Source organism: Streptomyces sp. NPDC024632 (genome assembly GCF_055559175.1).
The window spans coordinates 1-112,770 of the sequence record NZ_JBVHLD010000017.1 but is presented as its reverse complement, the minus strand read 5'-3'; the positions used below and the strand labels follow the sequence as shown (position 1 = coordinate 112,770).

106 protein-coding genes (1 of these 106 only partly in view) are annotated in these 112,770 nt (G+C 72.2%); 50 read left to right on the top strand and 56 right to left on the bottom strand.

Annotation, left to right across the window (positions count from 1 at the left end; all coding sequences use genetic code 11):
• The 3 genes from xseA to ACZ37P_RS29775 all read left to right on the top strand — a co-directional run.
• A protein-coding gene (gene xseA, locus ACZ37P_RS29785) for an exodeoxyribonuclease VII large subunit (RefSeq protein WP_355347966.1) crosses the window boundary here: on the top strand, positions 1 to 985 show its 3' portion. The gene continues 224 nt to the left of window position 1, outside the view; the window shows 985 of its 1,209 coding nt (coding positions 225-1,209); its start codon lies off the left edge, out of view; its stop codon occupies positions 983 to 985.
• 121 nt (positions 986 to 1,106) lie between these two features.
• A complete protein-coding gene (locus ACZ37P_RS29780) occupies positions 1,107 to 1,388 on the top strand; it encodes an exodeoxyribonuclease VII small subunit (RefSeq protein WP_401721762.1) in 282 nt (93 codons plus the stop codon).
• A gap of 118 nt (positions 1,389 to 1,506) precedes the next feature.
• Positions 1,507 to 2,100 (top strand): malonic semialdehyde reductase, encoded by a 594-nt coding sequence (locus tag ACZ37P_RS29775; RefSeq protein WP_391049214.1) that lies wholly within the window; start codon positions 1,507 to 1,509, stop codon positions 2,098 to 2,100.
• A 106-nt stretch (positions 2,101 to 2,206) separates the two neighbouring features.
• Here ACZ37P_RS29775 and ACZ37P_RS29770 read toward each other — a convergent pair whose 3' ends face one another.
• A complete protein-coding gene (locus ACZ37P_RS29770) occupies positions 2,207 to 2,764 on the bottom strand; it encodes a DUF4245 domain-containing protein (protein ID WP_401312960.1) in 558 nt (185 codons plus the stop codon).
• Positions 2,765 to 2,928: 164 nt separating this feature from the next.
• On the opposite strand from ACZ37P_RS29770, the gene glpX reads away from it, so the two are divergent.
• Entirely contained in the window at positions 2,929 to 3,960 is a 1,032-nt protein-coding gene (gene glpX / locus ACZ37P_RS29765; protein ID WP_355347954.1) for a class II fructose-bisphosphatase, read from the top strand.
• A 138-nt stretch (positions 3,961 to 4,098) separates the two neighbouring features.
• Here the strand turns inward: glpX and ACZ37P_RS29760 are convergent, their stop codons facing one another.
• Positions 4,099 to 4,452 (bottom strand): WhiB family transcriptional regulator, encoded by a 354-nt coding sequence (locus ACZ37P_RS29760; protein ID WP_188281299.1) that lies wholly within the window; start codon positions 4,450 to 4,452, stop codon positions 4,099 to 4,101.
• A gap of 333 nt (positions 4,453 to 4,785) precedes the next feature.
• Entirely contained in the window at positions 4,786 to 5,481 is a 696-nt protein-coding gene (locus ACZ37P_RS29755) for a DUF1707 SHOCT-like domain-containing protein (protein ID WP_355347952.1), read from the bottom strand.
• Between the two features lie 132 nt (positions 5,482 to 5,613).
• On the opposite strand from ACZ37P_RS29755, the gene ACZ37P_RS29750 reads away from it, so the two are divergent.
• The 15 genes from ACZ37P_RS29750 (at position 5,614) to ACZ37P_RS29680 (ending at position 25,814) form a co-directional block, all read left to right on the top strand.
• Complete coding sequence (locus ACZ37P_RS29750) at positions 5,614 to 7,269, top strand: fumarate hydratase (RefSeq protein ID WP_401312956.1); 1,656 nt, start codon at positions 5,614 to 5,616, stop codon at positions 7,267 to 7,269.
• A gap of 530 nt (positions 7,270 to 7,799) precedes the next feature.
• Positions 7,800 to 8,906: a DUF1996 domain-containing protein gene (locus ACZ37P_RS29745; protein WP_355347946.1), complete on the top strand. Its 1,107-nt coding sequence runs from the start codon at positions 7,800 to 7,802 to the stop codon at positions 8,904 to 8,906.
• Between the two features lie 96 nt (positions 8,907 to 9,002).
• Positions 9,003 to 10,895, top strand: a complete 1,893-nt coding sequence (locus tag ACZ37P_RS29740; protein WP_467349443.1) for an adenylyl cyclase — start codon at positions 9,003 to 9,005, stop codon at positions 10,893 to 10,895.
• Positions 10,896 to 10,912: 17 nt separating this feature from the next.
• A complete protein-coding gene (locus ACZ37P_RS29735) occupies positions 10,913 to 12,670 on the top strand; it encodes a discoidin domain-containing protein (RefSeq protein WP_467349441.1) in 1,758 nt (585 codons plus the stop codon).
• Positions 12,671 to 12,689: 19 nt separating this feature from the next.
• On the top strand, positions 12,690 to 13,181 hold the full coding sequence (locus ACZ37P_RS29730) for a DoxX family protein (RefSeq protein WP_355347938.1): 492 nt from the start codon (positions 12,690 to 12,692) through the stop codon (positions 13,179 to 13,181).
• Between the two features lie 133 nt (positions 13,182 to 13,314).
• Complete coding sequence (locus tag ACZ37P_RS29725) at positions 13,315 to 14,700, top strand: class II fumarate hydratase (protein WP_401721751.1); 1,386 nt, start codon at positions 13,315 to 13,317, stop codon at positions 14,698 to 14,700.
• Between the two features lie 23 nt (positions 14,701 to 14,723).
• Positions 14,724 to 15,398, top strand: a complete 675-nt coding sequence (fomD, locus tag ACZ37P_RS29720) for a cytidylyl-2-hydroxypropylphosphonate hydrolase (protein WP_355347933.1) — start codon at positions 14,724 to 14,726, stop codon at positions 15,396 to 15,398.
• A 284-nt stretch (positions 15,399 to 15,682) separates the two neighbouring features.
• The gene (locus ACZ37P_RS29715; protein ID WP_467349502.1) at positions 15,683 to 16,357 is read left to right on the top strand and encodes a class I SAM-dependent DNA methyltransferase; all 675 of its coding nucleotides are present in this window, start codon (positions 15,683 to 15,685) and stop codon (positions 16,355 to 16,357) included.
• 56 nt (positions 16,358 to 16,413) lie between these two features.
• Entirely contained in the window at positions 16,414 to 18,693 is a 2,280-nt protein-coding gene (locus ACZ37P_RS29710; protein ID WP_467349437.1) for an ATP-binding SpoIIE family protein phosphatase, read from the top strand.
• A 548-nt stretch (positions 18,694 to 19,241) separates the two neighbouring features.
• On the top strand, positions 19,242 to 20,690 hold the full coding sequence (locus ACZ37P_RS29705) for a catalase (protein WP_391049197.1): 1,449 nt from the start codon (positions 19,242 to 19,244) through the stop codon (positions 20,688 to 20,690).
• 177 nt (positions 20,691 to 20,867) lie between these two features.
• On the top strand, positions 20,868 to 21,812 hold the full coding sequence (locus tag ACZ37P_RS29700; RefSeq protein ID WP_355347925.1) for an SPFH domain-containing protein: 945 nt from the start codon (positions 20,868 to 20,870) through the stop codon (positions 21,810 to 21,812).
• Positions 21,809 to 22,075, top strand: coding sequence for a type II toxin-antitoxin system antitoxin (locus ACZ37P_RS29695; protein WP_355347922.1), 267 nt, complete (start codon positions 21,809 to 21,811; stop codon positions 22,073 to 22,075). Before ACZ37P_RS29700 ends, ACZ37P_RS29695 begins: the two co-directional genes overlap by 4 nt.
• Positions 22,076 to 22,180: 105 nt before the next feature.
• Positions 22,181 to 22,705 carry a PadR family transcriptional regulator gene (locus tag ACZ37P_RS29690; RefSeq protein WP_355347919.1) on the top strand — a complete coding sequence of 175 codons (525 nt, stop codon included), beginning with the start codon at positions 22,181 to 22,183 and terminating at the stop codon, positions 22,703 to 22,705.
• Positions 22,702 to 23,403 (top strand): ABC transporter ATP-binding protein, encoded by a 702-nt coding sequence (locus tag ACZ37P_RS29685; RefSeq protein WP_391049189.1) that lies wholly within the window; start codon positions 22,702 to 22,704, stop codon positions 23,401 to 23,403. Before ACZ37P_RS29690 ends, ACZ37P_RS29685 begins: the two co-directional genes overlap by 4 nt.
• Positions 23,400 to 25,814, top strand: coding sequence for an FtsX-like permease family protein (locus ACZ37P_RS29680; RefSeq protein WP_467349434.1), 2,415 nt, complete (start codon positions 23,400 to 23,402; stop codon positions 25,812 to 25,814). Before ACZ37P_RS29685 ends, ACZ37P_RS29680 begins: the two co-directional genes overlap by 4 nt.
• Positions 25,815 to 25,906: 92 nt before the next feature.
• Here ACZ37P_RS29680 and ACZ37P_RS29675 read toward each other — a convergent pair whose 3' ends face one another.
• The 4 genes from ACZ37P_RS29675 to ACZ37P_RS29660 all read right to left on the bottom strand — a co-directional run bounded on the left by ACZ37P_RS29675 (position 25,907) and on the right by ACZ37P_RS29660 (position 31,289).
• The gene (locus ACZ37P_RS29675; RefSeq protein WP_467349432.1) at positions 25,907 to 27,559 is read right to left on the bottom strand and encodes an AI-2E family transporter; all 1,653 of its coding nucleotides are present in this window, start codon (positions 27,557 to 27,559) and stop codon (positions 25,907 to 25,909) included.
• 192 nt (positions 27,560 to 27,751) lie between these two features.
• On the bottom strand, positions 27,752 to 28,438 hold the full coding sequence (locus ACZ37P_RS29670; RefSeq protein WP_467349430.1) for an aggregation-promoting factor C-terminal-like domain-containing protein: 687 nt from the start codon (positions 28,436 to 28,438) through the stop codon (positions 27,752 to 27,754).
• A 456-nt stretch (positions 28,439 to 28,894) separates the two neighbouring features.
• Positions 28,895 to 30,214 carry a PhoH family protein gene (locus ACZ37P_RS29665; protein ID WP_355347904.1) on the bottom strand — a complete coding sequence of 440 codons (1,320 nt, stop codon included), beginning with the start codon at positions 30,212 to 30,214 and terminating at the stop codon, positions 28,895 to 28,897.
• 313 nt (positions 30,215 to 30,527) lie between these two features.
• The gene (locus ACZ37P_RS29660) at positions 30,528 to 31,289 is read right to left on the bottom strand and encodes an isoprenyl transferase (protein ID WP_355347900.1); all 762 of its coding nucleotides are present in this window, start codon (positions 31,287 to 31,289) and stop codon (positions 30,528 to 30,530) included.
• 112 nt (positions 31,290 to 31,401) lie between these two features.
• On the opposite strand from ACZ37P_RS29660, the gene mgrA reads away from it, so the two are divergent.
• Entirely contained in the window at positions 31,402 to 32,445 is a 1,044-nt protein-coding gene (gene mgrA / locus ACZ37P_RS29655) for an L-glyceraldehyde 3-phosphate reductase (RefSeq protein ID WP_355347898.1), read from the top strand.
• A 346-nt stretch (positions 32,446 to 32,791) separates the two neighbouring features.
• On the opposite strand, the gene ACZ37P_RS29650 is transcribed toward mgrA, so the two are convergent.
• Positions 32,792 to 33,538: a prepilin peptidase gene (locus ACZ37P_RS29650; RefSeq protein WP_467349427.1), complete on the bottom strand. Its 747-nt coding sequence runs from the start codon at positions 33,536 to 33,538 to the stop codon at positions 32,792 to 32,794.
• Between the two features lie 88 nt (positions 33,539 to 33,626).
• On the opposite strand from ACZ37P_RS29650, the gene ACZ37P_RS29645 reads away from it, so the two are divergent.
• Positions 33,627 to 33,998 carry a DUF192 domain-containing protein gene (locus ACZ37P_RS29645; protein WP_401312928.1) on the top strand — a complete coding sequence of 124 codons (372 nt, stop codon included), beginning with the start codon at positions 33,627 to 33,629 and terminating at the stop codon, positions 33,996 to 33,998.
• Here the strand turns inward: ACZ37P_RS29645 and ACZ37P_RS29640 are convergent.
• Positions 33,995 to 34,510, bottom strand: a complete 516-nt coding sequence (locus tag ACZ37P_RS29640; protein WP_467349426.1) for a hypothetical protein — start codon at positions 34,508 to 34,510, stop codon at positions 33,995 to 33,997. The two genes, ACZ37P_RS29645 and ACZ37P_RS29640, sit on opposite strands and share 4 nt — an antisense overlap.
• 50 nt (positions 34,511 to 34,560) lie before the next feature.
• Here ACZ37P_RS29640 and ACZ37P_RS29635 point away from each other — a divergent pair, with 50 nt between their 5' ends.
• Positions 34,561 to 35,322 (top strand): GNAT family N-acetyltransferase, encoded by a 762-nt coding sequence (locus ACZ37P_RS29635; protein WP_467349424.1) that lies wholly within the window; start codon positions 34,561 to 34,563, stop codon positions 35,320 to 35,322.
• A 227-nt stretch (positions 35,323 to 35,549) separates the two neighbouring features.
• Here the strand turns inward: ACZ37P_RS29635 and ACZ37P_RS29630 are convergent, their stop codons facing one another.
• The 11 genes from ACZ37P_RS29630 to ACZ37P_RS29580 form a co-directional block, all read right to left on the bottom strand.
• Positions 35,550 to 36,170 carry an OmpA family protein gene (locus ACZ37P_RS29630; RefSeq protein ID WP_355347883.1) on the bottom strand — a complete coding sequence of 207 codons (621 nt, stop codon included), beginning with the start codon at positions 36,168 to 36,170 and terminating at the stop codon, positions 35,550 to 35,552.
• A gap of 80 nt (positions 36,171 to 36,250) precedes the next feature.
• Positions 36,251 to 36,808 (bottom strand): hypothetical protein, encoded by a 558-nt coding sequence (locus ACZ37P_RS29625; protein ID WP_467349422.1) that lies wholly within the window; start codon positions 36,806 to 36,808, stop codon positions 36,251 to 36,253.
• Between the two features lie 61 nt (positions 36,809 to 36,869).
• Positions 36,870 to 37,433, bottom strand: coding sequence for a pilus assembly protein TadG-related protein (locus ACZ37P_RS29620; RefSeq protein WP_467349501.1), 564 nt, complete (start codon positions 37,431 to 37,433; stop codon positions 36,870 to 36,872).
• 29 nt (positions 37,434 to 37,462) lie between these two features.
• The gene (locus ACZ37P_RS29615) at positions 37,463 to 37,723 is read right to left on the bottom strand and encodes a hypothetical protein (RefSeq protein ID WP_467349420.1); all 261 of its coding nucleotides are present in this window, start codon (positions 37,721 to 37,723) and stop codon (positions 37,463 to 37,465) included.
• A gap of 448 nt (positions 37,724 to 38,171) precedes the next feature.
• Entirely contained in the window at positions 38,172 to 39,074 is a 903-nt protein-coding gene (locus ACZ37P_RS29610) for a DUF5936 domain-containing protein (RefSeq protein ID WP_355347874.1), read from the bottom strand.
• Positions 39,075 to 39,129: 55 nt separating this feature from the next.
• A complete protein-coding gene (locus ACZ37P_RS29605) occupies positions 39,130 to 40,086 on the bottom strand; it encodes a type II secretion system F family protein (RefSeq protein ID WP_391161748.1) in 957 nt (318 codons plus the stop codon).
• A 59-nt stretch (positions 40,087 to 40,145) separates the two neighbouring features.
• A complete protein-coding gene (locus ACZ37P_RS29600; protein ID WP_355347872.1) occupies positions 40,146 to 41,480 on the bottom strand; it encodes a CpaF family protein in 1,335 nt (444 codons plus the stop codon).
• Positions 41,477 to 41,827, bottom strand: coding sequence for a TadE/TadG family type IV pilus assembly protein (locus ACZ37P_RS29595; protein WP_355347869.1), 351 nt, complete (start codon positions 41,825 to 41,827; stop codon positions 41,477 to 41,479). The genes ACZ37P_RS29600 and ACZ37P_RS29595 overlap by 4 nt, the downstream gene beginning before the upstream one ends.
• Before the next feature lie 137 nt (positions 41,828 to 41,964).
• Entirely contained in the window at positions 41,965 to 43,533 is a 1,569-nt protein-coding gene (locus ACZ37P_RS29590) for a CpaE/TadZ family protein (RefSeq protein WP_355347866.1), read from the bottom strand.
• Entirely contained in the window at positions 43,530 to 44,252 is a 723-nt protein-coding gene (gene cpaB, locus ACZ37P_RS29585; RefSeq protein ID WP_355347863.1) for a Flp pilus assembly protein CpaB, read from the bottom strand. Before cpaB ends, ACZ37P_RS29590 begins: the two co-directional genes overlap by 4 nt.
• Positions 44,253 to 44,264: 12 nt before the next feature.
• Complete coding sequence (locus tag ACZ37P_RS29580; RefSeq protein WP_355347860.1) at positions 44,265 to 45,113, bottom strand: hypothetical protein; 849 nt, start codon at positions 45,111 to 45,113, stop codon at positions 44,265 to 44,267.
• A 389-nt stretch (positions 45,114 to 45,502) separates the two neighbouring features.
• Between ACZ37P_RS29580 and ACZ37P_RS29575 the strand changes: the two genes are divergently transcribed.
• Entirely contained in the window at positions 45,503 to 46,999 is a 1,497-nt protein-coding gene (locus ACZ37P_RS29575; RefSeq protein WP_391049374.1) for a chitinase, read from the top strand.
• A 110-nt stretch (positions 47,000 to 47,109) separates the two neighbouring features.
• On the opposite strand, the gene ACZ37P_RS29570 is transcribed toward ACZ37P_RS29575, so the two are convergent.
• From ACZ37P_RS29570 to ACZ37P_RS29560, 3 genes are read right to left on the bottom strand one after another with little or no spacing between them, the layout of a single operon-like run.
• Positions 47,110 to 47,520, bottom strand: a complete 411-nt coding sequence (locus tag ACZ37P_RS29570; RefSeq protein ID WP_355347857.1) for a RidA family protein — start codon at positions 47,518 to 47,520, stop codon at positions 47,110 to 47,112.
• Complete coding sequence (locus ACZ37P_RS29565) at positions 47,517 to 48,341, bottom strand: IclR family transcriptional regulator (protein ID WP_467349417.1); 825 nt, start codon at positions 48,339 to 48,341, stop codon at positions 47,517 to 47,519. Before ACZ37P_RS29565 ends, ACZ37P_RS29570 begins: the two co-directional genes overlap by 4 nt.
• A complete protein-coding gene (locus ACZ37P_RS29560; protein ID WP_467349416.1) occupies positions 48,338 to 49,411 on the bottom strand; it encodes a sugar kinase in 1,074 nt (357 codons plus the stop codon). The genes ACZ37P_RS29565 and ACZ37P_RS29560 overlap by 4 nt, the downstream gene beginning before the upstream one ends.
• A 147-nt stretch (positions 49,412 to 49,558) precedes the next feature.
• On the opposite strand from ACZ37P_RS29560, the gene ACZ37P_RS29555 reads away from it, so the two are divergent.
• Together ACZ37P_RS29555 and ACZ37P_RS29550 are read left to right on the top strand one after the other, a co-directional pair.
• Positions 49,559 to 50,917, top strand: coding sequence for an alanine racemase (locus ACZ37P_RS29555; RefSeq protein ID WP_467349414.1), 1,359 nt, complete (start codon positions 49,559 to 49,561; stop codon positions 50,915 to 50,917).
• Between the two features lie 436 nt (positions 50,918 to 51,353).
• Positions 51,354 to 52,958 (top strand): N-acyl-D-amino-acid deacylase family protein, encoded by a 1,605-nt coding sequence (locus tag ACZ37P_RS29550; RefSeq protein ID WP_467349413.1) that lies wholly within the window; start codon positions 51,354 to 51,356, stop codon positions 52,956 to 52,958.
• Here the strand turns inward: ACZ37P_RS29550 and ACZ37P_RS29545 are convergent.
• A complete protein-coding gene (locus ACZ37P_RS29545) occupies positions 52,861 to 55,128 on the bottom strand; it encodes a KAP family P-loop NTPase fold protein (protein WP_467349412.1) in 2,268 nt (755 codons plus the stop codon). The two genes, ACZ37P_RS29550 and ACZ37P_RS29545, sit on opposite strands and share 98 nt — an antisense overlap.
• Before the next feature lie 91 nt (positions 55,129 to 55,219).
• On the opposite strand from ACZ37P_RS29545, the gene ACZ37P_RS29540 reads away from it, so the two are divergent.
• Positions 55,220 to 56,434: a pyridoxal phosphate-dependent aminotransferase gene (locus ACZ37P_RS29540; protein ID WP_391127123.1), complete on the top strand. Its 1,215-nt coding sequence runs from the start codon at positions 55,220 to 55,222 to the stop codon at positions 56,432 to 56,434.
• A gap of 87 nt (positions 56,435 to 56,521) precedes the next feature.
• On the opposite strand, the gene ACZ37P_RS29535 is transcribed toward ACZ37P_RS29540, so the two are convergent.
• On the bottom strand, positions 56,522 to 58,342 hold the full coding sequence (locus ACZ37P_RS29535) for a phosphoenolpyruvate carboxykinase (GTP) (protein WP_355347836.1): 1,821 nt from the start codon (positions 58,340 to 58,342) through the stop codon (positions 56,522 to 56,524).
• A gap of 256 nt (positions 58,343 to 58,598) precedes the next feature.
• Here ACZ37P_RS29535 and trhA point away from each other — a divergent pair, with 256 nt between their 5' ends.
• From trhA to ACZ37P_RS29520, 3 genes are all read left to right on the top strand, one after another.
• Positions 58,599 to 59,297 carry a PAQR family membrane homeostasis protein TrhA gene (gene trhA / locus ACZ37P_RS29530; RefSeq protein WP_467349409.1) on the top strand — a complete coding sequence of 233 codons (699 nt, stop codon included), beginning with the start codon at positions 58,599 to 58,601 and terminating at the stop codon, positions 59,295 to 59,297.
• A 245-nt stretch (positions 59,298 to 59,542) separates the two neighbouring features.
• A complete protein-coding gene (locus ACZ37P_RS29525) occupies positions 59,543 to 61,237 on the top strand; it encodes an MFS transporter (protein ID WP_467349407.1) in 1,695 nt (564 codons plus the stop codon).
• 4 nt (positions 61,238 to 61,241) lie between these two features.
• A complete protein-coding gene (locus ACZ37P_RS29520; RefSeq protein ID WP_401312881.1) occupies positions 61,242 to 61,862 on the top strand; it encodes a TetR/AcrR family transcriptional regulator in 621 nt (206 codons plus the stop codon).
• Positions 61,863 to 61,997: 135 nt separating this feature from the next.
• On the opposite strand, the gene ACZ37P_RS29515 is transcribed toward ACZ37P_RS29520, so the two are convergent.
• Positions 61,998 to 64,049, bottom strand: coding sequence for a thioredoxin domain-containing protein (locus ACZ37P_RS29515; RefSeq protein ID WP_391049134.1), 2,052 nt, complete (start codon positions 64,047 to 64,049; stop codon positions 61,998 to 62,000).
• A gap of 139 nt (positions 64,050 to 64,188) precedes the next feature.
• Complete coding sequence (locus tag ACZ37P_RS29510) at positions 64,189 to 64,602, bottom strand: arsenate reductase ArsC (protein WP_467349405.1); 414 nt, start codon at positions 64,600 to 64,602, stop codon at positions 64,189 to 64,191.
• Positions 64,603 to 64,801: 199 nt separating this feature from the next.
• Between ACZ37P_RS29510 and ACZ37P_RS29505 the strand changes: the two genes are divergently transcribed.
• Together ACZ37P_RS29505 and arsB are read left to right on the top strand one after the other, a co-directional pair.
• On the top strand, positions 64,802 to 65,110 hold the full coding sequence (locus tag ACZ37P_RS29505; RefSeq protein ID WP_355350097.1) for an ArsR/SmtB family transcription factor: 309 nt from the start codon (positions 64,802 to 64,804) through the stop codon (positions 65,108 to 65,110).
• Entirely contained in the window at positions 65,107 to 66,249 is a 1,143-nt protein-coding gene (gene arsB / locus ACZ37P_RS29500) for an ACR3 family arsenite efflux transporter (protein ID WP_467349499.1), read from the top strand. Before ACZ37P_RS29505 ends, arsB begins: the two co-directional genes overlap by 4 nt.
• A gap of 18 nt (positions 66,250 to 66,267) precedes the next feature.
• On the opposite strand, the gene ACZ37P_RS29495 is transcribed toward arsB, so the two are convergent.
• Both ACZ37P_RS29495 and ACZ37P_RS29490 read right to left on the bottom strand, forming a co-directional pair.
• A complete protein-coding gene (locus ACZ37P_RS29495; protein WP_391049126.1) occupies positions 66,268 to 66,813 on the bottom strand; it encodes a VOC family protein in 546 nt (181 codons plus the stop codon).
• A 124-nt stretch (positions 66,814 to 66,937) separates the two neighbouring features.
• Complete coding sequence (locus tag ACZ37P_RS29490) at positions 66,938 to 68,182, bottom strand: MFS transporter (RefSeq protein WP_467349403.1); 1,245 nt, start codon at positions 68,180 to 68,182, stop codon at positions 66,938 to 66,940.
• Between the two features lie 127 nt (positions 68,183 to 68,309).
• Here ACZ37P_RS29490 and ACZ37P_RS29485 point away from each other — a divergent pair, with 127 nt between their 5' ends.
• The 4 genes from ACZ37P_RS29485 (at position 68,310) to ACZ37P_RS29470 (ending at position 75,228) form a co-directional block, all read left to right on the top strand.
• The gene (locus tag ACZ37P_RS29485) at positions 68,310 to 69,296 is read left to right on the top strand and encodes a LysR family transcriptional regulator (RefSeq protein WP_467349401.1); all 987 of its coding nucleotides are present in this window, start codon (positions 68,310 to 68,312) and stop codon (positions 69,294 to 69,296) included.
• Between the two features lie 162 nt (positions 69,297 to 69,458).
• Positions 69,459 to 70,193 (top strand): S1 family peptidase, encoded by a 735-nt coding sequence (locus ACZ37P_RS29480; RefSeq protein WP_467349399.1) that lies wholly within the window; start codon positions 69,459 to 69,461, stop codon positions 70,191 to 70,193.
• A gap of 252 nt (positions 70,194 to 70,445) precedes the next feature.
• Complete coding sequence (locus ACZ37P_RS29475; RefSeq protein ID WP_467349398.1) at positions 70,446 to 71,603, top strand: hypothetical protein; 1,158 nt, start codon at positions 70,446 to 70,448, stop codon at positions 71,601 to 71,603.
• A gap of 379 nt (positions 71,604 to 71,982) precedes the next feature.
• Positions 71,983 to 75,228: a tetratricopeptide repeat protein gene (locus tag ACZ37P_RS29470; protein WP_467349397.1), complete on the top strand. Its 3,246-nt coding sequence runs from the start codon at positions 71,983 to 71,985 to the stop codon at positions 75,226 to 75,228.
• A gap of 183 nt (positions 75,229 to 75,411) precedes the next feature.
• Here ACZ37P_RS29470 and ACZ37P_RS29465 read toward each other — a convergent pair whose 3' ends face one another.
• Together ACZ37P_RS29465 and mca are read right to left on the bottom strand one after the other, a co-directional pair.
• Positions 75,412 to 75,699, bottom strand: a complete 288-nt coding sequence (locus tag ACZ37P_RS29465) for a hypothetical protein (protein WP_355350121.1) — start codon at positions 75,697 to 75,699, stop codon at positions 75,412 to 75,414.
• A gap of 14 nt (positions 75,700 to 75,713) precedes the next feature.
• Positions 75,714 to 76,586, bottom strand: a complete 873-nt coding sequence (gene mca, locus ACZ37P_RS29460; protein WP_391127072.1) for a mycothiol conjugate amidase Mca — start codon at positions 76,584 to 76,586, stop codon at positions 75,714 to 75,716.
• 145 nt (positions 76,587 to 76,731) lie between these two features.
• Here mca and ACZ37P_RS29455 point away from each other — a divergent pair, with 145 nt between their 5' ends.
• Both ACZ37P_RS29455 and greA read left to right on the top strand, forming a co-directional pair.
• Positions 76,732 to 77,163: a DUF4307 domain-containing protein gene (locus ACZ37P_RS29455; RefSeq protein ID WP_355350127.1), complete on the top strand. Its 432-nt coding sequence runs from the start codon at positions 76,732 to 76,734 to the stop codon at positions 77,161 to 77,163.
• A 230-nt stretch (positions 77,164 to 77,393) separates the two neighbouring features.
• Entirely contained in the window at positions 77,394 to 77,891 is a 498-nt protein-coding gene (gene greA, locus ACZ37P_RS29450; protein ID WP_188280881.1) for a transcription elongation factor GreA, read from the top strand.
• Between the two features lie 133 nt (positions 77,892 to 78,024).
• On the opposite strand, the gene ACZ37P_RS29445 is transcribed toward greA, so the two are convergent.
• The 3 genes from ACZ37P_RS29445 to ilvA all read right to left on the bottom strand — a co-directional run bounded on the left by ACZ37P_RS29445 (position 78,025) and on the right by ilvA (position 81,404).
• Positions 78,025 to 78,876: an ABC transporter permease gene (locus ACZ37P_RS29445; protein ID WP_355350130.1), complete on the bottom strand. Its 852-nt coding sequence runs from the start codon at positions 78,874 to 78,876 to the stop codon at positions 78,025 to 78,027.
• On the bottom strand, positions 78,873 to 79,892 hold the full coding sequence (locus tag ACZ37P_RS29440) for an ATP-binding cassette domain-containing protein (protein ID WP_355350133.1): 1,020 nt from the start codon (positions 79,890 to 79,892) through the stop codon (positions 78,873 to 78,875). Before ACZ37P_RS29440 ends, ACZ37P_RS29445 begins: the two co-directional genes overlap by 4 nt.
• Before the next feature lie 282 nt (positions 79,893 to 80,174).
• Entirely contained in the window at positions 80,175 to 81,404 is a 1,230-nt protein-coding gene (gene ilvA, locus ACZ37P_RS29435) for a threonine ammonia-lyase (protein ID WP_467349394.1), read from the bottom strand.
• A gap of 207 nt (positions 81,405 to 81,611) precedes the next feature.
• Between ilvA and ACZ37P_RS29430 the strand changes: the two genes are divergently transcribed.
• The 3 genes from ACZ37P_RS29430 to ACZ37P_RS29420 are packed head-to-tail and all read left to right on the top strand — an operon-like array spanning position 81,612 to position 83,019.
• Complete coding sequence (locus tag ACZ37P_RS29430; protein ID WP_355350139.1) at positions 81,612 to 82,169, top strand: MarR family winged helix-turn-helix transcriptional regulator; 558 nt, start codon at positions 81,612 to 81,614, stop codon at positions 82,167 to 82,169.
• 32 nt (positions 82,170 to 82,201) lie between these two features.
• Positions 82,202 to 82,759 (top strand): sigma factor-like helix-turn-helix DNA-binding protein, encoded by a 558-nt coding sequence (locus tag ACZ37P_RS29425; protein WP_467349392.1) that lies wholly within the window; start codon positions 82,202 to 82,204, stop codon positions 82,757 to 82,759.
• The gene (locus ACZ37P_RS29420; RefSeq protein WP_391049106.1) at positions 82,756 to 83,019 is read left to right on the top strand and encodes a hypothetical protein; all 264 of its coding nucleotides are present in this window, start codon (positions 82,756 to 82,758) and stop codon (positions 83,017 to 83,019) included. The genes ACZ37P_RS29425 and ACZ37P_RS29420 overlap by 4 nt, the downstream gene beginning before the upstream one ends.
• A 95-nt stretch (positions 83,020 to 83,114) precedes the next feature.
• Here ACZ37P_RS29420 and ACZ37P_RS29415 read toward each other — a convergent pair whose 3' ends face one another.
• Together ACZ37P_RS29415 and ACZ37P_RS29410 are read right to left on the bottom strand one after the other, a co-directional pair.
• Positions 83,115 to 84,287 (bottom strand): cystathionine gamma-synthase, encoded by a 1,173-nt coding sequence (locus ACZ37P_RS29415; RefSeq protein WP_355349930.1) that lies wholly within the window; start codon positions 84,285 to 84,287, stop codon positions 83,115 to 83,117.
• A 22-nt stretch (positions 84,288 to 84,309) separates the two neighbouring features.
• Entirely contained in the window at positions 84,310 to 84,873 is a 564-nt protein-coding gene (locus tag ACZ37P_RS29410) for a PadR family transcriptional regulator (RefSeq protein ID WP_355349927.1), read from the bottom strand.
• Between the two features lie 127 nt (positions 84,874 to 85,000).
• Between ACZ37P_RS29410 and ACZ37P_RS29405 the strand changes: the two genes are divergently transcribed.
• Together ACZ37P_RS29405 and ACZ37P_RS29400 are read left to right on the top strand one after the other, a co-directional pair.
• A complete protein-coding gene (locus tag ACZ37P_RS29405; protein WP_391049101.1) occupies positions 85,001 to 85,453 on the top strand; it encodes a nuclear transport factor 2 family protein in 453 nt (150 codons plus the stop codon).
• 50 nt (positions 85,454 to 85,503) lie between these two features.
• Complete coding sequence (locus ACZ37P_RS29400; RefSeq protein WP_391049099.1) at positions 85,504 to 86,394, top strand: DUF3626 domain-containing protein; 891 nt, start codon at positions 85,504 to 85,506, stop codon at positions 86,392 to 86,394.
• Here the strand turns inward: ACZ37P_RS29400 and ACZ37P_RS29395 are convergent.
• From ACZ37P_RS29395 to xylA, 9 genes are all read right to left on the bottom strand, one after another.
• Positions 86,349 to 86,687, bottom strand: a complete 339-nt coding sequence (locus ACZ37P_RS29395) for an STAS domain-containing protein (RefSeq protein ID WP_355349918.1) — start codon at positions 86,685 to 86,687, stop codon at positions 86,349 to 86,351. The genes ACZ37P_RS29400 and ACZ37P_RS29395 overlap by 46 nt on opposite strands.
• Positions 86,688 to 86,790: 103 nt before the next feature.
• Positions 86,791 to 87,117: an Asp23/Gls24 family envelope stress response protein gene (locus tag ACZ37P_RS29390; RefSeq protein WP_391161720.1), complete on the bottom strand. Its 327-nt coding sequence runs from the start codon at positions 87,115 to 87,117 to the stop codon at positions 86,791 to 86,793.
• A 4-nt stretch (positions 87,118 to 87,121) separates the two neighbouring features.
• Positions 87,122 to 87,733: a hypothetical protein gene (locus tag ACZ37P_RS29385; protein ID WP_355349913.1), complete on the bottom strand. Its 612-nt coding sequence runs from the start codon at positions 87,731 to 87,733 to the stop codon at positions 87,122 to 87,124.
• Positions 87,724 to 88,296, bottom strand: a complete 573-nt coding sequence (locus tag ACZ37P_RS29380) for an RNA polymerase sigma factor (protein WP_355349938.1) — start codon at positions 88,294 to 88,296, stop codon at positions 87,724 to 87,726. The genes ACZ37P_RS29385 and ACZ37P_RS29380 overlap by 10 nt, the downstream gene beginning before the upstream one ends.
• Positions 88,297 to 88,507: 211 nt before the next feature.
• Complete coding sequence (locus ACZ37P_RS29375) at positions 88,508 to 89,014, bottom strand: Asp23/Gls24 family envelope stress response protein (RefSeq protein ID WP_355349910.1); 507 nt, start codon at positions 89,012 to 89,014, stop codon at positions 88,508 to 88,510.
• 260 nt (positions 89,015 to 89,274) lie between these two features.
• Positions 89,275 to 89,670, bottom strand: a complete 396-nt coding sequence (locus ACZ37P_RS29370) for a VOC family protein (RefSeq protein WP_391049091.1) — start codon at positions 89,668 to 89,670, stop codon at positions 89,275 to 89,277.
• Positions 89,671 to 89,845: 175 nt separating this feature from the next.
• On the bottom strand, positions 89,846 to 90,529 hold the full coding sequence (locus ACZ37P_RS29365; RefSeq protein ID WP_467349387.1) for an ABC transporter ATP-binding protein: 684 nt from the start codon (positions 90,527 to 90,529) through the stop codon (positions 89,846 to 89,848).
• Between the two features lie 24 nt (positions 90,530 to 90,553).
• Complete coding sequence (locus ACZ37P_RS29360) at positions 90,554 to 92,014, bottom strand: ABC transporter permease (protein WP_401721664.1); 1,461 nt, start codon at positions 92,012 to 92,014, stop codon at positions 90,554 to 90,556.
• Between the two features lie 307 nt (positions 92,015 to 92,321).
• Positions 92,322 to 93,512 (bottom strand): xylose isomerase, encoded by a 1,191-nt coding sequence (gene xylA, locus ACZ37P_RS29355; RefSeq protein WP_355349898.1) that lies wholly within the window; start codon positions 93,510 to 93,512, stop codon positions 92,322 to 92,324.
• Between the two features lie 91 nt (positions 93,513 to 93,603).
• Here xylA and xylB point away from each other — a divergent pair, with 91 nt between their 5' ends.
• Positions 93,604 to 95,025, top strand: a complete 1,422-nt coding sequence (gene xylB / locus ACZ37P_RS29350) for a xylulokinase (protein ID WP_467349384.1) — start codon at positions 93,604 to 93,606, stop codon at positions 95,023 to 95,025.
• 794 nt (positions 95,026 to 95,819) lie between these two features.
• On the top strand, positions 95,820 to 96,950 hold the full coding sequence (locus ACZ37P_RS29345) for an ROK family transcriptional regulator (RefSeq protein WP_355349892.1): 1,131 nt from the start codon (positions 95,820 to 95,822) through the stop codon (positions 96,948 to 96,950).
• 5 nt (positions 96,951 to 96,955) lie between these two features.
• Here the strand turns inward: ACZ37P_RS29345 and ACZ37P_RS29340 are convergent, their stop codons facing one another.
• Both ACZ37P_RS29340 and ACZ37P_RS29335 read right to left on the bottom strand, forming a co-directional pair.
• Positions 96,956 to 98,296: a L,D-transpeptidase gene (locus ACZ37P_RS29340; RefSeq protein WP_391161724.1), complete on the bottom strand. Its 1,341-nt coding sequence runs from the start codon at positions 98,294 to 98,296 to the stop codon at positions 96,956 to 96,958.
• Between the two features lie 257 nt (positions 98,297 to 98,553).
• The gene (locus ACZ37P_RS29335) at positions 98,554 to 98,904 is read right to left on the bottom strand and encodes a hypothetical protein (protein WP_391049076.1); all 351 of its coding nucleotides are present in this window, start codon (positions 98,902 to 98,904) and stop codon (positions 98,554 to 98,556) included.
• A 101-nt stretch (positions 98,905 to 99,005) separates the two neighbouring features.
• On the opposite strand from ACZ37P_RS29335, the gene ACZ37P_RS29330 reads away from it, so the two are divergent.
• Positions 99,006 to 99,320 (top strand): hypothetical protein, encoded by a 315-nt coding sequence (locus ACZ37P_RS29330; protein WP_467349382.1) that lies wholly within the window; start codon positions 99,006 to 99,008, stop codon positions 99,318 to 99,320.
• 37 nt (positions 99,321 to 99,357) lie between these two features.
• Here the strand turns inward: ACZ37P_RS29330 and hutH are convergent, their stop codons facing one another.
• The 8 genes from hutH to ACZ37P_RS29290 all read right to left on the bottom strand — a co-directional run bounded on the left by hutH (position 99,358) and on the right by ACZ37P_RS29290 (position 107,914).
• Complete coding sequence (hutH, locus tag ACZ37P_RS29325; RefSeq protein ID WP_467349381.1) at positions 99,358 to 100,911, bottom strand: histidine ammonia-lyase; 1,554 nt, start codon at positions 100,909 to 100,911, stop codon at positions 99,358 to 99,360.
• Positions 100,912 to 101,020: 109 nt separating this feature from the next.
• Positions 101,021 to 102,172, bottom strand: a complete 1,152-nt coding sequence (locus ACZ37P_RS29320) for a GGDEF domain-containing protein (protein ID WP_355349877.1) — start codon at positions 102,170 to 102,172, stop codon at positions 101,021 to 101,023.
• Positions 102,173 to 102,284: 112 nt separating this feature from the next.
• Entirely contained in the window at positions 102,285 to 103,097 is an 813-nt protein-coding gene (locus ACZ37P_RS29315; protein WP_355349874.1) for an enoyl-CoA hydratase/isomerase family protein, read from the bottom strand.
• Between the two features lie 107 nt (positions 103,098 to 103,204).
• Complete coding sequence (locus ACZ37P_RS29310) at positions 103,205 to 103,903, bottom strand: hypothetical protein (RefSeq protein ID WP_391049066.1); 699 nt, start codon at positions 103,901 to 103,903, stop codon at positions 103,205 to 103,207.
• Entirely contained in the window at positions 103,903 to 104,826 is a 924-nt protein-coding gene (locus ACZ37P_RS29305) for an ATP-binding cassette domain-containing protein (RefSeq protein ID WP_467349379.1), read from the bottom strand. The genes ACZ37P_RS29310 and ACZ37P_RS29305 overlap by 1 nt, the downstream gene beginning before the upstream one ends.
• Positions 104,823 to 105,350, bottom strand: coding sequence for a GntR family transcriptional regulator (locus ACZ37P_RS29300; protein ID WP_467349378.1), 528 nt, complete (start codon positions 105,348 to 105,350; stop codon positions 104,823 to 104,825). The genes ACZ37P_RS29305 and ACZ37P_RS29300 overlap by 4 nt, the downstream gene beginning before the upstream one ends.
• Before the next feature lie 182 nt (positions 105,351 to 105,532).
• Positions 105,533 to 106,594, bottom strand: coding sequence for an adenylate/guanylate cyclase domain-containing protein (locus ACZ37P_RS29295; RefSeq protein ID WP_355349935.1), 1,062 nt, complete (start codon positions 106,592 to 106,594; stop codon positions 105,533 to 105,535).
• 423 nt (positions 106,595 to 107,017) lie between these two features.
• Complete coding sequence (locus tag ACZ37P_RS29290) at positions 107,018 to 107,914, bottom strand: biotin--[acetyl-CoA-carboxylase] ligase (RefSeq protein ID WP_391049059.1); 897 nt, start codon at positions 107,912 to 107,914, stop codon at positions 107,018 to 107,020.
• 133 nt (positions 107,915 to 108,047) lie between these two features.
• Here ACZ37P_RS29290 and ACZ37P_RS29285 point away from each other — a divergent pair, with 133 nt between their 5' ends.
• The 4 genes from ACZ37P_RS29285 (at position 108,048) to ACZ37P_RS29270 (ending at position 110,926) form a co-directional block, all read left to right on the top strand.
• A complete protein-coding gene (locus ACZ37P_RS29285) occupies positions 108,048 to 109,637 on the top strand; it encodes an acyl-CoA carboxylase subunit beta (protein WP_401852736.1) in 1,590 nt (529 codons plus the stop codon).
• A 78-nt stretch (positions 109,638 to 109,715) separates the two neighbouring features.
• Positions 109,716 to 109,922, top strand: a complete 207-nt coding sequence (locus tag ACZ37P_RS29280) for an acyl-CoA carboxylase subunit epsilon (protein WP_355349856.1) — start codon at positions 109,716 to 109,718, stop codon at positions 109,920 to 109,922.
• 100 nt (positions 109,923 to 110,022) lie between these two features.
• Entirely contained in the window at positions 110,023 to 110,154 is a 132-nt protein-coding gene (mmpB, locus tag ACZ37P_RS29275) for a morphogenic membrane protein MmpB (protein WP_262928358.1), read from the top strand.
• Between the two features lie 166 nt (positions 110,155 to 110,320).
• A complete protein-coding gene (locus ACZ37P_RS29270; protein ID WP_355349852.1) occupies positions 110,321 to 110,926 on the top strand; it encodes a Maf family protein in 606 nt (201 codons plus the stop codon).
• 105 nt (positions 110,927 to 111,031) lie between these two features.
• Here the strand turns inward: ACZ37P_RS29270 and ACZ37P_RS29265 are convergent, their stop codons facing one another.
• Positions 111,032 to 111,496 (bottom strand): hypothetical protein, encoded by a 465-nt coding sequence (locus ACZ37P_RS29265; protein ID WP_355349849.1) that lies wholly within the window; start codon positions 111,494 to 111,496, stop codon positions 111,032 to 111,034.
• Between the two features lie 456 nt (positions 111,497 to 111,952).
• On the opposite strand from ACZ37P_RS29265, the gene ACZ37P_RS29260 reads away from it, so the two are divergent.
• On the top strand, positions 111,953 to 112,770 hold an 818-nt coding region (locus tag ACZ37P_RS29260; RefSeq protein WP_467349374.1), incomplete at its 3' end, for an ATP-binding protein.

The following is a 112,770-nucleotide window of genomic DNA, read 5'->3' as shown; positions in this document are numbered from 1 at the left end:
CGTGGTCGGCGAGGGCGCGCGGGTGGTGATGCACGCCAAGCCCGAGTGGTACGGGCCGCGCGGCCAGCTCTCGCTGCGCGCGGTGGAGATCCGCCCGGTCGGGGTGGGTGAACTGCTGGCGCGCCTGGAGCAGTTGAAGAAGACGCTGGCGGCCGAGGGGCTCTTCGCGCTGGACCGCAAGCGGCCCATACCGTTTCTGCCGCAGCTCATCGGCCTGGTGACCGGCCGCGCCTCGGCGGCCGAGCGGGACGTGCGGGAGAACGCGCGGCTGCGCTGGCCCGCCGTCCGCTTCGAGGTGCGCAATGTGCCGGTGCAGGGCGCGAGCGCGGTGCCGCGGGTGATCGAGGCGGTACGGGAGCTGGACGCGCGTCCGGATGTCGACGTGATCGTGGTGGCGCGCGGCGGCGGCAGCGTCGAGGACCTGCTGCCGTTCTCCGACGAGGAGCTGGTCCGCGCGGTCGCGGCCTGCCGGACCCCGGTGGTCTCGGCGATCGGCCACGAGCCGGACTCGCCGCTGCTCGACCTGGTCGCCGACCTGCGGGCGTCCACCCCGACCGACGCGGCCAAGCGGATCGTGCCGGATGTGCGCGAGGAGCTGGCGCGCGTCCAGTTGGTACGGGACCGGGCGCTGCGGGTGATGCGCGGGCTGCTGGACCGGGAGGAGCGCGGCCTGGAGGCGGCGCTGAGCCGTCCGTCGATGGCGGCGCCGTACGGGATGATCGACGGCCGCGCGGCGGAGGTGGCCGACCGGGTGGACCGGGCCCGCCGTACGCTGCGCCATCTGCTGGAGCGCGCCGACGCGGATCTCTCGCACACCCTGGCGCGGGTGGTCGCGCTGTCCCCGGCCGCGACGCTGCGCCGCGGGTACGCGGTGCTCCAGCGCGAGGACGGCTCGGTGGTACGGGACCCGGCGGAGGTGGCGCCGGACGACGCGTTGCGGGCGCGGGTGGCCGAGGGCGACTTCACGGTGCGCGTCACGGAGTGATGCCGGGGTGGGCGTGGGCGGCGCGCGGTGATGTCGGCGGCGCGCGGTTCGGCGTCGTCACGCGGTGATGTCGGTGTGCGCGTCGCCTGACCTGTCCCACCCCGCGCCTAGGCTTGCCCCCATGGCAGACACGGCAGGCACCACCGATACGGCGGACCGGGAGAGCGGCAGCGCGGCCCTCGGGTACGAGCAGGCGCGCGACGAGCTGGTGGACGTCGTACGGCGGCTGGAAGCGGGCGGCGCGACCTTGGAGGAGTCCCTGGCCCTGTGGGAGCGGGGCGAGGAGCTGGCCAAGGTCTGCCGCCGCTGGCTGGAGGGCGCGCGGGCCCGGCTGGACGCGGCGCTGGCGGCGGAGGAGGACGACGAGGAGGCGGAAGGGGTCACTGGGGCCGCACAGGAGTGACAGGGGTCACACTTGCCCCAGGGAATGGTTGAACGTTCACCCAGGTTGGTCGGAGTGTTCCGACGCGCCGCCCCCCGGCGCGCGCCCCTCGCACGACCGAAAGACCTGAGGATCCCGCATGACTCTCGTGCTCGACACCGCCGCCCAGGACCTGCTCTTCCGTGAGGCCCGCACCGCCAACACGTTCACCGACGAGCCGGTGACCGACGAGCAGGTCCAGGCCATCTACGACCTGGTGAAGTACGCGCCGACCGCCTTCAACCAGCAGCCGCTGCGCGTCGTCCTGGCCCGTACCGAAGAGGGGCGCGAGCGCCTGGTGCGGCACATGAGCGAGGGCAACAAGGCGAAGACGTCGACCGCGCCGCTGGTGGCGATCCTGGCCGCGGACAACGAGTTCCACGAGGAGCTGCCCACCCTGCTCCCGGTCTTCCCGCAGGCCAAGGACGTGATCTTCGCCGAGCGCCCGGTCCGCGAGCAGTCCGCCGCGCTGAACGCCGCGCTCCAGGTCGGCTACTTCATCATCGGCGTCCGCGCCGCCGGTCTGGCCGCCGGCCCGATGACCGGCTTCGACGCCGACGGCATCAACAAGGAGTTCTTCGCGGACGGCGAGCACTCGGTGCTGGCCGTGGTCAACATAGGCAAGCCGGGCGAGGCCGCCTGGTACGACCGCAACCCTCGCCTGTCGTACGAGCAGGTCGTGACGACCGTCTGATCCGTACGACGGACCGACGTATGTCCGTATGACCGGGCACCTGGTCACACGTACGTCCGTATGACCGGCTACCGGTGGGACGTATGTCCGTACGACCGGCTACCGATTACTGGCCGCCGCGCTCCTTCAGCGCGGCGGCCATCGTCGTCAGCTCCGCGTCCTTGCCGGTGCCCAGTACCACCGTGGTGACGCCCTGCTCCTTACGGACCAGCGCGTTGTACTTCGGCCCCGCGTAGCGCTCCCAGACCAGGCCGCCCGCGGTGACCGTACGGCCGCCGTCGCGGTGCGCGCCGAAGGTGACGTCCTTGATGTACGGCTCGGCCGCGGCGTTGCTCTGCTCGACGGCGACGTACTGGTCCTCGGGGTCGACGAAGCCGATGTGCCAGGTCACCGCCTGCGGGTCGGCCGCGCTGTAGGTGACCGAGGTGGCCCGCCAGGTCGCGGGCAGCCCCTCGGGCCCCGCCACCTTGTACGGCGCGTCGCGCCGCGCCTGGCCGAGCTCCACCGAGAAGGTGACCGGCTTGGTCGGGTCGGCCTTCGAGTCGTGCGGGATGAACACGTAGATGAGGGCGGCGACGGCGCCGATCACCGCCATCGACAGCACCAGGTCCCGCACGGTCTTGTTGCCACGTTTGTCTGCTGCCACCCGACCATCGTCCCCCATGCCGGGAACGGCCCCGGACGCCGGGGTCCGCACCCTCCGCGGGCCCCGGCCCGCACCGGGCACCAGGCGCTCATGTGACGTGCACCCTGCTCATATTCGCGCCGAACCGATAGGGTCGGAACACCCTCATATTCCGGCCGTCCTCGTACAGAAAGGTGCGCGTGATGACCGAACAGCATTTGCCGCCCCAGCTCGAAGTGAGCCCGGAGGCCCCTGACCGCAACCTGGCACTGGAACTCGTACGCGTCACCGAGGCCGCCGCGATGGCGGCCGGACGCTGGGTCGGCAGGGGCGACAAGAACGGGGCCGACGGCGCCGCGGTGAACGCGATGCGCACCCTCGTCCACACCGTCTCGATGAACGGCGTCGTCGTCATCGGCGAGGGCGAGAAGGACGAGGCGCCGATGCTCTACAACGGCGAGCGGATCGGTGACGGCACCGGGCCCGAGTGCGATGTCGCCGTCGACCCGGTGGACGGCACCACGCTGACCGCCAAGGGCATGCCGAACGCGGTGGCGGTGCTCGCCGTCGCCGACCGCGGCACCATGTTCGACCCCTCGGCCGTCTTCTACATGGACAAGCTGGTGGTCGGCCCCGAGGCCGCCGAGTACGTCGACATCACCGCGCCGCCCGCGGTCAATGTGCGCCGGGTCGCCAAGGCCAAGGGCAGCGCGCCCGAGGACGTCACCGTCGTGGTGCTCGACCGGCCGCGGCACGACGGCATCGTGAAGGAGATCCGCGAGACCGGCGCCCGGATCAAGTTCATCGCCGACGGCGACGTGGCGGGCGCGATCATGGCGGTGCGCGAGGGCACCGGCGTGGACATGCTGCTGGGCATCGGGGGCACGCCCGAGGGCATCATCGCGGCCTGCGCGATCACCTGCCTCGGCGGCACGATCCAGGGCAGGCTGTGGCCGAAGGACGACGCCGAGCGGCGCCGTGCGCTGGACGCCGGGCACGACCTGGACCGGATTCTGCACACCAAGGACCTGGTCAGCGGCGAGAACGTCTTCTTCGTCGCCACCGGGATCACCGACGGCGAACTGCTGCGCGGGGTGCGGTACCGCGCGGAGACCGCCACCACCTCGTCGCTGGTGATGCGCTCCAAGTCCGGCACGATCCGGCAGATCGACTCCACGCACCGGCTGTCCAAGCTGCGGGCGTACAGCGCGATCGACTTCGACCGGGCGCGCTGAGGCCCGCTCCCCGTCTTCGGTACGTCCTTCGGTATGTCGGCTGCCGCCTGCCGCGGCGCACTCGGGCCCCGTATTCCCGGATGCGGCGCGGCGGGCGGCGCCCGGCCGACGAAACTCCTGAGCCGCTGAGCCGTACGGTCAGCCCGCGGCGGCGATCTGCGGGTCGGGGCGCTGGAGTTCGACCTCGCGACGGCGGCGGCGGGCCAGCACCACGCGGCGCTCGGCGGCGGTCATGCCGCCCCACACCCCGTACGGTTCCGGCTGGAGCAGGGCGTGTTCGCGGCATTCGAGCATCACCGGGCAGCGCGCGCACACGCGTTTGGCCGCCTCTTCCCGGGACAGACGAGCGGCAGTGGGCTCCTTCGACGGGGCGAAGAACAGCCCCGCCTCGTCACTGCGGCAGGCGGCCTCCGAGTGCCAGGGCCCGCCCAGATCCCGCGGATGACCGGGCGGGTAGGCGGTGTCCGTGACGGGCTCGATCGGTTGAAGCACGGGATACTCCTGACGACGGCTCGGCGATTGCCACCCTGGCGCGTCACCGACCACTCCCCCGGCGGGCGCGGATCTCAACGGCGGCAGTGCGGCGGCGTGCTCGAACCCCTACCCGCTGTACGCGACTTCATGCGCACCGTGTTCGCCCGGCGCGAGAGCCCCGCAAGCCTGTGACCTGCGGATGGCGGAAACACGCACGATGCTTGGCGCACTTACGCACCATCAATCACAGCCGTTACGGAGTCGGGGGGCGTGAAACCGCCGCTGTCCGCTCACCCGTGCGCGAGGCCGCCTCACCCCGGCGCCGGAGGCTCCCCCGACCGGTCCCGCGCCTCAGCTCTCGAGGTTCTTCTTCGTCCAGTCCTTGACCTTCTTGCCGCGCTTGGCCTTCGCCTCGACGCCGCCCCAGAAGGCGAAGCCGTCGATGCGGACCACCGGCGCGTCGGCGTCCGGCGCCTCGAACGCCTTGACGTCGGAGCCGCCCATGATGCCGACGACCCCGCCGCCGCGCAGCGTCACGTTCTCCGGCAGCTTGACGCTGATGCCGCCCATGATCGCGGTGCAGTGGATGACCAGTTCGGGCGAGGTGAAGGTGGCCTCGGTGAGGTCGATCTCGACGCCGCCCATGATCGCGACCGCGGTGATCCGGTGGCCGACGCGCCAGCGGCCCTTGCGCTCGGCCCCGCCGAGGATGCCGACCAGGTTCGGGTTCTCGCCGCTGGGGTCGGGGGCGTAGTGGTAACCGCCGCGCGCCGCGGGGGCGGGCGCCGGTGCGCTGGTCCTGCCCACCGGCAGATCCCGTACCAGCGGCTCCAGTTCGCCCATCGTCTTGGCCGCGTAGACCTGGTCGAGCCGCTCGGAGTGCTCCGACGAGTCCAGACGGCCCTCGGCCAGGGCCTCGCGCAGGATGTCGGCGATCCGGTCCCGGTCCGCGTCCGACGCCCGCAGGTCCGCTTCCGCGGTGGGCTTGCCCGTACGCACCGGCTGGGGCTGCTCTTGCGCGCGTTTCTGGAGCTGCGATTCGTCCACGTCCCTACGGTACACAGACGCGATAGATCGCGACTACCCCGAAGTACCCCCTAGGGGTCCGGCCCGCCCGGCCGTTCGGGGGCGTTCTAGAATCGGGAGGCCGCAGCGCCGCCGCCGAGTGAGGAATGCCCCATGCCTGAGTTCGCCTACACGGATCTGCTTCCCCTCGGCGAGGACCCCACCACGTACCGCCTGCTCACCGCCGAGGGTGTCAGCACCTTCGAGGCGGACGGCCGTACGTTCCTCACGGTCGATCCGGAGGCGCTGCGGCTGCTCGCGGCCGAGGCGATGCACGACATCTCCCACTACCTGCGCCCGACCCACCTCGCGCAGCTCCGCCGCATCCTGGACGACCCGCAGGCGAGCCCCAACGACAAATTCGTCGCGCTCGACCTGCTGAAGAACGCGAACATCGCGGCGGCCGGCGTGCTCCCGATGTGCCAGGACACCGGTACGGCGATCGTCATGGGCAAGCGCGGCCAGCAGGTCCTCACCGCGGGCGGCGACGAGGAAGCGCTGTCGCGCGGGATCTACGACGCGTACACCAAGCTCAATCTGCGGTACTCGCAGATGGCCCCGCTGACGATGTGGGACGAGAAGAACACCGGCTCCAACCTGCCCGCGCAGATCGAGCTGTACGCGACGGACGGCGGCGCGTACAAGTTCCTCTTCATGGCCAAGGGCGGTGGCAGCGCCAACAAGTCCTTCCTCTACCAGGAGACGAAGGCGGTGCTGAACGAGGCGTCGATGATGAAGTTCCTTGAGGAGAAGATCCGTTCGCTGGGCACGGCGGCCTGTCCGCCGTACCACCTGGCGATCGTGGTGGGCGGGACCAGCGCCGAATTCGCCCTGAAGACGGCCAAGTACGCCTCCGCGCACTACCTGGACGAGCTGCCCGCCGAGGGCTCGGCGGCCGGACACGGCTTCCGGGACAAGGAGTTGGAGCAGAAGGTCTTCGAGCTGACGCAGAGGATCGGGATCGGGGCGCAGTTCGGCGGGAAGTACTTCTGCCACGACGTGCGGGTGGTGCGGCTGCCGCGGCACGGCGCGTCGTGCCCGGTCGCCATCGCGGTCTCCTGCTCGGCGGACCGGCAGGCGCTGGCGAAGATCACCGCCGAGGGCGTCTTCCTGGAGCAGTTGGAGACGGACCCGGCGCGTTTCCTGCCGGAGACCACCGACGAGCACCTGGACGACGACGTCGTACGCGTCGACCTCAACCGGCCGATGGACGAGATCCGCGCCGAGCTGACCAAGTACCCCGTGAAGACCCGGCTTTCGCTGTCCGGGCCGCTGGTCGTGGCCCGAGACATCGCGCACGCCAAGATCAAGGAGCGGCTGGACGCGGGCGAGGAGATGCCGCGGTACCTGCGCGACCACGCCGTCTACTACGCGGGCCCGGCCAAGACGCCCGAGGGGTACGCCTCGGGCTCCTTCGGGCCGACCACCGCGGGCCGGATGGACGCCTACGTCGAGCAGTTCCAGGCCGCGGGCGGCTCCTTCGTGATGCTCGCCAAGGGCAACCGCAGCAAGCAGGTCACCGACGCGTGCGCCGCCCACGGCGGCTTCTACCTCGGCTCCATCGGCGGCCCCGCCGCCCGCCTCGCCCAGGACTGCATCAAGCGGGTCGACGTCCTCGAATACGCCGAACTCGGCATGGAAGCCGTCTGGAAGATCGAGGTCGAGGACTTCCCCGCCTTCGTCGTCGTCGACGACAAGGGCAACGACTTCTTCCAAGACCCTTCCCCCTCCCCCACCTTCACCACCATCCCCCGCCGCCAAGGCGCCTGACCCCTGCGGGAAGCTCGCCGCCTACGTGTCTGCCGCCCGACGGGGGGCCGCGCCGCGGGGGGGGCGCGCCCTGCCGGTTACCCAACGGCCGGGGGTGCCACCCCAGCGCGCGCGCCGCAGGCCCGGCGGGGGGGCCGCTGATTACGCCAGCACGCAGTGCCCGGGCGGCGGGGCCGGCCGAGAACCGCACGGCGGCGGGGCACCACCTGCCCGTGCCCAAGGGGCGGCCCGGCGGGGGGACCGCTGACTACGCCAGCGCGTGGCGCCGGGGGTTGGTATAGGCCAAGGGCAGGGGGTGGACCTTCACGAAATCCGCAAGAAGTGGAGGGCTTGCAGGCCAGGGTGGTCGGGGGGTGGCGGAATGCCCGGCTCGCGCAGCGGGGCCGATTCATCAACCGTTGACATGTCCTTAGCGGGAGCGGAACATTCCGTACCTGGGAGAGCGCTCTCCCAACTGACGGCCCGTCATGACGCCTGCCGCCACGTCGTGCCGTCAGCCCCCCATGCGCACCATCAAGCAGGAGGTCTCCATGGCACGGAGGACCAGAAGGATCCCGGGGCTGCTCATAGCCCTGTCACTCGCCGCTACCGGCCTCGGTATCGGCGGGGTCGCGATGACGACCGGAAACGCTTCCGCCAGCACACCGGCCGCCGCGGACCACGCGGCCGACCACGCCGGGATGCCCGGCATGGCGATGCCGCTGACCGGCAACGGACTGGCGTCCGGCGACGACCCGGACGGCGACGGCTACATCATGGCGAACCCGCCGGTCACCGGCGTGACGCCGTCGACGTACGAGCCGCCGCACGCGTACTTCCACGAGTTCCAGGCCCAGTGTGCCCCCACGCACACGGCGCCGGACGACCCGATCGTCTTCCCCGGCCAGCCGGGGGCGTCGCACGACCACACCTTCATGGGCAACACCAGCACGAACGGCAACTCCACGACGGCCTCGCTGGAGACCGGTAACACGGTGTGTCTGGCGCCCGGCGACAAGTCGGCGTACTGGATGCCGAGTCTGTTCAAGGGCACCCAGAAGATCCTGCCGGTCGGCACGCAGACGATCTACTACAAGTCGTCCGTGAACGACTACACCAGCGTCCGCCCCTTCCCCAAGGGCCTGCGCTTCGTGGTCGGCAGCCCGAGCCAGACGCAGGACGAGTTCCAGCACCTCAAGGGCACCGTCGAGGGCTGGGAGTGCGGGACCAGTTACCACAACTGGAACATCCCGGTGAGCTGCCCCAACACGCCTGACACGCAGCTCAACATCCGTCTCCAGGCGCCGAGTTGCTGGGACGGCATCCACCTGGACGTGCCGGACCACAAGAGTCACATGGCCTACCCGGTCGCCGGCGGCGCCAACCAGAACGTCTGCCCGGCCGACCACCCGGTCGCCCTGCCGATGATCGAGTTCAAGATGGCCTGGCCGGTGAACGGCGACATGTCGCAGGTCCACCTCTCCAGTGGCCAGGGCTTCTCCTTCCACTACGACTTCTTCAACGACTGGGACGCCCCGACCCTCAACGCGCTGGTCACCCACTGCATCAACGGTGGACTCCAGTGCGACGCCCGCGGTTACGACCAGTCGCAGCCCCAGAAGGGCGCGGCTCTGAACCAGAACTACCAACTGCCGTAAGCCCGGACACCGCGCTCTCCCGCGCGGGCCGGGCTTTACCCGACCCCGTGGGAGAGCGCTCTCCGGAAACCTGTCCCCCCAACACACAGGTGATCTATGAACAGCCCCGCACTTCCCCCCTCTCAACCCCCCACAAGCAGCACAGGCAGCACGACCGGCACACCCGGCTCACCGGTGACATCCGTCTTCTCCCGGCGCGCGGCCCTCGGCGCGCTGGCGGCCCTCGCGGCCACCCCGGTACTGGCGGGCCGCGCCTCGGCGGCCACCGCGGCCACCGCGTCCGGCGCGAACGGTACGAACGGTACGAAGGCCGGTACGACGGCCGGTCCGCGCGCCGCCGCCGCGGACCCCGACTTCGGCCCCAACGTCCTGGTCTTCGACCCCTCGATGCCGATCGCCGACATCCAGGCGAAGGTCTCGGACGTCTTCCGCCGCCAGGAGTCCAACCAGTTCGGCACCGACCGCTTCGCGCTGTTCTTCAAGCCGGGCACGTACGAAGGACTCGACGTCAACGTCGGCTTCTACACCCACGTCGCCGGTCTCGGCCTGTCCCCCGACGACGTCGACATCCACGGCCTGGTGCACGTCGAGGCCGACTGGATGCAGGGCAACGCCACCCAGAACTTCTGGCGCAGCGCCGAGAATCTGTCGGTCACCCCGACCGGCGGCTCCAACCGCTGGGCGGTCTCGCAGGCCGCCCCGCTGCGCCGCGTGCACATCCGCGGCGAGGTCCCGCTGTGGAACGGCTACGACGGCTGGTCCAGCGGCGGCTTCATGGCCGACTGCAAGGTGGACGGCCGGGTCGTGTCCGGCTCCCAGCAGCAGTGGCTGACCCGGAACAGCGCGCTCGGCGAATGGGCCGGTTCCGTATGGAACATGGTCTTCGTCGGCGTGGACGGCGCACCGCCGCAGAACTTCCCCGACCCCTCCCACACGGTGGTCGACAGCGCCCCGGTGATCCGGGAGAAGCCCTTCTTGTACGTGGACGGGTCCGGCGCGTACCAGGTGTTCGTGCCCGCGCTGCACAGCAACGCCCGCGGGGTGACCTGGAACGGCGGCGCGCAGGGCGAGTCGATCCCGCTGACCGACTTCTACATCACGAAGCCGGGCGACTCGGCGGCCACGATCAACTCCGCGCTGGCGCAGGGCAAGCACCTGCTGGTCACACCGGGCGTGTACGCCCTCGACCAGACCGTGGAGGTGACGCGGGCGGGCACGGTCGTGCTGGGCCTGGGCATCGCCACGCTGCTGCCGGACAACGGCATCACCGCGCTGTCCGTCGCCGACGTCGACGGCGTGAAGATCTCCGGGCTGCTGATCGACGCGGGCGCCACGAATTCCGCGGTGCTGGTCCGCGTCGGACCGCAGGGCGCCGACGGCGGCCACGCGGGCGACCCGACGCTCCTCCAGGACGTGTTCGTGCGGATCGGCGGCGCGCAGGCCGGCAAGGCCACCGTCAGCGTCGAGATCAACAGCTCCGACGTGATCGGCGACAACCTGTGGCTGTGGCGGGCCGACCACGGCAGCGGTGTCGGCTGGGACGTCAACACCAGCGACACCGGCCTGGTCGTCAACGGCGCGCGCGTCACGATGTACGGCCTGTTCGTGGAGCACCACCAGAAGACCGAGGTGCTCTGGAACGGCGACGCCGGACGGACGTACTTCTTCCAGAACGAGATGCCGTACGACCCGCCCAACCAGGCGGCCTGGATGGACGGTTCGCGGCACGGCTACGCCGCCTACCAGGTGGCGGACTCGGTCTCCTCGCACGAGGCGTGGGGGCTGGGCAGCTACTGCCTGTTCCTCGCGGACCCGAGCGTCGTCGCCGACAGCGCCCTGCTGGTGCCGAACACGTCCGGGGTGCGGCTGCACGACATGGTCACCGTCTCGCTCGGCAACGACGGGACGATCAGCCATGTCGTCAACGAGACCGGAGACCCGGTGAACAACACCAACTCCGGTATCTCCTACCTGGTGAGCTACCCGTGACCCCCTCGGAGGACGAGATGCGCGCACATGTGATCAGGAGGACGGCCAGGCGCGGCCTGGCGCCCCTCGCGGTGGCGGCACTGGTCGCGGCGGGTCTCGCCGTCGTGCAGGCCCCGGCCGCGCAGGCGGCGGGCAGCGTGGTCAAGGTGACCGGCTCGCAGGGCAATTGGCAGCTCACCGTGGACGGCGCCCCGTACACCGTGAAGGGTCTGACGTGGGGTCCGCAGCCCTCGCAGGCGGCGGCCGACCTGCCGGACGTGGCGCGGATGGGCGTCAACACGATCCGTACGTGGGGTACGGACGCGAGCAGCGCGCCGCTGTTCGACGCGGCGGCGGCCAACGGCATCAAGGTGATCGCCGGTTTCTGGCTCCAGCCGGGCGGCGGTCCCGGCTCGGGCGGCTGTGTCGACTACCTGACGGACACCACGTACAAGAACAACATGCTCGCGGAGTTCCCGAAGTGGGTGAACACCTACAAGGACAACCCGGGCGTGCTGATGTGGGACGTCGGCAACGAGTCGGTGCTGGGGCTTCAGAACTGCTACAGCGGTGACCAGTTGGAGCAGGAGCGCAACGCGTACACCTCCTTCGTCAACGACCTGTCGAAGGCGGTGCACGCGGCGGACCCGAACCACCCGGTGACGTCGACCGACGCGTGGACCGGCGCGTGGCCGTACTACAAGCGCAACACCCCGGACCTGGACCTGCTGGCGGTCAACTCCTACAAGGACGTCTGCAACGTCAAGTCGGCGTGGGAGAGGGGCGGTTACGACAAGCCGTACATCATCACCGAGGGCGGCCCGGCCGGTTCGTGGGAGGTGCCGAACGACGCGAACGGTGTGGCGGACGAGCCCACCGACCAGCAGAAGGCGGACGGTTACACCAACGCGTGGAACTGCGTGGCCGGCCACCCCGGTGTGGCGCTGGGCGCCACGCTCTTCCACTACGGCAACGAGGACGACTTCGGCGGCATCTGGTTCAACCTGGTGCCCGACGGCCTGAAGCGGCCCTCGTACTACGCGGTCAAGCGCGCGTACGGCGGGAACACCTCGGGTGACAACCAGCCGCCGCTGGTGACCGACATGACGGTGGACAACGCCACTTCGGGTGTGCCCGCGGGCGGCACGGTGACGATCACCACCTCGACCTCCGACCCGGAGAACGACCCGATCACGTACCAGGTGCTGTTCAGCAGCATCTACATCGACAACAACGGCTCGCTCACCCCGGCCGCGACCACGCAGAACGGCGGCACGCTGACGGCGAAGGCGCCGGAGAAGGTCGGCGTGTACGAGGCGTACGTCCGCGCCACCGACAACCACGGCAACGTCAGCTACGGCTCCAAGTCGGTGCGGATCGTGCCGCCGAAGCCGAACGGTACGAATGTCGCGCTCAACAAGCCCGCGACGGCCTCGACGTACCAGACCGACCCGACCGGCGGCTGCCCGTGCACCCCGTCGAACGCGGTGGACGGCAACGCCGGGACGCGCTGGGCGAGCGACTGGAGCGACCCGCAGTGGATCCAGGTCGACCTGGGCGCCACCACCGCCTTCCACCACGTCCAGCTCTCCTGGGAGTCGGCGTACGCCAAGGCGTACGACATCCAGACCTCCGACGACGGGCAGAACTGGACGACGGTGAAGTCCGTGACCGACGGCAACGGTGACATCGACGACCTCGACGTCTCCGGCACCGGCCGCTATGTGCGCCTGACGGGCACGCAGCGCGGCACGGCCTACGGGTACTCGCTCTACGAATTCGGCGTCTACAACTAAGCGGAGAGGAGGTGCGCCCATGTCGGACACCGTTACCGGTACGGGTTCGGACTCCCGCATCGACCGGGCCCAGCCGTACGCGCTCAGCCTGTTCCGTATCGTCGTCGGGCTCCTGTTCACCTGCCACGGTGTGGCGTCGCTCTTCGGCGTGCTCGGCACGGCCGAGCTGTCGGCGGGCCGGTGGCCGGGGTGGTACGCGGCGCTGATCCAGCTCGTCGGCGGTGTGCTGGTGCTGTTCGGGCTGGCGACCAGGCCGGCCGCGCTGATCGGCTCGGGGTCGATGGCGTTCGCGTACTTCGACGTCCATCAGCACCGGGGGCTGCTGCCGATCGAGAACGGCGGTGAGGCGGCGGTCTTCTTCTGCTGGACGCTGCTGCTGATCGTCTTCTCGGGGCCGGGCGCCCTGGCGCTGGACCGGCTGCTCGCGGACCGCAGGTCGGCCGCGCGGGCGGCGCTCGACGCGCAGGAGGCGCAGGACGGGGGGAACGGCCGGCTGGCCATGCCCGCCTGAGGCTCCGCGCGGATCTCACGCGGCCTCGCCCGGCTCCACGCGGGCTCGCGCGGCTGCGCGCGGATTCGGCCGATCTCACCACGGGGAGACAGTGCCCGGGAACACCCAGGTGTTCCCGGGCACTGTTATAGGCATGAGCGAATACCGGATCGAGCACGACTCGATGGGCGAGGTACGGGTGCCCGCCGAGGCGAAGTGGCGGGCGCAGACGCAGCGCGCGGTGGAGAACTTCCCGATCTCGGGGCAGCGGATCGAGCGGGCGCACATCGCGGCGCTGGCCCGGATCAAGGCCGCCGCCGCGAAGGTCAACGCGGAGCTGGGCGTCCTGGACAAGGACACCGCCGAGGCGATCCAGGAGGCCGCGGCCGAGGTCGCCGAGGGCCGCTGGGACGAGCACTTCCCGGTGGACGTCTTCCAGACCGGTTCCGGCACCTCGTCCAACATGAACGCCAACGAGGTGATCGCCACCCTGGCCACCGAGCGCCTGGGCCGCGACGTCCACCCGAACGACCACGTCAACGCCTCGCAGTCGTCCAACGACGTCTTCCCGTCCTCCATCCACATCGCGGCGACGGCGGCGGTGACCGGCGACCTGATTCCGGCGCTCACCCGTCTGGCGGAGTCCCTGGAGGCGAAGGCGGCGGAGTTCGCGACCGTCGTGAAGGCGGGCCGCACGCACCTGATGGACGCCACGCCGGTCACGCTGGGCCAGGAGTTCGGCGGCTACGCGGCGCAGGTGCGGTACGGGATCGAGCGGCTGCGGTCCTCGCTGCCGCGGCTGGCGGAGCTGCCGCTGGGCGGCACGGCGGTGGGCACCGGCATCAACACCCCGGCGGGCTTCCCGGCCGCGGTGATCGCGGAGGTGGCGCGCGCGACCGGGCTGCCGCTGACCGAGGCCCGCGATCACTTCGAGGCGCAGGGCGCCAGGGACGGCATCGTGGAGACCTCGGGGCAGCTGCGGACGATCGCGGTCGGCCTCACCAAGATCGCCAACGACCTGCGCTGGATGTCCTCGGGGCCGCGTACCGGGCTGTCCGAGATCGCGCTGCCCGACCTTCAGCCCGGCTCGTCGATCATGCCGGGCAAGGTCAATCCGGTCGTCCCGGAGGCGGTGCTAATGGTGGCGGCGCAGGTGACGGGCAATGACACGGCCATCTCGGTGGCGGGCGCGGCGGGCAACTTCGAGCTGAACGTGATGCTGCCGGTGATCGCCCGCAACGTCCTGGAGTCGGTCCGGCTGCTCGCCAACGTCACGCGGCTGCTGGCGGACCGCACGGTGGACGGGATCACGGCGAATGTCGAGCGGGCCCGCGAGTACGCCGAGTCCTCGCCTTCGGTCGTCACTCCGCTGAACCGTTACATCGGGTACGAGGAGGCCGCGAAGGTCGCGAAGAAGGCGCTGGCGCAGCGGAAGACGATCCGCGAGGTGGTGATCGAGTCCGGTTACGTCGAACGCGGTCTGCTGTCCGAAACGCAGCTCGACGAGGCGCTGGACGTTCTGCGTATGACGCATCCGTAACAGTGCTTCCGTAAACTCTGTTCATGACAGCCGAAGCCGATCTCTCGACCCGCGCCGGGGAGCGCCACTTCTGGACGCCCGGCGCGCAGGTGCTGTGGCGTTACCGGGGGAACGGCACGGACGCGGTGCACATCTGCCGTCCGGTGACCGTGGTGCGCGACGACGCGGAGCTGCTCGCGGTGTGGATGGCGCCCGGTACGGCGTGCGTGAAGCCGGTGCTGGCGGACGGGACCCCGGTGCACCGGGAGCCGCTGGCGAGCCGGTACGTGAAGCCGCGGGTGGCGCGGGTCGAGCCGTGGTGGGGCGCCGGGGTGCTGAAGCTGGCGCGGCCGGGCGAGCCGTGGTCGGTGTGGCTGTTCTGGGAGCCCGGGTGGCGGTTCAAATGCTGGTATGTGAACCTTGAGGAACCTCGTCGGCGCTGGTCGGGAGGGGTGGACTCGGAGGATCACTTCCTCGACATCTCGGTCCACCCGGACCGCTCCTGGCGCTGGCTGGACGAGGACGAGTTCGCGCAGGCGCAGGCGGACGGGCTGATGCCGGCGGAGCTGGCGGCGCGTGTGCGGCGGGCCGGTGAGCGCGCGGCGGGGGTGGTCAGGGCCTGGGGTCCGCCGTTCCGTGACGGCTGGGAGGACTGGCGGCCCGACCCGGCGTGGCCGGTGCCCGCGCTGCCGCCGGACTGGGACCGGCCGCCGTCGTAGAAGCGGCGGGCCGGGCCGGGGGTAGGGCCGCGGTGCGTACGGTAGGGGGCGTAAGCGGGCGTAAGCCGTGGGGGGCGGGAGTGAACCTCCGAGCCCCTTGTTGCGTCCCTGACCCCCAACCGTAGGATCGTGCTCCGGAACACTGCGCAATTGCCGATCGCGGCCTAGAGTTTGACGCTACGTCACAGCGACGCGAACACAGCCATTCGTACAGCCATTCAGCAGCAGCCATCCAGCAGCAGTCAGGGAGGCCCGGAACGGTGGGAACCGGCGGCTACGAGCACATGGGGATCCCCCCTGCCGACGATCACGAGGATCAGGGCAGGGACCGTACCGGCCAGGCCGAGGCGTTCGACGCGATCGGCGACCGGTACGACGAAGCGTTCCCGCACAAGGACGGGCAGGTCAGGGCCGGTGAATGGCTCGTCGAGACCCTGCCCGCCGGTGCCCGTGTGCTGGACCTCGGCTGCGGTACGGGACTGCCGACCGCGCGCCAGTTCACCGACGCGGGGCTGCGGGTGACGGGCGTGGACCTGTCGGCCGGAATGCTCGCGCAGGCACGGGTGAACGCGCCCGCGGCCGACTTCGTCCAGGCCGACTTCGCCGACCTCACCGAGGGCGGGCCGCTGGCGCCGGGAAGTTTCGCGGCGGTCGCCGCGTTCTTCTCCCTGCTCATGCTGCCCAAGGACGAGATCCCCGGCACCTTGCGGGCGCTCCACGGCCTGTTGGAGCCCGGCGGCCTGCTCGCCGTGTCGATGGTGGAAGCCGATCTGGACAATGTGCCGATTCCGTTCCTCGGTCACACCATCCGGGTATCCGGTTATCTAAGGGATGAACTGCGCCATGTCGTGGTGGACGCGGGCTTCGAGGTGATCAAGGAGGATTCGTACGCCTACGCACCGGCGAGCACCGACGTGCCGCCGGAGGAGCAGATCTTCCTCTCCTGCCGACGCGCCTGACCAGGCCCGACCCGCCGCGGCCAGCGCGTGGCGCACAGACGGATGGAACGACTCGCGTGACCACGGACCCGCCCCGTACGCCCAGGAACCACGCCGCGACCCCACCGGACCCGCGTGGCGGCTTCGCCGTACCCGAGACGCCTTCGGGGCCGAGTACCGCTGCGGGCCTCGGCTCGGCCACGGGCCACCACGAGCTGCCCCGCGCCGCCCGCGACTTCGAGTCGGCGCGCGGCCTGGCCTCGGCGGCCTCCGCCACACCCCCGCGCCCCGGTGGGGCCCGCCCGCACGACGAGAACGAGCCGGAGGGCAGGCCGGCCGAGCGCCCCGGCGCCGAGCGCCCCGCCACCGACCGCCCCGGCGCGGACCGGCCCTCGGCCATACCCGGCGGATCCGCCCCCGAGACCCCGCGCGGACCCTCGCGCGCCGTGGAGCCGCACCTGCCGCCGCTGCCGCCCATCCCGACGCACGGCTCCGGCTGGACGGCGCCGCCGGAGGGCGAGTCGCTGGCGTCGTTCGTCAGCACTCCGCCGCGCGGCACACCGCTGGAAGCGGCGGGACACCCCGGCGACGAGGATTCTGTGGGGATGCGCATCCCGATGCCCGTGCAGACCGGTCCCGAGGCCGACCGGCTGCGATACGTGGGCGCCGCGACCCGGCGGATCGCCCGCGGGCTCGACCTCGACGAGATCCTGCTCGGCCTGTGCCGCTCGGCGGTGCCCGCCTTCGCCGACGCGATCCTGGTCTATCTGCGCGACCCGCTGCCGGTCGGCGACGAGCGGCCGTCCGGGCCGCTGCGGCTGCGGCTGCGGCGCGCAGACGGCGGCCTGGAGGAGCCCGCGGACCCGCTGGCGACCGCGACCGCCCCGGTCGGCGCGGCGCCGCTGCTGCCCGCCCTGGAGTCGTCGTACGGCGGCGCCGCCGAGTCCATCGCGGTGCTGCTCGACGGGCCGCTGGCGGAAGTGCTGCGCGGCGTACGGCCGGTCTTCGCCGACTCCCCGCGCGCCGCCGACGCGCTCGCCGAACTCCTCGGCCGCCCCGACCACAGCGATGCGCCGCTGCCGGGCATGCCGACCGGGCGCCGCGCCCTGCTGGCACCGCTGCGCGGCCGTCGCCGGGTGATCGGCGCCGCGGTGCTGCTGCGGCGCGCGGACCGTACGCCCTTCGAGGCGGACGACCTGCTGGTGGCCGCCCAGCTCGCCACGCACACCGCGCTCGGCGTCGACAAGGCCGTGCTGTACGGCCGCGAGGCGTACATCGCGGACGCCCTCCAGCGCGAGATGCTGCCGGACTCGCTGCCGCAGCCGACCGGCGTCCAGCTCGCCAGCAGATACCTTCCGGCGGCCGAGTCCGCGCGTGTCGGCGGCGACTGGTACGACGCGATCCCGCTGCCCGGCAGCCGGGTGGCGCTCGTCGTCGGCGACGTCATGGGCCACTCCATGACCTCCGCGGCGATCATGGGCCAGCTCCGTACCACCGTCCAGACCCTGGCCGGGCTCGACCTGGCGCCCCAGGAAGTCCTCTACCACCTGGACGAACAGGCCCAGCGGCTCGGCCAGGACCGCATGGCGACCTGCGTCTACGCCGTCTACGACCCGATCGCCCACCGGCTGGTGGTCGCCAACGCGGGCCACCCGCCGCCGGTGCTGCTGCACGCCGACGGTCTCGCCGAGGTGCTGCGCGTGCCGCCCGGCGCGCCCATCGGCGTCGGCGGGGTGCCCTTCGAGGCCGTGGAGCTGCCCGCCCCCGCCGGGGCGACCCTGCTGCTCTACACCGACGGCCTGGTCGAGTCCCGCAGCCGTGACGTGTGGGGCGGCATCGAGCTGCTGCGCGAACGGCTGCACGACGCCGCCAGCGTGGTCTCGCCGCCGCCGCTGGAGCCGCTGTGCGACGAGGTGCTGGAGATCCTCGGCCCCGGCGACCGCGACGACGACATCGCCCTGCTCGCCGCGCGCTTCGACGGCATCTCGCCCAGCGACGTCGCCTACTGGTTCCTGGAGCCGCACCCCCAGACGCCCGGCCGCGCCCGCCGCCTGATCCGCCAGGCCCTGCGCCGCTGGGACCTCGAGGACCAGTCCGACGCCGCCGAACTCCTGGTCAGCGAGATCGTCACCAACGCCGTGCGCTACGCCGAGCGCCCCATCACCCTGCGCCTCCTGCGCACCGACGTCCTGCGCTGCGAAGTCGGCGACGACGCGCCTCTTCTGCCGCGCATGCGCCACGCCGCCCCGGAGGAGGAAGGTGGCCGCGGCCTCTACCTCGTCAACCGCATGGCCCAACGCTGGGGCGCCACCCGCTTGGGCGCGGGCAAGGTGGTGTGGTTCGAGCTCCCGATCTAGGGCCGTACGGGGGTACGGGGGTGGGGGTGCCGTCTTGGGTGGGGTTGCCGTGGGGGGGTGAACGCCCGCGGCACCCTCTTGCGTCGGCTCAGCGTGGCGGCGGACCGTGGGTGGGAGCCGTCTTGCGTCGGCTCAGCGTCACGGCGGACCGTGCGTGGGAACCGTCTTGCGTCAGCTCAGCGTCACGGCGAACCGTGCGTGGGAGCCGTCTTTCCCATGCTCACCGCGATCCCCTTTTTTTGCCGCCCTCTCGCCTCCGGCGGCTTAGATCCGGTGTCGACGCTCCTCTTCGACGGTCGCTCGTTCCTCGCTCCCTGCTCATCGTCGCTTTCGACACCGGCGCCGCCTTCGGCTCGCTGGCTACCGGCGAACCCCACCGCGCAGCGGTGCCGCAGGGGCGCAGCCCCTCGCGCGAACGCACCCCGGTGACTCGGCCACCCGCGTGACCGAGGGTCACCGCAAGGTGGCTCAGCGTGCCGACAGGCATATTCGGTGGGAAGGTGGGGAGCAGCGAGGTCATACGACTCCCGAGCGTGAGGACACTCTCGATGAGCACCCCGTACACCACCAACAACGCCGGTATCCCGGTCGAGAGCGACGAGCACTCGCTGACCGTGGGGGCCGACGGGCCGATCCTGCTGCAGGATCACTACCTGATCGAGAAGATGGCCCAGTTCAACCGGGAGCGGGTCCCCGAGCGGGTGGTGCACGCCAAGGGCAGCGGGGCGTACGGCCGGTTCGAAGTGACCAACGACGTCAGCCAGTTCACCCGCGCCGACCTGTTCCAGCCGGGCAAGCGCACGCAGATGCTGGCGCGGTTCTCGACGGTCGCGGGTGAGCAGGGCAGCCCGGACACGTGGCGGGACCCGCGCGGCTTCGCGCTGAAGTTCTACACCGAGCACGGCAATTACGACCTGGTCGGCAACAACACCCCGGTGTTCTTCGTGCGCGACACGATCAAGTTCCAGGACTTCATCAGGTCGCAGAAGCGCCGCCCGGACAACGGGCTGCGCGACAACGACATGCAGTGGGACTTCTGGACGCTCTCGCCGGAGTCCGCGCACCAGGTGACGTGGCTGATGGGCGACCGCGGCATCCCCAAGTCGTACCGGCACATGAACGGCTACGGCTCGCACACGTACATGTGGGTCAACGGCGGCGGCACGAAGTTCTGGGTGAAGTACCACTTCAAGACCGACCAGGGCATCGACTTCCTCACCCAGGCGGACGCCGACACCCTCGCGGGCCAGAACGCCGACTACCACCGGCAGGACCTGTGGGAGGCCATCGACCGCGGCGACCACCCGTCGTGGACGCTGTATGTGCAGGTCATGCCGTTCGAGGACGCGGCGGACTACCGCTTCAACCCGTTCGACCTGACGAAGGTGTGGCCGCACGGCGACTACCCGCTGATCGAGGTCGGCCGGATGACGCTGGACCACAACCCCGAGGACTACTTCGTCCACATCGAGCAGGCGGCGTTCGAGCCCTCGAACATGGTGCCGGGCATCGGCCCGTCCCCGGACAAGATGCTGCTCGGCCGCCTGTTCTCGTACCCGGACACCCACCGGTACCGGATCGGCCCCAACTACGCCCAGCTCCCGCCGAACCGCCCGCACTCGCCGGTCAACTCCTATGCCAAGGACGGCCCGATGCGGTACGAGCCGTCGAACGCGGGGGCGCCGTACGCGCCCAACTCGTACGGCGGACCGGCCGCTTCGCCGCAGGCGTACGGGGAGGTCACCGGGTGGCGGGCGGCGGGCGAGATGGTGCGCGAGGCGTACGCGCTGCACGCGGAGGACGACGACTTCGGGCAGGCGGGCACGATGGTGCGCGAGGTGCTGGACGACGCGGCGCGCGCCCGGCTGGTGTCGAACGTGGCGGGCCACCTCAGCGACGGGGTGAGCGCGCCGGTGCTGGAGCGGGCGCTGACGTACTGGCGCAATGTCGACCAGTCGCTGGGCGACCGGATCGCCGGTGAGGTCAAGACCGGCTGACGCCCACCGAAGCGCAGCCCCGAGGCACGTGATCATGTCCCGTGCCCCGGGGCTGCATCGTGTCCGGGGGCGGGTCCGGTGCGGGTCCGGTGCGGGTTCGAGGCTTTGCCAAGGTTTGGGTTTCCCGAAAATGTGATATCTCTTTGATAGACACTTTCGGAGGAACGGGGACCCGCCATGTCGGACCAGAAACCACAGCTCGCCGTCGACGCACCGGACATGCCCGCGCCGCGGGTGCAGGAGCGACGGGCGGTGGGCATGCCCGGTCTGCCCTTTCTGCTGCTCGCACTGGTGGTGGTGGCCGGTGGAGTGGCGCTGATCGTCGCGGGCGCGGTGCACGCCAAGGACCACCCCGGCGCCCTCGCGACCACCCTGATCGTCGCGGGCGCGGTGGTCGTCCTCTGCGCGTTCATCACCCTGTTCGGCCTCACCCAGGTCGCGCCGGGCTCGGCGCGGGTGTGCCAGCTCTTCGGGCGCTACCAGGGCACCATCCGGCAGGACGGCCTGCGCTGGGTGAACCCTTTCACCAGCCGCCGCAAGATCTCCACCCGGCTGCGCAACCACGAGACCTCGACGCTGAAGGTCAACGACGCGTACGGCAACCCGATCGAACTGGCCGCGGTCGTGGTCTGGCAGGTCAGGGACACCGCGCAGGCGACGTTCGAGGTCGACAACTACGTCCAGTTCGTGAGCATCCAGACCGACACCGCCGTCCGGCACATCGCGACCAACTACCCGTACGACGCCCACGACGGCCAGTCGATCTCGCTGCGCGGCAACTCCGAGGACATCACCGAGCGGCTGTCCGCCGAGATCGCCGCCCGCGTCGAGTCGGCCGGTGTGAAGATCATCGAATCCCGCTTCACGCACCTCGCCTACGCGCCCGAGATCGCCTCCGCGATGCTTCAGCGGCAGCAGGCCGGGGCCATCGTGGCCGCCCGGCAGACGATCGTGGACGGCGCGGTCGGCATGGTCGAGTCGGCGCTGTCCCGGATCGCCGAGCAGGGGATCGTCGAACTGGACGAGGAGCGCAAGGCGTCCATGGTCAGCAATCTGCTGGTCGTGCTCTGCGGTGACCGCGCCGCGCAGCCGGTCCTGAACACGGGCACCCTCTACCAGTGACCTCCTCCGCGCCCGACGACGGGCCCGACGGGGCGGGCGGCGGGGAGACCGCCGCCCGCCCCGTACGCAAGCAGGTGCTGCTGCGGCTCGACCCCGCCGTTCACGACGCCCTCGCGTCCTGGGCGGCGGCGGAGCTGCGCAGCACCAACGCGCAGATCGAGTTCCTGCTGCGCCGCGCCCTCGCCGAGGCGGGCCGCCTGCCCAGCGCGACCCGCCCCCTCCCCCGCCGCGGCCGGCCCCCGAAGCCGTCGGCCGGTACGTAGGCCCCGCCCGCCACCGGCCCCCTCCCGACACCACCGCACGGCGGCGGAAGGCAGCGCTCCGATGCGTATACATGGTGTGTATACCCGTGGTGTACAGTGCTCCGCATGTCAATTGGGCACACCCTGCTCGGACTCCTGGAGTCCGGCCCGCGCCACGGCTACGACCTCAAGCGCGCATTCGACGAACGGTTCGGACACGACCGCCCGCTGGCCTATGGGCAGGTCTACTCGACGATGGCCAGGCTGCTGAAGAACGGCCTGGTCGAGGTGGACGGCATAGAGCCGGGCGGCGGCCCCGAGCGCAAGCGGTACGCGATCACCGAAGCGGGGATCACGGACGTCGAGACGTGGCTGACGCAGCCGGAGAAGCCGGAGCCGTACCTCCAGACCACGCTGTACACGAAGGTCGTGCTGGCGCTGCTGACCGGCCGCCCGGCCGCCGACCTGCTCGACACCCAGCGCGCCGAGCACCTGCGGCTGATGCGCGACCTCACCCGGCGCAAGTCGGCGGGCGACCTGGCGGACCAGCTCATCTGCGACCACGCCCTGTTCCATCTGGAGGCGGATCTGCGGTGGCTGGAGCTGACCGCCGCCCGTCTCGACCAGCTCGCCGCGGAGGTGGCCAAATGAACGCGTCGACCGAGCCCCGACCCGAGCCGCTGCTGGTGGCCGCGGGACTGCGCAAGGCGTACGGCCCGACCCCGGCGCTGGACGGCGCCGACTTCAGCATCAGGCCCGGCGAGGTCGTCGCGGTCATGGGCCCCTCGGGGTCGGGCAAGTCGACCCTGCTGCACTGCCTGGCCGGCATCGTGAAGGCCGACTCCGGCCAGGTGCGCTACCGGGGACGCGACCTGTCGGCCATGTCGGACGGTGAGCGCAGCGCGCTGCGCCGCGCCGACTTCGGCTTCGTCTTCCAGTTCGGCCAGCTCGTACCCGAGCTGACCTGCCTGGAGAACGTGGCGATGCCGATGCGGCTCGGCGGCGCCAAGCGCAGGCCGGCCGAGCAGCAGGCGGCGCAGTGGCTGGAGCGCCTGGAGGTCGCCGACATCGCCGACAAGCGGCCCGGCGAGGTCTCCGGCGGCCAGGGCCAGCGCGTCGCGGTGGCGCGCGCGCTGGTCGGCGGCCCGCGAGTCGTCTTCGCCGACGAGCCGACCGGCGCGCTGGACTCGCTCAACGGCGAGCGGGTGATGCGGCTGCTGACCGACGCCGCGCACGACACCCGCGCCGCCGTCGTCCTGGTCACCCACGAAGCGCGGGTGGCCGCCTACTCCGACCGGGAGATCGTCGTGCGGGACGGGAAGTCGCGCGACATGGAGCGGGTGTCATGAACAGCCGCGAACCTCACGGCACCGGGGCACCGGACCAGCCGGCCGGCGTGCGGACCTGGGCGCGCGACCTCGCGCTCGGCGCGCGTTTCGCGGCGGGCGGCGGACGCGAGGGCTGGACCCGTACGGTGCTGACCGCCGTCGGCGTCGGGCTCGGCGTGGCGCTGCTGCTGCTCGCCGCCGCCGTACCGGCCATGCTGGACACGCGGGAGCAGAAGCGGGTGGCCCGCGACACCTCCTCCGCCACGTTCATCGCCAAGCCGTCCGACCGCTCGCTCTTGGTGGCCGACGTCAGGACCGTCTACCGGGACTCGCAGATCGGCGGCTCGCTGCTCCAGGCCGAGGGGGCCAAGGCGCCCTCGCCGCCCGGCGTCGCCCATCTGCCGGGCGCCGGGGAGATGGTGGTCTCCCCCGCGCTGCGCAAGCTGCTGAACTCCACGCCGCTGCTGCGCGAGCGTATCCCGTACAAGATCACCGGCACCGTCGGGGAAGCCGGGCTGATGGGCCCGAGCGAGCTGCTGTACTACGCGGGCAGCGATCAGCTCACCGCCCGTGACGAGAACTACGGGCACGGCAACGCCACGCGGGTCACCTCGTATGGCTACCACGCCCCGTCCGAGGCGATGAGCCCGGTGCTGACGCTGCTGCTGGTCGTCATGCTGGTGGTGCTGCTGCTGCCAGTCGCGGTCTTCGTCGGCGCGGCGGTACGGCTGGGCGGCGAGCGGCGGGACCGGCGGCTGGCGGCGATGCGGCTGGTCGGCGCGGACATCCGGATGACCCGCAGAATCGCCGCAGGGGAAGCCCTGTTGGGGTCGCTGTTCGGGCTGGTGCTGGGCGCGGTGTTCTTCTTCACCGGTCGGCAGCTGGCCTCGCACTTCACGATCCACGACATCAGCGCCTTCCCCGCCGACATGACGCCGAACGCGGCGCTCACCACGCTGATCGTGCTGGCGGTCCCGGTGGCGGCCGTCGCCGTGACCCTGGTCAGCCTGCGCGGCACGGCGATCGAACCGCTCGGCGTGGTCCGCCAGGGGCTCGGGCGGCGCCGCACCCTGTGGTGGCGGCTGCTGGTCCCGCTGGTCGGCATCGGCCTGCTGGTCCCGCTGTTCGGTTCGGTCAACGGCAGCGACGCGCATGTCAACGAGTACCAGACCGCGGCGGGCGCGGTGCTGCTGCTGTTCGGTGTCACCACGGTGCTGCCCTGGGTCGTGGAGGCCGTCGTCGGACGGCTGCGCGGCGGGCCGGTCGCCTGGCAACTGGCCACCCGCAGGCTCCAGTTGAACAGCAACGGATCGGCGCGGATGGTCAGCGGCGTCACGGTCGCGGTCGCCGGGGCCATCGCGCTCCAGATGCTCTTCGCGGGCGTCAACGACACCTTCGTGCACTCCACGGGCGCCGACACGTCCCGTATCCAGGCCACCGTCAGCGCGCCGACCGCCGACGCGCGGCAGGCGGTCGACTACACCGCGAAGGTCCGGGCGACGCCCGGCGTGGCGCGGGCGTACGGCTTCATCGACACGCGGGCCACGCAGCCGGACGCCAGCAAGCTCGGCCCCGACGCCGAGACCGCCTACATCCCGCTGCTGGTCGCCGACTGCGACACGCTGCGGCAGATGGCCGACGTCGGCTCCTGCGGGGCGGGCAGCGTCTACATCGTGCCCAACAACGAGCAGTGGGGCGCGTCGTCCAACGCGGACCTGGCCAAGTACGCCAAGCCCGGCAAGCGCCTCGACCTCAACACCGGCGCCCTGCCGTACACCGGCGCTCCGCGGCTGTGGACGGTCCCGTCCGACGCCCGTTCGGTCACGGCGCGGACCGACCCGCGCGGTCAGACCAACTGGGGCGTCCTGCTGACCCCCGAGGCCGTCGACCAGTCGAAGCTGGCCGATCCCACGGCCGTCGTCATGGTCAACCTCGACGCGGGCAAGCGGGACGCGGTGGAGTACCTGCGCAACACCGGGGCCGCGCTCGGCCCGACGGTCACCGTCTCGGCCGTGAGCGACAGCACCACGCAGACGCAGTACGGCCAGTTGCGGCGCGGCCTGTTCGTGGGCGCGGCCATCACCATGGCGCTGATCGGCGCCAGCCTGCTGGTCACGATGCTGGAGCAGCTCCGCGACCGCAAGAAGCTGCTCGCCGTCCTGGTCGCCTTCGGCACCCGGCGCACCGCCCTGGCCTGGTCGGTGCTGTGGCAGACGGCCATTCCGATGGCGCTCGGCCTGGTCCTCGCCTGTGTCGGCGGGCTCGGGCTCGGCGCCGCGCTCCTGGCGATGGTCGGCCGTACGTTCCACGTCGACTGGGCGATCGTCGCCCAGATGTCGGCGATCGGCGCGTCCGTCGTCCTGGCCGTCACCCTCCTCAGCCTGCCGCCGCTGTGGCGGCTGATGCGGCCGGACGGTCTGCGGACCGAATAGGCCGAAGGGCGAAGGGCGAACGACGCGACCGCCCCCGCGTCCGGAGGGGGGGACGCGGGGGCGGTCGGAGGCGGGGGCGCGGGGGGCGCGGGTTAGGCGGGGGCGCCCTCGTGAGTGTGGTCGTCCTCGTGGGAGGGGTCCCGGTCGTCCGGGCCGGGACCGCTCGGGCCGGGGCCCTCAGGACCGGAACCCTCGGGACCGGAACCCTCAGGACCGGGGCCCTCAGGGCCGGGGCCCTCGGGACCGGAGCCCTCGGGGCCGGGGCCGTCCGGTGTCGGGCCGCCCGAGGCCGGGGCCTCCGGGTCCGCCGGGGGCTGACGGGTGGTGACCGGGGCGATCTCGTAGGCCGTCGCGCCGTGCGGACCGGCTGCGGCCGCCGCCCGCTCCTTGGTGTGGGCCCTGAGGTAGCCGACCACCGTGTTGCCGACCGCGACCAGCGGCACGGCGACGACGGCGCCGCCGATGCCCGCGATCATCGAACCGGCGGCGACGGACAGGACGACGGCCAGCGGGTGGACGCGGACGGCGCGGCCGAGGATGAAGGGCTGGAGGATGTGCCCCTCGATCTGCTGGACGGCGAGCACGACAACCAGCACCATCAGCGCGGTGAACGGCCCCTGGGTGACCAGGGCCACGACGACCGCGATGAAGCCGGAGGCGACGGCGCCGACCAGCGGCACGAAGGACGACAGGAAGATGACCACGGCCAGCGGCACGGCCATCGGCACGCCGAGGAAGAAGATGCCGACGCCGATGAAGATGGCGTCGATGAGGGCGACTATCACCGTGCCGCGCACGTACAGGGTGAGGGTGCGCCAGGCGCGCGGACCGGCGCCGGCCAGCCCGTCCCTGGCCGCGTCGGGGAACAGCTTGAGGAACCAGTTCCAGATGTTCGGCCCGTCGTAGAGCAGGAACAGCGTGCTGAACATCGCCAGCAGTATGCCGGTGAGCAGTTCGACGATGACGGTGACGCCCTGGAGCCCGGCGTCGGTCAGCGCCTTGGTGTTGGAGCCGATCGCTTCCTGGAGGTTCTTGGCGACCTGGTTGATCTGGTCGTCGGTGACGTGGAAGGGGCTGTTGAGCAGCCACTTCTTCACCTCGTTGACGCCGTCCTGGAGGCTGGTCGACAGATTGCTGATGTTGTCCATCACCTGCCAGACCACGAACCAGCCGACCAGGCCCATGATGACGAAGCCGCCGACGAAGACCATGGCCGTCGCCACCCCGCGCGGCACACCGCGCCGCTTGAGGCGGGCGACGAACGGCTGGAGCAGCGCGGTGATCAGCAGGCCGGCGGTGAAGGCCAGCACCACGAGCTGTACGGCGCCGATCACCCGCATGAGCACCCAGACGGTGCCCGCGAGCACCAGCAGCCGCCAGCCGACCTCGGCGCCGACGCGCATGCTCCACGGCACGGCCGACACCGGATCGGGCTGCGGCGCGCGCGGCGCGGGCACGACGACGACAGGCGGGGGCGCGACGGCCCCGCCTCCCGCACCGGCGGCCTTCGCCGTACGCTTCCCGCCGCCCGGTTCGGAGGCCGCGTCGGGCGTGTCGGCCTCCCGGTCCGTACCGGCGGAGGGGTCGGTGGCGGGAGCGGCGTCCGAGGAGTCGCGGCGCGGGTCCTCGATCGCGGCGCCGACGCCGCGGCTCGCGTTCACCGCCGCCTGGCGTTCGTCGATCCGTCCGGCGATATTGGCCAGCCCGGAGGCCAGTACGGCGCTCCAGTGGCGCTTGTCCGGCATTGCTCTCCCCTGACCCCGTCGACCATCTGTGGAACTGCTGAGAATGACGATGTTATTCGCGAGGAGGGTTGCCTCCCACATCCTCCCCGCGCCTACCCCGTTCCGGGACACGCACAAGCCCCCGGCCCTGAGGGCTCGGGGGCTTGCGGAGAGATACCGCGCACTGCCGCCTGACGGCTGGGCGCCGTCGGCTCAGTAGTAGTTGTGACTCTGCCAGAACGACCAGGCGCCGCAGGGGCTGCCGTACCGGCTGTTCATGTAGTTGAGGCCCCACTTTATCTGCGTGGCCGGATTGGTCCGCCAGTCCGAGGCGACCGAGGCCATCTTCGAACCGGGGTTGGACTGAACCAGGCCGTACGCCCCGGAGGAGGGGTTGGTCGCCGTGTAGTTCCAGCCGCTCTCGCGGGAGACGATGTTGGAGAAGCACGCGAACTGGTCGCCGCCGACGATGGTCTGCGCCATCGCCTTGACCTGCGCCACCGTGTACGAGGCCGTGACGGGGAACGTGGCACGTGAGTCGCCACCGCCCCGGCTGGCGGCCTCTTCGAGCTTGCGCTGCTTCTCCTTGGCAGCCGCCTCGTCCGCCGCCTTCTTCTTGGCGGCGGCGTCCTTGGCCGCCTGGACGCGGGCGGTCTGCTCAGCGGACTGCCGGGCCGTGGCATCGGCGGCGTCCGACTGCGCCTGCACCTGCTCGGTCAGCGAAGCCTGCTGAATCTGCTGCCCAGCGGGAATGTCCGCAAGGAGGGTCGTCGTGCCGGCTGCTTCGACAGGCTCGGAAGAGCCCTGGTCGGCGCCCGACGCGACGCCTACGACGGCGCCCACAGTGGTGACCGCAGTGGCCGAAGCCACCGCGAGTCCCCGGACCGAGATCCGGCTCACACGGTTTCCTTCCAGCATCGCCCGATGGGTGACCTCACGGACGAAATCGTGCCCCTGGCACGGTCCCCTTCCTGCCGGTCCGCCAATACGGGCCGGTCGGTCACGGGGGCACTGGCCCGGTGCGAACTCCCGGAGGAGTTCCGCGTGGTGCTCGGGCGGCTCATGGCGGTCGATGTGGATTTGTGTGGAGCTGCTCTTCCCACGCCCCTGAGGGTGTAGGAGTGCCATAAGCGGGGCCTGACAGCCTCACACCCTGCCGTACGCGGACGCCGCGCGGCAATTTCCGGTTGAGTGGCAAAGCTCACACGCTGCGGAGGAGGGTAAATCCGAGCGGCGGACCCCGTAAAACGCTAGGCTGCTGCGCCCTTCACGCCGGGCGCAGCAGCCTCAACTCACGCTATCACTCAGTAAATCCGGACACTTCAGGCCCCCCGCCATTCGGGGGCCGTGCCCCGGTCAGGCCCCGCCGTCCTCCAGCATCTCGGTGACGAGAGCGGCGATCGGCGACCGCTCGGAGCGGTTGAGGGTGATATGGGCGAACAGCGGATGGCCCTTCAGCTTCTCCACCACCGCCACGACACCGTCGTAACGGCCCACCCGGAGGTTGTCGCGCTGCGCCACGTCGTGGGTGAGGACCACCCGCGATCCGGCGCCGATCCGCGACAGGACGGTCAGCAGGACGTTCCGCTCCAGCGACTGGGCCTCGTCGACGATCACGAAGGCGTCGTGCAGCGAACGGCCCCTGATGTGGGTCAGCGGCAGCACTTCCAGCATGCCGCGCGCCACGACCTCCTCGATGACCTCCTTGGACGTCACGGCCGACAGCGTGTCGAAGACGGCCTGAGCCCAGGGGCTCATCTTCTCCGCCTCGCTGCCGGGCAGGTAGCCCAGCTCCTGGCCGCCGACCGCGTACAGCGGCCGGAAGACCATCACCTTGCGGTGCTGACGGCGCTCCAGGACGGCTTCGAGGCCCGCGCACAGGGCCAGCGCGGACTTGCCGGTACCCGCGCGCCCGCCCATCGACACGATGCCGACGTCGGGGTCGAGCAGCAGATCGAGCGCGATCCGCTGTTCCGCGCTGCGGCCGTGGATGCCGAACGCCTCGCGGTCGCCGCGCACCAGCCGCACCCGGCCGTCCTCGGTGACCCGGCCCAGCGCCTTGCCGCGCTCTGACTGGAGCACCAGGCCGGTGTGCACCGGCAGCTCGGCCGCTTCGGGCAGCGCGATGGACTCCTCCGCGAAGAGGGTGTCCACCTCGTCCGCCCCGACCAGCAGTTCCTCCATTCCCGTCCAGCCCGAGGTGATCGCCAGCTCGGCCCGGTACTCCTCGGCCAGCAGGCCGACGGAGGACGCCTTCACCCGCAGCGGCAGATCCTTGGAGACGACGGTGACGTCGTACCCCTCGGCCTGCAGATTGCGGGCGACCGCCAGAATGCGCGAGTCGTTGTCACCGAGCCGGAATCCGGCGGGGAGCACCCCGGGATCCGAGTGGTTGAGCTCGACACGCAGCGTGCCACCGACGTCACCGATCGGAATCGGTGCGTCCAGACGGCCGTAGCGGATCCGGAACTCATCCAGCAGCCGCAACGCCTGGCGGGCGAAGTAGCCGAGTTCCGGGTGGTGGCGCTTGGCTTCCAACTCCGTCACCACGACGACCGGCAGCACAACCTCGTGCTCGTCGAAGCGGGCGATGGCATTGGGGTCTGCGAGCAGCACGCTGGTGTCGAGTACGTACGTGCGCCGGTCGTTGTCACGGCGATTCTTGCTGGTCACCACGTGTGGACGAACCCCCTCGGGAGAGGTCGAACTGCGGTACCGGCAACCATGGGCCGGATGCCGGTCTCCCAGTGATATGCCCTGGAAAACCGTCGCCCATGCGAATGCATATGACAGTCATCCGACGGTCATCGCCCGGTCACCGACCGCTCACCGGCCATTACGCGGGAGAAACCGGCCTCCGCACGCCGTCGTCGAGCCCTCGCGGCACCGGATTCAGGCCGCCCCCACGCCCCCCGTACGGCCCACACCGCGCCCCGCGCGGCAGGGGCTCCACGGGGTCTTACGTACCGGCGCGCCGGTAGGGAAGTCGTCAGGTGCCGTAGCGCCGGTGCCTGGCCGCGTAGTCGCGCAGCGCCCGCAGGAAGTCCACCTTGCGGAAGGCGGGCCAGAAGACCTCGCAGAAGTAGTACTCCGAGTGGGCGCTCTGCCAGAGCATGAAGCCGGACAGCCGCTGCTCCCCCGAGGTGCGGATCACCAGATCCGGGTCGGGCTGGCCGCGCGTGTAGAGGTGCTCCGAGATGTGCTCAACGTCCAGGATCTCGGCCAGGTCCTCAATGGTGGTGCCGCGCCCCGCGTGCTCGTGCAGCAGCGACCGTACGGCGTCGGCGATCTCCTGCCGGCCGCCGTAGCCCACCGCCACGTTCACCAGCAGGCCGCCGAGCGCGTGCGTCTCCTGCTCGGCCTCCTTGAGCACCGACTGGGTGTGCGCGGGCAGCAGGTCCATGGTGCCCACGTGGTGCACGCGCCAGCGGCCGGTCGCGGCCAGTTCACGCACCGCGTCCTCGATGATGCCCAGCAGCGGCACCAACTGGTCGGCGGGGCGGTCCAGATTGTCGGTGGACAGCAGCCACAGCGTGACCACCTCGACACCGGTCTCCTCGCACCAGCCGAGCATTTCGGAGATCTTGTCGGCCCCGGCCCTGTGCCCCTGCTCGGGGCTGCCGCCGGACGCCTTGGCCCAGCGCCGGTTGCCGTCCAGGATCACGCCGATGTGCTTGGGGCCCTGCGCCACGTCCAGCCGGCGTTCCACCCTGCGGGAGTACAGCCCGTACACCAGGTCGCGCAGATTCATCGCACACCAGCCCCTCCTGGGCCTGTCGCCCGGCGGCCACACTACTGCGCACAAGGGCTCGCGGACGAACCGGGGAGGCGGGGCCGACACCCCCGCGTGATAAGCAGAGACCGTGAATATTCGTTCCCTTTACCGCGCCTCCGACGAGCGCTACGACTCGATGGAGTACCGCAGGACCGGCCGCAGCGGCCTCAAGCTCCCCGCCGTCTCCCTGGGTCTGTGGCACAACTTCGGCGACGACCGCACCCTGGACTCCCAGCGCGCCATCCTGCGCCGCGCGTTCGACCTCGGCGTCACGCACTTCGACCTCGCCAACAACTACGGCCCGCCGTACGGCGCCGCCGAGGCCAACTTCGGCACCCTCTTCGCCCAGGACTTCCGGCCCTACCGCGACGAACTGGTCATCTCCACCAAGGCGGGCTACGACATGTGGCCGGGACCGTACGGGGAATGGGGCTCGCGCAAGTACCTGCTGTCCTCCCTCGACCAGTCCCTGTCCCGCATGGGCCTCGACTACGTCGACATCTTCTACTCCCACCGCTTCGACCCCGACACGCCCCTCGAAGAGACGATGGGCGCGCTGGCGACCGCCGTCCAGCAGGGCAAGGCGCTCTACGTCGGCATCTCCTCGTACGGTCCCGACCGTACGCGGGAGGCCGCGCGCATCCTGCGCGAGCTGGGGGTGCCCGCGCTGATCCACCAGCCCTCGTACTCCATGATCAACCGGTGGATCGAGGACGAGGGTCTGCTGGACGTCCTGGAGGAGGAGGGCATGGGCTGCATCGGCTTCGTGCCGCTCGCCCAGGGGCTGCTGACCGACCGTTACCTCGGCGGCATCCCCGAGGGGTCGCGGGCCGCCCAGGGCAAGTCCCTCAACCCCGGCCTCGTCAACGACGAGACCATCGGCCGGCTGCGCGCCCTCAACGACATCGCCGCCGCGCGCGGCCAGTCCCTCGCCCAGCTCGCCCTGTCCTGGGTCCTGCGCGACCCCCGTGTCACCTCCGCCCTCATCGGCGCCTCCTCCGTCGCCCAGCTCGAGGCCAACGTCGCCGCCGTCGGCGCCGCCCCCCTCACCGCCGAGGAGCTCTCCTCCATCGACGCGCACGCGGTGGAGCCGGAGGGGGTCAACCTCTGGTCGGTCAGCAGCGAGGCCTAGCCTGCGGCTCGCTTCCGTTTAAAGGGGGTGCCCCCTTTCGCCCCTCACCGGGCGGAGGGGGGCACCCCCCTTTCTGTCGGGGCTCGGGCCCCGGGCCCGCGGCTGCGCCGGGCGGTACGCCGCGTTTTCAGGGGCGCGGGGAACTGCGCGGCCGGCCACGGCGATGGCTGCGGGTCACCACCGGGCCCGGAGGGGCAGTTCGGTGGTCTCCCGACCACCGGGCCGTTGGGGGCTGAGCGCGCAGTTCCCCGCGCCCCTGAAAAGCCTGGCCTTGCGCAGGGCGAGCGCGCAGTTCCCCGCGCCCCTGGGGGGCATCGTCTTGCGGAGGGCGGGGCCTGAGGGGGGCTCAGGGGGTGAGCAGGAGGGCGGTGAGGGTGCCGAGGAGCATGAAGGGCCCGAACGGCAGTGGGGTCTTGCGGGTGGCGCGCCGAGTGGCGATAAGGGCGAGGCCGATGACGGCGCCGAGGGCGAAGCCGAGAAACGTGCCGGTGAAGACGGTGGGCCAGCCGTACCAGCCGAGGGCGAGGCCGAGGGTGGGGGCGAGTTTGACGTCGCCGAAGCCCATGCCGGCGGGGTTGACGAGGAAGAGGAGCAGGTAGACGAAGCCGACGGCGAGGGCGCCGAACAGGGCGCGCGGCCAGGAGCCCCGGTGATCGGGGAGCAGGGCGGCGAGACCGAGCAGCGCGGCGGTGCCGAAGAAGGCGGGGAAGGTGAGGACGTCCGGGAGCCGGAAGACCTTGAGGTCGACGCGGCCGAGGACGAGGCCGAGCGGCACCAGCAGGAGCCAGACGACGAGTTCGGGGTGGGCGCCCACCCTGACGGCCAGTCCGGCGCAGGCGAGCGCGCACACGAGGGCGAGGACGACGGCGGGCCCGTAGGAGCCGTAGGAGCCGTAGGAGCCGCGCTCGGCGCAGCGCGGGCAGCGCGCCGGTCCGAGCCAGCCGCGTATGCCCTCGGGCAGCGGGTGACCCTCGGGGCAGTGCGCCGCCCACGGCTCACCTGAGGGGACGGCCAACCGGTAGGCGGCGCGCGGCAGCAGCAGGCCGCTGACGATTCCCCACACGGCGGCGGCCACGATCGGATAGACATGCACCGGGCCGACCGTACACGGCCGCCGCGGACCCGTAACGGGGCCCGTACCGCGTCACCTGCCGCCTGATCGAGCACCCCGGGGAGTGGCCATGCGCCGACGTTGGCGAGACGGTGACGGCACGCTGCGTACGCCCGACGCCGAGGTGCCGCTGCGGGTCGCCGCGTCGTACCGGGCGCGGACCCGCGGGCTGCTCGGCCTGGACGGGATCGAGGGCGCCCTGCTGCTGACCCCGGCCTCCAGCGTGCACACCGTACGGATGCGGTTTCCGATCGACGTCGCCTATCTGGACCGCCGGCTGCGCGTCCTGGCCGTCCGTACGATGCCGCCCGGCCGCGTCGGCCGCCCCCGGCTGCTGGCCCGGCACGTCCTGGAGGCGGAGGCGGGCGCGCTGGCGCGGTGGGGGGTGCGCAAGGGGGTGCGGCTGGAGGCGGACGTGGGAGGCGGGCCGGACAGGCCCTAGCGGTTCGGGTCGGTGGCGAATTCGATGCTGTTGATGATCCGGCGCAGCAGCATCGGGTCGGCCGCGCCGTCGGCCGTCCAGGCGCGGACGGTGACCGGGTGGCCCTCGTAGTCGTGCAGGCGGACCTCGACGCGGGCGGCGGGGCGGCCGTCGGGGGCGGCCTGGACGTAACTGAGGACCTGGCCGGGCTGGCCGTCGAAGTCCAGCGACTCCTTGCGGGCGGTGGCGAGGGCGGTGGCCGTCGCCTTGTCGGGGGGACCGCCGGCGCCCGGATTGGCGCTGACGGCGACCTCGGCGTCCGTACGGCCGTCAGGGCCGCGCAGCACCGCCCCGCCGCGCACGTCCTGCCAGGTCTTGGGGACCGCGACCGCCAGCGGGTCGGCCCGCAGATAGCGCCAGCCGTCCGGGGCTCCGGCGCCGACCGAGCAGGCGGAGAGGGTGGCCAGGACCAGGCAGGTCAGGGCGGTGCCGGTGAGCGAATACCGGCGGCTTTTCGCCGTTTTGTTCCGCATGCGGGCAATCTACGATGCGGCGGCCCGCATCTCCTTGATAGGCATGCGGAATGCCCGCGACCTCTTCCGCCCGTTCCACCCACGAGATCGGCCGCCTCCGCGACCTGCCCACCGACGACTCGCTGTGCCGCTGGGCGGCGCAGGACCTGAGCGCGGGCCGGGCCTTCGTCCGCGGCGCGGCGGTCGCGGTGGCGGCGCCGAACCTGTCGCTGCTCGACCGGCTCGCGGTCACCGGCCCCGCGGATGACGCCGTCCCGCTCGTACGCGAGGTGCTGCGCGAGGTCGGCCCGAGCTATCGGCCGCTCGGCGACCGGGAGTTGATCGACACGGTCGTGCGCGCGGTGCCCTCGCTGCGGCCGGTGGCCGGTTTCGGCTGGATGGACCGTACGGGGTCGCCGGTCGGGCCCGTCCCCTCGGGCGGCGGTTCCGCGCGGTGGCTTCCGGACAGCGCCGCCCCGGAGGTGGGCGCCCTGCTGGACACCGCCTTCCCCGCCTCGTACGCCTACCCCGGCCGCCCCGGCGCGCGGGACCGGTGGGCCGGGGCCCGCGTGGACGGGCGCCTGGCCGCGGTCGCCGCGCTCACCTGGTGCGCGCCGACGGTCGGGTACGTGGCGGGGGTCGCGACCGCCGCGGCGGCGCGCGGCCGGGGGCTGGCCCGCGAGGTCTGCGCGCTCGTCGTCGCGGAGGCGCTGGCCGTTCACGGCACCGCCGCCCTGATCGTCGACGACTCCAACGCCCCGGCGCTGCGGCTCTACCGCGGCCTGGGGCTGGCCTACCGGCCGCTGCGGGCGGCGGGGGTGGAGACGGGCTGAGGGGGCGTTCGGGGGGACCCTGCGGGGGGCTTGAGGGGGCCGCGCGCGTGCGGGGCGGTGCGGCGCCGGGCGCGGGACAGGCGCGAAAGCGCGTGCGGTGCCAGGTGCGGTGCGGGCGCGGGCGCGGGCGCGGGAAAAGAAAAACGGGCCGGTTCGCAGGGGGGGAGAGCGAACCGGCCCGAGGGGGGGAGTTACACCGTACCGCGTCAGAGCGACCGCTCAGCACGTTACGCGGCAGGTGGCGTGAAAGTGATCTCGACACGGCGGTTCTGACTGCGTCCGGTTTCGGACGAATTGTCGGCAATCGGGTAGTCCTCGCCGTACCCACGGACCTGAAACGTGTGGGACGGGTCACCGGCGCTGCCCATTTCCGTTGCCAGGACTTGGTAAACGGCGTCGGCGCGTTGCTTCGAGAGCACCATGCCGTGCTCGGAGCTGCCGAGATTGTCCGTGAACCCGAACACCCGGATGGGTGACGTCACATGGCGTGCGGTGATGTCGTCCGCGATGGCCTGGATCCGCGAGGTCGCCGTGGGCGACAGCACGGCGCTGTCCTTCTTGAACAGCACCTCCGACTGGAGCGCGTAGGTGACCGTCGAGTTCGACGTCTCCTGCCGCTGCTCCGGCTGGCTCGCCTTCGTCGACGACTCGTCCGTCACGGACACGATGTCCAGCACCTTCGCCGGCGCCAGCGTCGAGCCCTCCGGCAGCCTGAGTCCTGGCGACGTCGGGTCGATCCGCACGGGGGCCGTCGGCGTGCTGTCACCGGCCGTGGGCGGCGGATTCGTGTCGGCCACGGCCGCGGTCCCCCCGGCCACCGTCCCGGCGGCCAGCACCAGCACGATCACCACACCCGCGGACAGGGCGGCCCGCTGCCCTCCGGCGCGGGATGCCGCCCCGGGCGGCGACGCGTTGCGTTTCATCGTCCTCACCCCTCCGAGATCGTGATCTTCGCGGGCGGCATTGTCGGCAGCTCGAACGACACTTGGGTGGTGGCCTCCGGCGGGGCGGGGAACTGGGCGAAGAAGGGGCGGGATTCCTTGGGCTGGATGCTGACGAGACCCATCGTGCACAGGCAGCGGCCGTCGGTGTCCCGCAGCACGTAGTACCGCTTCTTGCCCGCCTCGTCGACAAGGACGGCGCCGGCCACGGAAGCGCCGGAGTGGGACAGCGCGGTCTCCGACCCCACCCACAGGTTGGCGGTGAACCCGGAAGTGCCGTTGTTGGTGACGACACCCTCCACGGTCACGAATCCACCGGAGTCCCGGGTCGCCGAGTTGATGGTCACCACCATGTCCTTCTCGCCCTTGATCTGGGCCAGAACCTCGGTGGGAGTCGCGGAAGGCGTGTCATCGCCGCCTCCGCTGCTGCCGCTTGTCTTCGGCGCGCCGGCCGACGTGGACGGCTTGTCACCGCCCTTGTCGCCACCGCCGCCTCCGCCACCGCATCCGGCCAGCGTGATGGCGGCACCAGCGGCGAACGCCACCGCAATCGTCGCCCTGCGCCCGTATCGCATCGTTCCCCGTTCCCTCATCGCTCGGCCGCCGTCACTTGCTCAAGTGGACGGTGTAGAAGGTCGACAGGTCCAGCACGAAGCCGCCCGCCGTCGGATCGACCGTCACATGGTCGCCGTTGCAGATGAATCCGATCGCGTTGCCGTCCTTGTCGCCAAGTCCGCAGCGCGGTTCGACCACCGCGGTGGCGGTGGCCTTGGCGTGCTTGGTCTCGGTGCCGTCGATCACGGAGGTGCCGACCGTGCCCAACGTCGTGACCGAGACGGTGTATCCCTGGAGCCCCGATGCCCGGCCGCAGCCGTCCGGGGCGTCCACGGCGGCGTTGTTCTCTCCGGCGTAGGCAGAAGCGGCGGCACACGCCTCCGCGTCGTGCTGACCCAAATTCTGCAGAAGCAGACCGAGTTGGACCAGGTCACCGGACCGCAGTGCGCTCAGGAAGGCGTCGTGAGCCGCGTCGCGATCCGCACGGGCGGCGGCGAGAGCCGCCGAATCCGCCGCTGTCTGTGCGGAGTTGCGGACGACAGCGGCCTGACCCACCGCGAAGAACGCGAAGCCGAGGAAGAACAGCGCGGCCATGGCGACGATGTAGATCCCCAGCGTCTGACCACGGTCGTCACCGAGGACGCCTACTTGCCGTTGCCGCTGACGATCTTGTCGATCATGCCGGTGATCCCGTTCTTGACGGCGTTTCCGATGTCCGTCGTCCCCGCCAGCACTCCGATGATCACCGCGATCACCACCGCGATCCCGAGATACTCGAACGACGTCTGACCCCTGTCGGCCGACCCGTCCGCCGACCGGTCGGCGATCCGGGCCGCGAGTCTGTCCGTGCGGTCGCGCAGCCAGATCTCGGTGTCCGTGTAGCGCCGGACTACCCACCTGTTCATCATCGTTCGCCCCATTCTTCGTCACCTGACGGATGCGTGCGACGGCCGCGTTCCACCTGTCGGGGTAGGTGTCCACGGCGCACCGCCTCTCGCTGGTCGTGTTGCCGTCCGCAGCGGATCGGTTCTGATTGCAGGTGCAAATATGGTTGCGAATGCAAAGGTACACCCGAACCTCGGACATCCGCAGCCCGTTCTGCGCCAATTGGCGCTTACAGCATGCCGGTTGATCACACTGTGTGGCCAGCGGATCACGGTAATCGCCAGGTCATCAACCGCTCATCTCCGGTCATCGGCTGCCATCTCCGCTCATCGTCACCGGTCACGCGCCCGCCGCGTCCGGCGGCCACGCCCGTCATCCGCCCGGTCGTCCGCGCCGACACCCGCCCCATCACCCGCCCCGCCGTACGAACCGGCACCCGGCCCGACGTACGAACCACCACCCGCCCCGTCATCCGCCGCTGCCGAAGGTGTCGCCGAACTGGATGTGGGAGCCCATGATCGTGCCGGTGATCAGCAGGATCATGGTCGCCGGGACGAGGATGGTGGTGATGACGCCGGTGGCGCGCGGGACCATGCGGGCGGCGCGGCGGCGGGCGTTCTGGGCCTCGGTGCGGCGCATGTCGTTGGCGATCTGGAGGAGGGTGCGGGCGATCGGGGCGCCCAGTTCCTCGCCCTGCTGGAGGGCGGTGACGAACTGGCCGACCTGGTCGCTGCGGTTGCGCCTGCGGAGCTGGTCGAAGGCGTCGCGGCGGCTGACGCCGACGTCCATCTGACGCAGGGCGACCCGGATCTCGTCCGACCAGGGGCCCTGGTACACGGCGTTGACGCGTTCCAGGGCCTGGCGGAAGCCGAGGCCCGCGCTGACGACGACGGCGAGGACGTCGAGGAAGTCGGGGAGGGTGCGTTCGATGTCGTCGCGGCGGCGGCGGACGGCCAGCCAGATGCCGAGGTCGGCCCACCACCAGGCGTACGCGGCGAGCAACAGGGCCAGGATCCAGTGCCCTTGGACGAGCAGCAGCAGGGCCGCGAAGCCGCCGAGGCCGCCGTAGACGGCGCGGCGGGCGGCGTAGCGCTCGACGGTGAGGCCGTGCGGGTGGCCCGCGTGGTCGATCCGGGCGCGCATTTTGGCGATCCGGGCCGGGCCCATCATCCGCATCACCATCGGCGCCCAGCGGATGCCGATCCGGTCGATGGCGTTGCCGGTACGGGTCGTCCGGGTCCTGCCGACTTCCAGGGCGAGGGCCAGGTCGTCGGGGAGCTTCACGTCGGCGCGCAGGAGTGCGACGGCGTGGACGACGCCGACGACGCCCGCGGCGACGACCGCCGCCAGGACGAGGCCGATCAGGAGCATCGGGAATTCCCTCCGGTCACCGGCCGGTTGCCGCGTGAGGTGTGCACGGTCGCGGTCATACGTCGATCCTCGACATCCGGCGGATCAGCGCGAAGCCGACCACGTACAGGCCCAGCGCGACCAGGACGCAGATCCGGCCGACGGTGGAGCCGGTCATGGCGCTGAGCGAGCCCGGCATGATCTGGTTGAGGAGCAGCAGGGAGCCGATGCCGATGACCGGGACCGCGTAGGCGGTGACGGTGACCTGGGACATCTGGGTGCGGATCTCGCGCCGGGTCTCCTTGCGCTCCTCCAGGGTGACCGTGAGGTTGCGCAGCGACTCGACGACGGAGCCGCCCGCGCGGCTGGAGAGCACCAGCGTGGAGACCAGCACGACCAACTCGCGGCTGGGCAGCCGCTGTTGCAGCTCGGCCAGTGCGTCCTCGATGGAGTGGCCCACCGCCATCGCGTCCGCGACCTGCTTCAGCTCCTCGCCCGCGGGCGCGTCCAGCTCCTCCGCCGCCATGGAGACGGCGGTGCGCAGGGCGAGCCCGGCCTGGGTGGCGTTGGCCAGGACGCGTGCGAGCTCGGGGAGTTGGGCGATGAAGCGCTCGGTACGGACGCGGCGGCGCCACTCCAGGAAGCTGTACGCGGACCAGCCCGCGATGAGTGCGGCGATCGGCCCGAAGAAGGGGGCGAGGACCGCCGCGGCGAGCACCCACGCGACGAGGACGACGCCGATCGCGGCCGCGGTGAACTGACCTGGCGTCAAGTTCGTTCCCGTGGCGGCCAGTCGGGCCGCGAGGCGCTGGCCCCAGGCGTAGCGGCGTACGCGGCGGTCGAGTCCGGCGAAGGCCGATTCGCGGGGGCCGCCGCCGAAGTCGCCGGCGAGCCGGTCGACGAGCGCGGCCCGGTCGGCCCTGCCGCCGCGCCAGGCGTGGCCGCCCCACACGGCCAGTGCGAGGGCGAGCACGCTGACGCCGAGGACGAGCAGCGGGTACGGTCCCGAGGCGAATCCGGGGCTCGCTGCCAGGTGTGGAAGACCGCTGCCGGGCGGGGCCGCGACCGCCGTCAACTCTTCCGGAACGGCGGTCACTTCGCCTCCCTGCTGTCGAGTTCGAGTTCGCTCGCGCCGATGCCGAAGGCGGCGGGTACGTGTTCGCCGGACAGGTAGAGCCGCTCGGCGATCTCGCGCGGGACGGGCCGGTGTTCGTACCAGCCGCGGACGATGCGGTCGACGCCGAGCGGTTCCGCGCGGAAGCGGGTCGCGGAGGTGAGGCGGAAGACGTCACGGCCGCGGGAGGACAGGACGGCGATCTCGCCGATCCTGCGAGTGCCGTCGATGTGGCGGTTGAGCTGGACGAGGACGTCCACGGCGCTGTTGATCTGGTCGCGCAGCGCCTCGAAGGGGATCTTGACCTCGCTCATCGACGCGAGCGTCTGGAGCCTGAGCACCGCGTCCTCGGCGGAGTTGGCGTGCACGGTGGCCAGTGAGCCGTCGTGTCCTGTGGACATCGCCTGGAGCATGTCGAGGGTCTCGCCGCCGCGGACCTCACCGACGATGATCCGGTCGGGGCGCATCCGCAGCGAGTTGCGTACGAGGTCGCGAATCGTGATCCGGCCCTCGCCCTCGACGTTGGGCGGGCGCGACTCCAGCCGGATCACATGCTCCTGCTGGAGCTGGAGTTCGGCCGCGTCCTCGACCGTGATGATCCGCTCGCCGTCGGGGATCAGCCCGGACAGCGCGTTGAGCAGCGTGGTCTTGCCCGAGCCCGTGCCGCCGCTGACGATGATGTTGCACTTCGCGCGCACGAACGACGAGAGCAGCAACAGCATGTGCTCGTCCAGCGTCCCGAGGGCGATCAGCTCCTGGAGCGTGTACGCGCGCGGGAAGCGGCGGATGGTGAGCGTGGGTCCGGTCAGCGACAGCGGCGGGATGATGACGTTGACACGCTCGCCCGACGGCAGCCGGGCGTCGACCATCGGATTCGACTCGTCCACACGGCGGTTGACGGTGGAGACGATCCGCTCGATGGTCTGGAGGAGCTGTTCCGCCGACGAGAAGCGGGCGGCGACGGCCTCGACCCGGCCGCCGCGCTCGACGTAGATCTTGTCGGGGCCGTTGACCATGATCTCGGTGACGGTGGGGTCTTCGAGCAGCGGTTCCAGGATGCCGAGGCCGAGCGCCTCGTCCACCACGCGGCGGATCAGCGCGGCGCGTTCCGCCGTGGACAGCACCGGGCCCTCGCGGCTGATGATGTGGCCGAGCACCCGTTCCAGCCGGGCCCTGCGCTCGCCCGGCGCGAGCGCCGACATCTCCGCGAGGTCGATCTCCTGGAGCAGTTTCGCGCGGTAGACGGCCACCATGTGGCCTTCCTGCGTCTGCGGGGTCGCCTCTTCGACGGCGAGGCGGGCACGGAGGCTCATCGTGTCGTGTCCTCCTTCGGCATGGTGGCGGAGCGCTTCACGGGGTCGAAGAAGCTGACGCCCGGCAGGACGGACGGGACCTTCACCGTGGCCTGCGCGGTCACGGTCGTCGTGTCGGACGTCGTGAACCGGATCGTCGCGGTCAGCCAGTCGCTCACCGCCGCCTGGCCGGCCTGCTGGCCGGCCGCCTCTCCCCCGTTCGGGCCCGCCTGCGCGGCGGTCCTGGCCGCCGTACGGGCCGCTGTGCCGGCCTGTTCGCCGCAGTACGCGACGAGGCCGAGTTGGATGCCCGCGAGGGCGATCAGGAGCAGGAACGGGAGCATTCCGAGGTATTCGAGCGACGCCACTCCCCGGTCCCGGGCGGACCCGCGGTGCCTCTCGGGGACGCAGCCCCCGAACCCGCGCCGGGAGGGCCCCGAAGGGGCGCGGGGAACCGCGCGCACGGCGGAGGTACGGGCTGCGGGAGCCCGGCGGCGGGAGCGCTTCATCGCTTGGCCGTTTCGTCCAGCGTCTTCGCGTGGCCCGAGATGGGGACGAAGTCGCCGATGCCGGGGATGAGGAGGGGCATTTTGAGGGTGACGGTCGCCGAGACGGTGCCGTCCGCGCGGCTGACCGAGGTGTCGCCTGGCCCCCACGCGCTGGGAAGGTCGCTGCTCGCGGCAGCGGAGGCGTCGGAACCCACCGCCGCGGCCCGGGCCGCCTGATCGGCGGCGTTGCCCGCGAGCGTGAAGGTGTAACCGGCCAGCACCGCCTGCCAGATGAGCAGCAGGGTGATGAGGATGATCGGCGTCATGCCGAGGGTTTCGAGGGTGACCTGGCCCCGGTCGCCGCGTTCGGACCGCTCGCGGCGCTGCTTCTTCCCGCGTGCGGCGGGCAGCGTCGCGCCGCTGACCAGGCCCAACTCCCCTGCCAGTGCCCAGATTCCGGCCTTGACGGTGGAGCGGGCGTCGAGGTCCTGGAGGCGGCCGGCGTCGATGACGGCCTGGAGTTCGCGGAATCCGGCGGGGATGACGGAGGTCGCCATGCGGGTGCCGGTGATGCGGCCGATCAGCGACGGCTGGATCTCGGTGCCGCGGGTGTGGCGGTTGACGACGGCGGTGGTGTCCTGGGGCTTGCGGATCTGGAGCCGGTCCCACATGCGGACCATGCGCTTGGCTGCGCGCACGGCGATGACGTCGGGCGTGAGCACGAGGACGGCGGCGTCGGCGACCTCGACGGCGACAGCGTTGGCGCTGGTCATCTGGGTGCCGCAGTCCACGACGACGACTTCGTAGCGCTGCCGGAGCGCGGCGAGGACGAGGCGGGCCGAGCGGTCGGTGACGTCCTCGCCGCGTTCGCCGTCGGCGGGGGCGAGCAGCAGGGCGGGGCCGGACTCGTGGACGTACATGGCGTCGTGCAGGACCCGGGAGGAGACGTCCGCGATGTCGGCGAGGTCGGCGATGGAGCGGCGGAACTGGACGTCGAGGTAGGACGCGATGTCGCCGCCCTGGAGGTCGAGGTCGACCAGGGCGGTGGAGCGGCCCGACGCGTGGGCGGCGAGGGCGAGTTGGACGGCGGTGACGGTGGTGCCGACGCCGCCCTTGGCCCCGGCGACGGCGATGAGGGTGCCGCCGGCGACGGCGGGCAGGGCGCGCTGCGGGCCGAGGTGTCTGCGGACGCCGGCCGACCAGGTGGCGGCGGCTTCGACGCGGGCGCCCAACTCGTCGTAGGAGAGCGGGAATCCGACGACGCCTCGGGCGCCGGAGTCCATGGCGGCGGCGAGCACGGCGGGGCTGGGGTCGGCGGTGAGCAGGACGACGCCGATGGCGGGGAAGCGCAGGGCGACGTCGCGGATGAGGTCGAGCGCGGGCATCGGTCCGATGCCCTCCTGCACGATGACGACCTCGGGCAGTTCGTCGATCCCGGCCTCGGCGGCGCGCGTGAGGGTTTCGAGCAGCGCCGTGGAGTCGCCGAGCGCGGGTGCCGGTTCCGCGCCGGGCAGTTGGCCGAGCAGGCCGAGCAGGGCGCGCGCGGCGTCGGGGTCGGCGGTTCCGGCGAGGATGCGTACGGTCACGGCTTGCCTCCGGTGCCGCCGTCGCCGCTCAGGGTGTACGTGCGGTCGGTCTGCGAGGGTGCGGAGCTGTCACCTGGGGCGACCAGCGCGAGGCGTACGTGTTCCGCGAACGACTCGGCGTAGGCGACGCGTTGGGCGTCCCCGGCGTTGAGCGCGAAGGTGATCGGCACGCCTTCGGTGGACAGCCGCTGGGCGTTCTCGCTCTTGTCGAAGGCCTTGATCTCGCCGACGTCGATGACCTGCGCGCCGGACACGATGATCTTCGAGACGTCGGGATCGGTGTCCTTGCGGCCCTGGAAGGTGGCGAAGATGTTGACCCGGGCGCCGGGGGTGATCTTGCCCGCCACGCCGGTCTCGGCGTCGATCATGATGGCGATCTCCATCTGTCCGGCCTGGAGTTCGGGCCGGGCGGCGACCATGTCGGACTGGAGCAGCGAGCCCTTGCGCAGCGGCACGGCGGCGATCTTGCCCTGGAGCTGGCCGAGATCGCGTACGGCGGTGTCCGGCAGCCAGCGCTTCGGTATCCGGATCCGGTGCACCTGGGACGCGGTCAGCGCCTGGTACGCCGGTACGTCGGCGCTGAGTTCGTACGCGGTGACCTTCGGTCCGACCTGTGACCGCGCGTCGCTGACGACGGCGAGCACTCCCGCGAAGGCGGCCACCGCGCAGATCACGGAGATCACGAGGAGGACGACACCACGACGCTGACGTGAGTTCATGTGCGGGCGGACCTATCGCTTGTGGGGTTCGAGTTGGGGGCGGCGCGGTGTCTCGACCTCGCGCCCCGGCCGGGCGGCGGCGTGCTTCGCCGGAGCCGTACGATCCCCCAGCCGTGTGGCGCAGAACAAGCACTGGTCACCGATGACTTCGAGCCCGCACCAGGTGCAGGTGTCGCGCCGTACCGAGGTGACGAGTTGGTAGAGCATGCCCACATCGGCGATGTAGGCGGTGAATTCGACCAGTCGGGACGTGCCCCACCAGCGTGGGGAGTCGGTCGGCAGCGGCACTTCGCGCAGGTGCTGGGCGCGCCAGCCGCTGGCGAGCGGTCCGGTGACCCAGGCGGGGTCGACGCCCTTGCCCGCGACGGCGAGCTGTGTCTGGTAGCCGGGTCCCGGCGGTACGGTGCCCGGTTCGGCCTCGGCCAGGTACGGCTCGGGGTGCGCGACGACGGCGAAGTGCCGTCCCGGCACGAGGGACTTGACGTGGGCGCCGACGCCGACCGGGACGCGGTCGAGCTTGGCGACGGAGCCGAGCAGCGCGCCGGAGTGCAGGTAGTACGTGAGCAGCCGGGCGGCGCCCGCGAGGACGCCGGGGCCGAGGTCGGTGCCGGAGAGCTGGCGCAGTTGCTCGGCGAGCAGGGCGATGGCCAGCGGGGGCAGCGGGCTGGGGACGATCGCTATCCGGTCGGCTTCGAGGGCGGACCGCACGGTGTGCATCCGGCGCCTGGCGGGGTCGGCCGGTTCGGCCGGTGCCAGGGCGATGAGGTGCCCGTACGTGTCGAGCGCGGTCGTGGTGCGCGTCAACTGCTCTTCCAGCGAGAGCGAGAGATCGTCAGAGGTGACGGTGATGACGCTCGGCATGCGGAACCTCCCCTCCTGCGCCCGGTGGTGGCCGGTACCTGGCGATTCGCGGTCGTCAGCTTATCGATGTGTAGCGGCTTGGGTGCGGAAAGTTGCGGATCGGAAGTGGTGAACGACAGGTGTCCGGCGGAGGTCTTGACAACCGAATTGGTCTGGACCAACTTTCTCCCTGTCATCTGTTTTCTGCATGCGCTTCACATTGCTCCGCACGTCGGCACTTCAGGTCACCCGTTCACGTCCGTACGTCATGTCATGCGCCACCGCACTCCCACTACCCCCCAACTCCTTGCCCCCAGGAGGCAGTCGTGGAACGTGCATCGCACGCGAATCAAGCGAGCCATGCCCAGCACAGATCAAAGCTCGTCCGCTCGACGTTCTTCCGCCGAGGTATCGCGGGGCTGAGCGCCGCCGCGGTGATCGGCACCGGTGTCGCGCTCGTCGACATGGGCAGCGCCAGCGCCGCGACCACCAACCTCGCCGCCAACCCCGGCTTCGAGAGCGGCCTTTCCGGCTGGACCTGCACCGCGGGCAGCGGCAGCACCGTCTCCAGCCCGGTGCACTCCGGCTCCGCCGCCCTCAAGGCCACCCCGACCAGCAGCGACACCGGCCAGTGTTCCCAGGTCGTCAGCGTGCAGCCCAACTCCCAGTACACGCTCAGCGGTTGGGTGCAGGGCTCGTACGTCTACCTGGGCGCGACCGGCACCGGCGGCACCGACCCGTCCACCTGGACGCCGTCGGCCTCCTCGTACCAGCAGCTCAGCGTCAGCTTCACCACCGGCGCGAACACCAAGTCCGTGACGATCTACACCCACGGCTGGTACGCGCAGCCCGCGTACTTCGCGGACGACATCTCGCTGTCGGGCCCCGGCGGTACGGGCACGACCCCGCCGACCACCCCGCCGACGACGCCTCCCACGACGCCGCCGACCACTCCCCCCACGACACCTCCCACCACCCCGCCCACGACGCCTCCCACCACGCCGCCGACCAGCCCGCCCACCAGCAGCATCCCCAAGCACGCGGTCACCGGCTACTGGCAGAACTTCAACAACGGCGCCACCGTGCAGACCATCGCGCAGGTGCAGAGCCAGTACGACATCATCGCCGTCGCCTTCGCGGACGCGACGACCACGCCCGGCGCGGTCTCGTTCACCCTCGACCCGGCGCTGAACTACAGCACCGCGCAGTTCAAGGCGGACATCGCCGCCAAGCAGGCCGCGGGCAAGAAGGTGATCATCTCCGTCGGCGGTCAGAACGGCACCATCTCGGTCCGTGACTCCGCCTCGGCCACCAACTTCGCCAACAGCGTCTACACGCTGATGCAGACGTACGGCTTCAACGGCGTCGACATCGACCTCGAGAACGGCATCGACACCACCTACATGCCGCAGGCGCTGCGCGCGCTGAGCGCCAAGGCGGGCTCGTCGCTCATCATCACGATGGCGCCGCAGACCATCGACATGCTCTCGGCGGGCAGTGACTACCTGGCCACGGCGCTGAAGATCAAGGACATCCTGACCGTCGTCAACACCCAGTACTACAACAGCGGTTCGATGAACGGCTGCGACGGCGGCGTCTACAGCCAGGGCACGGTGGACTTCATCACGACCCTGGCCTGCACCGCCATCCAGGCCGGGCTCTCCCCGTCCCAGGTCGGCATCGGCACCCCGGCGTCCACCAGCGCCGCGGGCTCCGGTTACGTCAGCCCGACCGTCGTCAACAACGCGCTCGACTGCCTCGCCAAGGGCACCGGGTGCGGGACCTTCCACCCGTCCACCACCTGGCCCACCATCCGCGGGGCCATGACCTGGTCCACCAACTGGGACGCCTCGGCGGGCAACGCCTGGTCCAACAGCGTCGGGGCCCACGTGCACGGCATGCCGTAACACGGAGTCCGCTCCAAAGGGGCGCCCCCTGTCCCGCACCCGCGGGACAGGGGGCGCCCCCGACGCGTTCCCCGCGCCCCGAAAGCTCTCCTCCCGCGCGGGAGGAGTCGTCACCCCAGGACGGCCAGGGCGTCGATTTCGATCAGCAGGCCGGCGGGGAGGCCGACGTAGATGGTGGTGCGGGCGGCGGGGGGCTCGACGAGGGAGGCGAAGAACTCGTTGTAAATGGCGTTGAGTTCGGCGAAGTGGTCCGTGTCCGTGAGGTAGACGCGGATCATGATGACGTCTTCCCAGGTGGCACCGCCCGCTTCGAGGACGGCCTGGACGTTGGCGAGGGTCTGGAGGGTCTGCTCGCGCAGGCCGGGGCCCGCGGGCGTCGGGGGCTGGCCCTCGACGGCCGGGAGGAAGCCGACCTGGCCGGCCACCTGGAGGAGATTCCCCTTGCGGACGCCGTGCGAGAACTTGGCGGGCGGCGCCGTGTGGGTGGCCGGGACGATCGCGGTCTTCTGGCCGTTGCTCATGCGGAGTTGTCCTTCACTGAATCTGGTGCGGGTACAGACGCGGATACGGATGCGGGTACGGGTACAGATGCGGGCGCGGGCGCGCTTCCCGACAGGTCGCGGCTGACGGCCTCGGCCGTCCGCAGCAACAGCGGGCGCAGGCGCAGCAGTTCGTCGGCGGGGACGACGACGTTGGGGGCCGAGAGCGACATGGCGGCGCAGACGCGGCCGTCGGGACCGCGCAGGGGCGCGCCGACGCAGTTGATGGACTCCTCGTGGCCGCCGAGGTCGGTGGCCCAGCCCTGTTCGCGGACGCGGGCCAGTTCGGCGAGGAACGCGGCGGCGTCGGGCGTGGACTTCGCGGTGTAGCGGGGGTACTCCAACTGCTCGGCCACCGAGCGCCGTTCGGGCTCGGGCAGGTCGGCCAGGAGCAGTTTGGCGACGGCCGCGACCGTGATGGCGACCGGGCGGCCGATCCGGGAGTACATCCGTACCGGATAGCGGCTCTCGACCTTGTCGATGTAGACGACCTCGCCCTGCTCGTACACCGCGAGGTGCACGGTGTGGCCGGTGCGTTCGTTGAGCGCGGCGAGGTGGGGGTGGGCGATGCCGCGGATGTCGAGGGTCTCGATGGCCTGCTGGGCGAGGGCGAACAGGCGGGCGCCGAGCCGGTAGCGCTGGTCCTGCTGCCGGTAGACCAGGCCGTGTTCGTGCAGGGTCCGCAGCAGCCGCAGCGCGGTGGACTTGTGGACATCGAGCCGGGTGGCGACCTGTTCGAGCCCCGCCGGGCCCTCGGCCAGCAGCGGCAGGATGCTCAGCGCGCGGTCGACCGTCTGGCTCACCGCGGTCCCTCCTCCGTCGTCGTGGGCGCACGATCTCCGGACGCCGTCCACCCGGCGCCCAGCCGCAGTCTCCCCCATGCCGCGTCGTCCAGGGTGACCAGCGCGTCGGCGCGGGCGCGGCCGGGCGGCGTGCCGAGGTCGCCCGGCTCGGTCAACGCGGCGGCGGCCAGCACATGGCCGTGCCTGACGCGGTCGCGTACGGGCAGGCCGCGCAGGGCCGCCGACAGGTACCCGGCGGCGAAGGCGTCGCCCGCGCCGACGTGCGCGACGACGTCGACCGCGAGGGCGGGGACGTGACGGCGTTCGTCGCCGTCGAAGACGGTCGCGCCCGCCTCGCCCTGCTTGACCACCAGCGTCCGCGGCTCGGGCAGCGCGGCCCGTACCGCGGCCGCGTCCGGCAGCCCCCATGCGGCCTGCGCCTCGTCCTCGCCGACGAAGACGAGGTCGCAGCCGCGGGCGAGGTCGAGCGTGCGGCGGGGGTCGGCGTCGCGCCACAGCGCCGGGCGGTGGTTGACGTCGAAGGAGACCAGCGGGCGTCCCGGCGCGCGGCGGGTGAGGCCGCGCATCAGCTCCGCGCAGGTCGCGGAGAGCGCGGCGGTGATGCCGGTGAGGTGCAGCACCCGGCCGCTCCACGCGTCGGCGCGGGCGACGAGGTCGGGGGCGAGCGCGGAGGCGGCGGAACCGGCCCGGTAGTAGACGACCTCGGCCCGGTCGGCGGGAACGTCCGTACCGACGGCGCGCTCGCCCGCCGTACGGAAGTACACGCCGGTGGGGCGGTGCGGGTCGCGCTGTACGGCGCTGACGTCGACCCCGGCCGCGGCGATGGTCTCCACGAGGTGGTCGCCGAAGCCGTCGGCGCCGACGCGGCTGATCCAGCGGGCGCGGTGGCCGGTGCGGGCCAGGGTGCAGGCCACATTGGACTCGGCGCCGCCGATCGCGCGGTGGAAGGCGGGCACGTCGGCGAGGCGGCCGGGGCGGGAGGGGACGAAGGTGACCATGGACTCGCCGAGGCAGACGACGTCGAAGTCGGCGGCGCCGGGGGCGGCGCTCGGGCTCGTCGGTACGGTCACGGCGGTCACTCACTTCTGCGGGCCGCGGCGGGAGCGGCGGTGGCCTGGTGGGCAGGAGCACCGTTGACCAGGCACTCGCGGGGATGTTAGACAGCTTGCATCACTGTATGCAACGGCCGTTGCATATGTTGCAACTCGGGAGGTTCGATGACGGCGGACGTGGGCGGACACGGGGGCGGGGCCGGGGCCGGGGCCGGGGTCGGCACGGGAGCCGGTGCCGGTGCCGAGCGGGTGGCGGCGCTGGCGGCCGGGCTGCGCGAGGAGCGCGTCGACCACCGCTTCAAGGGGCTGCCGCCGGACGCCGAGGGGCTGACCGTCGGCGAGCTGGCCGACCAGCGCCGCGGCCTCTTCGACGGCGGCTTCACCACGCCCGTCCTCGTCCTGTCCCAGGCCGCCCTCGCGCACAACCTCGACCTGCTGGAGCGCTACACCGCCCAACACGGCCTGTCCTTCGCCCCGCACGGCAAGACGTCCATGGCCCCGCAGCTCTTCGCCGACCAACTCGCGCGCGGCGCCTGGGGGATCACCGTCGCCGTACCCCACCAGGCGCGCGTGTGCCGGGCGTTCGGGGTGCCGCGGATCTTCATCGCCAACGAGGTCGTCGACCCGGTGGCGCTGCGCTGGATCGGCGGTCAGCTCGACGCCGACCCCGACCTCACCGTCGTCACGTACGTCGACTCCGTGCGCGGTGTCGAGCTGATGGACGCGGCGCTGCGGGACGCCGGGACGCGGCGGCGGCTGGACGTCGTGGTCGAGCTCGCGGGCGGCGAGGGCGCCAGGACCGGTGTCAGGACCGAGGACGAGTGCGCGGCCGTCGCGGCGGCCGTCGCCGCGACCGGCACGCTGCGGCTGACCGGCGTCGCCGGGTACGAGGGCGAGGTGCCGGACGCCGACCCCGAGCGGGTACGTGCCTGGCTGCGGCGGCTGGTCGCGCTCGCAGGCGCCCTCGACGCCGACGGGCTCTTCGGGGACGCCGAGCAGATCGTGGTCAGCGCCGGGGGCTCCGCCTGGTTCGACCTCGTCGCGGAGGTCTTCGCGGACGTGCCCGCGATGTCCCGGCCGGTCCTGAAGCTGCTGCGCTCCGGGGCGTACGTCACGCACGACGACGACCACTACCGGCGGCGCACGCCGTTCAACCGGGTCCCGGACGAGGGCGCCCTCGAACCGGCCTTCCGGCTCTGGGCCCAGGTCGTCTCCCGGCCCTCGCCCACCCAGGCGTTCCTCAACGCCGGGAAGCGCGACGCGCCGTACGATCTCGGGCTGCCGTCCGTCCAGACGGTTCGCGGCGCCGACGCCGGTCCGCGTCCGGCGCCGGACGGGCTCACCGTCACCGCCCTGTCCGACCAGCACACCTGGCTGGCCGTCCCCGCTGCCGACCCCCTCGCCGTCGGCGACTGGGTCGCCCTCGGCCTCTCCCACCCCTGCACCACCTTCGACAAGTGGCCCCTCATCCCGGTCACCGCCCCCGACGCCACCGTCCCCGCCTACATCCGCACCTTCTTCTAACCCACCCGCCCCCCATGTCCTCAATCGCCGGACGGGCTGAAAGGGGTGTGCCGCGGCCCGCGCCGGAAGCTGGGCCCGGACGGCCCGGACCGTCTGGCGCGGGTGGCGCGGCGCGGGCGCAGGCTTCGCCCCCCACCGGACGGGCTCGGTGGAGGCCGCCGGGATGGGCGGGAAGGCGGCTCGGGTCCGGACGGGACGACCGCCGGGTCCAAACCCTGGGCACGGGCGGCCGGTTGGGCGGGCGCGCCAGAAGCGCCGGACCAGCCCGTCCGGCGACCGAGGACGAAGCCCGCCGCCAGCCGACCAGCGCGAAGCAACACACAGCCCGACCCGCGACCGACGACGCAACCCCCGCCAGCCGACCAGCCCGTCCGGCGATTGAGGACCAGGCCCGGCGGTGATGAGTGGCAACCGTGACGACATGAAAGGCCCCGCCATGGATCTCGTGTTCCGCGACGCTCGCGTCATCGACGGAACGGGGGCGGCGTCGTATGTGGCGGACGTGGGGCTCGCGGGGGGCCGGGTCGGGGAGATCCGGCGGAAGGACGGGGGGCGGCGGCTCACGGCGAGACGGGTGGTGGACGCGGAGGGTCTGGCGCTGGCGCCGGGGTTCATCGACATGCACGCGCACAGCGACCTGGCGCTGCTGCGGGACCCGTCGCACGAGGCGAAGGCGGCACAGGGTGTGACGCTGGAAGTCCTCGGCCAGGACGGCCTGTCGTACGCGCCGGTCGACGACCGGACGTTGGCGCAGGTGCGGGCCCAGATCGCGGGGTGGAACGGCGACGGCTCGGACGTGGAGTTCGACTGGCGGAGCGTCGGCGAGTACCTGGACCGGCTGGACCGGGGCATCGCGGTCAACGCCGCGTATCTGGTGCCGCAGGGCACGGTCCGGATGCTGGCGCTGGGCTGGGAGGACCGCCCGGCCACGGCGGCGGAGCTGGCACGGATGAAGGAGTTGGTCGCCGACGGCCTGGCCCAGGGCGCGGTGGGCCTGTCGTCGGGGCTGACGTACACACCGGGGATGTACGCGTCCGACGCGGAACTGACCGAGCTGTGCCGGGTGGTGGCGGCGTACGACGGCTACTACTGCCCGCACCACAGGTCGTACGGGGCGGGCGCGCTGCGGGCGTACGAGGAGATGGTGGCGCTCACCGAACAGGCGGGCTGCGCGCTGCACTTGGCGCACGCCACGATGAACTTCCCGGAGAACGAGGGCCGCGCCCCCGAACTGCTGGCGCTGCTGGACGCGGCCCTGGCCGCAGGCGCGGACATCTCGCTGGACAGCTACCCCTACCTCCCCGGCTCCACAACCCTCGTGGCGATGCTGCCCAGTTGGGCCACCGAGGGCGGCCCCGACGCGACGCTGGCCCGGCTGCGCGACGACGCGACGGCGGCGCGCATCCGCCGGGTGATGGAGGTGGACGGCGCAGACGGCAGCCACGGCGTCCCCGTCGACTGGTCGGTGATCGAGGTCGCCGGGGTGCGCGAGCGCTCGCTGGCCGCCCATGTCGGGCGCAGGATCGCGGACTTCGCGACCGCCCGGCGGCTCCTGCTGGAGGACCGGCTCGCCACCACGATCCTCCAGCACGTCGGCCACGAGGAGAACGTCCGGGCCATCATGCGGCACCGCGTCCACACCGGCGGCTCCGACGGCATCCTGCGCGGCGACAAGCCGCACCCGCGCGCGTACGGCACCTTCCCCGAGTATCTGGGCCGCTACGTCAGGGAGTTGGGGGTGCTGCCCCTTGAGGAGTGCGTGGCCCATCTGACCGGCAGGCCCGCCGCCCGGCTGCGGCTGCCCGATCGCGGCCTGGTCCGCGAGGGCTACCGCGCCGACCTGGTCCTGTTCGACCCGGCCACCGTCGCGGCCGGTTCCACGTACGACCGCCCCCGCACCCTGCCCACCGGTATCCCGTACGTCCTGATCGACGGCCGGTTCGTCATCGAGGACGCCCGTCGGACGGACGTGCTGGCGGGACGCTCGGTGCGGCGGACCGAGGCGCGAGGAACGGCTGGTCGGCGAACGGCCCGGGGGTGAGGGCCCCTGGGGCGAGAGTCCCTGAGGTGAGGGTCTCGGCGATCGCCGGTACGGCGGTCAGGTCGTCGGTGATGACCGCCTCCAACGCCCCGGCGGCGGCCCGGTCGTTGGGCGTGATCCGCCCGGAGTAGAAGATCACCGGACCCGCGTAGCCGCGTGACCTCACACCGCGTACCAGCGCGAAGCCCTTGGCGGGCTCGTCCGCGAAGCCCGCGTGGCAGAGCAGCAGGGCGGGGCGGTGTTCGGCGAAGATCTGGACGAGCTCGGCTTCCGTGTCGGCGGGGAGCACGGCGGAGCTCACCGTCAGCAACTGGGCGATGGCACGGCCTCTGCCCCGCGCGAAGCCCGCCGCCACCGCGAGCGCGAACGTACGCTCCGGCGTCCCGGCCGGGTAGCCGGAACCCTGTTGCGGCGCGTGCCAGGCCGGTGCGTCGGCGCCGTACCCGGCCAGTTCCGGGTCGTCGAGCGCGGGGCTCACCGACTGCGGCCGCTCCAGCGGATCCGGCTCGTACGGCGACCCGTCACCGCGCGGGTAGCCGTAGCCGTACCCCGGCACGTACCCCGGCACGTACCCCTGCACGGGCCCCGGGTACGGCGGCGTGCCGACCCCCGTATCGCCGTAGTCGACCGACGATCCGCTCGGCCCCGGTGACGCCACCGGGTCCCCGGCCGGTTCCGGCCCGGCCGCGGGCTGCGGCGCGCTCTCCCACGGACCGGCCAGCGGCGGATACGGCGCCGTCTCGCCGTCCTCGGTGCCCTGCCGCAGCCGTCGCAGCACCAGTTCGGACTCGGGCAGCGCCACCAGATCCTCGACCAGGGAGACGAAGGCGGGGTCGCCCGCCAGGTCGGGGAAGCCGACCGGGAGCTGGGCTTCGAGGTCGGCGAGGACCGTGCCGTGGTCCTCGTGCCCGTGCAGCGGCGGCAGGGAGTGGGCGCGCAGGAAGTCGGCGACCATCGGCCGGTCGGGGTCGGCGAGCGGCGCCGGGGACCACAGGCGGGTGCGGACCCGGCGGTAGGTGCGGAATTCGCGCACCACGTCGGCGTCGTCCCCGGGCCCGGCGGGCGCCGTCATCATGCGGTGGAAGTCGGGATAGAGGTACTGGAGCAGCAGGGTGCGGATGACGGCCTCGGGGCGGATGCCCGCCCAGACCGGGTTGAGGCTCGCCTCCAACAGCAGGCCGTTGAGCAGGCGTTTGACCCGGCGCGGGTTGCGGGCGGCGCGGTAGGCGAGGAGTTCGACCAGGTGCGGGTCCAACAGGTGGTCGATACCTGCCAGTTCGGCGCAGGAGCGGACGTACGCCTGGATCTCCCGGCCGCTGGGGGCGGGGATGCGGTAGCTGGTCTGGAAGATCTTCTCCACGAAGGCGGCCCCGGCGGGCGAGAGGTCCGGCAGCAGCCCGCCGGGGCCGATCGCGGCGCGGTCGCAGCCGATGACGAAGGCGAGGCCCGGCACGTCGAGGTAGACCTTCACGGCCTCGCAGACGGCGAGGAAGGTCTGCTCCGAACAGCGGTCGAGGTCGTCGATGAAGATGACGAGGAGTTTGCCGCCGGGCGCGGAGCCGCGCGTCGCGGTCCACTCGCCGACCATGTCGCGCAGCGCGTCCCGCATGCCGTTGCGGGCGCCCGCGTCGACCGACAGGCGCTTCCACAGCTCGTCGACCATGCCCGCCACGCCGAGCGGCCCGGCGGCGACGACGGTCAGCGCCCGTAACAGGCCCATCAGGGCGCCGCCCGCCCTGATCCGGCGCAGGGCGCGCCGCAGGATGCTGGGGTCGACCTGGTTGAGCACCGATTTGATGAGCCCTTCGAGGGCGTCGCCGCCGGTCGAGGTCCAGGCGTTGTACCAGACGGTGTGCACGTCGGGGAACCGCTGGAGCCGTACGTCGACCAGCCGCATCAGGCTGCTCTTGCCCATCCCCCATCCGGCGTCCACCGCGAGGGTGAAGGGCGTCGCGTCGCGCGAGGCCACCAGCAGTCCGGTGAGCTGCGCCGCCGCCCGGTTGGCGCCGAGCAGATCGCGCGTCTCGTCGGCCACGGGTTCGTCGTTGAGCAGAGCGAACGCGGGCGGGGTCACCGGCGGGTACGAGGACCCGTACGGGAATGCGTACGGCGTCGCGTATGGCGTGGCGTACGGCGACATGGGCGGCGGTCCGGCCGCTGGGGAGGACACCGTCCAAGTCTGGCAGCCGCGCCCCCGGGTCCGCCGGTACGTGGCGGAAAACACCGAGCGGTCCGCGTGACGTGGCCGTAAGGTGACCGGCATGCAGGTGATCCAGTCCACGAAGCTCGCCAACGTCTGCTACGACATCCGGGGCCCGGTCCTCGAAGAGGCCATGCGGCTTCAGGCGGCGGGTCACCGCATCCTGGAGCTGAACACCGGGAATCCGGCGCCGTTCGGGTTCGAGTGCCCGCCGGAGATCCTGGAGGACATGCTCAGGTCGCTGGGGACGGCGCACGGGTATGTGAACTCCAAGGGCATCCTCCCGGCGCGCCGCGCGGTGATGCAGCACTACCAGACCAAGGGCATCGATCTGGACGTCGAGGACGTCTACCTCGGCAACGGGGTGTCGGAGCTGATCCAGATGTCGATGCAGGCGCTGCTCGACGACGGTGACGAGGTGCTGGTGCCCGCGCCGGACTACCCGCTGTGGACGGCGTCGGTCTCGCTGTCCGGCGGCACGGCCGTGCACTACCGCTGCGACGAGCAGGCGGAATGGCAGCCGGACCTCGCCGACATCGAGCGGAAGATCACTGACCGCACCAAGGCGATCGTGATCATCAACCCGAACAACCCGACCGGCGCCGTGTACGACGACGAGATGCTGCGCGGCATCGCCGAGATCGCCCGCAGGCACCGGCTGATCGTCTGCGCCGACGAGATCTACGACAAGATCCTGTACGACGACGCGACGCACACCCCCTTCGCCGCCATCGCCCCCGACCTGATGACCCTGACCTTCAACGGTCTGTCGAAGGCGTACCGGGTGGCGGGCTTCCGCAGCGGCTGGCTCGCGGTCTGCGGCCCCAAGGACCACGCGACCAGCTACATCGAGGGTCTGACGATCCTGGCGAACATGCGGCTGTGCGCGAATGTGCCCGCGCAGCACGCCATCGCCACCGCCCTCGGCGGGCGCCAGTCCATCAAGGACCTCGTCCTGCCCGGCGGCCGGCTGACCGAGCAGCGCGACGCGGCGTACGCGGCCCTGACCGCCATCCCCGGCGTCACCTGCGTGAAGCCCAAGGGGGCCCTCTACGCCTTCCCGCGCCTCGACCCCAAGGTGCACAAGATCAAGGACGACCAGCAGATGGTCCTCGACCTCCTGCGGGCCGAGCGCATCCTCGTCGTCCAGGGCACCGGCTTCAACTGGCCCGACCCCGACCACTTCCGCCTCGTCACCCTCCCCGCCAAGGAGGACCTGACGGACGCGGTCACCCGCATCGGCGACTTCCTGGGCGGCTACAGCCAGGTGCCGTAAGAGGTACGGCGAAGGGGCGCGGGAGGTCACCGCGAAAGGTCGCGGGAGGTCACCGCGAAGGGGCGCGGGCGATCCGCGCCCCCCACGTCAGCCCAGGCGCGCCACCAGGGACTCGTACTCGTCCCACAGCTCGCGCGGGGTGTGGGTGCCGAAGGTTTCGAGGTGGGCGGGGATGAGGGCGGCTTCCTCTTTCCAGACCTCGCGGTCGACGGACAGCAGCAGGTCGAGGTCGTCCTGGGAGATGTCGAGCCCCTCGGTGTCGAGGTCGCCGGGGGCCGGCAGGATGCCGATGGGGGTCTCGACGCCCTTGGCCTCGCCGTTGAGGCGTTCGACGATCCACTTCAGGACCCGGCTGTTCTCGCCGAAGCCCGGCCAGACGAAGCGCCCGGCGGCGTCCTTGCGGAACCAGTTGACGTAGTAGATCTTCGGCAGCTTGGCGGCGTCGTGCGTCTTGCCGAGCGAGACCCAGTGGCCGAAGTAGTCGCCCATGTTGTAGCCGCAGAACGGCAGCATCGCGAAGGGGTCGCGGCGCAGTTCGCCGACCTTGCCCTCGGCGGCGGCGGTCTTCTCGCTGGCGACGTTGGCGCCGAGGAAGACGCCGTGCTGCCAGTCGAAGGACTCGGTGACCAGCGGTACGGCCGAGGCGCGGCGTCCGCCGAAGAGGATCGCGGAGATCGGGACGCCGCGCGGGTCCTCCCACTCGGGCGCGATGATCGGGCACTGCGCGGCGGGGACGGTGAAGCGGGCGTTGGGGTGGGCGGCGGGCGTGCCGGACTGCGGCGTCCAGTCCTGGCCCTTCCAGTCCGTGAGGTGCGCGGGCGGCTCCTCGGTCATGCCCTCCCACCACACGTCGCCGTCGTCGGTGAGGGCGACATTGGTGAAGACGGAGTTGCCGTACATCGTCTTCATCGCGTTGGAGTTGGTGTGCTCTCCGGTGCCGGGCGCCACGCCGAAGAAACCGGCCTCGGGGTTGATGGCGTACAGGCGGCCGTCCTCACCGAAGCGCATCCAGGCGATGTCGTCGCCGATGGTCTCGACGGTCCAGCCGGGGACGGTGGGCTCCAGCATCGCGAGGTTGGTCTTGCCGCAGGCCGAGGGGAACGCGGCGGCGACGTACTTGACGGCCTCGGGTCCCCCCTTGGGCGGGGTGAGCTTGAGGATCAGCATGTGCTCGGCGAGCCAGCCCTCGTCGCGGGCCATGACGGAGGCGATGCGCAGCGCGTAGCACTTCTTGCCGAGCAGGGCGTTGCCGCCGTAGCCGGAGCCGTAGGACCAGATCTCGCGGCTCTCGGGGAAGTGCGAGATGTACTTGGTGGTGTTGCACGGCCACGGCACGTCGGCCTGGCCCTCTTCGAGCGGGGCGCCCAGGGTGTGCACGGCCTTGACGAAGAAGCCGTCGGTGCCCAGTTCGTCCAGCACGGCCTGACCCATCCGGGTCATGGTGCGCATGGAGACGGCGACGTACGCGGAGTCGGTGATCTCCACGCCGATGGCGGACAGCGGTGAGCCGACCGGGCCCATGCAGAAGGGCACGACGTACATCGTGCGGCCCTTCATCGAGCCGCGGAAGACGCCCTTGTCGCCGGTGAAGATCTCCCGCATCTCGGCGGGGGCCTTCCAGTGGTTGGTCGGGCCCGCGTCCGCCTCGTTCTCCGAGCAGATGAAGGTCCGGTCCTCGACCCGCGCCACGTCCGAGGGGTCGGAGGCCGCGTAGTACGAGTTGGGGCGCAGGGTCGGGTCGAGCTTGGTGAAGGTGCCCTTGGCGACGAGTTCTCCGGCCAGGCGGTGGTACTCCGCCTCCGAGCCGTCGCACCACACGATCTCGTCGGGCTGGGTGAGTTCGGCGATCTCGCCGACCCAGCGGGTCAGTTCCTGATGGTTGGTGGGAGCCGCAATACCGCGCGCCACGATCGCTCCGTCCCGCCGGGTCCGCACAGAACCGGCGTCACAAATTGAGGGTTTGGTTCTCGGCCCCTTGGGGGCTGCGGCCCGGACGCGTTCGTGGAGTGCTCATCCGGTACCGACCGCACTCATATGAGTGTGGGCCCCGTCAAATGATTCTGTCCAGGGCGCCGCGAGTGAGCATCACCACTCCGGGAGTGTCCCGCGCCACCTTTGAATCTACTAACAGGTAACTTACGCGACCGTAGGTAGGATTGACGGCATGGCCCTTGGCAACGACACTTCAGAGGTGTCCCCCATCGTCGACGGCGTCGACTTGCCGATCCCCGTGAAACCCAAGCTCAGAGGGTGGTTGCACGCGGGGATGTTCCCCGCCGTGCTCGTCTCGGGAGTCGTGCTCACCGCCTTCGCCCAGAGCACCAGGGGACGGATCGCCTGCGGCGTCTTCACCGTGACCGCGTGCGCGCTGTTCGGCGTGAGCGCGCTCTACCACCGGGGCCACTGGGGCCCTCGGGGCGAAGCGATTTTGCGACGACTTGACCATGCGAACATCTTCCTGATCATCGCGGGCACCTACACGCCGCTGGCGATCCTGCTGCTGCCCGGCGACACCTCGAAGGCGCTGCTGTGGGTCGTCTGGGCGGGCGCGCTCGCCGGAATCGCCTTCCGCGTCTTCTGGGTCGGCGCCCCGCGCTGGCTCTACACCCCGTGCTACATCGCGCTCGGCTGGGTCGCGGTCTTCTTCCTGCCGGACTTCCTGCGGACCGGCGGCGTGGCCGTCATGGTCTGCGTCATCGTCGGCGGCCTGCTCTACAGCGGCGGCGCCGTCGTCTACGGCTTCAAGCGGCCGAATCCGTCACCGCGTTGGTTCGGCTTCCACGAGGTCTTCCACTCCTTCACGCTGGTCGCCTTCATCGTCCACTACGTCGGCATCTCGCTGGTCGCCTACCAGCACGCGTAAATCCGCCGGGCCGCAGCCGCCCGCCCCTTCACCCACCCGCGCCCGTCCCCACGGGGGCGGGTTTTTTCGTACGCCCGCACGTCGGCGCGCGTCCGCGGGTGAGTGAGGGCGCGTACGCCGGTGCGTACGCGTACGCCGACACCCATCCGCGGACGCGCCCACCCGCACGGGTTCCCATGCGGCGATCTGACAGCTACTCTTTTTTAGGAGTCACTTTCATTTGACACAGACCTTCAGGAGCCGTCATGGCAACCTCTTCCTCCCCGGCCCCGCCCCCGGCGGACGCGCAAGCCCCGCCGCAGGCGGACCCGCGGCGCTGGCTGGCGCTGCTCGCGATCATCGCCAGCGTCCTCGTCCTCAGCTTCGACACGACGATCCTCAACGTGGCGCTGCCGACGATGTCCGCCCAGATCGGCGCCGACACCGGCGACATGCAGTGGATCGTGGACTCGTACACCGTCGTCTTCGCCGCCGCGATGCTCCCGGCGGGCCTGCTGGGCGACCGGTTCGGACGGCGCCGGATGCTGGTCACGGGCCTCATCGTGTTCCTGGCCGGATCGATGCTCGGCGTGCTGGCGCACAGCCCGGGACCGGTGATCGCCGCCCGTACGGTGATGGGCGTCGGCGGGGCCTTCATCATGCCGCTGGCGCTGTCGGTGCTGCCGTCGATGTTCAGCGGGCAGGAGCGGTCGCGGGCGGTCGCGATCGTGTCCACCGCGATGGCGCTCGGCATGCCGCTCGGCCCGATCATCGGCGGCACGCTGCTCGAACACTTCTGGTGGGGCTCGGTCTTCCTGATCAACATCCCGCTGGTCGGCCTGAGCGTCGTCGCCTGCATGACGCTGCTGCCCGAGACCCGCGACCCCGCCGCGCCCCAGGTGGACGTCCCCAGCACGGTGTTCGCCGCCGGGGGCCTCGGCGCCCTGGTCTTCGGCATCATCGAGGCGCCCGACCGGGGCTGGGGCGACCCGCTGGTGCTGCTGATGCTCTTCGGCGGGGTCGCGCTGATCGCCGGGCTGGTGCTGCGCGAGCGCGGGGTGAGCAGGCCGATGCTCGACCTGACCCTGCTGCGGCAGCGCGGCTTCGTGTGGAACGCGGTCGCCGCCACCCTGGTCACCTTCATCCTCACCGGGCTGCTCTTCGTCCTGCCGTCCTACCTCCAGACCTCCCTGGGCTACGACGCGTTCGGCACCGGTCTGCGGCTGCTGCCGATGATGGGCGGGCTGATGTTCGCCGCCCGCGCGGGCTCCCCGCTGGTCAAGCGGTTCGGCCCGCGGCCGGTGATCGTCGGCGGACTCGCCGTCCTGGCGGGCGCGGCCTTCCTCGGCAGCACCACGCGCGTCGGTGACGGTTACGGCGTCACCGCCCTGTGGCTGTCGATCGCCGGGCTCGGCTTCGGCCTCGCCATCGTGCCCGCCATGGACAGCGCGCTCGGCGCGCTCCCCCGCGAGCGCGCGGGCAGCGGCTCGGGACTGCTCCAGACGCTGCGGCAGACCGGCGGCGCGATCGGCGTCGCCATCCTCGGCAGCGTCCTCGCCGCCGGGTACACCGGACGGCTGGACACCGGCGGCCTGTCCTCGGCCGCCGCGCACACCGCCAAGGACTCCGTCGTCGGCGCCCACGCCGTCGCCGCCTCCCTGGGCGACCGCGCGCTGGCCACCGCAGCCGACGCCGCGTACCTGCACGGCATGAGCGTCGTCCTCACCGTCTGCGGTGTCGCGTCCCTGGTGGCCGCCGCGCTGGTGGCGGCCTTCCTGCCGAATCCGCGCACCGGGAAAGCGACGGACGGGGGCGCGGCCGACCGGGGCGCGAAGGGGTCTGGAGACGGGTCCGGGTCCGGGTCCGGGAGCGACACCGCGCCCGGCATCGTGACCGGCTCCGACACCCGCGCCGGGGCATCGCTGCCCGTGGCAGAACGCACCACGGATGCCGGACAATGAGGCCATGTCCCCTCGCTCCAGCGGCATCATCCCGGCGAAGACCGGTCTGCGCGAACGCAAGAAGGCCCAGACCCGCCAGGCCATCCGCGCCGCCGCCTACCGGCTCTTCGCCGAGCAGGGGTACGACGCCACCCCCGTCGACCAGATCGCGGCCGAGGCGGACGTCTCGCCGAGCACCGTCTTCCGGTACTTCCCCACCAAGGAGGACATCGTCCTCACGGACGAGTACGACGCGGGCATGGCCGAGATGCTGCGGTCCCGGCCCGCCGAGGAGTCACCGCTGACGGCGCTGGAAATGGTCATGCACGAATCGCTCAGCCTGCTGCTCCAGGACCCCGAGGGCCAGGCCGAGATGGTTCAGCGCGAGGAACTGGTCCGCGACGTCCCCGCCATCCGCTCCCGCTCGCACGAAACCATGTCGGAGACCGGTCGGCTGCTCGGCGGCATCATCGCCGAGCGGTCCGGCCGCTCGGCCGACGACCTCGAGGTACGCGTCTTCACCGCCGCCGTCTTCAGCGTTATTCACGAGACGACGATGTACTGGGTCGAACAGGGCCGCACCGAAGACCTCCTCCCCCTCCTCGACCGAGCCCTCGGCCTGCTGCGCGGTGGCCTGGAGTTCTGACCCCGCGCGCCTCCCCCGGCACCAAGCCCCCAGCCCCCACCCCGGTGACCCGGCCACCACCGATCCGCCCCGCCGGGACGGCCGGTGACCCGCGGGAGCGTCGTGGCTGAGCGCGCACCCCCGCAGGGGGGCCGGCTAGCTCGGGCGGGGTCCGGTCCACACGTCGGAGCGGAGCTGCGAGCGGAGGGTGCGGGCGTCGGACGTCGGCGCGTCGCAGACGAAGTTGCGGCAGACGTACGCGGCGGCCTGCCCGGCGCGCGTCGGCCGGGCGTGCAGCAGCGGGAATTCCGTACTGCCCTCCTCGCCGACCGCGACCACGGCGCCGGGCGCGGCGCCGAGCAGCGCGGTGAGGTGGAGTTCGTCGGTCAGGGGATCGCCGACCGCGCCGACGACGGCGACCTCGCGCGGCCCGTCGAGCGCGGCCTCGGCGACGGCCAGACCCCAGCCGACGAACCGCGGCGCGCGGGAGGCGAGCGCGCCGACGACACCCAACGCCCTTTCCGCGGCGGTGCGGTGGGCGTCGGAGCCGGTGTGGGCGGCGTAGGTGAGCAGCGCACCGGCGGCGGCCGTCCAGCCGGACGGCGTCGCGTTGTCGGTGGGGTCCTGCGGGCGGCGGATCAGGGTCTCGGCGTCGTCGGCGGTGTCGTACAGCCCGCCGTCGTCCGCGGTGAAGTGGACGATGACGGAGTCGAGCAGCAGCCCGGCGAAGTCCAGCCAGACGCCCTCGCCGGTCACCGACGCGAGCGCCAGGAAGCCCTCGGCGACGTCGCCGTAGTCCTCCAGCACACCGTCGTTGGCCCCGGCGACGCCGTCGCGCGAGGTGCGCGAGAGCCGTCCGCGCTCGTCCATGTGGACGCGTACGAGCAGGTCGGCGGCGTCGACCGCGGCCTGTACGAGGTCGGGCCTGTCGAAGTAGGCGCCGGTCTCGGCGAGCGCGGCGATGGCCAGGCCGTTCCAGGCGGCGACCACCTTGTCGTCACGCCCCGGACGGGGGCGCGACGCGCGGGCGGTGAGCAGCCGTTCGCGTACGGAGGCGACCCGGTCGGCGTCCACCACGCCGTTGCCCTGCGGGAGTTGGAGTACGGAGGCGCCCTCCTCGAAGGTGCCCTCCTCGGTGACGCCGAAGTAGCCCGCCGCGAACTCCCCGTCGGCCGCGCCCAGTACCTCGGTGAGCTGCGCGGGCGTCCACGCGTAGTAGGCGCCCTCGGCGTGCTTGCCGGTGCCGTCGTCGCTGTCGGCGTCCAGCGCGGACGCGAACCCGCCCTCGTCCGTGGCCAGTTCGGCGATCATGAAGTCCGCGGTCTCCAGCGCGACGCGGCGCGCGAAGTCGGAGCCGGTGGCCCGCCACAGGTGCGCGTACACGCGGGTGAGCAGCGCGTTGTCGTAAAGCATTTTCTCGAAGTGCGGGACGGTCCAGGTGCGGTCGACCGCGTACCGGGCGAAGCCGCCGCCGAGTTGGTCGTAGATCCCGCCGCGCGCCATCGCCTCGCAGGTGTCGCGGGCCATCTGCAACGCGCCCTCGGCGCCGGTCCGCGCGTGGTGCCGCAGCAGGAACTCCAGCGCCATGGACGGCGGGAACTTCGGCGCCCCGCCGAACCCGCCGCGCCGCGCGTCGTATTCACGGGTCAGCCCGAGCAGCGCCGCCGACAGTTCGCCTTCACCCGGATGGACGGCCGCGCCGTACGCGTCGGCCCGCTCGGCCAGGTCCCGGACGATCCGCGTCGCGACATCCGCGACCTCCTCGCGCCGGTCCCGCCACGCCGCGACGACGCCCTCCAGCACGTCCCGGAACCCGGGCATCCCCTGCCGCGCGGCCGGCGGGAAGTACGTACCGAAGTAGAACGGCTCGCCCTCCGGCGTCAGAAACACCGTCATCGGCCAGCCGCCCTGACCGGTGGCCGCCTGCACGGCCTCCATGTACACGGCGTCGACGTCCGGCCGCTCCTCGCGGTCCACCTTCACCGACACGAAGTGCTCATTGAGATACGCGGCCGTCACCTCGTCCTCGAAGGACTCGTGCGCCATCACATGGCACCAGTGGCACGCGCTGTACCCCACGCTCAGCAGCACCGGCACACCGCGCTTGCGCGCCTCCGCGAACGCCTCCGCCCCCCACGGCCACCAGTCCACGGGATTCGCGGCGTGCTGGAGAAGATAGGGCGAGGTCGCGTCAGCCAACCGGTTCACGCGGCCTAGCCTCTCACAAAGCAAGGCCCGCGAGACGATCGCGCGCGGCGGCGGGAGGCTGTCGTTCGGGCATCTCGACGCACCGGGCGGGAGCGGGAGCGGGACCGGTGGGGACGGGGTCCGGCGGGGGGCGGGGCGGTCAAGGGGCCGGGGGCGGGGCGATCTCCTGGAGGAGGGTCTCGACCAGGGACTTGATCTCGTCGCGGATCGGGCGCACGGCTTCGACGCCCTGGCCGGCCGGGTCGTCGAGCTTCCAGTCGAGGTAGCGCTTGCCGGGGAAGACCGGGCAGGTGTCGCCGCAGCCCATCGTGACGCACACGTCGGACTCGCGTACCGCGTCCACGGTGAGGATCTTCGGGGCCTCGGCGGAGATGTCGATGCCGACCTCGGCCATGGCCCGGACGGCGGCCGGGTTGACGGCGGCGCCCGGGTCGGACCCGGCGGAGCGGACCTCGACGCGGCCTCCGGCCAGGTGGGTGAGCCACGCGGCGGCCATCTGCGAGCGGCCGGCGTTGTGGACGCAGACGAACAGGACGGAAGGCTTGTCGGACATGGGACTTCCCTGTTCCTTCCTCGGTTGAACGGCGTGATGGGACGGGCGTGGTGGGACCGGCGTGATGAGACCGGCGTGATGAGGCGGGCTTGGTGCGACGGCTTGACGGGACGGGTTCGCTGCGGCGACGTGGCGAGGCGAACGAACGATTCAGCCCGCGCTGGTATCAGCAGCGACTGATGTGTGACAGTATCAGTCCATGCTGACATCAGTCGACACTGATCTGATGCGGGTGCTGGCCGACCCGCTCAGGCTCCGGATCGTGACCCTGCTCGCTCGCGAGACCCTGTGCACCACGCACCTGGTCGAGGAGACCGGAGCCAGGCAGACCAATCTCTCCAACCACATGAAGGTCCTGCGCGAGGCGGGCGTGGTGGACACCGAGCCCTGCGGCCGGTTCGTCTACTACAAGCTGCGCCCCGAGGTGCTGGCCGGACTGTCCGAGCGGTTCGCCGCACTCGCGGAGTCCGCGCGTACCGCCGCCGAGAACAAGCGGGCGTGCCCGTGACCTCCGCGCAGCCCCGACCCGCGCCCTCCGCGCAGCCCGCCGCCGCCCGCCCACCGGGCGGCGGTCCGGCCCCGCGCGACTCGGTCGTCGGGAAGCTCTCCGCCCTGGACCGCTACCTCGCGGTCTGGATCCTGGCCGCGATGGGGGCCGGTCTGGGGCTGGGCCGCGCCGTCCCGGGGCTGAACGACGCGCTCGCGAAGACCGAGATCGGCGGGATCTCGCTGCCGATCGCGCTCGGCCTGCTCGTGATGATGTACCCGGTGCTGGCCAAGGTCCGCTACGACCGGCTCGACCGCGTCACCGGCGACCGGAAGCTGATGGCGTCCTCCCTGCTCCTCAACTGGGTCGTCGGCCCCGCCATCATGTTCGCGCTGGCCTGGCTCTTCCTGCCGGATCTGCCCCAGTACCGCACCGGTCTGATCATCGTGGGACTCGCCCGCTGCATCGCCATGGTCATCATCTGGAACGACCTCGCGTGCGGCGACCGCGAGGCCGCCGCCGTCCTGGTCGCGCTCAACTCGGTGTTCCAGGTGCTCGCGTTCGCGCTGCTGGGCTGGTTCTACCTCGACCTGCTGCCGCGTCTGCTCGGCCTCGGCGACGGCCAGGGCCTGGACGTCTCCGCCTGGCACATCGCGCTGAACGTCGTCGTCTTCCTCGGCGTGCCCCTGCTCGCGGGGTTCCTCACGCGCCGCGTCGGCGAGCGGCGCGTGGGGCGCGAGCGGTACGAGAGCGCGTTCCTGCCGAGGATCGGCCCGTGGGCGCTGTACGGGCTGCTGTTCACGATCGTCGTCCTCTTCGCCCTCCAGGGCGGGACGATCACCTCGCGCCCGCTGGACGTCGTACGGATCGCGGCTCCGCTGCTGGTCTACTTCGCGGTCATGTTCTTCGGCGCCTTCCTCCTCGGCAAGGGTGTCGGTCTGGCCTACGACCGCACCGCGACCCTCGCGTTCACCGCGGCGGGCAACAACTTCGAGCTGGCCATCGCGGTCGCCGTCGCCACCTTCGGGGTCACCTCCGGCCAGGCGCTGGCCGGGGTCGTCGGCCCGCTGATCGAGGTCCCCGTCCTGATCGGCCTCGTCCACGTCGCGCTCGCCTGGCGCCGGAGGTTCACCGCCGACGCGCTGACGACGGCTGATTGACGCTGATTGGCCTACGCCTTACGCGTCCTGGCCGCGGGGCCAGGTCCTGACGGGGGCGCTGCTGCGGCCGGCCCGGCCGCTCAGCTCGGCGTCGAGGGTCTCCTGGGCCACGCGCATGGCCTCGGCGTACACGGGGTCCTCCAGCCGCTTCCACATGTCGTCCGCGGAGACGTCCTCCACGCGGCTGACCACCCACCAGATGTTGCCGAAGGGGTCCTTGATCCGGCCGCCGCGCTGTCCGAAGGCGTCGTCGGCCAGCTCCGTGACGATACGGCCGCCGGCCGCGACGGCCCGCGCGAACGCCTCGTCGGCGTCGGCGACGAACACCCGCAGCAGGCTCGGCACGACGGGCCAGTCCGCGTGCCGGTCGAAGGCCAGCACCACGGTGTCGCCGATACGGATCTCGCCGTGTCCGATCAGGCCGTCCTCCGTCGCCACCCGCCCGAGTTCCTCACCCCCGAACGCCGCGGCCACGAAGTCGAGGAACGCCCCCGTGTCGTCGGTGACCACCCAGGGCGCCACCGTGGTGTAGCCCTCGGGCGCGGCATTGGTCTTCTCGGGCATCGCGGTCCTTTCGCTGACATCGGTTGTCGACAGCGACGCTAGGCGCGATTGCGGTCAGTTCCGGTCCGCAACGGCGCAGCGGCGGTGCCGCGATCCGCCGATACCCCCGCCCGGGCCCGGTCGGTCACGGCCGGCCGGGGGCCAGGGCCGGCTCGGGGCTCGGGGTGAGGTCGCGGCGGGGCAGCAGGAGCGGGGTGGTCAGGATGAGCAGGCCCACGACCGTGAGGGCGGTGCGCGGGCCGGTGACGTCGGCGAGCAGCCCGGCGAGCGCGGTGAGGACGGCGATGGCCGTCTGCTGGCCGATCGACCAGGCCGACAGGGTCCGGGCGACGAGGTGCCGGGGGGTGTGTTCGAGCCGGTAGGTGGCGAGCACCGGTGTGTACAGGCTCATGTTGACGATGATCGCCAGCTCGACGGCGATCACGGTGAGCAGGCCGACGACGCCGGGCCGGACGAAGGCCAGCCCGATCAGCCAGACGGCGCGCAGGGTGCCGACGGTCCGGAAGACCCACTGCTGCCCGTGGCGGGCCACCACCCGGCGGGCCAGCCGCGAGCCGATGAGCCCGCCGACGCAGGGCGCGGCGAAGGCGAGGCCGTACTGCCAGGGCGGGAAGCCGAGTTGGCGCAGCAGGAGCACGGCGAGCAGCGGTTCTGTGGCCATGATCAGACCGCCGACGAGCAGCTGGTTGAGGTAGAGCGCCCGCAGGCCGGGGTGGCCCAGGAGGTGCCGCCAGCCGTCGAGCAGCGCGCCCGCCCGGGTCGTCGGTGTGCCGGTGGGCCGCGGCGCGTCCTCCCGGCCGCGGATCGCGGTGACGCACAGCGCGGAGCACAAGTAGCTGAGCGCGTCGGCCACGACGGTGACGACCGGCCCGAACAGGCCGATGGCCGCTCCGCCGAGCGGCGGCCCGACCGCGATGGAGCTCCAGTTCGTGGACTCGAAGCGGGCGTTGGCCACGAGCAGGTCGTCCGGCCGGACGAGCGCCTTGAGGTAGGCGCCGCTGGAGGCGTTGAAGGCGATCTTGGCCGCGGCGGACACGGCGGAGACCACGAGCAGGTGGACGAAGCTGAGCCGGCCGAGGGCGTAGGCGGCCGGGACCGTCGCCATGACCGCGAACCGGGTCAGGTCCATCGCGACCATGACCGGGCGCTTGCGCCGGAACTCCACCCACGGCGCGAGCGGCAGCGCGATCAGCGCTCCCACCGCGGGCCCCACGGCGGACAGCGCGGACACCTCGGCGGGGCCCGCGTGCAGGGCCAGCACCGCGATCAGCGGCAGCGCGCCGAAGCCCAGCCCCGACCCGTAGGCGCTCACCGCGTACGCCGCCCAAAGCCAGCCGAACGGCCGCCCCAGCGCTCTCCTGCCCCTCATGCGCGGCGCTCCCCCTTCGACGGGCCGACGTGGACCGGTGAGAGCTAAGCGAGCGGCACAACCGCAGGTCAAACAACCGCACCGCCCGCGATCCACAACCATTCGTTGTTCACTAAGGTGAATCGACGTGGACCTCGAAGCCGTACGCACCTTCGTCGCCGTCGCGGACGCGGGCCAGTTCCAGAAGGCCGCCGCCGACCTGTCGATCACCCAGCAGGCGGTCTCCAAGCGGGTCGCCGCGCTGGAACGCGCCCTGGGCATGCGGCTGTTCGCCCGCGCCCCGCGCGGCGCCGAACTCACCATCGACGGCCAGGCGTTCCTGCCCCACGCGCGCGAACTGCTGCGCGTCGCCGAACGCGCGGTCGCGTCCGTACGCCCCGTCCGCCGTCCGCTGCGCGTCGACGTGATGGCCTCGCGCGGCGCGCAGGCGGGCCTGATGCGCGGCTTCCACCGCGCGCACCCCGAGATCGACCTCGACGTGGTGATGCTGCTGGAATTCGGCACGGCCGTCGGCGCCGTCAGGTCCGGTGCGATCGACGCGACCTTCCGCGCCGTCGCCGCGCCCGGCCTGCCGCTTCCCGAGGACGTCGCGTCCGTACGGGTGCTCGACGAGCCGCTCCAGCTCCTCACCGGCCCGGCCCACGCGCTGGCGCGCGCCCGGTCGGTGACCGTCGAGCGGCTCGTGGGGCACCGGATCTGGATGCCCGGCATCGTCCCCGGCTCCGAGTGGGGCGCCTACTACGACGACCTCGTCGACGAGTTCGGCCTCACCATCGAGGCGACCGGCCCCAACTTCGGTTCCGACGCGCTCCTCGACACCCTCGCCGAGACCCCGGCGCTGGCCACCTTCATGGGCGAGCCCACCCGTCTCATCTGGCCAGCGGGCCACGGCCTGCGCCGTATCCCGGTGACCGACCCCACCCCCGTCTACCCGCACGCCCTCCTGTGGCACCGCGACAACCCCCACCCGGCGCTGGCCGTTCTGCGCGCCCACCTCGCCGCCGCGGCGACCGCCCACGACGCCGCCGGGACCTGGCGCCCCGACTGGGTGATCCCCCCGTCTCCGGTGTCACCGCCGACGAACTCCGGGCCGGATGCGCCGGGTGGCGGCTGACCGACGTGACGCCCGGTGCGCGTCCGGTCCGGAAAGCCGGGGGTCGGCGCGTACGCTCATGGGCGGATGTTCCGGAAGTGGCGGAAGTGGTGCCAATGGCGCCAGGAGCGCCGACGGGAGCCGACGGGAGCGGTGCCGGGTGAGCGTGAGGGGTGGTCGCGGATGGCGGGGCGGATTCGGGTGCTGCTGACGGCCGTACTGGTGGCCGTGACGGGGATCGTGACGGCGTCGGCACCGGCCTCCGCGGTGATCGGCGGGTCGAAGAGCACGTACGGGCCGTGGGCGGTGCGGATGTTCGTCGACGGGAAGCCGGTGTGCACCGGGACGGCCGTGACGCGCCGGTGGATTCTGACCGCGTCGCACTGCTTCTTCGAGCAGGCGCGGCCGGTCGCGGACAAGCGGATCACGTTCCGGGTGGGCGGCCTCGACGTCCGCAAGGGCACGACGGTCCGCCCGGTGCCCGGCGGGCGCGTGGGAAGCGCCGTCGCCGACATGATGCTGGTCGAGGTGCCGGCCATGAACGTCCGCACCGCGCGCCTGTCCACCGCGCCCGTCCGCCCCGGCCGGACGGTGCGGGTGTACGGGTGGGGCGCGACGTGCGCCGGGGACGAGAACTCCTGCCAGTCGCCGGTGCTCAAGCAGTCGCGGCTGCGGGTCGTCCGGCCGGACGACCCGCGGTGCGACGGCGCCACCGCGCCGGGCGGCTCGGACTTCTGCATGGTGAAGGTGTCCGGGATCCCCGCGGGCGGGGACTCCGGCGGACCGGTGATGAGCGTCGCCCCGCACGGCGCGGAAACCCTCCTCGGCGTCTTCGACGGCTCCGACCGGGAGAAGGTCGCCGAGGCCGGGGACGTCGGTCAGCAGCTCGCCTGGATCCGCTCGGTCACCCGCCGGTAGCCCCCACCGCCCGCCTCGATCCGCACCGATCCGCACCCGGCGGTGGCCGCGACCGCTACCGGGCCTGCTGGGTACGGAACAGGCGGCGACATGGCCTGGAAGTCGGCGGGGCGCGTGGCGGGGCGGGCTTCGGCGAGGGGTCGGACAGCTGCCGGACAGGTGCGGGACAACCGCCGTACACCGACCGGATAGACTGCCGCAATTCTGCACCTCACCCGTATGCACCGTTTTTCACGCCAAAGAGGGAGCGTCGTGGCGCTGCTCGACCACACCCGGCCGGCGCCCGCGGCGGAGCCCACTGGCCGGGGAGACGCGCTGCGGCGCGCGGCCCGCGCGGCGGCGCCCGCGGTCCTCGGCTATCTGCTGGTGCGGCTCGCGGCGACCGCGATGCTCTGGATGTGGGCGCGGTCGGAACACAAGAGCCTGCTGGGGCTGCTGGGCCGCAAATGGGACTCGCTGTGGTTCCTGGGCATCATCGAGCACGGCTACGACCACGGCACCCCGGCGCAGAGCAACCTCGCGTTCTTCCCGCTCTACCCCCAACTGGTGCGCGGTACCGCCGCGCTGTCCCCCACCGGGCCCGCGACCACCGGCGTCGTCCTCGGCTGGCTCTTCGCGCTGGCCGCCGCCTGGGGCATCTACGCGGTCGGCGCGAAGCTGTACGGCCAGCGCGCCGGGGTGGTGCTCGCCGTGCTGTGGGGCGTCATCCCGCACGCCGTCGTCGAGTCGATGGCGTACACCGAGAGCCTGTTCACGGCGCTGGCCGCCTGGACGCTGTACGCGCTGCTCTGCGAACACTGGCTGACCAGTGCCTTCCTGTGCCTGCTCGCCGGGCTGACCCGGCCGACCGCCTCCGCGCTGGTGCCGGTGGTCTGCCTGGCCGCGCTGTTCGCGATCGTCCGCGCGCCGCGCGCCTGGCGCGCGTGGGCGGCGCTGCTGATCGCGCCCGCCGGCTGGATCGGCTATCTGGTGTGGGTGGGCCTGCGGGTGCACCGGCTGGACGGCTGGTTCCACATCCAGAAGGACGGCTGGGGATCGTCGTGGGACGGCGGCCGGTTCACCGTCGACAGCGCCCGGCACATCCTCAGCACGCCGTCGGCGCTCGACCTGTACGCGGTGACCGTCGTCCTGCTGCTGGCCGTGGCGCTCTTCGTCCTCGGCGTGCTCGACCGGCAGCCCTGGCCGCTGCTGCTCTTCAGCTTCCTGCTGCTGGCCACCTCGATCGGCGGCTCCGGCTACTACCACTCCAAGGCGCGCTTCCTCGTCGCGGCCTTCCCGCTGCTCATCCCGCCCGCCATCGCGCTGGCCAAGGCCAGGACCGGTACGGCCGTCACGGTCGTGACGACGCTGACGCTGGTGTCCGGGTACTTCGGCGGCTATCTGCTGCTGGTCTGGAACCACTCCCCGTGAGCCGGGCGGTTCACAAGCCGTAGCGCCGACGCCGTCGAAGACGCGCGGCATCGCGGACTGCCACGGCGCGCGGGAGAGCCGGCCGCCGACGCCGAGGCGCACGAGAAGCTCGACCTCTGCCTCGGCGACAAGGCGCCCTACGGCCTGATCGGCCTGTTCACCGGCGCCGCACCACCGGAACCCGCCTCCCCCGCGCGGGCCTGAACCGCGCGCGTGCGCGCGGCGGCGACGGCGGCTCCGCGCCCAGGAGGGGCGCGCGGGGACGGCGCTGTGGGATCCACAGGGCCGCGGGGGCTTGACGCGGGCGCTGGGTGGGCACCAAACCCACTCATGGGTTGTCCGCACGTCGAAGTTGTCGAAGCCGTACGCGGGAGGACATGTGCCGGAGTCACGGGCCGCGCTGCGCGCCCCGCACCGGGCCGAGGTGGTGCGCCTGCTGGAGCGGGCGGTGGCCCAGCAGGGGCAGGGCGTGGACGGGAAGGCGCTGCTGGCGCGGGGGTTGGAGCGGCTGGAGGAGATCGCGGCCGCGGCGGACGAGGAGTACGGGGCGTACGTCAGGGCGCTGGAGGCCGGTCAGGCGGCCGGACCGCAGGAGCGCTCGGGGCGCGCCACCGCCGCGGTGCAGGGCCTGGTCGCGGGCGTAACGGCCGCGGTGGCCTTCGGAGTCGACCTCGGCTACGGCCTCGCGGCGGGACCCGCGCTGGTGACCGGCCTCGCGGTCGGCGCGGCGGGAGCGGTGACGCTGACCGGAGCGGGCAAGCAGGGAAAGGCGCGGCGCGCGGGCGCCGGCCAGGGCTTACCGGGCGGTCCGGAACAACTGCGGCTGCTGTGGCTGGCCGCGCTCGACCGCCGCGGCGTACGGCCGTTCATCGAGGCGCAGCGCGCGGTCGTCCCCGCGCCGCCCCGCAAGCAGTCCGCCAAGGTGCCCAACCAGCCCTCCCCGCCGCGCCGTTCGGGCAACGACCGCAGCGCGGCGGCCCGCACACGCGCCGTACTGGAGCAGTCGTTCGGCCATCTCCCGGACGCGGAAGGCCCGTTCGCCGGGCGCCGCGCCCATGTCGCGCGGATCGCCCAGTGGGTGCACCAGGCCCGGGTGTCCACGGCGGTACGACCCACCGTGGTCGTCCTGCACGGACCGGCGGGCAGCGGCCGTACGACGCTGGCGGTGCGTACCGCACGGCAGTTGAAGGACCAGTTCCGCGGCGCGTGCGTGGTGGACCTGCGCGGCGCGAGCGACGGCAGGACGCCGCTGCCCACCAGGGAGGCGCTGCTGCACCTGCTCAACCGGCTCGGCGCGCCCCGCGACCAGCTCCTCTTCCGCGAGCGGCAGAATCAGGAACAGCACCTGCGACGGCTCAGCGAGCAGTACCAGCAGCACCTCAGGGACGTGCCCGTGGTGATCGTGCTGGACGACGCCACCGACGCGGCGCAGATCAGGACGCTGGTCCCCGAGCGGTCCGAGAGCCTGGTGCTGGTCACCAGCCGCGCGCCGTTCGACCCGGAGGAACTGGCGCTGCCCGGCGCCTTCGTGCACAGCCTGGACGTCGGCGCGCTCGACGCGGACGACACCTTGGAACTGCTGGGCGAACTGGCCGCGGCGGGCGGCGGCGCCGCCCCGCTGCGGGAGGAGGCCGAGCGGCTGCGCGACCTGTGCGCGGGTCTGCCGATAGCCCTGCGGATCGCCGGAGCCGCGCTCCCCGACCACCACGGCGCGACCGAACTCGCCGCAGACCTGGAGGTGTTCGGCCCGCGCGACCCGGTCGACCGCGTCCTCGCACTGCGCTACCACGACCAGCCGGAGCCCAACCGCCGCCTGCTGCGCCGCCTCGCGCTGGCCGGGCGCGCCAGCTTCGGCGCCGCCGCCGCGGCGGCCCTGATGGCCACCGACGAACGCGAGGCCGCCCGCAGGCTCGACGAACTCGCCGCCGCGGGGCTGATCGAGAACGTCCGCGGCAGCCGCTACCGCCCGCACGACCTCGTCCGCGCCTTCGCGGGCGAACGGCTGCTGGACGAGGAGGACCCGGTGGAGCGCGGCGCCGCCCACGAGCGGCTGATCCGCTCGTACGCGGACCTCGCGAACACCGTCATCCGGCTGGTCGAGGGCAAGACCTCCACCCGCGCCGGGCGCTTCGGCCAGCACGGCTTCGCCTCACTGGAGCTGGCGCTGCGCTGGCTGGACGAGGAGTCCAGCTTCATCACCGCCGCGCTGCGCGACACCGAGGGCGTCGACCGGGCCGCCGTACAGGCGCTGCTCGGCGCGCTGTGCGACTACTGCCTGCTGCGTGGCGACCTCTACCGGCTCGGCGAGATCAGCGAGATGGCGCAGGCCCAACAGGCCGCCGGGCAGCAGAAGTCGGGCCCCGACGAGGACCGCTCGGTGCTGGTGCGGTCGGTGCAGTGGCGTACCGGCATCGCGGCCCGGCAGCTCGGCGAGCTGGACAAGGCGCGGTCGACGCTGACGTCGGTGGTCGACCTGTACTTCGAGGCGCGGCACCCGTCGGGCGCGGCCCGCGCGCTGGACAGCCTCGGCATCACCCTGCACCACCAGGGCAACCTCAAGGAGGCCGAGCGCAGGCTGCGCGAGGCGCTGGAGATCCAGTCCGCCCCCGAGCTGGACGAGGACCGGGCCTGGACGCTGCACGCGCTGGCCGCCGTGCTGCGCGACATGGGCCAGGTCGGCACGGCGCTGGAGCTGCTGCGCGAGTCGCTGGCGCTGCACCGCGAGAACGAGAGCGTGCAGGGCGAGGCGTGGGCGCACCTCCAGCTCGGCCAGGTGTACCTGCGGCTCGGGCGGCTCGACCTCGGCGAGGCCGAACTGCGCGCCGCCGGGCAGTCGTACGCGCTGGCCCGCGACCCGCGCGGCGGCGCGTGGACCGCGACGCAGCTCGCCCGGGCCCTGCTGCTGCGCGGCGAGGCCCGGCAGGCCGCCCAGGACCTGGACGAGGCGGTGCAGCGGCACCGCGCCTGCGAGGACGCGCGCGGCGAGGCGTGGACGCTGTACTACCTCGGGCACGCGCTGGAGGAGTCCGGCGACACCGACTCGGCGCTGCGCACCCTGGAACGCGCCCGCACGATGTTCTCCCGCATGCGGGACGTCTACGGGCTGGCCTGCGCCCGGCACCACTCCGCGCGGGTCACCCGCGACCAGCGGGCGGCCCGTACCGGCAATCTGCGCAACAGCGGCTTCGCCCGGCAGCTCCTCCAGGACGCCCGCCAGGACTTCCGCCGGATCGGCGTCGAGCACGGCGAGGCGTGGTCGTGCGTCGAGCTGTCCGTCATCGACGCCGGGAACGGGCGGCTGCCCGAGGCCCTCGCCCTCCTCGACGAGGCCGTCGAGCTCTTCCGGGGGCTCGGCGACCGCCGCGGCCACGACTGGGCCGTCTTCCTGCGCGCCACCGTCCAGCCGCTGCTCTCCGAGGACGGCCTGCCCCTGGCCCGCTCAGCCCTCGCAGGGCTCCTCGCCGACGCCTATCCGGGGCGGGACCCGGACCTCGAGGAGTACGTCGAGGCGTACGCCCTCCTCCTGGAGCGCGGCACCGTCGCCCCCGGCGGACCCTGGGACACCTGGCGCCTCGGCATGACCCCCGGCCGCTCCGCCCGCATGGTCATGGCCGTCCCCGTCTGACCCCTTGCACACGACGTGCCCCGTCGGGGCGCGGGGAACCGCGCGGCCGGCCACGACGCTCCCGCAGGTCACCGCCCGCCCCGGCGGGGCAGATCGGTGGTCTCCGGACCACCGGCCGGTGGCGGCTGGCCGCGCGGTTCCCCGCGCCCCTGAAAAGCACGCCCCGCGCAAGGGCCGCCCCCGTCAGGGGCGTGGCGGCTCCGGGGCGGAGGAGGCGGAGGCGGAGGCGGCGGGAGAAGCGGAGGGAGAGGCCGCGGGGGCCTCATGCGGCGGGCGAGCCGCGGGCTCCTCGGTGAAATCGATCTTCTTCATCTGCTTGCCCATGTTCTTCATCAGCAGCCACAGCCCGATGGCGATGGCGGCGAAGATCACGAAACCGAGGAGCCCCGGCGTCACCTTGTCCTGGTTCAGCTCACCGGCGGCGTTCGAGGCGAGCGGGACCAGCGTATTGAATCCGTGGGAGGCGTTCACCCGCCCATTGTCGCCTAGGCCCTCTCGATCCCCGCAAAGAGGTCGTCCTCAGGGATCGAGGTGTCCACGCGGGACTGCGCCAGCTCGTAGTCCTCGGTCGGCCAGACCTCCCGCTGGAGGTCCATCGGGATACGGAACCAGCCGCCGTCCGGGTCGATCTGCGTGGCGTGCGCGAGCAGCGCCTTGTCACGGATCTCGAAGAAGTCCGCGCAGGGCACGTGGGTGGTGAGCTGCCGCTCCGGGCGGTCGAACTCCTCCCAGCGCTTGAGCCACTCCCCGTACGGGGACTCCATGCCGCGCGCGAGCAGCGCCTCGTGCAGCGCGAGGGTGCGCTCCTTGTTGAAGCCCTGGTTGTAGTAGAGCTTCAGCGGCGTCCACGGCTCCCCGGCCTCGGGGTAGCGCTCGGGGTCGCCCGCGGCGTCGAAGGCCACCGCCGAGATCTTGTGGGTCATGATGTGGTCCGGGTGCGGATAGCCGCCGTTCTCGTCGTACGTGGTGATGACGTGCGGCCGGAACTCGCGGATCAGCTTCACCAGGGTGCCCGCCGCCACGTCCACGTCCTGGAGGGCGAAGCAGCCCTCGGGCAGCGGCGGCAGCGGGTCGCCCTCGGGCAGTCCCGAGTCGACGTAGCCGAGCCAGGACTGGCGGACGCCCAGGATCTGGCGCGCCTCGTCCATCTCCTTGGCACGTACCTCGTGGATGTTCTCCTCGATGTAGGGGTCGCCCTGGAGTTTGGGGTTGAGCACCGAGCCACGCTCGCCTCCGGTGCAGGTCGCCACCAGTACGTCCACCCCCTCGGACACGTACTTGGCCATGGTGGCCGCGCCCTTGCTCGACTCGTCGTCGGGGTGGGCGTGAACGGCCATCAGTCGAAGCTGCTCAGTCAAGGCTGGGTCCTCAGGTCTTCGGGGTCCGAGCGGCGCCGAGCCCCCGTCTTCTAAGCCCCCTCCGTCGGCCGAGAGGGCGCCTCCTATAGTGACCGAGTGAGGGGACGATTAATTCCGCCGTTCCCGCGCTCGGGAGGAAAAGCCTATGACCGCCGTGCGGCCCGGTGAGCCGGGCGCCCGTCCCGCCCTGCCCGACGGCAGGTACGGTCCGGGCGCCGACGCGCGGGCGGACCGCAAGCTGCGGATCGCCGCCGTCGTGCTGGGCGCGCTGATGGTCGTCGGCGTCGGCTGGTACGGCTGGCACGCCCTCACCGGCACCAAGGTCAGCGGTCAGGTCATCGCCTTCAAGGCCGTGTCGGACCAGGCCGTGGAGATCCACCTGGAGGTCCACAAGGACCCGGGGACCGTCGCCGTCTGCACCCTGCGCTCGGTGGACGTCGACCACAACGAGGTGGGCCGCAAGGACGTCCGCCTCGCGCAGCACGCCCGGCAGGTCGACACCGTCGTCACAGTGCGGACGACCTCGCGCGGTGAGACCGGTGAGCTGGTCAGCTGCCAGACCGCCCCGCGCGGCTGACCCCGGACCCCGGCACCCGCGTTCGTTTCCCGTCCCCTTGACCGACGAGTAATTGTTAGGCTCGTGGTTTCGTCCCGGCGACCGGTGGCAATGGACTTGTTCATCGGGGCGCACCCCGGCACCGGCCGTGGGGACGAGCCGTCGGCCCCACGGGTGCGACGGCACACACCGCCCCGCGGGGAGTCCGCGGGACAGGCACACGGCATGACCAGTACCGACGAGGAGCACCTGTGACCCAGACCAGCGAGAACGTCACCTGGCTGACCCAGGCGGCGTATGACCAGCTCAAGGCCGAGCTGGAGCATCTGTCTGGTCCGGCGCGCGCCGAGATCGTCGCCAAGATCGAGGAAGCCCGCCAGGAAGGCGATCTCAAGGAGAACGCCGGCTATCACGCGGCGCGTGAGGACCAGGGCAAGCTGGAGCTGCGCATCCGCCAGCTCAACCAGATCCTGGAGTCCGCGAAGGTCGGCGAGGCCCCGGCGGACGACGGTGTGGTGGCGCCCGGCATGGTGGTGACCATCGCCTTCGACGGCGACCCCGACGACACCATGACCTTCCTGCTCGGCTCCCGCGAGGGCGTCTCCAGCGACCTGGACACGTACTCGCCGCAGTCGCCGCTCGGCCGCGGTGTGGCGGGCAAGAAGCCGGGCGAGGACGCCACGTACGAACTGCCCAACGGCAAGAGCGCGTCGGTGAAGGTCCTCGACGTGAAGCCGTACCAGGGCTGAGCGGACAGCGGTGTGCCGCCCGTCCCCGTGGCACGGGCGGCACATGTGTGACGCGGCTTTTCCGCGAAGGCGTCGGGCGTGACGCGATCGTCAAGCGTGAGGCGGTCGTCCGGCTCTCCGCGGTGACCGGCTGTTAAGCGGTCGCCGAGCGGTACTTGCGGACCGCGAGCGTACGGAAGACCACGATGATGAGCACGGACCAGATCAGCGACGCCCACACCGGGTGCTGCATCGGCCAGGCGCCGGACTGCGAGACGCCCGGGTTGCCGAAGAGCACGCGGCACGCCTGCACGGTGGCGCTGAACGGGTTCCAGTCGGCGACCGCCTGGAGCCAGCCCGGCATGTTGGACGAGTCCACGAAGGCGTTCGACACGAACGTCACCGGGAAGAGCCAGATCAGGCCGCCCGAGGTGGCCGCCTCCGGGGTGCGGACCGACAGGCCGATCAGCGCGCCGATCCAGGAGAAGGCGTAGCCCAGCAGGAGCAGCAGCAGGAACGCGCCGATCATCTTCGGCACGCCGTTGTGGATGCGCCAGCCGACGAGCACGCCGACCACCGCGAGGACGACGACGGTGAGCGTCGTCTGGACGAGGTCGGCGAGGGTGCGGCCGGTGAGCACCGCGCCGCGCGCCATGGGCAGCGACCGGAAGCGGTCGATGAGGCCCTTGTTCATGTCGTCGGCGATGCCCGCGCCCGCGCCGGCGGTGGCGAAGGTGACCGTCTGGGCGAAGATGCCCGCCATCAGGAAGTTGCGGTAGTCGGAGGCGCTGAGGGAGCCGCCGACGGCGACCGAGCCGCCGAAGACGTAGCTGAACAGCACCACGAACATGATCGGCTGGATCAGCCCGAAGATGATCATCTCGGGGATGCGCAGCATCCGGATGAGATTGCGCTTGGCGACGACCAGCGAGTCCCTGACGGACTGGACGACGCCGCCCGCGCCCTTGGGCGCGGCGGTGGTCACGATGTCGGTCGTGGCGCTCACTTGACTGCCTCCTTGCGGGACGCGTCGGCCTTGCGGGCGCCCGCGTCGTCGGTCTCCTCGTCGGCGGCGTTGTCCTGCTCGGCCGCGTGGCCGGTCAGGGAGATGAACACGTCGTCCAGGGTGGGTCGGCGCAGGCCGATGTCGTCGATCTCGATGCCCTGCGCGTCCAGGTCGCGGATCACCTCGGCGAGCAGCTTGGCGCCGCCGGTCACCGGGACGGTGATCTTCCGCTGGTGTTCCTCGATCTTCGCGTCGCCCTTGCCGAATCCGGCGAGCGCGCGGGCGGCGTCGGAGATGCGGTCCCGCTCGTGCACGACGACCTCGACGCGTTCGCCGCCGGTCTGCGCCTTGAGCTGGTCGGAGGTGCCGCGCGCGATGACCTTGCCGTGGTCGATCACGCAGATGTCGTGCGCGAGGTGGTCGGCCTCTTCCAGATACTGGGTGGTGAGCAGCAAGGTGGTGCCGCCCGCGACCAGTTCCTGGATGACCTCCCAGAGCTGCTGGCGGTTGCGCGGGTCGAGTCCGGTGGTCGGCTCGTCCATGAACATCACCGGCGGGCTCACGACGAGCGCGGCGGCGAGGTCCAGGCGGCGGCGCATACCGCCGGAGTAGGTCTTGGAGGGCCGGTTCGCGGCGTCCGCCAGATTGAAGCGCTCCAGCAGTTCGTCGGCCCGCGCGCGGGCCGCCTTGGCGCTCATCTGGTAGAGCTGGCCGACCATTTGGATGTTCTCCCGGCCGGTCAGATACTCGTCGACCGCGGCGAACTGACCCGACAGGCCGATGTGCCTGCGGACCTCGTTGGGGTGCTTCAGTACGTCGATGCCCGCGACGACGGCTCTGCCGCTGTCGGGTTGCAGGAGTGTGGTCAGGACCCGGACGGCGGTGGTCTTTCCCGCGCCGTTCGGCCCGAGCAGCCCGAGGACCGTGCCCTCCGGCACGTCGAGGTCCACTCCCCCCAGTGCCTTGACATCGCCGAAGGTCTTCACAAGACCCTCTGCATAGATGGCGCCCGGCATTTTGTCACTCCGTCCGTTGGTGCGGTGTGCAGCTCTCACGACTGGTGCGGTGTGCGGCTTCATGACTTCGACCGCCCGAACGGCCGAAACTCATCGCTCAGCGCGCGGCGGACCGCGCGGCGAACCGCGATGGAACGCGAGAATGACAGACGCGATATATCGCGTCAAGCCAATTTCGCGTCCGCCACGGAACCTGGTACACGGCGCGCCGCCGCGGGGCTCGGCGGGCCATTCCCCCGCGGCGGCGGGTCGTACGACGGCGAACTCCGCCCGCCGGGGCGGTCACCGGATGACGGTGTAACCCGCGTTCTCCAGTGCCTCGCCCACGGCGACACAGTGCTCAGGTCCCTTGGTTTCCAGGTGCACCTCGACCTCGGCCTCGGTGAGGCCGAGCCGCGGGTCGGTGCGCACATGGCTGACATCGAGGACGTTAGCGTCGACCACTGACAACACCCCCAGGAGCGTGGCGAGCGCGCCGGGCCGGTCGGTGAGACGCAGCCGCAGGGACAGGTAACGGCCGGCGGCCGACATGCCGTGCCGCAGGATGCGCTGCATCAGCAGCGGGTCGACATTGCCGCCGGAGAGCACCGCGACGACGGGCCCCCGCAGCGCCTCGGGCGCGGCCAGCAGCGCCGCGACCGGACTGGCCCCGGCCGGTTCCACGACCAGCTTCGCGCGTTCCAGGCAGAGCAGCAGCGCGGAGGAGAGCTGGTCCTCCGTCACCGTCACGACCTCGTCCACCAGGTCCCTGACCAGGGCGAACGGTATGTCGCCCGGACGGCCGACCATGATTCCGTCGGCCATCGTGGCGACCGTGCCGAGCGCCACCGGGCGGCCGACGGCGAGCGAGGGCGGATACGCGGCGGCGCCCGCGGCCTGCACGCCGACGATCTTCACATCGGGCCGCAGCGCCTTGACGGCGACCGCGAGACCGGCGGCGAGACCGCCGCCGCCGATGCCGACCACGATGGTGCCGACCTCGGGACACTGCTCAAGGATCTCCAGGCCCACCGTGCCCTGCCCGGCGATGATGTCCGGGTGGTCGAAGGGGTGGATGAAGACCGCCCCGGTCTGCTCGGCGTACGCGATGGCCGCCCGCAGCGTCTCGTCGACGACCGCGCCGTGCAGCCGTACCTCGGCGCCGTAGTCACGGGTCGCGGCCACCTTGGGCAGCGGGGCGCCGACGGGCATGAAGACGGTCGAGCGGACACCGAGCAGGGAGGCCGCGAGGGCCACGCCCTGGGCGTGGTTCCCGGCACTGGCCGCCACCACCCCGGCCGCGCGCTCCTCCGGGCCGAGGCCCGCGATGCGGACGTACGCGCCGCGAATTTTGAACGAACCTGTGCGTTGAAGATTCTCGCATTTGAGGTGCACAGGTGCTCCGACCAGCGACGACAGATGGCGGCTGCCTTCCATCGCGGTGATACGGGCCACCCCGGAGAGCATTTTGTGCGCTCCTCGCACGTCATCGAGGGTGATCGAAGGGGACGCTGCGGGCACCGAACTGTCCATGGGCCCAGTCTCCCAGCTCCGGCGGACCGCCACCGCCGGGGGCCAAGGGTGTCACCGGCGGCCGGAATACGTGTCAGGGCCGGGGCCGCGGCGGGCGGCGTATTGCCGGTGAAGGGTCACGGGGCCTTCCGCGCCGCGTACTCTTCTCCACAACTTCCGCCTTCCCGTTCCCCTTCACAGGACCGACAGAACGCGAGCTTCAAGGTCATGTCCAACCCCACGGAGACCTCGACCGAACTCCTTGAGCGCCTCCAGCACCAGGTCGCACTTTTCGCCCGTCGCGCGGAACAGACGCGGCTCGGCGGAGTCGGCAAGGCCCGCAACTCCATGGACCGCGCCGCCTACCTGCTGCTCAACCGGCTCGACCGCGAAGGCCCGATGGGCGTCAAGGCGCTCGCCGAGGCCATGGGCATCGACTCCTCCACGGTCACCCGTCAGGTCGCCCCGCTCGTCGACACCGGCCTGGTCAAGCGCACCTCGCACCCGGAGGACGGCCGCGCGGTCGTCCTCGCCCTGTCGCCGCGCGGCCGGTCCCGGCTCGACGCGGTACGCGACTCCCGCCGCCGGCTGATGGCCGAGGTCACCGACGAGTGGACCCCGCGGGAGCGGGAGATCTTCACCGAGCTGCTGGCCCGCTTCAACACCTCGCTCGCCGACTGGCACACCGGGGCGGGACAGCGCGAGGAGCCGGAGTCCGACGAGGCCGGTGGGACCGAGGGGACCGGCGGCGCGACGGGGTCGCGGGGAGACACGCAAGGGGCTTGACCCGGAACACCCGGTTGCCGTCCCATGGCCGCGTGGGGAAGCGCCGGGCGGCAGCGGAAAACCGACGGGACGCCGAATTCGCGGCGTTCACCGCGGGCGCGGCGGGCCGTCTGCTGCACGCCGCCACACTGCTGGCGGGCGACCCTGAGGCCGCCGACCGCCTCCTGACCGCGACGCTCGCGCACGTCTACGCCAACTGGCTCACGATGCGCGCGGAGGACCCGTACGAACGGGCCAGGAGCGAGCTGGTACGGCGGTTCGCCTACCGCCCGTGGTGGCGGCGGCCCCGCGGCGGCACCCTGGACCGGCTCAGCGGCCAGGAGCGGCTGATCGTCGTGATGCGGCACTTCGAGGGCGTCGCGGAGGAGCAGACCGCGGCCCAACTCGGCCTGCCCGTCGAGCGGGTGCGCGCCATCTGCGCCCGCGGGACGGCCACGCTGCGCAGCAGGCCCGAAGAGGACGATCCGGCCGCCGACGCGGCGGCCAGGGCCGTGGCCGCCGCCGCGGCGCGGGCCCGCAGAGCCCCCGGGGAGACCGAACCGGCTTCCGAGGCAGCGGAGTTGGCCGAGTCCAGCGCGGTGGCGCCGTGAGCCGCCTGCCCAACCGCCGCGACGACGAGGTGCGCCGCCTGCTGGACACCCCGCACCCGGTGGTCCCGCTCGATCTCACCGCCCGCGCCGCCGCCCGCGGACGCCGGATCGTACGCCGCCGCCGGGTCGTCCGACTCGCCCTGTGGCTGGTGCTGTTCGCGGCCGTCGTGGCCGGTCTGGTCCTGGCCGCGGTGGCGTGGCCCGACCACTCGGCCCCTACGACGCCGACGGACGGCAGTTGGTGGTCGGCGACGGGCTGACGCCTTTCGTGGGAAAGGCGCCGGGCCCGTACGGTACGCGGCGCGCGCGACCGTACGGGCCCGGGAGCTCACGCTCTCACGACCGTGTCACAACCTCAGCCGAGGGCCTGCGCCAGGTCGGCCAGCAGGTCGTCCGCGGCCTCGATGCCGACCGACAGGCGTACCAGATCGGCGGGCACCTCCAGCGCGGAACCGGCCACCGAGGCGTGCGTCATACGGCCCGGGTGCTCGATCAACGACTCGACGCCGCCGAGGGATTCGCCGAGCGTGAAGAGCTCCGCGCGGTCGCAGACGGCGACCGCCGCGTCCTCGCCGCCCACGACGCGGAAGGACACCATGCCGCCGAACGCCTTCATCTGCTTGGCGGCCACCTCGTGCCCCGCGTGCTCCGGCAGACCGGGGTAGTACACCTGCGCCACCTTCGGGTGCGCGGCCAGCATGCCGGCCACCCGCGTCGCGTTGGCGCTGTGCCGGTCCATCCGTACCGCGAGCGTCTTGACGCCGCGCATCACCAGCCACGCGTCGAACGGCCCGGCGACCGCGCCCATCGCGTTCTGGTGGTACGCCAACTCCTCGCCCAGGCCCGCGTCCGAGGTGACCAGCGCGCCGCCGACCACGTCGGAGTGCCCGCCCATGTACTTGGTCGTGGAGTGCACGACGACGTCCGCGCCGAGCGCCAACGGCTGCTGGAGGTAAGGACTCGCGAAGGTGTTGTCGACCACCAGCCGCACCCCGGCCTGCCGGGCGACCCCGGCGACCGCCGCGATGTCGGTGATGCCGAGCAGCGGGTTCGAGGGCGTCTCGACCCAGATCAGCTTGGTCTCCGGCCGGAGCGCGTCCCGTACCGCCTGGACGTCGGAGGTGTCGGCCACCGACCAGCGCACGCCCCAGCGCTCCACGACCTTCGCGAAGAGCCGGAAGGTGCCGCCGTACGCGTCGTTCGGGATCACCACGTGGTCGCCCGGCGCGAGCATCGTACGCAGCAGGCAGTCCTCGGCCGCGAGCCCCGAGGCGAAGGCGAGGCCGCGGCTGCCGCCCTCCAGCGCCGCCAGGTTCTCTTCGAGGGCGGTCCTGGTCGGGTTGGCCGACCGGCTGTACTCGTAGCCGCCGCGCAGGCCGCCGACACCGTCCTGCTTGTACGTCGACACCTGGTAAATCGGCGTCACCACGGCCCCGGTCTGCGCGTCCGCGGCCTGGCCGGCGTGGATCGCGAGGGTCTCGAAGTGCTGGTGGCCGATGTCCTGGTGCCCGATGTGCTTGTCGCTCATGGCCCCGAGCGTAGTGCCGCCGTCAGGCCCGCGCCGACAGCCTCGCGCGCAGCACGGCCGCGCTGCGCTCGCACCACTCGGCGTTTCCCCGCTCGAAGGCGAGGCCGCGCAGGCACGTCAGATACGGGCCGATGCGGGTGCCGTGGCGCAGGAAGTCCTCCTCGTCCCGGTCACCGCGGAGCTTGCCGAGCAGGGTCGTGAACAGCTCGGCCTTCGCCGCCGCGAAGGCGGCGCGCTCCATGAGCTGGGCGATGACGGCCTCGGTGCCGAGGCGGTCGGCGGTCTGAACCTTCACAAGGAGTTCATCACGGATGAAGGACGGTTTCGCGGGCGCCGCCGCGAAGCGTTCCAGTTCGGCGAGGCCGGCGTCGGTCACCTGGAAGAGGCGCTTGTTCGGCCGCGTGTCCTGGACGACCTCCCGGCCGGTGACCAGGCCGTCGCTCTCCAGCCTGGTCAGTTCCGCGTAGAGCTGCTGGGGCAGCGCGTGCCAGAAGTTGGCCACGCCGACGTTGAACGCCTTGGCCAGCTGGTAGCCGCTCAGCTCCTCGTCCAGCAGCGCCGCGAGGACCGCGTGGCGCAAAGCCATCGCTCGGCCTCCTCCCGTCCGCCCGGTCCGTTGTACGCTCGACATGATACTCAAGAAAGTGACTAATCAGATGCACGAGTAGGGGGGCCGCCCAGGGCAGCCCTCCAGAACCGAAGGAGCAGCCGCCGTGACCGCGACGGACGCCGTGACCGCAGACCCCTCCGCCTTCCGCGCCGCCGTCGAGTCGGGCGACGTCGAGGCCCTCAGCCGCCTGTTCACCGACGACATCCGGCTCTACAGCCCGGTGAAGTTCACCCCGTTCGAGGGCAAGCCGCTCGTCGTCGGCCTCTTCCACGTCCTGGTGCGCACCTTCGAGGACTTCCGCTACATCGGCCGGTTCGACGGCTCCGCCCGGACCACCGGTGACGGCACCGACACCCCGTCCGCGATCCTGCTCTTCCGCGCCACCGTCAACGGCAAGGAGATCCACGGCATCGACATGCTCCAGTTCGACCCGGCCGGGCTGATCAAGGAGATCACCGTCATGGTCCGCCCCCAGTCCGCCGTCCAGACCCTCGGCGAAGCCGTCCTCGCCGGCCTCGTCGCCGACGGCCTGGCCCCGGCCCCGGCCCCGCGCTGACGGCCGACGGCTCGGCCCGCACAGGAGGCAGGGGGCAAGGGGTGAATGACGTGACCGGGGAACCGCCGCTCGCGGCGGATGAGGCGTTGCGCCACGTGACCGGCCTGGCGCGGGCCGGGACGCCGGTTGCCGCCGGGGTGCGGGTGAGCGTGAATTTCCATCCGGACCGCGGGGGGATGCTGGAGGCGCTGGGACGGGAGGGCGTGTACCGGTCGCAGTTCGTGACCGGTACGAGCAACGGGGGCCTGACCGCGTATCCGGGCGGAGACCGGTGGCGGTGGGAGAGCCGGATCTTCGGGGGCGCGTACGACCGGGCGGACGGGCGGGCACGGCCGGTGTACGGGGCGTTGAACTTCCGGCGCGAGCGGGTCGGCGCGGCCCCGCGCTTCGGGTCCGCGCACTTCCGGCTGCGCGCCGGGACGCTGGCACGGGCGACCTTCTGCTATCCGGACAGCGCCCGGGAACCGTCCGACTTCGGGGTCGAAGGGACGGTGTCGGCCCTGGTGGAGCTGGCCCGCGCGGACACCGCGGCCGGGCGGGGGGACGCGCTCGACGGCTATGTGGAGGCGCAGGTGCACGGTCCCGTGGTGCTCGCCGAGGACGTGGAGGCGCTGGTGCTCGACCCGAGCCACCGCGGCACCGCCGTGGAGGACGCCGCGCGCCTGCTGCCGTGCCCGCTGGAGTGGCACGCCGGTTTCCGCCTCGCCGTCACGGAGTTGCGCCGCCACCCGGACTACCGGGGGCCGGAATTCGTCGCGCTGGGCGCCGAGATCGCGGAGGGCGGATTCCTCGACCCGCGCGTCATCGGCGAGGCCGCCCGCACCGGCCGCCACGACCCGCAGTCGCTCAAGCGCGTCTGGCACTGCGTGGCCCGCTTCGGGGCGCCGCCGGAGGGTCAGGCGGTTGTGGTGGGGGAGGTCGGGGAGGTGGGGAGGCGGTAGTCGGACAGGGAGAGCATGCGGCGGTGCTGGGGGCGCAGACCCGTGATGTGGAGCGGGAGCGCGAAGGCGGTGCAGCGGGCGTGCAGGCTGCTCAGGAAGCGCAGCGCCGTCGTGTCCATGAAGGGGACGGCGTCGAAGTCGAGGTGGACCCCCCGCAGGCCGGGGCGCAGCGCCAGTTGGGCCTGGGTCAGGGCCGGGCGCGCTTCGAGGTCGATGTCCCCGCACGGCCGGAGGGTGAGTATCCCGTCGTCGTCCAGCGCGGTCGGACAGGTGAAGGGAGCCGTGGCGTCCATGGCGGTCTGTGTCCTCTCTCGAATCTCGAAGGGTCTGCACCCTTGGACACCGTGGGCGGACGGACATCACGCGCGGGGACGTACCCGGTGAAAACGGGCGGTCTCAGACGATCGCGGTGACCGTCACCGACACCGTGACCGGCGTGGTCAGCGTCTGCGGATACGTCGTGTAGACCGCCTCGACGACCGCCTCCCGCACGTGCTGGGCGACCCGGGCCGCCTGGTAGCCGGTGCGTACGGCCAGCGAGACCGTGACCGCGCACTGCGCGGGGTCGGTCCGCCACCGCACGGTGACACCGGGGGCGGTACGGGAGCGCAGGCGGTCGGTCAGGCGCGGGCTGAGGTAGGCGACGCCGGGGACGTCGACCGCGGCGGCGCCCGCCGCGGTCGCGGTCTCGCGCTCTTCCGGTGTGCGGGTCAGCGGGTTCATCGGGTCAGCCCTCCCCAGAGGTCGCGTCGTTGAGCGGGCGGTCGGCCGCCGCCCCGTCGTCCAGGACGTCCACCACCGACACATCCACCGCGGCGACGTCCAGGCCGATCACCGCGTGCGCCGCGTTCATGACGCGTTCGCGGACCGCCGCGGCGGCCTCGGGGACGGTACGGCTGAGGACGACGGCCACTTCCAGGCGGACCCGCAGCGGCACGCGCGGCAGCGGCAGGCCGGGCAGTACGTAGCGCGCGGGCTCGCGGGCCGCGGTGATCCGGCAGCTCCCGGCCACGACACCGGGAACCGCGTCCGCGGCCTGCCGGAAGAGCCGGGCGGCGGCGGTCTCGGTGATCCAGTCGTCGGCCGCGGGGTCGCCGAGCGGTACGAGGCGGCCGGGCCGCAGTTCGGTCCGCACCAGGTCCATCACGCGGGCGGCCAGATCGGGCGCGGGCAGGTCGCGTACCGCCAGCGCCTGGTGCACGGCCTGGTCGAGCTGGGCCAGTTCGGCGAGCGAGTCCCGGCAGTGCGGGCAGTCCTCGTGGCCGGGGGCGGGCTCGCCGCCCTCCCACAGATCGGCCAACGAGGCGTCGCAGGGCAGGAGTTCGTCGTCTAGCGCCATGTGTCCATCGCCTCCGTCAGATAGCGGCGGGCGCGGAAGATCCGTCCCCGGACGGCCGGTTCGCCGATCCCCACGGCGGCGGCGATCTCGTCGTACGACAGGCCGTGGAATTCGCGCAGCACCCAGCACGCGCGCTGCTCGGGGGTGAGCCCGGCCAGCGCGCGGTGCAGCGCCTCGGCCGACGCGGCGGACTCCGCGGCGCGGACGGGCGAGGACTGGTACTCGGGCGCGGCGGGTTCGACGATCGAGTCCAGCGGCTGGGTGGGGCGGCGGCCCCTGAGGACGTTGAGGCAGCGGTTGGTCACGATGCGGTACATCCACGTGCCGAAGGCCGCGTTCCTGCGGAACTCCGGCAGCCGCCGCCACGCGCTGACATACGCGTCCTGCACCGCGTCCTCCGCCTCGGCGTCGTTGCCGAGCAACCGGCGTGCCAGGCGCAGCAGTTCGCCGCTGTGCCGCCGTACCAGGATCTCGAACGCCTCGTCGTCGCCCTCGCTCGCGCGGGCGACCAGCAGGTCTTCCTCCCGCCCGGACGCCGGCGGCTCCGGCTCGGGCGGGGGCACATGCGACGGCGCCCCGTCGGACGCCTCACCGGACACGGCACCGCGCCGGGTCCTCGGCGGCGAGCAGAGGCACGTACAAGCAGGTCAACGTCGTCCGTCCAACAGGTGATCGCGGTCCACGGGGGTGTGCCGTACGGCACCGGGTTCGTGCGAGCGGCAGCGGCGTGCGGGGGCGCCGGGGTGGGACAGCCCCGGCGCCCCCGGAGAACGGCTACTGCACTCGTCCCTCGGCGGGGGTGTCGTCGTCCTCGTCGGGCAGGTGCACGTCGACGATCGAGACGTTGACTTCGACGACCTCGAGGCCGGTCATGCGCTCGACGGCGGAGATCACGTTCTCCCGTACGTCGGCGGACACATCGGTGATGGCGACGCCGTACTCGACCACCAGCTCCAGGTCCACGGCCGTCTGCCGCTCGCCGACCTCGACCTTGACGCCGCGGGTCACGTTGGGGCGGCCACCGGGGACGCGGTCGCGGATGGCGCCCATGCTGCGGGCGAGGCTGCCGCCGAAGTCGTGGACGCCGAGCACCTCGCGTGCCGCCATGCCCGCGATCTTCTCCACGACGGAATTGGCGATGGACGTACGGCCGCGCTCGGCGGGCACGCGGAAGGCGCCGTCGGCCCGCTTCTCCAGGCCCTGCCCCTTGCTGCCGTCGTCGTCGCGGTCCGTGCTGGTGCGCTGGGGCGAAACCGGCGCTTCGGCCTTCGTCGTGGTCATACCGGGTCTCCTGGTGTTCGCAAGTACACCGGCCGGGTCGCGCGGATCCACTGACGCGGATCGCACGACGGTGGATCGTACGAATACGCCGACCCTACGGTGCATGTGGCGGCCTCATGGGCCCTGACATTCTTAAGACACCCCTGATCCGGAGACCTCACGCGCGAATCCGGGATCTTCTCGAAGAGATTCCCGCGCGGGTCGGCGGGAGCGGGCCCGGCCCGGGTCCTGAGGCTCCGCACCCCCGGTCCCGGCGGGGCTCAGACGTCGGTGCGCACCCAGAGGCAGAAGGGGTGCCCGGCCGGGTCGAGGAAGATCCGCGTGTCGTCCTCCGGCTGGTACGCGGCGAGGGTGGCGCCGCAGGCCAGGGCGGTGGCGGTGCCCGCCGGGAGGTCGGTGACCTCGAAGTCGAGATGCAGCATCATCTGCTGCGCGGCGGGGGCGGAGGGCCAGGTCGGCGGGGTGTAGAGGGGCTCGGTCTGGAAGGACAGGCCCGTGCCGCCGCCGGGCGGGTTGAGCTTGACCCAGTCGGGCTCCCGCGCGGTGACCTCCCAGCCGAGCAGCCGCCGGTAGAAGTCGGCGAGCGCCGTCGCGTCGGGCGCGTCGAGGACGACGGCGGTGAAGGTCGTGCGCAGTGGTGCGGTCGGCTCTGACATCGGTCTCCCCTGGTCGCGGCGGGCCGGGCGGGCCGGGCGCGGCGGCCCGGCTCTCGGGCGTGCGGCCCGTCCGCGGTCCAGCGTGGCACCGGGCACCGACAACGCGGCGCCGCCTCTCCGCCGCCGGACGGATCGACCGGCGGAGGGGAGGCGGGGGGCCCGCCGCGCTCCCCGCTCAGGCGGCTGTGCGCTCGCGCAGCGTCAGCGTCCCCTTCCTGATCGTCGCCAGCCGCGGCGCCCGCTTGGCGATGCCCGAGTCGTGGGTGACGAGGATGAAGGTGAGGCCGCGGTCGCGCCAGAGCCCTTCGAGCAGGCCCATGATGTCGTCGCGGGTGCCCTCGTCGAGGTTGCCGGTGGGCTCGTCGGCGAGCAGCACCTTGGGCTCCTTGACCAGGGCGCGGGCGATGGCGACGCGCTGTTGCTGGCCGCCGGAGAGCTCGGACGGCAGGTGGGTCAGCCGTTCGCCGAGGCCCACCGACTCCAGTGCCCGCGCGGCGCGTTCGCGGCGGCCCGCGCCCTTGACCCCCATGGGTACGAGGGCGGTCTCGACGTTCTCCTGCGCGGTGAGGGTCGGGATGAGGTTGAAGCTCTGGAAGATGAAGCCGATGTTCTCCGACCGCACCTTGGTGAGCTTGGCCTCGCCGAGCTTGGCGAGGTCGACGCCGTCCAGCTCCACGGCGCCCGACGTCGGGCGGTCGAGGCCGCCGAGCATCTGGAGGAGCGTGGACTTGCCGCCGCCGGTGGGGCCCTGGATGACGAGCTGGTCGCCGTCGGCGATGGCCAGGTCGATGCCCTTGAGGGCGTCCACGGTGGCCTTGCCGCGCCGGTAGCGCTTGGTCACGCCGGTCAACTGATACATGGTCAATTCCTTTTGGACGAGGGGCTATTCGACGCGGCGCAGGGCGTCGGCGGGGCGCAGCCGGGAGGCGCGCCAGCCGCCGAAGGCGCCCGCGATCAGGCCGCCCGCGACGGCCAGGCCGACGGCGAGGGCGATGGTGTGGACGCTGACCGGGGCGCTCAGCGCGATGTCGACGGTCTTGGCGGCGGAACGGGCCGGGCCGCCGAAGCCGCCGCCACCGCCGCCGCCCGCACCGCCACCGCCACCGTTGGAGCCGAGTTGAGCGCTGAGCGTCGGGCTGATCGCGGTGACCGCGTACGCCCCCGCCAGGCCGAGCGCGATGCCGAGGACACCGCCGAGCAGCCCGTTGACCAGCGCTTCGCCCATCACCTGCCGGGTGACCCGGCCGCTCTTCCAGCCGAGCGCCTTGAGCGTGCCGAATTCCCGTACCCGCCTGCTGACGGCGGAGGAGGTGAGCAGCCCCGCGACCAGGAAGGCCGCGACGAGGACGGCGATCGACAGCCACTTGCCGACGTTGGTGGCGAGCGAGGACGCCGTCGACAGCGAGCCGGAGACGGTGGAGGCCAGATCGGCCGAGGTGGTGACCGTGGTCCCCGAAATGTTCTTCTGGATGGCCGACTTGACGCTGTCGATCTGCTGCGAGCCGGACGCCTTGACGTACACCGTGGTGATCTTGTCCGCGGAGTCCGAGAGCGTCTGCGCCTGCTTCAGCGGCAGGTAGAGGTTGGCCGCCGCCTGGCCGCTGTCGGCGGTCGCGATGCCGATGACCTTGTACTTCGTGTCCTTGACGGTGACCGTCGAGCCGACCGAGAGCTTGTTCTCCTTGGCGTACGCGGAGTCGGCCACGGCGACCTCGGCGTCCGCCTGGGCGGCGGTGAAGGTGGCGCCCGAGGTGATCTTCGACGAAGTCAGCGGGCCGAGCGCGAGGTTGGAGACATCGACGCCGTACAGCGTGTAGCTGTTGGCGTCGAACTGCGCGCCGCCGCCCCGGACTTCGCCCTGCGGCGGGGTGTTGCCGCCGCCGCGCCCGCCGCCGCTGCCGCCGGAGGTGCCCTGCTTCTGCTGGAACTGTCCTTGTGTGAACGAGCCGTCGATCTTGAGCACTTGGAGGCTGAGGCCGCCGACCGCGCCCGCGACGTGCTGCTGGCCGCTCACCTTGCCGACGACCGAGGACGCCAGCGTCTGGAAGCCCTGGACCATGACGCGGTCGCTGCTCTGCGTCTTTCCGTCGCTGTTCGCGTCGAAGTCGAACTTGGGGCGGGTCGTACCGCCGCTCGCGGTGGCGGCGGGCGCGGCCTTGGTGACGGTCATGTCCGTACCGAGGCCGTACAGCGACTGGAGGACCTTGTCCTGCGCCTGGCCCATGCCGGACGAGACGGAGTTGACGGTGATGACCAGCCCGATGCCGAGCGCGAGGCCCAGGGCGACGACGAGTGCCGCCTTGCGTCGGCGGCGCAGCTCGCGCCGGAGATACGTGAAGAACATCCGATTCCTCGTGGGTGGCAGTGGGTGGAGCCGGGAGTGGAGTGGACGCGAGGAGGGGGTGCGTCCACTCCGCTCCCGCTGCCGCGAACGCTAGGAATCAGCGGTGACGTTCCGGTGAGGCGGGTGTGAGGGAGTGCTGAGAAACAGGGTGCCGCGATGAGCCGGGGATAAAGCCCGGGTGAGGAGTTCCTTGAACAGCTCTCCCACGGGCCCTGCACAGGCCCGTGACAGTTCGCTCGGGAAGTCTGACGCGGGGTGCGACCCGCACCCCGCGGGAGTCACCGCGGGCCGGGCCGCCTGCCCCCGGTCAGCGGACACCCAGCAGGTGGTCCATGGCGAGCTGGTCGAGCGCTTCGAAGGCCATGCCCCGCTCGGCCGCCGCCGTGACGTCGAAGTCCTCGTACGCGCCGCGGTCGGCGAGCAGTCCGGCCAGCCGTCCGCCCAGCGTGTCCTCCGCGCCGAGCGTCGGCAGGGCCAGCTCGTCCAGGCGCGAGGCCCGCAGCGCGGCCTGCACCTCGGGGTCGGCGCGGAAGGCGGCGGCGCGCTCCTTGAGGATCAGGTAGTTGCGCATGCAGCCCGCGGCCGACGCCCACACCCCGTCGTAGTCCTCGGTACGCGGCGGCTTGAAGTCGAAGTGCCGCGGCCCCTGGTATCCGGCGGTCTCCAGCAGGTCGACCAGCCAGAAGGCGGAGCGCAGGTCGCCCGCGCCGAAGCGGAGGTCCTGGTCGTACTTGATGCCGGTCTGGCCGTTGAGGTCGATGTGGAAGAGCTTGCCGTGCCACAGCGCCTGGGCGATGCCGTGCGGGAAGTTGAGCCCGGCCATCTGCTCGTGGCCGACCTCGGGGTTGACGCCGACGATGTCGGGGCGCTCCAGCGAGTTGATGAAGGCCAGCGCGTGGCCGACGGTCGGCAGCAGGATGTCGCCGCGCGGCTCGTTCGGCTTCGGCTCGACCGCGAACCGCAGGTTGTAGCCCTGCTCGGTGACGTACTCGCCGAGCAGGTCGAACGCCTCCTTCATCCGGTCGAGCGCCAGCCGTACGTCCTTGGCGCCGCCGGACTCCGCGCCCTCCCGGCCGCCCCACGCCACATACGTCTCCGCGCCCAGCTCGGCGGCGAGGTCGATGTTGCGGAGGGTCTTGCGGAGGGCGAAGCGGCGGACGTCGCGGTCGTTGGCGGTGAAGGCGCCGTCCTTGAAGACGGGGTGCGTGAAGAGGTTCGTGGTCAGCATCGGGGTGGTCATCCCGGTGGTGTCCAGCGCCTGCCGGAACCGCTTGACCAGCGCGTCGCGCTCCGCGTCCGTCGAGCCGAACGGGATCAGGTCGTCGTCGTGGAAGGTGACGCCGTACGCGCCCAGCTCGGAGAGCCGGTTGACGGACTCGACCGGGTCCAGCGGGGCGCGGGTGGCGTCGCCGAACGGGTCGCGGCCCTGCCAGCCGACGGTCCACAGGCCGAAGGTGAACTTGTGCTCGGGGGCCGGGGTAAGACTCTCGGAAGTCATTGCGACTGGCTCCTATTCGTCAGACTGTTAAACAAATTAGTATGCGAGACCAGCGATGGGAAGTGGCGCTCGCGAAGGGATCGGGAATCGCATGGGGTCGAAAGCAGGGACGGGACGGGTCGTACTCGGGGTGGACAGCTCCACGCAGTCCACGAAAGTGCTGGCCGTCGACGTGGACAGCGGCGCCGTCCTGGCCGCCGGGCAGGCGCCGCACACGGTCAGCTCGGGGGCCGGACGCGAGACCGACCCCGAGGTGTGGTGGACGGCGCTGCGCGACGCGATCGGGCAGACCGGGGAGTACGCGGCGCGCGCCGAGGCGATATCGGTCGGCGGGCAGCAGCACGGGCTGGTCGTCCTCGACGCCGCCGGACGCCCGCTGCGGCCCGCGCTGCTCTGGAACGACGTACGGTCCGCGCCGCAGGCCGCCGCGCTCGTCGAACGGCACGGCGCGCAGTGGTGGGCCGAGCGCTTCGGCTCCGTCCCCGCGGCCAGCTTCACCGCCGCCAAGTGGGCATGGCTCACCGAGCACGAGCCCGAGGTCGCGGCGGCCGCCGCGGCCGTACGCCTCCCCCACGACTTCCTCACCGAGCGGCTCGGCGGCGCCGCCGTCACCGACCGCGGCGACGTTTCCGGCACCGGCTGGTGGGCGTCGGGCACCGAGACCTACGACGACGGGCTGCTCGCCGAGATCGGGCTCGACCCCGCGCTGCTCCCGACCGTCCTCGGGCCCGGCGAGGAGGCGGGCACCGTCTCCGCCGGTCTGCCCCTGCGGCCCGGCACCCTTGTCGCCTCCGGCACCGGCGACAACGCCGCCGCCGCGCTGGGCCTCGGCCTCGAACCCGGACGCGCCGTCCTCAGCCTCGGTACCTCCGGTACGGTCTACGCCGTTTCGCGGCGGCGGCCGACCGACGCGTCCGGGACCGTCGCGGGGTTCGCCGCCGCCGACGGGGGCTGGCTGCCGCTGGCCTGCACCCTCAACTGCACGCTGGCCGTCGACAAGGTGGCCGCGCTCCTGCGGCTCGACCGGGAGGAGGTGGAGACCGGCGGCTCCGTCGCCTTCCTCCCCTTCCTCGACGGTGAGCGCACGCCCAACCTGCCGTACGCCTCGGGGCTGCTGACCGGCCTGCGCCACGACACGTCCGCCGGACAGGTGCTCCAGGCCGCCTACGACGGGGCCGTCTACGCGCTTCTCTCCGCCCTCGACCAGGTGCTCGCCGTGGACTCCGCCCCCTCCGACCAGCCCCTTCTCCTCATCGGCGGCGGCGCCCGGGGCGCGGCCTGGCTCGACACCGTCCGCCGCCTTTCGGGGCGGGCCGTTCAGGTGCCGCGTGCCGCGGAGCTGGTCGCGCTGGGCGCCGCCGCGCAGGCCGCGGCTCTCCTCACCAAGGAGTCTCCCTCCGCCGTCGCGCTCCGCTGGGGTACCGCGGCCGGGGCTCTCCACCCGCCCCTTCCCCGCGATGACGCTGCGCTCGCCCGCCTCTCCTCCGCGCTCCCGCTGGCGGCCGGCCGCTGACCCCGCCGCCTTTCTGGGGGCGGCGCCCGTTTCTTTCCCACCCGCCCACCCGTGCGAGTGCTTTCTTCGTCTGCGGGTGCCGCTTGTGCCTGGTCGGTCCCGGCCCGGGGCACCTCCTCGGGCGACGAACCTGCGGCCACTTCCATGACGTCCAGCCCTTGCCCGTTCGTCCCCCTGCGGGGGCACCCCGCACCGTCCCCTCCTCGCCCGTCGGCGTCCGCCTGTCCGCTGTGGCTGAGGGGGGGGGAGGGGGTGGGAGGGGGTGCGGGCCCTGCGACGCCCAACCCTCCGGCGGGGTGGGCGCAAGGGGGTGGGGGGAGCCCGGCCCCTGCGCCACCCGACGTCCAGTCGGGTGGGCGGGGGCTGCGGGTGCTGGGGAGTGGGGGGTGGCAGGGGCTTCGTCGGGCGCCTGGGGAAGGGCCCGGTCTTTCCGGAGCGGCCGGGAGGGGGCACCGGCGCAAGGCGGCCCGCCGAAAGAACCCCCTCCCCGGCAACCCCCACCGGACCGCCGGACGCCGACGTACCGGGAGGGGACGGGCCGGGGTGCCCCCGCAGAAATGCGGTGACAAGAAGGGCACCGGATACGCGGGACCAGGTAGCCGCATTTCGAGGAGGTGCCCCGGACCGGCACCGACCAGGCACAAGCGGCACCCGCAGACGAAGAAAACACCCGCACGGGTGGGCGGGCGGGCAGAGAACACCGCCGCGGCGCAGCCGCACATACTTGGGGGGATGGGATGGAGGACGGCGTGGGTAAGGGAATGGGCGCGCAAGCGGGCCTGAGGCGCCGCAACATGGCACTGGTCATGCGTGCCCTCGCCGCAGGCGAGAACGTCACGCGCGCCGCCGTCGCGGCAGAGGTGGGCCTGACGAGGGCGACCGTCTCGACGCTGGTGGACGAACTGCTGGCGGCCGGCCTGGTGGAAGAGCGCGGCGCGCAGCGCCCCGGCACCGTCGGCCGCCCCGGCACCGCCCTGGCCCTGAGCGAGCGCGGCCCCGCCGGCCTCGGCGCCGAGGTCGGCGTCGACCACCTGGCCGCCTGCGTGGTGGACCTGCGCGGCACCGTCCGCTGCCACGCCGAGGCGAAGGCGGCGAACCGCGGCCGCCCGGCCGCCGAAGTACTGGCGGAACTGGCCGAGTTGACGGCGAAGGTGACCAGGGAGGCGGCCGGGAGCGGCCTGCGCCCGGTCGCCACGACAGTGGCGGTCCCCGGCCTGGTCGGAAAGGACCGCGGCACGGTCCTGCGCGCCCCGAACCTGGGCTGGGAGGACGTGGCCGTCGCGGCCCCCCTCGGCGAGGGCACGGTCGTGGAGAACGAGGCGAATCTCGGCGCGCTCGCCGAATTGTGGCTCGGCGGCCACGAGAGGCTCGCGGACTTCGTGCACGTCTCCGCGGAGATCGGCATCGGCGCCGCCCTCGTCGTGGAGGGCCGCCTGTTCCGCGGCGCCCGCGGCTTCGCGGGCGAGCTGGGCCACGTACCGGTGCACCCGGACGGCCCCTTGTGCTCGTGCGGCGCGCACGGCTGCCTGGAGACGTACGCGGGCGAGGAGGCGCTGCTGCGGGCGGCGGGGGTGGGCGCGGGCGGCGGCCCGGCACTGCGGGCGGCGGCGGCCGACGGCGACCCGGCGGCGCTGAAGGCGCTGGAGGAGGCGGGCGCGGCGCTCGGCATCGCGCTGAGCGGCGCGGTGAACCTGCTGGACCCGCAGGCGGTGGTGGTCGGCGGCCCGCTGGCCGAACTGGCGCCGTGGCTGCTGCCGGGCGTCCGGCGGGAGCTGGCGGCCCGCGTCACCGACCGGCAGTGGCGCCCTGAGGACGTGGTGACGTCCAGGCTGGGCCGCGACGGGGTGCTGCGGGGCGCGGCGTACAGCTCCGTCCGCACGGTGCTGGAGGACCCGGCGAGCTGGGCCCTCCAGCAGGAGGCGTGAAAGCCTTACGCCTGCGGAGCCGTCCACGCCGCCCAGGACAGGTTCCAGCCGTTGAGCCCGTTGTCCGGCTGGATCGTCTTGTCGGCGGAGTCCTTGACGATGACGACGTCACCGACCATGGAGTTGTTGTAGAACCAGGCGGCCGGGGTGTTGGGGTCCTTGCCGCCCTTGGTGTCGCTCAGGCCCACGCAGCCGTGGCTGGTGTTGGTGGCGCCGAAGATCGACTTGCTGCCCCAGTAGTTGCCGTGGATGAAGGTCCCGGAGTTGCTGAGCCGCATGGCGTGCGGGACGTCGGGGATGTCGTACTCGCCCTTGCCGTCGTCCTCGGTGAAGCCGACCGTCGCGCCGTTCATCCGCGTGGTCTGGTACTTCTCGGAGATGACCATCTGGCCGTTGTACGTGCTGTGGTCCGGTGCGCCCGCCGAGATCGGGATGGTCTTGAGGACCTTGCCGTCGCGGACGACGGTCATCTGGTGGGTCGCGGCGTCGACCGTGGAGACCTGGGAGCGGCCGACGGTGAAGTTCACCGTCTTGTCCTGGACGCCGTAGATGCCCGCGCCGCCCTTGACGCCGTCGAGCTTGAGCTTGAGGGAGACGTGCGAGCCCGCCTGCCAGTACTGCTGGGGGCGGAAGTCGAGCCGGGTGGAGCTGAACCAGTGGCCCTCGACCCGCTGGCCGCTGCTGGAGGTCACCGAGACCGCGGCCTCGACGGCGGCGCGGTTGGTGATCGCCTTGTCGAAGTTGATCGAGACCGGCATGCCGACGCCGACGGTGGAGCCGTCCTCCGGCGTGAAGTAGCCGATGAAGCTGCTGGAGGCGGAGACGGTCGAGAAGGTGCCGTTCGCCGCGGCCGTACGGCCCTGGGAGTCGGTGGCGGCGGCCGATATCGCGTACTGCGTGCCGCGGGCCAGCGCGACGTCCGGGGTCCAGCTCGTGCGGTCGGCGGATATGGTGCCCGCGATCTTGTTGCCGGTGGCCTTGGACGTCATGGTGACCGAGGTGAGGGTGCCGCCCGCCACCGTGACCTTGGCGTCGTTGTGGATGCTCGCGCCGGTGCTGCCGTCCTTGGGCGTGATGGTGATCTTCGCGTCGGACGCCTGCTTCGCCGCCGCGGCGTCCTCCTTGGACTGGGCGGCGGCCGACGGGGACTGCCCGGCAGACGGGGACGAGCTGGCGGAGCTGGTCGGTTTGTCGCCGCCCGCGGCCTTGTCACCGCCGCCGCCTCCGCCGCCGCACGCCGTCAGCGTGACGGCACCGCCGATCAGCACCGCGGCGGCCGCGAGTGCGCGGCGGCGGGTGAAGGGCGAGCGCTTGGCGGGGGCATGTGCGTTGTCGGGCGGCGTCACGCGTGTCTCCAATGGGCTGGGGTCGCTCGCGGGTGAATGACGAGCTTCGTCCACATGCCATGAAAACAGGCCGACACCGGTAACCGTGCCCCGAGTGCCGGAATTGTGGGGTAACGCACGCGGGCCGGTTCCGGCCGCACGCGACGGGAGGCGGCGCGTTCGCGCAGGTGGGAGGGGTTGTCCCGGCGCCGCCTCCGGGCCGGTCGGCGCGGAGCGTCCGGCTCCGCTTCCGGCGCCGCCGGACCCCCGGACAGGCCCTAGTCCTCGGCGTCCCCGTCCGCGTCCTCCTCGTCGAGGTCCCACTCGTCGGAGTCCGGGTCGTACTCGGTGTGCGCGCACGACCACGACGCCTGGACGAGGTCGACGCCCGGCACGGCCGAGAGCAGGTCGGCCGGGTCGACCAGGTACGCCAGCGCCTCCGACTCGTCCTTGCCGACGGCGTCGCGTGCGTGCAGCCGTTCCTGCGGCGGCATGAACTCGTCGGCGCCGATGTGGTCCAGGGCCGCGCCGCGCAGCTCGTCGGGCCCGGAGACCTCCAGGACGAGTTCCACCTGGAGCCGTACGTACCGCGGACCGCTCTCGCCGCGGGGAATCTCAGTAGCGCTCATGCCACGGAGCGTAAGCGCCTTCGCCGCGGCTTCCCACGAGCCACACCAAGTCACTACCATCTGCCCCTACGGTCAATTCGCCGCACCAGCTGGGGGATCCGTTGACCTCGCCCCGTCCCTATGTCGCCGCAGCAGCCGCCGCCGCGCTCGCGGCGCTATTCTTCGTCCCGTCCGCGAGCGCGAGTCCCGACGACGCCGCGACCTCCGCGCACACGAAGACCGCGGCCCACACCCGTACGACAAGCACGGCCAGTACGGCCAGTACGGCCGCCACGCGCTCCGCCGCGGAGCAGATCGGCCTCGCCGACACCGGCAGCATCGACACCAAGCCGTATCTCATCGGCGGTGCCGCGTTCCTGGTGGCGGGCGCGGGGCTGATCGTCAACGCCGGCCGCCGCACCCGCCAGAGCTTCTGACGGCGTCGCTCACACGGTCGCCGTTCCGCTCACGGATTCACGCGAGCGGGCCGGTGACCGACTCCGCCGCGCGCGCCAGCTCTCCGGCCCGTACGAAGCGGTAGGCCGCCTCCAGGTCCGGTGACAGGAAGCGGTCGGGGCCCGCGCCCAGCACGCCCGCCGCGCGTACCGCCGCCAGGACCGCGGCCGAAGCGGGCGCCGGGCGCTGCTCGCCCGTCGTGGTCCTGATCTCCAGCGCGCGGGTGGCCGCGTACATCTCGACGGCGATGATCCGGGTGAGGTTGTCGACGGCCGTACGGAGCTTGCGCGCCGCCGACCAGCCCATGGAGACGTGGTCCTCCTGCATCGCGGAGGACGGGATCGAGTCCACCGACGCGGGCACCGCGAGCCGCTTCATGTCGCTGACCAGCGCGGCCTGCGTGTACTGGGCGATCATCAGACCGGAGTCGAGGCCGGGGTCGTCGGCCAGGAACGGCGGCAGGCCGTGCGAGCGGTTCTTGTCCAGCAGCCGGTCGGTGCGGCGCTCCGCGATGGAGCCGAGGTCGGCGGCGGCGATGGCGAGGAAGTCCAGGACGTACGCGACCGGCGCGCCGTGGAAGTTGCCGTTGGACTCGACCCGGCCGTCTTCAAGGACCACCGGATTGTCGACGGCGGCGGCCAGTTCGCGCTCGGCGACCAGGCGGGCGTGCGCGAGGGTGTCGCGGCCCGCGCCCGCGACCTGCGGGGCGCAGCGGATGGAGTACGCGTCCTGCACGCGCGGCGCGTCGTCCTGGTGGTGGCCGGTGAGCCCGGAACCCTCCAGCACCCGGCGCATGTTCTCGGCGCTGGCCGCCTGGCCGGGGTGCGGGCGGATCGCGTGCAGCTCGGGGGCGAGGACCTTCTCGGTGCCGAGCAGGGCCTCCAGGGTCAGCGCGGCCGTGATGTCGGCCGCGGTGAAGAGCCGGGCCAGGTCGGCGCAGGCCATCACCAGCATGCCGAGCATGCCGTCGGTGCCGTTGATGAGGGCCAGGCCCTCCTTCTCCCGCAGGACGACCGGCTCGATGCCGTGCTCCGCGAGGAGTTCCGCGGCGGGGCGCACCGTACCGTCCGGGCCCTCCGCCTCGCCCTCGCCCATCAGCACCTGCGCGCAGTGCGCCAGCGGGGCGAGGTCGCCCGAGCAGCCGAGCGAGCCGTATTCGTGGACGACGGGCGTGATCCCGGCGTTCAGCAGCGCCGCCATCGTCTCCGCGACCACCGGGCGCACCCCGGTACGGCCGGACGCCAGCGTCTTCAGCCGCAGGAACATCAGCCCGCGGACCACCTCGCGCTCCACCGCCGGACCCATCCCCGCCGCGTGCGACCGTACGAGGCTGCGCTGCAACTGGGCCCGCAGCTCCGGACTGATGTGCCGTACCGCCAGGGCCCCGAAGCCCGTCGACACCCCGTAGACCGGCTCGGGCTTCGCCGCCAGCGACTCGATCACCTCACGCGCCCTGGCGATCCCCGCCAGCGCTTCCGGCGCCAGCTCCACCCGCGCGCCGTCGCGCGCGACGGCGAGTACGTCGTCGGCGGGGGCGCCGTGCGCACCGATGACCACGTTATGCATATTCATATTCACGCACCCTAAGCACTGAAAGCCGCCCTGTCACTCCCCTCTGCGACCAGCGCTCTCCGGCTCCGCCCCCGCGGGTCCCGGCCGGACGGGACGTCGCGGACACGCCCTAAGGACGGTTGCCGCGGATGCGGCGGCGCTCGCCCTCGCGGGCCGGCGGCGAGTCGGCGAGCCGCACGACGGGGTCCTCGGGCCCGGCGCGCCCCGCGACGACGGGGTGCGCCGCGCGCAGCGCCTTGGCCTGGTACTGCGCCGCGTCGGCCAGCCGGAACAGCCGCCGCGCCGAGCGCACGGGCCCGATCGGATCGCCGGTGGACGCCACGCCGCAGGCCACGCCCTCGCCGACTTCGAGCTGCGCGGCCCGCCCGCACAGCTCGTCGGCCGCCGCGACCACCTCGTCCGGCTCCTGCCCGACGGCCACGACGCAGAATTCGTCACCACCGAGGCGGGCGGCCAGGCTGCCGGGAAGCATGGCGCCGCACAGCGAGAGCAGCGAGCCGAATCGTTCCAGCAGCCGGTCGCCGACGGCGTGCCCGAGCCGGTCGTTGACCTTCTTCAGACCGTTGAGGTCGCACACCACCAGGCTGACCACGGCCCCGTCCGCCCGGTGCCGTTCCAGCGCCTCATCGAGACGTACGTCCACGGCCCGGCGGTTGCCGAGCCCGGTCAGCGGGTCGGTGAAGGCCAGCCGCTGCACCTCGGCGAGCCGTTCGGTCTGGGCGATCCCGGAGGCGATGACGGCGGCCAGCACCGTCGCGAAGTCGGCGTCCCCGCGGTCGAAGCCGGACACCCCGGCGCGCCTGGCCACGTACAGCTCGCCCCACGCCCTGCCGTGCAGCACGATCGGCGCGACCACGCAGGAGCCGCGTCCGCGCCGCCGCAGCGCCGCGGCCCGGCCCCAACTGCTGCCGCCGGGCGACGCGCCGGTTCCTTCGGCGGTCTCGACCCAGGCGTGCGGCTCGCCGCCGCGCGCCCACTCACCGTGCAGGAACTCCACGATCTCCGGGAAGTCGTGCACCGAGTACGACTCGTCGTCCGGCTCCGGCTCCTCGCCGGGCGCCAGCTCCCCGTCGTTGACCAGGACCCGCAGCCGCCCGGTCTCCCGCTCCCACGTCGAGATCGCCGCGAAGGACGCGTCCATCGCGAGCCGCGCCCGCCGCGCCCCGGCCCGTACCGCGGCCAGCGGCGTCTGTTCGGTCGCCAGTGCCTGTGCCAGCTCGACGACCGCTCGAAGCCGGAGATCGGCCGTCCCGTCCACCATCTGTCCAGGCTAGGGAGGTTTGTCCGGTTTGGAGCGCTGGCTGCGCCGAACGGAGCCCGTTCGGCGCTGCGCCCGCCCGTCGGCGACTACGCACAGTGGCCGCGCGCGGCGATCACGCGCCGGGCCACCGCGGGGGCCGCTTGTCGTTGAAGGCGGCCACGCCTTCCGCGCGGTCGGCGGAGAAGGCGGTGGCGCGCCAGGCGGCGTCCTCGATCTCCAGCCCGGCGCGCAGGTCGAGGCCCTGGCCCAGGCGCAGCGCGCGCTTGGCCGAGCGCAGGCCGACCGGCGAATTCGCGGCGATCCGGTCGGCCAGCGCCAGCGCCTCGGCGCGGGCGTCGTTCCCGGCCGCGAGTTGGTCCACCAGGCCGAGGGCGAGCGCCTCGGCGGCCGGTACGCGGCGGGCGGTGAAGACCAGTTCCGCCGCGCGGGCGGCGCCGACCCTGCGGGGCAGCAGTTGGGTACCGCCGCCGCCCGGGATGACGCCGACCGAGACCTCGGGCAGGCCGACGACGGCCGTCTCGTCGGCCACGATCACGTCACAGGCGAGCGCCAGCTCGAAGCCGCCGCCGAGCGCGTAGCCGTGCACCGCCGCGACGGCGGGCATCGGCAGTTCCAGGACGCCGGTGTACGCGGCCCTGGTGTGCGGGCGCTGGCGTACGAGGTCGGCATCGGTGAACGCGTTGCGCTCCTTGAGGTCGGCGCCGACGCAGAACGCCTTGTCGTGGGTGGACGTCAGGACCGTGACGCTGACGCCGGGGTCGGCCGCCAGCGCCGCGCAGGCGTCGCCGATCGCGACGGCCATCCGCGTGGAGACGGCGTTCATCGCCTTCGGCCGGTCGAGCACCAGTTCCGCGACGCGGTCGCCGTGCCGACGGACCGCCACCCACTCCCCGAACCGTCGTTCCGCCGTCCCCTGCGCTTCCATTCGCCCGCCCTCCGGTTAACGACCGTGAACCCCCATCCTGCCATCCCCCTCCCCGCGGGGGACGGCACGGTCGCACAGCTCCGGACGGCGCTCGCCTCACGTCGGATTCATACGGTCATACGGTGGACGGTCGCGAATCCCCCGGCCAGCAGCACGGCGACGACGGCCGCGAGGACCCCGGTGACCCCCAGGGCGGTGAGCCCGGCGAAGAAGTGGCCTATGCCCTTCCAGCCGTGCGCCCATGTGGCGATCAGCGCGACCAGGGCCAGCACCCCGAGCTGCGCCCCGCCGAAGGCCGTGGTGCCGGGCAACCCGGCGCGGCGGAAGACCAGGCCGTACCACATCCCGTAGACGAACAGCAGGAAGAAGGCGACGGCGGCGGTGAGCCACGAGACGTACCAGGCGCCGTCCAGCAGGAACGGGACGCGGAAGTAGGCCATGCGCATGCCCCAGCCGCCGGTCGCGCGTTCGAGGACCTGGCCGACCGCGACGACCAGCCCGAAGGTCACGGCGAGGGCCCCGGCCAGGGCGGTGACACCGCGCAGGTAGGTGCGTCTGCTGACACCGAGGGTGAGGGCGAACGGCAGCGCGCGGGCGACGGTCTGGAGGCCCACGGCGAACATCACGAGGAAGGCCGCGGCCAGGCCGCCGACCCAGCGGTGGTCGGCGTGGGCCGCCGGGGTGAGCCGCAGGATCACCACGTCCAGAACGAAGCCGAAGGCGGCCCACTCCCAGGGCAGGACGAGGTAGGTGAAGCGGTCCAGCAGCAGATATCGGACGACGGAGAGCACCGGGGTGGGACGCATCAGGATGCCCTCGCAGTCGTGAGGCCGGACGGGTCGTGGGGTCCGGCGTCGGGCGCGCCGTGGCGCTCGGCCGCGTGGACAGCGAGCTGCTGGAGGGTGCACTCCTCCAGGCGCAGGCGCAGGTGTGCGGCCAGCTCGCGGTCGCGGTCGTCCAGGCGGCCTACCATCACCGCCCTGGTCTGCGCGCCCATCGTGCGGCGGCTCAGCGTCGCACGGGCGGCGATGAAGCGGTCCACGGCGGTGGCCGGGCCGGTGACGGTCGTGGCGGTGCCGCGCAGTTCCTCGGTCGGCGCGTCGAGGACCAGCCGGCCGCGGTCCAGGACCAGGACGCGGTCGAGGAGTTCGGCGGCCTCGTCGATGAGGTGGGTCGAGAGCACGACGCACCGGGGGTGGGCGGCGTAGTCGGCGAGGAGCTGGTCGTAGAAGAGCGAGCGGGCGACCGCGTCGAGGCCCGCGTACGGCTCGTCGAACAGCGTGAGTTCGGCGCGGGCGGCCAGCCCGATGATGATGCCGAGGGCGGTCCGCATGCCGCGCGAGAGCTTCTTGATCGGCCGGGTCGGCGGCAGCTCGTACGCGTCCAGCAGCGTGCCCGCCAGCTCCTTGTCCCAGTTCGGGTAGAGCAGCGAGGCCGCCGCGACGGCGTGCCGCACCTTCAGGTCGGGGTACGTCTGGTCCTCGCGGACGAGGATCATCCGGCGCAGCACCGCGTCGTTCTCCAACGGCCGGGCGCCGAAGGCGTGCACGGTCCCGGAGGTGGCGATCTCCTGGCCCGCCAGGATGCGCAGCAGCGTCGTCTTCCCCGCGCCGTTGCGGCCCACCAGTCCGGCGATGCACGGCGTGTCCAGCTCGAAGCTGACGTCGGTGAGCGCCTGGTGGTCGCGGAAGGCGCGTCCGACGCCGGTCAGCGAGACGACCGGGCTCATACGTCGCCCCCGACCGTCGCCGCCGTGGTCGTGGTGGCGGCCGTGGTACCAGACGGGGCGGTCGCGCCAGCGGTCGTGGCGGCCGGTGTTCCGACGGACGGCGCGGAGTGCGGCGCGGAGTGCGGCGCGGTGGCGCCCGCCGCCTGCGACGTCACCGCGACCGAGGCCAGCTCGTCGCGCAGCAGGCCGAGCAGTTCGTCCTGCCCGATCCCGAGGCGCGCCGCCTCGACCGCCAGCGGCCGTACGTACCGTTCGGCGAAGCGCCGCCGCCTGCCCCGCACCAGCCTGTCCCGCGCGCCCTGGGCGACGAACATGCCGACGCCGCGCCGCTTCTCCACCAGATCCTCGTCCGACAGGACGGTGAGCGCGCGCGCCGCGGTGGCCGGGTTGACCCGGTAGAAGACCGCGAGCTCGTTGCTCGACGCGACGCGCTCGCCCTCGCCCACCGTCCCGTCGGCGATCTGATTCGCCAGCTCGGCCGCGATCTGGGCGAAGATCGGCCCGCCCTCTTCCAGGAGTGACATCCTGCCTCCGTTGCTCTGGTGGTTCCCTACCGTACTAAGGAACCAACAGGGCGGGCAAGAGGGCACGCCAAAAGAGGCGAAGGGGTGTCGGGTGATCCGGCGGAAGCGGGACACGGCGTCAGGGACGCGGCGCGCGGGCAGGCCGGAGCGCGCGCCCGTGGCGCGGTCGGGCGGAGCGGACCTCAGTCCCGGCGGGAGAGCAGCCAGGGCTCGACGACGCCGAGGCCGCGCACGGGGCGGCGCCACATCGGCTGGAGGGCGAAGCGGTACTTCTCCGCCTCGGTGGCGTCCACGTCCGCCTCGGACAGCGGCGCGTCACCGGCCTCGCCCAGCGCCTCGGCGAAGTCGCCGTCGACGAGGACGGCGTCGCGCGGCGCTATCGAGGTGAGCCGGGAGGCGAGGTTCACGGTGGTGCCGAAGACGTCGCCCATGCGGGTGGTGACGGTGCCGAAGGCCATGCCGACGCGCAGGGCGGGCATGCTGTCGTCGCCGGTCATGGTCTCGATGAGGCGTATGCCGATCTCGGCGGCGGTGCCGGGGTCGTCGGCGACGAAGAGGACTTCGTCGCCGAGGGTCTTGATCAGCCGTCCGCCGTACGCGGCGACCTGGTCGGCGGCCGTGGTCTCGAACGCCTCGACCAGCTCGCCCAGTTCCTCCTCCTCCAGGCGCCGGGTGAGCCGGGTGAAGCCGACGAGGTCGGCGAAGCCGACGGCCAGCCGCCGGTCGACGGCCTCCTCGTCGTCGGACTGCACGACCCGGCTGGTGGCGGCGGCGACCTGGCGGCGCCAGACGTAGATGAGGAACTCCTCCAGTTCCGGCAGGAGGAGTTCGACCAGCGGATACGCGACTTCCGCGCGGGTCATCCCCGGCTCGGGCGGCTCGGTGAGACCTTCGAGGAAGGAGTCGGTCTGCCAGTCGGCGAGCCGGGCCGTGGTCTGGCCGGTGGAGCGGGCGACCTGGATGGCCATCGACTCGCTGAGCAGCCCCGCCTCGACCAGGCCGGCCAGCCGCCGCAGGGCGAGGACGTCCGCCTCGGTGAGCGCGCGCGCCTGGCCGATGTCGGCGAAGCCCATGGCCCGCCAGAAGCGGGAGGCCAGGTCCATGGAGACGCCCGCGGTGCGGGCGGCCTGGAAGGGGGTGTAGCGGCGGGGCGCGCCGAGGATGAGCTGTTCCAGGCGCAGCGCCAGCGGGTGCTCCCCCGACTCGCCCGGCTCTCCCGGCTCCTCAAGATCGACCGGATCCACTGGATCGGCCGGGTCGGCCGGGTCGGCCGGGTCGGCCGGGTCGGCCGGGTCGGCCGGGTCGGCCGGGTCTGACGCGTCCGTGCCGTCGACGGAATCGGCCGGATCCGGCGCGTCCACGGGGTCGGGTACGTCCGCGGCGTCCGGTGCGATCGGAGGGTCGGCGGGATCGACGCCGTCCGGCTCCGGGGCGGCACCCGGATCCGAGTCGTGCGGCTCGTCTGGCGGGGTGCCCGCGTTCTCCACGCTCACCGCCCAGCCCTTGAGGAATCCCTGCGCACAGCCCTTCCGATCATCGAGACGACGCAGCCCCTCAACGATACGGCAGGTGTGCCGTGGCTCACTCTCACCAGGGCGCCGGTGAGACACCCGTGACGCGCGACGGAACGGCGCGCGAGCCGGTCTCCGCGGCGGTGTCCCGCCGCGTCAGCGCGCGGGCCTGAGGTGGACGACGTCGCCCGCGGCGACCGGCTGCTCGGCGCCGTCCGGGGTGGCGATCACCAGGCGGCCGTCGCCGTCGATCCCGACCGCGGTACCGGCCAGTTCCTTGTCGCCCGGCAGCTCCGCGCGGACCTCCCGGCCCAGGGTGGCGCAGCCCGCCGCGTAGGTCTGCTGGAGCCGGGACGCGGCGGGGTCGCCGTCCTCCGCGCGCCAGGCGCCGTACCAGTCGGCCAGCGAGCGCAGGACCGCCCGCAGCAGCGGGTCACGGTCGGTGCCCTTGGCCCCGGCCAGGGCGAGGGACGCGGCGGTGGGGACGGGCAGCTCGGCGGCGCGCAGCGACACATTGAGGCCGATGCCGATGACGACGCCGTCGTCGCCCGCGCGCTCGGCGAGGATGCCGCCCGCCTTGCGTTCCTCGCCGTCCACGGTGACCAGCAGGTCGTTGGGCCACTTGAGTGCCGTGTCGACGCCCGCGGCCCGCGACAGGGCGGTGGCGGTGGCGACCCCGGCGAGCAGCGGCAGCCAGCCCCAGCGGTGCACCGGCACCGGGGCGTGCGCCGGGAGCGGCGTGCCGTCGGGCGCGGTACGGGCGGCCATGGCGCCACCCGGTCGGAGCAGTACCGAGAAGAAGAGCCCGGAGCGCGGCGGCGCCGACCAGCGGCGGTCCAGCCGTCCGCGGCCCGCGGTCTGCTCCTCGGCCACGAGGACCGCCCCCTCGGGGGCGCCCCGCGCGGCCCGGGCGGCCAGGTCGCTGTTGGTGGAGCCGGTGGCGTCCACCACGTCCAGCGCGGTCCACAGCGCGTCGGGGGTGACCACGGCGCGCCGCAGCGCGGCGGCGTTGAGCGGCGGTCGTTCCAGGTCGGACCAGCGGCTGGGCGTCATGTCCTCACCCTATGAGGCGGGTACCGGAGTGTGTCCAACGCCGCACTGCTCGTACCCCAGAGTCGCCACTACGCTACGGAACAGCGTTACCGGCCAGTCAGCAAGTCCCGCCGAGAGCAGGAGAGCCGCCTCCATGTCCGAGCAGGAACACGACATCCACACCACCGCGGGCAAGCTCGCGGACCTGCGCCGCCGTATCGAGGAGGCGACGCACGCGGGCTCCGGGCGCGCGGTGGACAAGCAGCACGCCAAGGGGAAGGGCACGGCCCGCGAGCGGATCGAACTGCTCCTGGACGAGGGGTCGTTCACCGAGCTGGACGAGCTGGCTCGGCACCGCTCGACCAACTTCGGCCTGGAGAGCAACCGGCCGTACGGCGACGGTGTCGTCACCGGCTACGGCACGGTCGAGGGCCGCCCGGTCGCGGTGTTCTCGCAGGACTTCACGGTCTTCGGCGGCGCGCTCGGCGAGGTCTACGGCGAGAAGATCGTCAAGGTGATGGACTTCGCGCTGAAGACCGGCTGCCCGGTGATCGGCATCAACGACTCCGGCGGCGCCCGCATCCAGGAGGGCGTCACCTCGCTCGGCATGTACGGCGAGATCTTCCGCCGCAACACCCACGCCTCCGGGGTGATCCCGCAGATCAGCCTGATCATGGGCCCGTGCGCGGGCGGCGCGGTGTACTCCCCCGCGATCACCGACTTCGTGGTGATGGTCGACCAGACCTCGCACATGTTCATCACGGGTCCCGACGTGATCAAGACGGTGACCGGCGAGGACGTCGGCATGGAGGAGCTGGGCGGCGCCCGTACCCACAACTCGACGTCGGGGAACGCGCATCACCTGGCCGGTGACGAGAAGGACGCCTTCGAGTACGTCAAGGCGCTGCTGTCGTACCTGCCGAGCAACAACCTCCAGGAGGCGCCGTCCTTCGCCGCCGAGGCGGATCTGGCGGTCACGGACGAGGACCTCGAACTGGACACGCTGATCCCGGACTCGGCGAATCAGCCGTACGACATGCACAAGGTGATCGAGCACGTCCTGGACGACGGCGAATTCCTGGAGACCCAGGCGCTGTTCGCGCCGAACATCCTCACCGGTCTCGGCCGTATCGAAGGCCGTCCTGTCGGTGTGGTCGCCAACCAGCCGCTCCAATTCGCGGGCTGTCTCGACATCAACGCCTCCGAGAAGGCGGCGCGTTTCGTGCGGACCTGCGACAGCTTCAACATCCCCGTGGTCACTTTCGTCGACGTTCCCGGTTTTCTCCCCGGCACCAGTCAGGAGTGGGACGGCATCATCCGCCGCGGTGCCAAATTGATCTACGCGTACGCCGAGGCCACGGTTCCGCTGATCACGATCATCACTCGAAAGGCGTACGGCGGCGCGTACGACGTGATGGGCTCCAAGCACCTGGGCGCTGACCTGAACCTGGCCTGGCCCACGGCACAGATCGCGGTGATGGGCGCGCAGGGCGCCGTCAACATCCTGCACCGCCGCACGCTGGCCGAGGCGGCCACCCCGCAGGAGGCGGAGGAGCTGCGGGCGCGGCTCATCGCGGACTACGAGGACACGCTGCTGAATCCGTACATCGCCGCGGAGCGCGGCTACGTGGACGCGGTCATCGCGCCCTCCCAGACCCGCGCGCAGCTCGTGAAGGCGCTGCGGACGCTGCGCAACAAGCGGGAGAGCCTGCCGCCGAAGAAGCACGGCAACATCCCGCTGTAGACGGACCGCGCGGGGCCCGGGGCGAGGACCCACGGGACCCGCCGGGCAGGGACCCGCGAGCCGAGGAGGAGAGCGCTCATGGTGATCAAGGTGGAGCGGGGCAGCCCGACCCCCGAGGAACTGGCGGCCGTCGTCGCCCTCGTCCAGGCGCGGGCCGCGGCGGCCGGGAAGAGCGCCGACGGCCCGGCCCCGCTGGACGGCTGGGCCGACCCGGCGCGCAATGTGCCGCGCGGCGTACCGGCGCCGGGGCCCGGCGCGTGGCGGGCGTCGGCCTGGCCCGCGTGAGCGGAATGTCGGGTCGGCGGCGGATGTCACACCAGTAACAGGGTGATCCTGAGTATCCGTACTCAGGCGCTCCGGTTCGCCGGGGCGCAACCCTGGAGACATGTTGTGGTCGGACCCGCGGGACGAACCGCCGGAGGAGATGCGCAAGGCGCAGGCGATGCTGCGCCGCGCGATGCTGGTGATCGCGCTGGCAGCCGCCGTGGTCATGCTGGTGGCGACCTGGAGGTCGTGAACCCGCGCGTCCCGGCCAGGACCGGCCCGGAGAACGGCCCGCACCGGCCTGGACCGGCCCGGAGAGCGGCACCCGCGCCGGCGCCGCCAGCCGCCCCGGACGCGGCCGTGAACCCGCGTCCTGAACCGGCGTCCCCCGTACGGGTGTCGGTGCCTACGATGGGCCGATGAGCAGCTCCAGAACCCTTGTCCTCGCGTCCGCCTCGCCCGCCCGGCTCGGGCTGCTGAAACAGGCGGGCCTCGACCCGCGCGTGATCGTCAGCGGTGTCGACGAGGACGCGATCACGGCCGCCACGCCCGCCGAACTGGCCCGCGTACTGGCCGAGGCGAAGGCCAACGCGGTGGCCGGGAGCGGCGCGCTCGACGGCGGCGAGCTGGTGATCGGCTGCGACTCCGTACTCGAACTCGACGGCCAGGCGCTGGGCAAGCCCGCGGACGCGGCCGAGGCGGTGGCGCGCTGGCAGGCGATGCGCGGGCGCAGCGGGGTGCTGCGGACCGGGCACTGCGTGATCGACACCGCCAGCGGCAAGCAGGTCGCCGAGACCGCGTCCACGACCGTACGGTTCGGGACGCCGGACGACGACGAGGTCGCCGCGTATGTAGCGAGCGGTGAACCCCTGTACGTGGCGGGCGCGTTCACCCTCGACGGCCGCTCCGCGCCCTTCGTGGAGGGCATCGAAGGCGACGCGGGCAACGTGATCGGCCTGTCCCTGCCGCTGCTGCGGCGGCTGCTGGCCGAGCTGGGGGTACGGATCACCGACCTGTGGGTCTGAGCCGCCGTCAGCGAGCGCGGGAGGCGGGGCCGGTTCCTGGGTCCGGGGTCGGTCCTGGGCCAGTTCCGGGGCCGGTTCCGGGTCCGGGGTCGGTTCCGGGGGCGCTCAGGCCGTGGCGGGCGGCGGGAGTTCGCCGCCGTTGCCGTTCGCGGTCCCGCTCTCGGCGGCCTCCCGCGGCCGGTCCTCGGGCGCGTACATCAGCAGCGTGGCGACGAGGCCGCCCAGTATCACCATCATCAGCACGAACGCGTACCAGCCGATCAGGCCGACGACCAGCGCGCCGACCACGCCGTGCACCACCGCGCAGACGATGAGCACGATCCTGGCGACCCGGCCGGTCATCTCGTCGCGGCGCACTATCCGCACGACGAGCACCGCGCACAGGATGAGGAAGAGGCCGAACAGCGCGCCGCCCACCCACGATCCGATGGCCATGGCGTCGGAGTCGAGACCGGCGAGCGACATGGACTGATGGCGTACGGCGAGGCCGAGTATCCAGTTCACGAAGGCGATGGTGAGGGCTTCGAGAACAAGGACCACGGCGGTGCCGACGGCTATACCTCTGCGCACACTGTCCCCTTCGGCCGTCGTCCGGGGCCCGGTTACCGCTGGTACCCCCGCCTGTCGCAGGCTACTCACCGGTACAACCGGCGGCAAGGGGTCTGGCCACGCCGGTCGTTCCACCCGTACGGGGAGTCCGGCGCGCGCGATCCGGAACGTCACCCCACTCGTTCGGGGACACCGGCGGCCGGTCGGGAAACACCGACGGCAAAGATTCCGCTCGCTATTCGTAGGGTTTCCACAAAAGAACGTCAGGTCTCTTCGCAGACTTACAGGGAGATCTCCCCCACACCGATGAGTGCGGGACATCGGCCCGAGCGGGGCCGTACCGTGGACTGAGCAGGCGTTCACGGGTTCTTCAGGCCCATGGATCACCCTCCGTGTGGGGAAGCTCACGTGCAGGGGTGCCTCGGCACCAAGTGTGGCCAGTACCTAAACTCGGCTTGTTTCAAGGAGGGAGCCATCGTGCGCAAGGTGCTCATCGCGAACCGCGGTGAAATTGCTGTCCGCGTTGCCCGTGCCTGCCGGGATGCGGGGATCGCGAGTGTGGCGGTGTACGCCGATCCGGACCGGGACGCGGTGCATGTCCGGGTGGCGGATGAGGCGTACGCGCTGGGCGGTGACACTCCGGCGACCAGTTATCTGGATGTCGCCAGGGTGCTGGCCGCCGCGGCGGAGTCGGGTGCGGACGCGGTGCATCCGGGGTACGGATTCCTGTCGGAGAACGCGGAGTTCGCGCAGGCGGTCCTGGACGCGGGTCTGACGTGGATCGGTCCGCCGCCGCAGGCGATCCGGGATCTGGGTGACAAGGTCGCGGCGCGGCATATCGCGCAGCGTGCGGGTGCGCCGCTGGTCGCGGGGACCGCTGATCCGGTGTCGGGGTCGGATGAGGTCGTGGCGTTCGCTGAGGAGCACGGGCTGCCGATCGCGATCAAGGCGGCGTTCGGCGGTGGCGGGCGGGGTCTGAAGGTGGCCCGGACGCTGGAGGAGGTGCCGGAGCTGTACGACTCCGCGGTGCGTGAGGCGGTCGCGGCGTTCGGCCGCGGGGAGTGCTTCGTGGAGCGCTACCTGGACCGTCCGCGGCATGTGGAGACGCAGTGCCTGGCCGACACGCACGGCAATGTGGTGGTGGTCTCCACGCGTGACTGCTCGTTGCAGCGGCGTCATCAGAAGCTGGTGGAGGAGGCCCCTGCCCCGTACTTGTCGCAGGCGCAGGTCGACCAGCTCTACAGTGCGTCGAAGGCGATCCTGCGTGAGGCGGGGTATGTGGGTGCGGGCACGTG

Excerpts from the sequence above, each read along its gene's own strand:
- ACZ37P_RS29780 (WP_401721762.1), top strand. The coding sequence starts at position 1,107 with ATGGCAGACACGGCAGGCACCACCGATACGGCGGACCGGGAGAGCGGC.
- ACZ37P_RS29775 (WP_391049214.1), top strand. The coding sequence starts at position 1,507 with ATGACTCTCGTGCTCGACACCGCCGCCCAGGACCTGCTCTTCCGTGAG.
- ACZ37P_RS29770 (WP_401312960.1), bottom strand. The coding sequence starts at position 2,764 with ATGGGGGACGATGGTCGGGTGGCAGCAGACAAACGTGGCAACAAGACC.
- glpX (WP_355347954.1), top strand. The coding sequence starts at position 2,929 with ATGACCGAACAGCATTTGCCGCCCCAGCTCGAAGTGAGCCCGGAGGCC.
- ACZ37P_RS29750 (WP_401312956.1), top strand. The coding sequence starts at position 5,614 with ATGCCTGAGTTCGCCTACACGGATCTGCTTCCCCTCGGCGAGGACCCC.
- ACZ37P_RS29745 (WP_355347946.1), top strand. The coding sequence starts at position 7,800 with ATGGCACGGAGGACCAGAAGGATCCCGGGGCTGCTCATAGCCCTGTCA.
- ACZ37P_RS29740 (WP_467349443.1), top strand. The coding sequence starts at position 9,003 with ATGAACAGCCCCGCACTTCCCCCCTCTCAACCCCCCACAAGCAGCACA.
- ACZ37P_RS29735 (WP_467349441.1), top strand. The coding sequence starts at position 10,913 with ATGCGCGCACATGTGATCAGGAGGACGGCCAGGCGCGGCCTGGCGCCC.
- ACZ37P_RS29730 (WP_355347938.1), top strand. The coding sequence starts at position 12,690 with ATGTCGGACACCGTTACCGGTACGGGTTCGGACTCCCGCATCGACCGG.
- ACZ37P_RS29725 (WP_401721751.1), top strand. The coding sequence starts at position 13,315 with ATGAGCGAATACCGGATCGAGCACGACTCGATGGGCGAGGTACGGGTG.
- fomD (WP_355347933.1), top strand. The coding sequence starts at position 14,724 with ATGACAGCCGAAGCCGATCTCTCGACCCGCGCCGGGGAGCGCCACTTC.
- ACZ37P_RS29715 (WP_467349502.1), top strand. The coding sequence starts at position 15,683 with ATGGGGATCCCCCCTGCCGACGATCACGAGGATCAGGGCAGGGACCGT.
- ACZ37P_RS29705 (WP_391049197.1), top strand. The coding sequence starts at position 19,242 with ATGAGCACCCCGTACACCACCAACAACGCCGGTATCCCGGTCGAGAGC.
- ACZ37P_RS29700 (WP_355347925.1), top strand. The coding sequence starts at position 20,868 with ATGTCGGACCAGAAACCACAGCTCGCCGTCGACGCACCGGACATGCCC.
- ACZ37P_RS29690 (WP_355347919.1), top strand. The coding sequence starts at position 22,181 with ATGTCAATTGGGCACACCCTGCTCGGACTCCTGGAGTCCGGCCCGCGC.
- ACZ37P_RS29685 (WP_391049189.1), top strand. The coding sequence starts at position 22,702 with ATGAACGCGTCGACCGAGCCCCGACCCGAGCCGCTGCTGGTGGCCGCG.
- ACZ37P_RS29680 (WP_467349434.1), top strand. The coding sequence starts at position 23,400 with ATGAACAGCCGCGAACCTCACGGCACCGGGGCACCGGACCAGCCGGCC.
- ACZ37P_RS29675 (WP_467349432.1), bottom strand. The coding sequence starts at position 27,559 with ATGCCGGACAAGCGCCACTGGAGCGCCGTACTGGCCTCCGGGCTGGCC.
- ACZ37P_RS29660 (WP_355347900.1), bottom strand. The coding sequence starts at position 31,289 with ATGAATCTGCGCGACCTGGTGTACGGGCTGTACTCCCGCAGGGTGGAA.
- ACZ37P_RS29645 (WP_401312928.1), top strand. The coding sequence starts at position 33,627 with ATGCGCCGACGTTGGCGAGACGGTGACGGCACGCTGCGTACGCCCGAC.
- ACZ37P_RS29640 (WP_467349426.1), bottom strand. The coding sequence starts at position 34,510 with ATGCGGAACAAAACGGCGAAAAGCCGCCGGTATTCGCTCACCGGCACC.
- ACZ37P_RS29635 (WP_467349424.1), top strand. The coding sequence starts at position 34,561 with ATGCCCGCGACCTCTTCCGCCCGTTCCACCCACGAGATCGGCCGCCTC.
- ACZ37P_RS29615 (WP_467349420.1), bottom strand. The coding sequence starts at position 37,723 with ATGAACAGGTGGGTAGTCCGGCGCTACACGGACACCGAGATCTGGCTG.
- ACZ37P_RS29610 (WP_355347874.1), bottom strand. The coding sequence starts at position 39,074 with ATGCTCCTGATCGGCCTCGTCCTGGCGGCGGTCGTCGCCGCGGGCGTC.
- ACZ37P_RS29600 (WP_355347872.1), bottom strand. The coding sequence starts at position 41,480 with ATGAGCCTCCGTGCCCGCCTCGCCGTCGAAGAGGCGACCCCGCAGACG.
- cpaB (WP_355347863.1), bottom strand. The coding sequence starts at position 44,252 with ATGAACTCACGTCAGCGTCGTGGTGTCGTCCTCCTCGTGATCTCCGTG.
- ACZ37P_RS29580 (WP_355347860.1), bottom strand. The coding sequence starts at position 45,113 with ATGCCGAGCGTCATCACCGTCACCTCTGACGATCTCTCGCTCTCGCTG.
- ACZ37P_RS29570 (WP_355347857.1), bottom strand. The coding sequence starts at position 47,520 with ATGAGCAACGGCCAGAAGACCGCGATCGTCCCGGCCACCCACACGGCG.
- ACZ37P_RS29555 (WP_467349414.1), top strand. The coding sequence starts at position 49,559 with ATGACGGCGGACGTGGGCGGACACGGGGGCGGGGCCGGGGCCGGGGCC.
- ACZ37P_RS29550 (WP_467349413.1), top strand. The coding sequence starts at position 51,354 with ATGGATCTCGTGTTCCGCGACGCTCGCGTCATCGACGGAACGGGGGCG.
- ACZ37P_RS29540 (WP_391127123.1), top strand. The coding sequence starts at position 55,220 with ATGCAGGTGATCCAGTCCACGAAGCTCGCCAACGTCTGCTACGACATC.
- trhA (WP_467349409.1), top strand. The coding sequence starts at position 58,599 with ATGGCCCTTGGCAACGACACTTCAGAGGTGTCCCCCATCGTCGACGGC.
- ACZ37P_RS29525 (WP_467349407.1), top strand. The coding sequence starts at position 59,543 with ATGGCAACCTCTTCCTCCCCGGCCCCGCCCCCGGCGGACGCGCAAGCC.
- ACZ37P_RS29520 (WP_401312881.1), top strand. The coding sequence starts at position 61,242 with ATGTCCCCTCGCTCCAGCGGCATCATCCCGGCGAAGACCGGTCTGCGC.
- ACZ37P_RS29510 (WP_467349405.1), bottom strand. The coding sequence starts at position 64,602 with ATGTCCGACAAGCCTTCCGTCCTGTTCGTCTGCGTCCACAACGCCGGC.
- ACZ37P_RS29505 (WP_355350097.1), top strand. The coding sequence starts at position 64,802 with ATGCTGACATCAGTCGACACTGATCTGATGCGGGTGCTGGCCGACCCG.
- ACZ37P_RS29495 (WP_391049126.1), bottom strand. The coding sequence starts at position 66,813 with ATGCCCGAGAAGACCAATGCCGCGCCCGAGGGCTACACCACGGTGGCG.
- ACZ37P_RS29490 (WP_467349403.1), bottom strand. The coding sequence starts at position 68,182 with ATGAGGGGCAGGAGAGCGCTGGGGCGGCCGTTCGGCTGGCTTTGGGCG.
- ACZ37P_RS29480 (WP_467349399.1), top strand. The coding sequence starts at position 69,459 with ATGGCGGGGCGGATTCGGGTGCTGCTGACGGCCGTACTGGTGGCCGTG.
- ACZ37P_RS29455 (WP_355350127.1), top strand. The coding sequence starts at position 76,732 with ATGACCGCCGTGCGGCCCGGTGAGCCGGGCGCCCGTCCCGCCCTGCCC.
- ACZ37P_RS29440 (WP_355350133.1), bottom strand. The coding sequence starts at position 79,892 with ATGCCGGGCGCCATCTATGCAGAGGGTCTTGTGAAGACCTTCGGCGAT.
- ilvA (WP_467349394.1), bottom strand. The coding sequence starts at position 81,404 with ATGGACAGTTCGGTGCCCGCAGCGTCCCCTTCGATCACCCTCGATGAC.
- ACZ37P_RS29430 (WP_355350139.1), top strand. The coding sequence starts at position 81,612 with ATGTCCAACCCCACGGAGACCTCGACCGAACTCCTTGAGCGCCTCCAG.
- ACZ37P_RS29415 (WP_355349930.1), bottom strand. The coding sequence starts at position 84,287 with ATGAGCGACAAGCACATCGGGCACCAGGACATCGGCCACCAGCACTTC.
- ACZ37P_RS29410 (WP_355349927.1), bottom strand. The coding sequence starts at position 84,873 with ATGGCTTTGCGCCACGCGGTCCTCGCGGCGCTGCTGGACGAGGAGCTG.
- ACZ37P_RS29395 (WP_355349918.1), bottom strand. The coding sequence starts at position 86,687 with ATGGACGCCACGGCTCCCTTCACCTGTCCGACCGCGCTGGACGACGAC.
- ACZ37P_RS29390 (WP_391161720.1), bottom strand. The coding sequence starts at position 87,117 with ATGAACCCGCTGACCCGCACACCGGAAGAGCGCGAGACCGCGACCGCG.
- ACZ37P_RS29385 (WP_355349913.1), bottom strand. The coding sequence starts at position 87,733 with ATGGCGCTAGACGACGAACTCCTGCCCTGCGACGCCTCGTTGGCCGAT.
- ACZ37P_RS29375 (WP_355349910.1), bottom strand. The coding sequence starts at position 89,014 with ATGACCACGACGAAGGCCGAAGCGCCGGTTTCGCCCCAGCGCACCAGC.
- ACZ37P_RS29370 (WP_391049091.1), bottom strand. The coding sequence starts at position 89,670 with ATGTCAGAGCCGACCGCACCACTGCGCACGACCTTCACCGCCGTCGTC.
- ACZ37P_RS29365 (WP_467349387.1), bottom strand. The coding sequence starts at position 90,529 with ATGTATCAGTTGACCGGCGTGACCAAGCGCTACCGGCGCGGCAAGGCC.
- ACZ37P_RS29360 (WP_401721664.1), bottom strand. The coding sequence starts at position 92,014 with ATGTTCTTCACGTATCTCCGGCGCGAGCTGCGCCGCCGACGCAAGGCG.
- xylA (WP_355349898.1), bottom strand. The coding sequence starts at position 93,512 with ATGACTTCCGAGAGTCTTACCCCGGCCCCCGAGCACAAGTTCACCTTC.
- xylB (WP_467349384.1), top strand. The coding sequence starts at position 93,604 with ATGGGGTCGAAAGCAGGGACGGGACGGGTCGTACTCGGGGTGGACAGC.
- ACZ37P_RS29345 (WP_355349892.1), top strand. The coding sequence starts at position 95,820 with ATGGCACTGGTCATGCGTGCCCTCGCCGCAGGCGAGAACGTCACGCGC.
- ACZ37P_RS29335 (WP_391049076.1), bottom strand. The coding sequence starts at position 98,904 with ATGAGCGCTACTGAGATTCCCCGCGGCGAGAGCGGTCCGCGGTACGTA.
- hutH (WP_467349381.1), bottom strand. The coding sequence starts at position 100,911 with ATGAATATGCATAACGTGGTCATCGGTGCGCACGGCGCCCCCGCCGAC.
- ACZ37P_RS29320 (WP_355349877.1), bottom strand. The coding sequence starts at position 102,172 with ATGGTGGACGGGACGGCCGATCTCCGGCTTCGAGCGGTCGTCGAGCTG.
- ACZ37P_RS29315 (WP_355349874.1), bottom strand. The coding sequence starts at position 103,097 with ATGGAAGCGCAGGGGACGGCGGAACGACGGTTCGGGGAGTGGGTGGCG.
- ACZ37P_RS29310 (WP_391049066.1), bottom strand. The coding sequence starts at position 103,903 with ATGCGTCCCACCCCGGTGCTCTCCGTCGTCCGATATCTGCTGCTGGAC.
- ACZ37P_RS29305 (WP_467349379.1), bottom strand. The coding sequence starts at position 104,826 with ATGAGCCCGGTCGTCTCGCTGACCGGCGTCGGACGCGCCTTCCGCGAC.
- ACZ37P_RS29300 (WP_467349378.1), bottom strand. The coding sequence starts at position 105,350 with ATGTCACTCCTGGAAGAGGGCGGGCCGATCTTCGCCCAGATCGCGGCC.
- ACZ37P_RS29290 (WP_391049059.1), bottom strand. The coding sequence starts at position 107,914 with ATGACGCCCAGCCGCTGGTCCGACCTGGAACGACCGCCGCTCAACGCC.
- ACZ37P_RS29285 (WP_401852736.1), top strand. The coding sequence starts at position 108,048 with ATGTCCGAGCAGGAACACGACATCCACACCACCGCGGGCAAGCTCGCG.
- ACZ37P_RS29280 (WP_355349856.1), top strand. The coding sequence starts at position 109,716 with ATGGTGATCAAGGTGGAGCGGGGCAGCCCGACCCCCGAGGAACTGGCG.
- mmpB (WP_262928358.1), top strand. The coding sequence starts at position 110,023 with ATGTTGTGGTCGGACCCGCGGGACGAACCGCCGGAGGAGATGCGCAAG.
- ACZ37P_RS29270 (WP_355349852.1), top strand. The coding sequence starts at position 110,321 with ATGAGCAGCTCCAGAACCCTTGTCCTCGCGTCCGCCTCGCCCGCCCGG.